This is a genomic window from Pseudoalteromonas sp. P1-11 (assembly GCF_001399995.1).
Taxonomy (GTDB): Bacteria; Pseudomonadota; Gammaproteobacteria; order Enterobacterales; family Alteromonadaceae; genus Pseudoalteromonas; species Pseudoalteromonas atlantica.
Genome location: NZ_LJSP01000003.1, coordinates 376,471 through 491,813 on the forward strand (window position 1 = coordinate 376,471; position 115,343 = coordinate 491,813).

The 115,343-nt window shown below is 40.2% G+C and carries 98 protein-coding genes and 1 pseudogene (1 of these 99 running past the window's edge); 36 read left to right on the forward strand and 63 right to left on the reverse strand.

Annotated elements, in window-relative coordinates:
• The first annotated feature begins 183 nt into the window (after window positions 1–183).
• Together AN390_RS07390 and AN390_RS07395 are read left to right on the forward strand one after the other, a co-directional pair.
• Entirely contained in the window at window positions 184–1,098 is a 915-nt protein-coding gene (locus AN390_RS07390; RefSeq protein WP_055253610.1) for a 2OG-Fe(II) oxygenase family protein, read from the forward strand.
• A gap of 137 nt (window positions 1,099–1,235) precedes the next feature.
• Complete coding sequence (locus AN390_RS07395; RefSeq protein ID WP_055253612.1) at window positions 1,236–1,985, forward strand: ABC transporter substrate-binding protein; 750 nt, start codon at window positions 1,236–1,238, stop codon at window positions 1,983–1,985.
• 53 nt (window positions 1,986–2,038) lie between these two features.
• On the opposite strand, the gene AN390_RS07400 is transcribed toward AN390_RS07395, so the two are convergent.
• From AN390_RS07400 to AN390_RS07415, 4 genes are all read right to left on the reverse strand, one after another.
• Window positions 2,039–4,147 (reverse strand): TonB-dependent siderophore receptor, encoded by a 2,109-nt coding sequence (locus tag AN390_RS07400; RefSeq protein ID WP_055253614.1) that lies wholly within the window; start codon window positions 4,145–4,147, stop codon window positions 2,039–2,041.
• Between the two features lie 90 nt (window positions 4,148–4,237).
• A complete protein-coding gene (locus AN390_RS07405) occupies window positions 4,238–5,500 on the reverse strand; it encodes a DUF3526 domain-containing protein (protein WP_055253618.1) in 1,263 nt (420 codons plus the stop codon).
• Window positions 5,497–6,945 carry a DUF3526 domain-containing protein gene (locus tag AN390_RS07410; protein ID WP_055253620.1) on the reverse strand — a complete coding sequence of 483 codons (1,449 nt, stop codon included), beginning with the start codon at window positions 6,943–6,945 and terminating at the stop codon, window positions 5,497–5,499. Before AN390_RS07410 ends, AN390_RS07405 begins: the two co-directional genes overlap by 4 nt.
• Window positions 6,945–7,772 carry an ABC transporter ATP-binding protein gene (locus AN390_RS07415; RefSeq protein ID WP_173644029.1) on the reverse strand — a complete coding sequence of 276 codons (828 nt, stop codon included), beginning with the start codon at window positions 7,770–7,772 and terminating at the stop codon, window positions 6,945–6,947. Before AN390_RS07415 ends, AN390_RS07410 begins: the two co-directional genes overlap by 1 nt.
• Window positions 7,773–8,076: 304 nt before the next feature.
• Between AN390_RS07415 and AN390_RS07420 the strand changes: the two genes are divergently transcribed.
• Both AN390_RS07420 and AN390_RS07425 read left to right on the forward strand, forming a co-directional pair.
• Window positions 8,077–8,778 carry a metal-dependent hydrolase gene (locus AN390_RS07420; RefSeq protein WP_055253625.1) on the forward strand — a complete coding sequence of 234 codons (702 nt, stop codon included), beginning with the start codon at window positions 8,077–8,079 and terminating at the stop codon, window positions 8,776–8,778.
• 399 nt (window positions 8,779–9,177) lie between these two features.
• Window positions 9,178–9,780, forward strand: a complete 603-nt coding sequence (locus tag AN390_RS07425; RefSeq protein ID WP_055253627.1) for a hypothetical protein — start codon at window positions 9,178–9,180, stop codon at window positions 9,778–9,780.
• Window positions 9,781–10,049: 269 nt separating this feature from the next.
• Here AN390_RS07425 and AN390_RS07430 read toward each other — a convergent pair whose 3' ends face one another.
• From AN390_RS07430 to AN390_RS07455, 6 genes are all read right to left on the reverse strand, one after another.
• A complete protein-coding gene (locus AN390_RS07430; protein ID WP_055253629.1) occupies window positions 10,050–10,718 on the reverse strand; it encodes a DUF922 domain-containing Zn-dependent protease in 669 nt (222 codons plus the stop codon).
• A gap of 312 nt (window positions 10,719–11,030) precedes the next feature.
• The gene (locus AN390_RS07435; RefSeq protein WP_029774369.1) at window positions 11,031–11,813 is read right to left on the reverse strand and encodes a BRO family protein; all 783 of its coding nucleotides are present in this window, start codon (window positions 11,811–11,813) and stop codon (window positions 11,031–11,033) included.
• Window positions 11,814–12,021: 208 nt separating this feature from the next.
• A complete protein-coding gene (locus AN390_RS07440) occupies window positions 12,022–12,708 on the reverse strand; it encodes a GTPase family protein (protein WP_055253631.1) in 687 nt (228 codons plus the stop codon).
• A 4-nt stretch (window positions 12,709–12,712) separates the two neighbouring features.
• The gene (locus tag AN390_RS07445; protein WP_055253632.1) at window positions 12,713–13,717 is read right to left on the reverse strand and encodes a GTPase family protein; all 1,005 of its coding nucleotides are present in this window, start codon (window positions 13,715–13,717) and stop codon (window positions 12,713–12,715) included.
• 325 nt (window positions 13,718–14,042) lie between these two features.
• Window positions 14,043–14,327 carry a hypothetical protein gene (locus tag AN390_RS07450; RefSeq protein ID WP_157686035.1) on the reverse strand — a complete coding sequence of 95 codons (285 nt, stop codon included), beginning with the start codon at window positions 14,325–14,327 and terminating at the stop codon, window positions 14,043–14,045.
• Between the two features lie 278 nt (window positions 14,328–14,605).
• Window positions 14,606–15,202, reverse strand: a complete 597-nt coding sequence (locus tag AN390_RS07455) for a cold shock domain-containing protein (RefSeq protein ID WP_055253636.1) — start codon at window positions 15,200–15,202, stop codon at window positions 14,606–14,608.
• Between the two features lie 416 nt (window positions 15,203–15,618).
• Between AN390_RS07455 and AN390_RS07460 the strand changes: the two genes are divergently transcribed.
• Window positions 15,619–16,239, forward strand: coding sequence for a trimeric intracellular cation channel family protein (locus tag AN390_RS07460; protein WP_055253638.1), 621 nt, complete (start codon window positions 15,619–15,621; stop codon window positions 16,237–16,239).
• A gap of 70 nt (window positions 16,240–16,309) precedes the next feature.
• Here AN390_RS07460 and AN390_RS07465 read toward each other — a convergent pair whose 3' ends face one another.
• Window positions 16,310–16,819, reverse strand: coding sequence for a DUF421 domain-containing protein (locus tag AN390_RS07465; protein WP_055253640.1), 510 nt, complete (start codon window positions 16,817–16,819; stop codon window positions 16,310–16,312).
• 107 nt (window positions 16,820–16,926) lie between these two features.
• Window positions 16,927–17,367, reverse strand: a complete 441-nt coding sequence (locus AN390_RS07470; RefSeq protein WP_055253642.1) for a GNAT family N-acetyltransferase — start codon at window positions 17,365–17,367, stop codon at window positions 16,927–16,929.
• A 243-nt stretch (window positions 17,368–17,610) separates the two neighbouring features.
• Here AN390_RS07470 and AN390_RS07475 point away from each other — a divergent pair, with 243 nt between their 5' ends.
• Window positions 17,611–18,240 (forward strand): response regulator transcription factor, encoded by a 630-nt coding sequence (locus AN390_RS07475; RefSeq protein WP_024033583.1) that lies wholly within the window; start codon window positions 17,611–17,613, stop codon window positions 18,238–18,240.
• The gene (locus tag AN390_RS07480) at window positions 18,227–19,816 is read left to right on the forward strand and encodes an MASE1 domain-containing protein (RefSeq protein WP_055253644.1); all 1,590 of its coding nucleotides are present in this window, start codon (window positions 18,227–18,229) and stop codon (window positions 19,814–19,816) included. The genes AN390_RS07475 and AN390_RS07480 overlap by 14 nt, the downstream gene beginning before the upstream one ends.
• A gap of 1 nt (window position 19,817) precedes the next feature.
• Here AN390_RS07480 and AN390_RS07485 read toward each other — a convergent pair whose 3' ends face one another.
• Entirely contained in the window at window positions 19,818–20,351 is a 534-nt protein-coding gene (locus AN390_RS07485) for a hypothetical protein (protein ID WP_232423975.1), read from the reverse strand.
• Between the two features lie 262 nt (window positions 20,352–20,613).
• Between AN390_RS07485 and gloA the strand changes: the two genes are divergently transcribed.
• Together gloA and AN390_RS07495 are read left to right on the forward strand one after the other, a co-directional pair.
• Complete coding sequence (gloA, locus tag AN390_RS07490; protein ID WP_055253646.1) at window positions 20,614–21,147, forward strand: lactoylglutathione lyase; 534 nt, start codon at window positions 20,614–20,616, stop codon at window positions 21,145–21,147.
• A 61-nt stretch (window positions 21,148–21,208) separates the two neighbouring features.
• Entirely contained in the window at window positions 21,209–21,631 is a 423-nt protein-coding gene (locus AN390_RS07495) for a hypothetical protein (RefSeq protein WP_055253648.1), read from the forward strand.
• A 147-nt stretch (window positions 21,632–21,778) separates the two neighbouring features.
• Here AN390_RS07495 and htpX read toward each other — a convergent pair whose 3' ends face one another.
• The 6 genes from htpX to bioB form a co-directional block, all read right to left on the reverse strand.
• Window positions 21,779–22,642: a protease HtpX gene (htpX, locus tag AN390_RS07500; RefSeq protein ID WP_024033579.1), complete on the reverse strand. Its 864-nt coding sequence runs from the start codon at window positions 22,640–22,642 to the stop codon at window positions 21,779–21,781.
• A gap of 229 nt (window positions 22,643–22,871) precedes the next feature.
• Window positions 22,872–24,443 carry an FAD-dependent oxidoreductase gene (locus tag AN390_RS07505; protein ID WP_055253650.1) on the reverse strand — a complete coding sequence of 524 codons (1,572 nt, stop codon included), beginning with the start codon at window positions 24,441–24,443 and terminating at the stop codon, window positions 22,872–22,874.
• Window positions 24,444–24,588: 145 nt separating this feature from the next.
• Entirely contained in the window at window positions 24,589–25,272 is a 684-nt protein-coding gene (gene bioD, locus AN390_RS07510) for a dethiobiotin synthase (protein WP_055253652.1), read from the reverse strand.
• A gap of 29 nt (window positions 25,273–25,301) precedes the next feature.
• Window positions 25,302–26,198, reverse strand: a complete 897-nt coding sequence (locus tag AN390_RS07515; RefSeq protein WP_095206737.1) for a methyltransferase domain-containing protein — start codon at window positions 26,196–26,198, stop codon at window positions 25,302–25,304.
• Window positions 26,195–27,352, reverse strand: coding sequence for an 8-amino-7-oxononanoate synthase (locus AN390_RS07520; RefSeq protein WP_055253654.1), 1,158 nt, complete (start codon window positions 27,350–27,352; stop codon window positions 26,195–26,197). The genes AN390_RS07515 and AN390_RS07520 overlap by 4 nt, the downstream gene beginning before the upstream one ends.
• Before the next feature lie 11 nt (window positions 27,353–27,363).
• On the reverse strand, window positions 27,364–28,404 hold the full coding sequence (bioB, locus tag AN390_RS07525; protein WP_055253656.1) for a biotin synthase BioB: 1,041 nt from the start codon (window positions 28,402–28,404) through the stop codon (window positions 27,364–27,366).
• A gap of 92 nt (window positions 28,405–28,496) precedes the next feature.
• Between bioB and bioA the strand changes: the two genes are divergently transcribed.
• From bioA to AN390_RS07560, 7 genes and pseudogenes are all read left to right on the forward strand, one after another.
• The gene (gene bioA, locus AN390_RS07530) at window positions 28,497–29,798 is read left to right on the forward strand and encodes an adenosylmethionine--8-amino-7-oxononanoate transaminase (RefSeq protein ID WP_055253658.1); all 1,302 of its coding nucleotides are present in this window, start codon (window positions 28,497–28,499) and stop codon (window positions 29,796–29,798) included.
• Between the two features lie 163 nt (window positions 29,799–29,961).
• On the forward strand, window positions 29,962–30,774 hold the full coding sequence (locus AN390_RS07535; RefSeq protein WP_055253660.1) for a hypothetical protein: 813 nt from the start codon (window positions 29,962–29,964) through the stop codon (window positions 30,772–30,774).
• Complete coding sequence (locus AN390_RS07540; protein ID WP_004586642.1) at window positions 30,775–31,815, forward strand: extracellular solute-binding protein; 1,041 nt, start codon at window positions 30,775–30,777, stop codon at window positions 31,813–31,815.
• A complete protein-coding gene (locus tag AN390_RS07545) occupies window positions 31,816–33,315 on the forward strand; it encodes an iron ABC transporter permease (RefSeq protein ID WP_054982544.1) in 1,500 nt (499 codons plus the stop codon).
• Between the two features lie 14 nt (window positions 33,316–33,329).
• Window positions 33,330–34,343: an ABC transporter ATP-binding protein gene (locus tag AN390_RS07550; RefSeq protein WP_055253662.1), complete on the forward strand. Its 1,014-nt coding sequence runs from the start codon at window positions 33,330–33,332 to the stop codon at window positions 34,341–34,343.
• A gap of 18 nt (window positions 34,344–34,361) precedes the next feature.
• A complete protein-coding gene (locus tag AN390_RS07555) occupies window positions 34,362–34,577 on the forward strand; it encodes a hypothetical protein (RefSeq protein ID WP_055253664.1) in 216 nt (71 codons plus the stop codon).
• Between the two features lie 226 nt (window positions 34,578–34,803).
• Window positions 34,804–35,262 (forward strand): annotated as a pseudogene (locus AN390_RS07560) (CatB-related O-acetyltransferase); the annotation flags it as partial.
• An 18-nt stretch (window positions 35,263–35,280) separates the two neighbouring features.
• Here AN390_RS07560 and AN390_RS07565 read toward each other — a convergent pair.
• A complete protein-coding gene (locus tag AN390_RS07565; protein ID WP_004586647.1) occupies window positions 35,281–35,715 on the reverse strand; it encodes an ATP-binding protein in 435 nt (144 codons plus the stop codon).
• Between the two features lie 447 nt (window positions 35,716–36,162).
• On the opposite strand from AN390_RS07565, the gene asnS reads away from it, so the two are divergent.
• Both asnS and AN390_RS07575 read left to right on the forward strand, forming a co-directional pair.
• Window positions 36,163–37,560 carry an asparagine--tRNA ligase gene (gene asnS / locus AN390_RS07570; protein WP_024033570.1) on the forward strand — a complete coding sequence of 466 codons (1,398 nt, stop codon included), beginning with the start codon at window positions 36,163–36,165 and terminating at the stop codon, window positions 37,558–37,560.
• Window positions 37,561–37,711: 151 nt separating this feature from the next.
• Window positions 37,712–38,644, forward strand: a complete 933-nt coding sequence (locus AN390_RS07575; RefSeq protein ID WP_055253666.1) for a PstS family phosphate ABC transporter substrate-binding protein — start codon at window positions 37,712–37,714, stop codon at window positions 38,642–38,644.
• Between the two features lie 50 nt (window positions 38,645–38,694).
• Here the strand turns inward: AN390_RS07575 and AN390_RS07580 are convergent, their stop codons facing one another.
• On the reverse strand, window positions 38,695–39,621 hold the full coding sequence (locus AN390_RS07580; RefSeq protein WP_055253667.1) for an electron transfer flavoprotein subunit alpha/FixB family protein: 927 nt from the start codon (window positions 39,619–39,621) through the stop codon (window positions 38,695–38,697).
• On the reverse strand, window positions 39,622–40,371 hold the full coding sequence (locus AN390_RS07585) for an electron transfer flavoprotein subunit beta/FixA family protein (RefSeq protein ID WP_004586651.1): 750 nt from the start codon (window positions 40,369–40,371) through the stop codon (window positions 39,622–39,624).
• A gap of 206 nt (window positions 40,372–40,577) precedes the next feature.
• On the opposite strand from AN390_RS07585, the gene AN390_RS07590 reads away from it, so the two are divergent.
• The 6 genes from AN390_RS07590 to AN390_RS07615 all read left to right on the forward strand — a co-directional run bounded on the left by AN390_RS07590 (window position 40,578) and on the right by AN390_RS07615 (window position 47,513).
• A complete protein-coding gene (locus tag AN390_RS07590; protein WP_055253669.1) occupies window positions 40,578–42,224 on the forward strand; it encodes an electron transfer flavoprotein-ubiquinone oxidoreductase in 1,647 nt (548 codons plus the stop codon).
• A 133-nt stretch (window positions 42,225–42,357) separates the two neighbouring features.
• The gene (locus AN390_RS07595; protein ID WP_004586653.1) at window positions 42,358–42,822 is read left to right on the forward strand and encodes an acyl-CoA thioesterase; all 465 of its coding nucleotides are present in this window, start codon (window positions 42,358–42,360) and stop codon (window positions 42,820–42,822) included.
• Between the two features lie 240 nt (window positions 42,823–43,062).
• Window positions 43,063–43,632, forward strand: a complete 570-nt coding sequence (locus tag AN390_RS07600) for an outer membrane beta-barrel protein (protein ID WP_024033565.1) — start codon at window positions 43,063–43,065, stop codon at window positions 43,630–43,632.
• Between the two features lie 292 nt (window positions 43,633–43,924).
• Window positions 43,925–44,629, forward strand: coding sequence for a tRNA (N6-threonylcarbamoyladenosine(37)-N6)-methyltransferase TrmO (gene tsaA, locus AN390_RS07605; RefSeq protein WP_029773613.1), 705 nt, complete (start codon window positions 43,925–43,927; stop codon window positions 44,627–44,629).
• Window positions 44,630–44,719: 90 nt separating this feature from the next.
• Window positions 44,720–46,444: a proline--tRNA ligase gene (locus AN390_RS07610; RefSeq protein ID WP_055253671.1), complete on the forward strand. Its 1,725-nt coding sequence runs from the start codon at window positions 44,720–44,722 to the stop codon at window positions 46,442–46,444.
• Between the two features lie 229 nt (window positions 46,445–46,673).
• A complete protein-coding gene (locus tag AN390_RS07615; RefSeq protein WP_029773612.1) occupies window positions 46,674–47,513 on the forward strand; it encodes a UDP-2,3-diacylglucosamine diphosphatase in 840 nt (279 codons plus the stop codon).
• 17 nt (window positions 47,514–47,530) lie between these two features.
• On the opposite strand, the gene AN390_RS07620 is transcribed toward AN390_RS07615, so the two are convergent.
• From AN390_RS07620 to AN390_RS07635, 4 genes are all read right to left on the reverse strand, one after another.
• Complete coding sequence (locus AN390_RS07620; protein ID WP_055253672.1) at window positions 47,531–50,587, reverse strand: ATP-binding protein; 3,057 nt, start codon at window positions 50,585–50,587, stop codon at window positions 47,531–47,533.
• A 293-nt stretch (window positions 50,588–50,880) separates the two neighbouring features.
• Entirely contained in the window at window positions 50,881–52,089 is a 1,209-nt protein-coding gene (locus tag AN390_RS07625) for an ABC transporter permease (protein ID WP_024033560.1), read from the reverse strand.
• Window positions 52,082–52,870, reverse strand: a complete 789-nt coding sequence (locus AN390_RS07630; protein ID WP_055253674.1) for an ABC transporter ATP-binding protein — start codon at window positions 52,868–52,870, stop codon at window positions 52,082–52,084. Before AN390_RS07630 ends, AN390_RS07625 begins: the two co-directional genes overlap by 8 nt.
• On the reverse strand, window positions 52,867–53,679 hold the full coding sequence (locus AN390_RS07635) for a DUF3025 domain-containing protein (RefSeq protein ID WP_055253676.1): 813 nt from the start codon (window positions 53,677–53,679) through the stop codon (window positions 52,867–52,869). Before AN390_RS07635 ends, AN390_RS07630 begins: the two co-directional genes overlap by 4 nt.
• Before the next feature lie 113 nt (window positions 53,680–53,792).
• Between AN390_RS07635 and AN390_RS07640 the strand changes: the two genes are divergently transcribed.
• On the forward strand, window positions 53,793–55,418 hold the full coding sequence (locus tag AN390_RS07640) for a M28 family metallopeptidase (protein WP_055253677.1): 1,626 nt from the start codon (window positions 53,793–53,795) through the stop codon (window positions 55,416–55,418).
• A 140-nt stretch (window positions 55,419–55,558) separates the two neighbouring features.
• Window positions 55,559–56,728, forward strand: coding sequence for a putative manganese transporter (locus AN390_RS07645; protein ID WP_055253679.1), 1,170 nt, complete (start codon window positions 55,559–55,561; stop codon window positions 56,726–56,728).
• Window positions 56,729–56,796: 68 nt separating this feature from the next.
• Here AN390_RS07645 and AN390_RS07650 read toward each other — a convergent pair whose 3' ends face one another.
• From AN390_RS07650 to seqA, 7 genes are all read right to left on the reverse strand, one after another.
• Window positions 56,797–57,162, reverse strand: a complete 366-nt coding sequence (locus tag AN390_RS07650) for a DUF805 domain-containing protein (RefSeq protein ID WP_054982556.1) — start codon at window positions 57,160–57,162, stop codon at window positions 56,797–56,799.
• A 140-nt stretch (window positions 57,163–57,302) separates the two neighbouring features.
• Window positions 57,303–58,901 (reverse strand): dihydrolipoyllysine-residue acetyltransferase, encoded by a 1,599-nt coding sequence (locus AN390_RS07655; protein WP_055253681.1) that lies wholly within the window; start codon window positions 58,899–58,901, stop codon window positions 57,303–57,305.
• 8 nt (window positions 58,902–58,909) lie between these two features.
• Entirely contained in the window at window positions 58,910–59,887 is a 978-nt protein-coding gene (locus AN390_RS07660; protein ID WP_024033553.1) for an alpha-ketoacid dehydrogenase subunit beta, read from the reverse strand.
• Entirely contained in the window at window positions 59,887–61,101 is a 1,215-nt protein-coding gene (locus AN390_RS07665; RefSeq protein ID WP_004586667.1) for a thiamine pyrophosphate-dependent dehydrogenase E1 component subunit alpha, read from the reverse strand. The genes AN390_RS07660 and AN390_RS07665 overlap by 1 nt, the downstream gene beginning before the upstream one ends.
• Window positions 61,102–61,366: 265 nt before the next feature.
• Window positions 61,367–62,419 carry a succinylglutamate desuccinylase gene (gene astE, locus AN390_RS07670; RefSeq protein ID WP_055253684.1) on the reverse strand — a complete coding sequence of 351 codons (1,053 nt, stop codon included), beginning with the start codon at window positions 62,417–62,419 and terminating at the stop codon, window positions 61,367–61,369.
• 79 nt (window positions 62,420–62,498) lie between these two features.
• Window positions 62,499–64,136 carry a phosphoglucomutase (alpha-D-glucose-1,6-bisphosphate-dependent) gene (gene pgm / locus AN390_RS07675; protein WP_004586669.1) on the reverse strand — a complete coding sequence of 546 codons (1,638 nt, stop codon included), beginning with the start codon at window positions 64,134–64,136 and terminating at the stop codon, window positions 62,499–62,501.
• Between the two features lie 10 nt (window positions 64,137–64,146).
• Complete coding sequence (gene seqA / locus AN390_RS07680) at window positions 64,147–64,722, reverse strand: replication initiation negative regulator SeqA (RefSeq protein WP_055253686.1); 576 nt, start codon at window positions 64,720–64,722, stop codon at window positions 64,147–64,149.
• Window positions 64,723–65,066: 344 nt separating this feature from the next.
• Between seqA and AN390_RS07685 the strand changes: the two genes are divergently transcribed.
• The 5 genes from AN390_RS07685 (at window position 65,067) to fur (ending at window position 67,606) form a co-directional block, all read left to right on the forward strand.
• Window positions 65,067–65,834: an alpha/beta fold hydrolase gene (locus AN390_RS07685; RefSeq protein ID WP_055253688.1), complete on the forward strand. Its 768-nt coding sequence runs from the start codon at window positions 65,067–65,069 to the stop codon at window positions 65,832–65,834.
• A gap of 95 nt (window positions 65,835–65,929) precedes the next feature.
• Window positions 65,930–66,151: a DUF2788 domain-containing protein gene (locus tag AN390_RS07690; protein ID WP_004586672.1), complete on the forward strand. Its 222-nt coding sequence runs from the start codon at window positions 65,930–65,932 to the stop codon at window positions 66,149–66,151.
• 2 nt (window positions 66,152–66,153) lie between these two features.
• The gene (gene ybfE, locus AN390_RS07695) at window positions 66,154–66,432 is read left to right on the forward strand and encodes a LexA regulated protein (RefSeq protein WP_004586673.1); all 279 of its coding nucleotides are present in this window, start codon (window positions 66,154–66,156) and stop codon (window positions 66,430–66,432) included.
• Window positions 66,433–66,446: 14 nt separating this feature from the next.
• Entirely contained in the window at window positions 66,447–66,974 is a 528-nt protein-coding gene (gene fldA / locus AN390_RS07700; protein WP_004586674.1) for a flavodoxin FldA, read from the forward strand.
• Window positions 66,975–67,162: 188 nt separating this feature from the next.
• A complete protein-coding gene (gene fur, locus AN390_RS07705; protein ID WP_004586675.1) occupies window positions 67,163–67,606 on the forward strand; it encodes a ferric iron uptake transcriptional regulator in 444 nt (147 codons plus the stop codon).
• 125 nt (window positions 67,607–67,731) lie between these two features.
• On the opposite strand, the gene glnS is transcribed toward fur, so the two are convergent.
• On the reverse strand, window positions 67,732–69,396 hold the full coding sequence (gene glnS / locus AN390_RS07710; protein ID WP_055253690.1) for a glutamine--tRNA ligase: 1,665 nt from the start codon (window positions 69,394–69,396) through the stop codon (window positions 67,732–67,734).
• 208 nt (window positions 69,397–69,604) lie between these two features.
• Between glnS and AN390_RS07715 the strand changes: the two genes are divergently transcribed.
• On the forward strand, window positions 69,605–70,630 hold the full coding sequence (locus AN390_RS07715) for a DUF3083 family protein (protein WP_055253692.1): 1,026 nt from the start codon (window positions 69,605–69,607) through the stop codon (window positions 70,628–70,630).
• A gap of 107 nt (window positions 70,631–70,737) precedes the next feature.
• Here the strand turns inward: AN390_RS07715 and sucD are convergent, their stop codons facing one another.
• From sucD to sdhC, 8 genes are all read right to left on the reverse strand, one after another.
• Complete coding sequence (gene sucD / locus AN390_RS07720) at window positions 70,738–71,610, reverse strand: succinate--CoA ligase subunit alpha (RefSeq protein ID WP_004586678.1); 873 nt, start codon at window positions 71,608–71,610, stop codon at window positions 70,738–70,740.
• Entirely contained in the window at window positions 71,610–72,776 is a 1,167-nt protein-coding gene (gene sucC / locus AN390_RS07725) for an ADP-forming succinate--CoA ligase subunit beta (protein ID WP_004586679.1), read from the reverse strand. Before sucC ends, sucD begins: the two co-directional genes overlap by 1 nt.
• Before the next feature lie 177 nt (window positions 72,777–72,953).
• Complete coding sequence (odhB, locus tag AN390_RS07730; RefSeq protein WP_024033546.1) at window positions 72,954–74,477, reverse strand: 2-oxoglutarate dehydrogenase complex dihydrolipoyllysine-residue succinyltransferase; 1,524 nt, start codon at window positions 74,475–74,477, stop codon at window positions 72,954–72,956.
• A 3-nt stretch (window positions 74,478–74,480) separates the two neighbouring features.
• A complete protein-coding gene (locus AN390_RS07735) occupies window positions 74,481–77,300 on the reverse strand; it encodes a 2-oxoglutarate dehydrogenase E1 component (RefSeq protein ID WP_004586681.1) in 2,820 nt (939 codons plus the stop codon).
• An 89-nt stretch (window positions 77,301–77,389) separates the two neighbouring features.
• Window positions 77,390–78,106: a succinate dehydrogenase iron-sulfur subunit gene (locus tag AN390_RS07740; RefSeq protein WP_055253694.1), complete on the reverse strand. Its 717-nt coding sequence runs from the start codon at window positions 78,104–78,106 to the stop codon at window positions 77,390–77,392.
• 10 nt (window positions 78,107–78,116) lie between these two features.
• On the reverse strand, window positions 78,117–79,889 hold the full coding sequence (gene sdhA, locus AN390_RS07745; RefSeq protein WP_004586683.1) for a succinate dehydrogenase flavoprotein subunit: 1,773 nt from the start codon (window positions 79,887–79,889) through the stop codon (window positions 78,117–78,119).
• On the reverse strand, window positions 79,890–80,237 hold the full coding sequence (gene sdhD, locus AN390_RS07750; RefSeq protein WP_004586684.1) for a succinate dehydrogenase, hydrophobic membrane anchor protein: 348 nt from the start codon (window positions 80,235–80,237) through the stop codon (window positions 79,890–79,892).
• Complete coding sequence (sdhC, locus tag AN390_RS07755) at window positions 80,228–80,605, reverse strand: succinate dehydrogenase, cytochrome b556 subunit (RefSeq protein WP_084554498.1); 378 nt, start codon at window positions 80,603–80,605, stop codon at window positions 80,228–80,230. The genes sdhD and sdhC overlap by 10 nt, the downstream gene beginning before the upstream one ends.
• 416 nt (window positions 80,606–81,021) lie before the next feature.
• Here sdhC and AN390_RS07760 point away from each other — a divergent pair, with 416 nt between their 5' ends.
• The 3 genes from AN390_RS07760 (at window position 81,022) to AN390_RS07770 (ending at window position 84,075) form a co-directional block, all read left to right on the forward strand.
• Entirely contained in the window at window positions 81,022–82,308 is a 1,287-nt protein-coding gene (locus tag AN390_RS07760; protein ID WP_004586686.1) for a citrate synthase, read from the forward strand.
• 110 nt (window positions 82,309–82,418) lie between these two features.
• Window positions 82,419–83,645 (forward strand): aminotransferase class V-fold PLP-dependent enzyme, encoded by a 1,227-nt coding sequence (locus AN390_RS07765; protein ID WP_055253696.1) that lies wholly within the window; start codon window positions 82,419–82,421, stop codon window positions 83,643–83,645.
• 13 nt (window positions 83,646–83,658) lie between these two features.
• Complete coding sequence (locus AN390_RS07770) at window positions 83,659–84,075, forward strand: SufE family protein (protein ID WP_004586688.1); 417 nt, start codon at window positions 83,659–83,661, stop codon at window positions 84,073–84,075.
• 1 nt (window position 84,076) lies between these two features.
• Here AN390_RS07770 and tcdA read toward each other — a convergent pair whose 3' ends face one another.
• From tcdA to AN390_RS07805, 7 genes are read right to left on the reverse strand one after another with little or no spacing between them, the layout of a single operon-like run.
• On the reverse strand, window positions 84,077–84,880 hold the full coding sequence (tcdA, locus tag AN390_RS07775) for a tRNA cyclic N6-threonylcarbamoyladenosine(37) synthase TcdA (protein WP_055253699.1): 804 nt from the start codon (window positions 84,878–84,880) through the stop codon (window positions 84,077–84,079).
• Window positions 84,881–85,552: a TIGR01621 family pseudouridine synthase gene (locus AN390_RS07780; protein ID WP_055253701.1), complete on the reverse strand. Its 672-nt coding sequence runs from the start codon at window positions 85,550–85,552 to the stop codon at window positions 84,881–84,883.
• Window positions 85,553–85,554: 2 nt separating this feature from the next.
• Window positions 85,555–86,316: a 3-deoxy-manno-octulosonate cytidylyltransferase gene (gene kdsB, locus AN390_RS07785; protein WP_024033541.1), complete on the reverse strand. Its 762-nt coding sequence runs from the start codon at window positions 86,314–86,316 to the stop codon at window positions 85,555–85,557.
• Complete coding sequence (locus tag AN390_RS07790; protein ID WP_004586692.1) at window positions 86,304–86,501, reverse strand: Trm112 family protein; 198 nt, start codon at window positions 86,499–86,501, stop codon at window positions 86,304–86,306. Before AN390_RS07790 ends, kdsB begins: the two co-directional genes overlap by 13 nt.
• Complete coding sequence (gene lpxK / locus AN390_RS07795; RefSeq protein WP_055253703.1) at window positions 86,491–87,471, reverse strand: tetraacyldisaccharide 4'-kinase; 981 nt, start codon at window positions 87,469–87,471, stop codon at window positions 86,491–86,493. Before lpxK ends, AN390_RS07790 begins: the two co-directional genes overlap by 11 nt.
• Window positions 87,468–89,213 (reverse strand): lipid A export permease/ATP-binding protein MsbA, encoded by a 1,746-nt coding sequence (msbA, locus tag AN390_RS07800; protein ID WP_055253705.1) that lies wholly within the window; start codon window positions 89,211–89,213, stop codon window positions 87,468–87,470. The genes lpxK and msbA overlap by 4 nt, the downstream gene beginning before the upstream one ends.
• Before the next feature lie 60 nt (window positions 89,214–89,273).
• The gene (locus AN390_RS07805; RefSeq protein ID WP_055253707.1) at window positions 89,274–91,538 is read right to left on the reverse strand and encodes a DNA internalization-related competence protein ComEC/Rec2; all 2,265 of its coding nucleotides are present in this window, start codon (window positions 91,536–91,538) and stop codon (window positions 89,274–89,276) included.
• On the opposite strand from AN390_RS07805, the gene AN390_RS07810 reads away from it, so the two are divergent.
• Entirely contained in the window at window positions 91,518–92,030 is a 513-nt protein-coding gene (locus AN390_RS07810) for a DUF2062 domain-containing protein (protein ID WP_055253821.1), read from the forward strand. The genes AN390_RS07805 and AN390_RS07810 overlap by 21 nt on opposite strands.
• 138 nt (window positions 92,031–92,168) lie before the next feature.
• On the opposite strand, the gene AN390_RS07815 is transcribed toward AN390_RS07810, so the two are convergent.
• The 14 genes from AN390_RS07815 to nhaC form a co-directional block, all read right to left on the reverse strand.
• Window positions 92,169–93,905: a DUF3466 family protein gene (locus AN390_RS07815; RefSeq protein ID WP_004586697.1), complete on the reverse strand. Its 1,737-nt coding sequence runs from the start codon at window positions 93,903–93,905 to the stop codon at window positions 92,169–92,171.
• An 11-nt stretch (window positions 93,906–93,916) separates the two neighbouring features.
• The gene (locus AN390_RS07820; RefSeq protein ID WP_055253709.1) at window positions 93,917–95,827 is read right to left on the reverse strand and encodes an ABC transporter ATP-binding protein; all 1,911 of its coding nucleotides are present in this window, start codon (window positions 95,825–95,827) and stop codon (window positions 93,917–93,919) included.
• A gap of 13 nt (window positions 95,828–95,840) precedes the next feature.
• Window positions 95,841–96,077, reverse strand: coding sequence for a glutaredoxin family protein (locus tag AN390_RS07825; protein ID WP_055253711.1), 237 nt, complete (start codon window positions 96,075–96,077; stop codon window positions 95,841–95,843).
• Window positions 96,070–98,187: a bifunctional 23S rRNA (guanine(2069)-N(7))-methyltransferase RlmK/23S rRNA (guanine(2445)-N(2))-methyltransferase RlmL gene (rlmKL, locus tag AN390_RS07830; protein WP_055253714.1), complete on the reverse strand. Its 2,118-nt coding sequence runs from the start codon at window positions 98,185–98,187 to the stop codon at window positions 96,070–96,072. The genes AN390_RS07825 and rlmKL overlap by 8 nt, the downstream gene beginning before the upstream one ends.
• A gap of 89 nt (window positions 98,188–98,276) precedes the next feature.
• A complete protein-coding gene (locus tag AN390_RS07835) occupies window positions 98,277–98,807 on the reverse strand; it encodes a cell division protein ZapC (RefSeq protein ID WP_055253716.1) in 531 nt (176 codons plus the stop codon).
• A 130-nt stretch (window positions 98,808–98,937) separates the two neighbouring features.
• A complete protein-coding gene (pyrD, locus tag AN390_RS07840; protein WP_054982572.1) occupies window positions 98,938–99,948 on the reverse strand; it encodes a quinone-dependent dihydroorotate dehydrogenase in 1,011 nt (336 codons plus the stop codon).
• 117 nt (window positions 99,949–100,065) lie between these two features.
• The gene (locus tag AN390_RS07845) at window positions 100,066–104,907 is read right to left on the reverse strand and encodes an NAD-glutamate dehydrogenase (protein WP_054982573.1); all 4,842 of its coding nucleotides are present in this window, start codon (window positions 104,905–104,907) and stop codon (window positions 100,066–100,068) included.
• A 213-nt stretch (window positions 104,908–105,120) separates the two neighbouring features.
• The gene (locus AN390_RS07850) at window positions 105,121–107,442 is read right to left on the reverse strand and encodes an RND family transporter (RefSeq protein WP_055253718.1); all 2,322 of its coding nucleotides are present in this window, start codon (window positions 107,440–107,442) and stop codon (window positions 105,121–105,123) included.
• Window positions 107,442–108,437, reverse strand: coding sequence for a YCF48-related protein (locus AN390_RS07855; RefSeq protein ID WP_055253720.1), 996 nt, complete (start codon window positions 108,435–108,437; stop codon window positions 107,442–107,444). The genes AN390_RS07850 and AN390_RS07855 overlap by 1 nt, the downstream gene beginning before the upstream one ends.
• Window positions 108,438–108,564: 127 nt before the next feature.
• Window positions 108,565–109,929, reverse strand: a complete 1,365-nt coding sequence (locus AN390_RS07860; protein WP_024033529.1) for a DUF1329 domain-containing protein — start codon at window positions 109,927–109,929, stop codon at window positions 108,565–108,567.
• A gap of 13 nt (window positions 109,930–109,942) precedes the next feature.
• Window positions 109,943–112,036, reverse strand: coding sequence for a DUF1302 domain-containing protein (locus AN390_RS07865; RefSeq protein WP_055253722.1), 2,094 nt, complete (start codon window positions 112,034–112,036; stop codon window positions 109,943–109,945).
• 250 nt (window positions 112,037–112,286) lie between these two features.
• Window positions 112,287–112,508 carry a DUF2835 domain-containing protein gene (locus AN390_RS07870; protein WP_024033528.1) on the reverse strand — a complete coding sequence of 74 codons (222 nt, stop codon included), beginning with the start codon at window positions 112,506–112,508 and terminating at the stop codon, window positions 112,287–112,289.
• The gene (gene pepN / locus AN390_RS07875) at window positions 112,509–115,103 is read right to left on the reverse strand and encodes an aminopeptidase N (RefSeq protein WP_055253723.1); all 2,595 of its coding nucleotides are present in this window, start codon (window positions 115,101–115,103) and stop codon (window positions 112,509–112,511) included.
• Window positions 115,104–115,146: 43 nt separating this feature from the next.
• A protein-coding gene (gene nhaC / locus AN390_RS07880) for a Na+/H+ antiporter NhaC (RefSeq protein WP_173644030.1) crosses the window boundary here: on the reverse strand, window positions 115,147–115,343 show its final stretch. The gene runs 1,264 nt beyond the window's last position; only the last 197 of its 1,461 coding nucleotides appear in the window; its start codon lies off the right edge, out of view; the stop codon is at window positions 115,147–115,149.

Consider the following 115,343-nt stretch of genomic DNA (forward strand, 5'->3'; position numbering starts at 1 on the left):
TAACAGCTAACAGCTAACAGCTAACAGCTAACAGCTAACAGCTAATTCTATTCATTCCGCCCCTAATTATAAACATTATTTTGATACTGTTTCCTAAAACACCTTATTTATCTAACTTTATAAATATAATAAATTGCACTCCTAGATTGATAAAACCTAATTCAACAACTGGAGTTACACATTATGTCTGCCACCCAATTACAACTTGCTCGTGCTCTAGCGTTACCTTCAAGAGAAGCCATGTTAAATCGTGAGCACTCTGTACAGCATTTTTGGTACAACAACGACCAACTACTTACACAAGCCTGGAAAGAGTGGGAAGAAACCGAAGTAGATACAACCACCTTTACCCTTGACGATTCATTACTAGATAAAAACTTACGTGAAGCCGTTAATGCAGCATGGGAAGATCCATCTAAAGAGCATTTAGTAAAATCACTACTAGAAGAAGTAGCGACTGATGTTTATCAGTTTCAATTTTTTGATCCTGAGCGCCTAGCAGTTTTACGTGGTTACCTAGAAAAAGTATGGAATGCTAACATTCCTATGCGTCCACCGTACGGTATTGTATTAAACCGCCGCGGCGCCATGCTCGACAAACGCTCAGAGGGCTATTTAGCTGCTCCTAGTTTTCAGGCATTTTATAACCAAGTATTAAATACATACATGCGCCCTATTTCACGTTTATTGTTTCCTGAAATCATAGGTTACGATACGCAAACATTCGGCTTTTCTATTTATTACGACCCAAGTACAGATGCGTCTATTCGTCCGCATACTGATGCATCATCAGTAACATTAAATATTAATTTAAACTTACCTGGGGAAGAATTTAGCGGATCAGAACTTGATTTTTACGACCAAGTAAACGAAAAAGTTGTGCAACTTAGCTTTAAACCAGGCACCGCCATGATCCACAAAGGCAATGTACCACACGCGGCAAAACCTATAACCAGTGGCGACAGAACAAACCTAGTGTTATGGCTTTTTGGCGATAATGGCCGTATACCAGCGCCGGGTTCTAAACGTACAGATATTGATGCAAAAGAGCGTTGGACTACGCCAAAAACAACGCCAGACGGCTACGCACCTTTTTAAACGGTGCCAAGTTTAACCTTTTGTGCCTAATACTTGCCCATTAAAGGTATTTAATCATACTTTAATGGGCTATTTACTTGTTACATAACCACTTAGTTACTATCTTTTTAGTATGCTAAGTTAATTTAAACAGCCTAATGAAGTTAAACTTTTTTATAATAACTACACTGCTTGTATCCTCTTTTGCCTGTGCATCGCCTACTAAACAAAAATTAGTTGTAGGTTTTGGCGAAACCCTACCACCTTTTGTAATGTCACATACCAACAGCGGGCTAACCCTCGATATTATTAAAGCCGCGTTAACCCCTTTAGGTTATCAAATAGAGCCACGCTATTACCCTTATACTCGCCGCGCTAAAGAGTATATAGATGGAAAGCTCGACATACTAGCCGACATAAACTTAAGCACAGAAAACGGCAATCTCCTAAGCGGTTATATATCAAATGAAGCCTATGAATACGAAAACGTTGCGATAGCCCTAAGGAGCAAGCATTTTAACTTTACTAAAATTTCAGATTTAACACATTACAGCTTAATCTCGTGGCCCAGCGCCGGCATACATTTAGGTGAAGAATATGCAAAAATGGCAAAAGCCAATACACAATATTACGAAGTGTACGACCAATCTCTTCAAGTTAAAATGCTTTTTTCAAACAAGGCTAATGTGATTCAAATGGATAAACAAAGTTTTAATTACTATCGCTCAACCCTTAAAGGTATTGATAGCACACAACCTGTAGATCACTTTGCGCTGTTTGGTAAAAGCCCTAGTGGCTATTTATTTAAATCAAAAAAATTACGTGATGACTTTAATATACAGCTGCAAAAGTTAAAAAATTCAGGCGAGTACTCTAAAATATTAAAAAAATACAAACACGCCAAATAAAAAAGGTCGCTTTAGCTAAGCGACCTTTTTACGTTTACAGAGCAAAATACCAATTAAAACTTATAAGAGGCAGAAAATTTAACGTTACGCGGGGTACCAGGTTGTACCCATGCATCGGCAAACGAGTTTGTGTAATACGTTTCATCAAACAGGTTATTTACCTCAGCCTTAACACCAATCGCGTCTGTTACATCGTAATTTAAAAATACACGCGCGGTTGTATAACTGGGTAGTTTAAAGTCGGTACCAAAATAGCCATTGCGTTCATCTACAAATAATAGCCCGCCACCAAATTTAATTGCATTGCCATATAACTCGCCCGATTTAACAAGCTGCAAGCTAAGTTGATGCTCTGGTACATTTAAAAGTGGCTCGCCGGCCTCTACTGTGTAGCCAAAGTTAGCATCAAAAAATGCGTTTTGTATTTGGGCATCTACATACGCATACGACGCCCAAATTTCTAAACTATCGCTAAGCTCACCCGTTAGGTCTAATTCTATTCCCTTACTTTGCGCTTCGCCTATGGCTGCGTAGGTAAACGCTGTTGGGTCATCTACTACTAGCATGTTGTCTTGATCTACTTTAAATACAGCAACGGTACCAAATAACGCACCATCGTTAAGGGTAAATTTTACACTTAGCTCAGCAGAGGTAGATTGGTTTGGCTCAAAACCATCGCCATTGGTATCAGCACCCGAAAGCGGGCGAAAGTTTTCGCCGTAGGCTGCATAAACAGATACATAATCACCGGCTTCATACACCACACCAAACTGCGGGCTCACGCGCGACTGCGTTTGTTTAGTATTAGTGCCTGCTAAACGGTTATTTAAGCGCTGCTCGTAATCATCAAAACGGGCACCAATACGAATATCTAACTTATCGGTTACGCTTATTTGGTCTTGAATAAATACCCCTACCGACTCTTGAATCTCTACGCGGTCGGTATTAGATGTAGGCGTTGGTAATTCATACGCGCCGTATACAGGGTTAAATACATTAATGTATTGATCGCCCCGTACACGTAAAATAAATTGATCGTTTTCAAATTTATCAGCGTCAACACCCATAATTAAACGGTGCTCAAAACCGCCCAGCTCAAGGCTGCCGCTTAGCTCTGCACGCAATACATGGTATTGAGCATCAAAATCGCGGTAGCGCCTAAAGCGGTTTACTTCGCCATTAACTACGCCGCCAAAACCGGTTTCGGTTGCAAAGCCTTCCATAGAGGTATCACGGTAGTTTGCACCAAATAAAATGCTCCAGTTATCACCAAAGTCATGAATGTACTCTAACTGATGCCCTAGTACATCGGCTTCGATTGGGCCATCGCCCGGCTCACCTAAAAAACGGCTTTGTGGAATAAGCCCAAGTTCGCCATCTATGGCTAATACGCCTCTATCAAACGGCACTTCTTGGTCGCTGTATTCAAGCTCGTAAACAAGTTGGCTGCTGTCGTTAATATTCCACACTATTGACGGGCTAAAGCCGTGTTTAGTGGTTTCTATGGTGTCTCTAAAGCTCTGGGCGTCTTCGTAAAAACCAACCAATCTAATTGCAACGTCATCGTTAAGCGCTGTGGTGTAATCTACATCGGCGCGGTAAGTATCAAAACTCGCTACCGAGAGCTTAATTTCACCTTGCGTATCAAGCGTTGGGCGTTTAGTAACTAGGTTGACTGTACCACCTGGCTCACCACGGCCAAATAAAGCCGCACGCGGGCCTTTTAAAACCTCAACCGACTCAATACCCGACAAATCACGCGAGCCACCAAAACCGCGCCCAGCATTAAAACCATTTACTAAGTAGTTACTGGGTAGGTTTTCGTCGCCTACAAAGCCACGTAACGAAAAACTATTCCAAAGCCCACCAAAGTTATTTTGCCGTGCAACCGAGGCCGATAAATCAAGCGCTTGGTCTAGGCTTACTGCACCTGCATTTTCAAGCGCTTCTAAATCAATTTTAAGCTCTGATTGTGGAGTTTCTAGTTGGCTAAAGTTACCTTGGTAAGCTTGGCGCGTAGCAACTACAGACAGTCTTTCAATGTTTGTGTTTGCGCTGTGTGTTTGCTGGTTTTGATCAGCAGCTAAAACCTGGCTGCTAAATAAGCTTACTAGGCACGCACTTAAATAGGTGAGCTTAAGCCCTGTTGTGTTGGTTTTCATTGTGAACCTTGTTAGTAATATAAGTATTTTATAATTATGGTGTTGTTACTAGGTGCGCTAAACAACGGCGTTTAGCGCACCTAGTAAGGGTTACTTTGCTATAGCCTCAAAGCGTGGCATATTATTTAGAACTGATTTAGGCGGGTTACCCTTATAAAATAACCAAGGGTAATAAAACTCACGTAATTGCTGATGATAATCGCGAATTTGCTGCTCGTATGCATACGCCGCTACTGAGTCGGTTTGGGCGGCTCGCGTTAAGCTGCGCTGCAATAACAGCGGTGGCGAAAACCACGACACAACGCCTGCTAAGTCATATTTTTTAGCGGCTGCGTCTCGGTATTCTTTAGAGAGCGGCGCTGCTTTTAAATCGCCCATTTGCTGAAATGCGTAATACCATTTCCACTCAAACTCACTGCTCATAGCAATGTATGGCGCAAGTGCTGGGTACTCTTTAATAAAAGGCTGCATAGTGGCAGATTTTGGTAAATCCCAGGCATCATTTACGGCTTCACGCTGAGTAAGCATAATGTCGCCACCCTTAGGCGAATGCACCGACTTATTTATAGCAAGGTCGCCTAAAATAGGAATAATAAAAGCAAATAATACCCATAAACCAATTAGGCCAGAGGCTACGCGCGGCGCACTAGTCGCGTTTTTGCCCCACCACACACTCAGCGCAGTCCAAAATGCAAGGTATGCAATACAAAGTAGCGATACATACGCAATTTCAAACGCGCTTGCCCCAGCTATAAATGCACCTATAAAAAATGGCAGCATTAAACATACTATTACTGCTAAAAACCTTACCGTTATACGTGCGCCCCACAAGGCAAAGTACGATTTAGCCGTAGTAACCAGTAAGTCGTGCCTGCCGCTAGTGCGCTCATTTGCAAATAAGTCATGAAACAGCAAAATAATAACCAGTGGTGCTAAGGCGCTAATTACAAATACAAAATCAATTTTACCGGCCTGTGCCAGCTCGGCATTTTGCGAATCGCTTTCGTAAATTTGCCCCTCTATTGCCAATAAATTAATACGGTGTTTCCACGGGAATATATCGCGTTCCCCTAATGCAGCAAATGCAAGGTTAGATGGCTGAGAATACGTTAAATGAAAACTGTAATAAGCCAACATGCCCGGATCGTCTTGCTTTTGATGCACTTTAGCGCGGTCGCTTTGATCTGCCTCTTTTAAACGCTCTATTGTTTGCTGCTGCGCACTTACTTCGCTAAGCCCGCTGTATATTGCAAAGCCCGATAAAACAAAGCTACATAACAGCAATACCACAAGGTACTTTTGACGCAGTAAAAAGCCCCATTCTCGTGTAAGTTGTGTAATTAAATAACTCATATCAAACGTTTTCCTACCAATTTAATACCGCCTACAAGTACTACAATCCACAGTATTAACTGTAAAAAAGCAGGTACACTTCTTTGCGCGCGAACATCAGCGCTATCTACATCAAAGGTAAAGTTTTGCAGTATTTGCCAGTTCTCTGATCCTACGCGCGCTTTTTTAGTAGCCTCGGTATTGGCGTTACGGTTCATATCAACTTGGTAATCAAGCTTTTCAATGTGTACTTTGTTAAGCCCTTGAACAAAATCAAAGCGCAGCTGTTCGGTTTCGCGTAAAAAGCGATGATGGGTTTCTATGCTTGTGCCCACTACAATCATCGACAGCGAGCGAATAGCCACCATAGGCGATACCCAACCAAAGTAACGCGATACCTGCGTTTGTTTAAGCTCACTTTGCATGCGCTGCTCGGCAAACTGGTTTAATACCTTAGTTTGTTTAGCCTCTGATTCACTGGCCACTAACCCTCTAAAGTTTACTGGTAGCTCATCAATGCTGTTTACGTTGTATTTTTTTAGCAGAGATTGTTTAAATTGCTTAAAGGCGGGGTCGTTGGTGTTATGGCCATCACCTAGTTTTCTAAGCTCAGCTTTTACTGCAAAGTCGGTTTCTATTTTACCGGCCGATGGCACAGCCGTAGAGGCACTGGTACTTGCTACGCGGGGCATAACAATGCACAGTAAAATCCACACAAACGCAAGCGCTGTAAAGCTGCCACTATTTTTACTAAACACGCTCGATGCTAATAAAACAACTAACACCCACACGCTTAAATACAATGCATAGCCCACAATAAAACTAACAACTGCTAAAAGGCTCTCACCCGCGCCCAGCGTAAATAACGCCGACACCGCTAATGGCGCAATAATTAACCCAACAACACACAAAAGCGCTAGCCCTTTACCCGCAATAAGCGTGCTGCCTTTGGTGCCTTGCGCTAATAAATACGACAACGTTTGCGATTCGCGCTCACGGCTAATAGAGCTGTAACCAATTAAAATAAGCAGTAACGGCGCTAATGTTTGCACTATAAAAGCTGGCGTTAAGCTGCCAAGTTTTGTTAAAGCTGTGCCTTGGCGCTGCTCGGCAAACATTGCACTATTTTGCCTATGCCCTTCTAAAAATATTGAGTTACCTGTGTAGGCATCAATCCCCGGATCTAGGGTGCTCAGTGGGGTTGGGGTTCTAAATGCGTAATGCCCGTAATGCACCATTCTGTGTGGGTGGCGATCGGGCTGCTCAGCAAAGCTTTGCTCTGCATTGCTTTGTAATTCATTACGAGTGTGGCTGAGTTCGTGCATTGTTATGGCAGTCACCACCACCGATGAAAGCGTAAATAATAAACCTATGGCTAAAACGGTCATCGCCAGTTTTGAGCGAAGCCAATAGCGCCACTCATCTTTGGCAACTATCACCACCTTTGAAAAGTTATTTTTGCTCATTACGCGCCTCTTTGTGCAAACGCGGCATGAACTTGCTCGGTATCAATTCGGCCGTTTTGAGGCGCGTCAAATTCGCCCACCAGCTCGCCCGCTCTTAATAAACCAATTCGGTTTGCAACTTGGCATGCGCCGTATACATCGTGCGTTACCATTAAAATAGTGGCGCCGGTTAATGCAAGCTCACGCACTAACTGGTTAAACTCATCAATAGCAACAGGGTCAAGGCCCGATGTAGGCTCATCGAGTAAAAATATGGGTGCTTGGCGTAAAATAGCCAGTGCAATCGCGGTTTTTTGCCTCATGCCTTTAGAATACGTTTGCATAGGACGCTGCCATGCAGCTTGCTGTAGCGCTACACGGTTAAACGCAGCATTAATTTGTTCATCGGTTTTTTTAATATCAGCAAGCGATAAAAAATACGCCACGTTTTCGCGGGCAGTTAAATGCGGATATAACGTTGCCGACTCTGGCAAATACGCCGTTTTGCCGCGTACAAAATCAAGTGCGTGTGTTACCTCTTTGCCCGCTACTTTTACAGAGCCTTGAGTGGGTTTATTAAACCCAAGCAAAGTTTTTAACGTGGTTGATTTACCCGCTCCGTTACCGCCAAGTAACGCGTAAATTTCGCCTGAGCCTACGCTAAAGTTTAGGTTTTTTAAAATGGCGTTGTTTTTAATGCTAAAACTTAACGAGTCCACTTCAATAATGGCTTCGCTTTTAACTGCTTGAGTAGCGGCTTGAGTTGTATTTAGGGCTTCATTACGTGTTTGTTCCACACGTGGAGATTCTTTCGGTGATGTTTGATTAACAGCTGTAGGTGTACTCACATTCAAACTCTATTAAGGGAAATTAGAATGCGTTGAATGTTATACTATATCAAACACGTATTGCAACACTATAACATATTAATAATTAACAAATGATGCAGAGGTTTTAATAGTGTTACCCACGTTGATTTATTCAACGGGTTTTGCCTATTACAAAAATCCATAACCATTTAGGTTAAAATCATTCATAACGCAGCGTTTAATATTAAGTACTTAAGTTATTTACGCCTTACCTTTAAAGTAAATTGAACAATGAACTTTTCAATTGCTAGAATGCCAACCTATTTTTCTATCAAGAGATACAATGGCAAATTTCAATACTCATCTTAATACTGCAGTCATCATCACAGGTTTAGGCTCGGCCACTTTATTATCTGCAGGCCATATTGATTTAAACGGCGCACTTTGGTTATGGTTTTTAGGCTCAATTGGCGGCTTATTACCCGACATAGACTCAGATAACTCAACCTCGCTCAATACTATTTTTAACTTATTCGCACTAAGCGCTGTATTACTGGTGCTGCATTACATAACCACCGAGCTAATAATCGAAATTAGTTTTATAGTGCTAATCGTAGTGCCGTTATTGGTGTACGGGTTTATGAAATACATTATTAGGCCCATTTTTGAATGGATCACCGTGCACAGAGGCAGCTGCCACTCGTTATTATTTTTAGTGCTATGCGCGCTTTTAACAACGCAAGTAACGTGGCAACTAAACGAGCAAACAACCACACAAGCAGCCACCTTTGCCTGGTTAACAGGTGGGTTTATTTTAATCGGCGGGTTAATTCATTTATTACTCGATGAAATTTACAGTGTAGATTTAAGCAATGTCACCATTAAACGCTCCTTTGGCACCGCGTTAAAAATAGCTGACTTCGACAATAAATTAATTACCTTGGCATCAATAATTGCCATTGCAGGTTTAATCTATGTAGCCCCGCCTACAGAGCAAACTATTATCGCATTAAGTGATTGGTCTCACTTTAGGCTTTTATCTTAATAAATAATATTTAGCTTGGTCACACAAAATACCCATAAACATTGTTTGTGGGTATATATGCTTTATTAAGCGATTGTTTTAATTTCCTTTTAAATAAACAACCACCTTAGTTAGTCGAAGTAACCCCAACATTTAATTTAAAGGTTAATTCATAAAAAGGATAAGAGGCGCCTCGCTTTTATAGGCTTAACAGCTTAACTCAATGTGGCTTTGCCAATTTAAGTTTCATTAAAAGCGCAAGTTTTAGCCTATTTGATATTAATTATTATTTTTATTGGTTTTAGTGAAATAATTACTCCGCTTTACCTGTCTTATAGCAACAATACTTTCATCTGTTTGATGTATGCAAAGCGACTACAACTTTTAAAGCGTCAAATATAAAATTATAAGAGGTACATAATGGAATTTACACATAAGCGCACCACCCTAATTACAGCATCGTTATTGTTGGCGTTGGCGATAACCCAAGCTATTTTTACTGCCCTTTACAGTGCTGAAATTAGCTTTTCAAGACAGTATGCATGGGGACTAGAAGCCGTGCTGTTTACTGTGCTTGTGGCCTTTGCAAGTACCACTATGGTGCAAGCTAAAAACGCTCAACTAGGTTGGTCGGCTATCACATTTAGCGCAATACTTAACATAGTACAGGTAAGCATTGGCCTAACGTTGTTTTCAACATTTGGCAAAGTAGCGGGCGCAGTAGAAGGCGCACAACCTTTAATTGGCGGCGTGGTGTCTTTATCATTTATGATTTACTACGCAGCTAAATTATTATTAGGATTAGCAGCTGTTGTTTTTGGCCTGTCTTACTTAGCTAAAGGTGGCAAAGCCATTGGCGGCCTTACAGCCCTAGCAGGCGCGGTTGCAATGCTTGCAAATGCAGTATTAATTATTGCTGGGCGTGATGGAATCCTACCATCAGGCGTTGCTGGTGCATCAGGCATGATTGCAACGTTACTTCTAGCAATCTGCTTATTTAGCCTTAACCGTAAAGCAGACTAAGGCTTAATGCCTTACGAGTAATGTAGTTACTTAAATAGGTTATAAACATCGGCGTGAATAAGAGTGCTAATTCGCCGATGTTTTACGCTTGAAGTATACGCCTTGCGCATTCCAATTTTCCTCCTTCTTAGTAATCTAGATACTAACTCACAAAGAGATTATGAGACGCTGCGCTTTTAGATGGTATTGATAGCTTATATCAAAAGCTTTTAACTAATTTAGGTTTGATGTATGAAGTCAAGGTTGCTTCCATTCAGCTCATATTTTTCCTAATGGTTGCCCCCACTCTTATCCAAATGCAAATACAACCATGCCTTCTGTGTCTCGCCATGATTAGTATTTACATCGTAATTTTTATTTGCTTCCTTTAATTCATCCATTAACTTGTAAGCTAAATTATTTGCAGATTTTTCTAATATATTACAGTCAGATTTAGGGCCAATAGAAAGTAACTTTTTATCTATTTTATTAGCTATATTTTTAGCTAATTCACCATGCCCTTCTTCATGAGTTTTCAAGTTTGGATACCAATTAGACCAAATAGCTTTAACATCAGGTTTCGAAGATTTTAATTTAGGCAGTGTGTATTTTAACTTTAATGTTGTTTCAACTTTAGTAAAAACACATTGATTGTCATTGGTCTTCCACCAAAACCGCCAGTTAATATTATATTTTGTATATCCATGAAAAACTTCTCCATTCTCCCTTATCGGTGAAGTCCTATTTAACGTTCTTAATAGATCGTTTTTAGATGTAGGAGCTACTTCATAAAACTGAAACCCTTCATAGACTTTAGTTTCTGCATTTGAATAAAATGATAATAAGGTAATTAGCAATGCTAGAGCCTTAACTAAACGTTCCTTGTAACGTAGCAACTTGTCAAATCTAATTAAACAAATAAAACTCTCCCAGTTAAATTTAATACGTTCGTATTTCAAGTTAATACCCTTTTCGTAATCTAAAGGCTAATTCACAGAGAGGTTATAAGACGCTTCGCTTTTAGAGGCTATAAATAGCTTATATCAAAGCAATTTTGACTAATTTAAGTTTTGATGTGTGAAGTCAAGATTTGACCCCTTGCCTTTCTAATTCGCCGATGTTTTATGTTTGAAGTGTCAGCCATCTTATTTTTTAAGGCTAATCCACAAAGAGGCTATGAGGCGCTTCGCTTTTAGAGGGTTAAAAATAGCCTTTATTAAAAGCTTTTAGCCAATATATGTATTGATGTCTCTGCTCACTATTCATAAGCTTCAATTCCCAGCTTGAATAACTAACTCGATAGCTTCATCTATTATATTAACCGAGTAACGTGCTCTAGTTCTTTCACCTGAAGGACATGCAATTCTTGGTTCTGAATATTTAAAGTTTATATTTTCGCACCAAACAACAATCTCAAACTCTTTACTCTTTGATACTGTAATATTTAAAAACTCAAGCCTTTCTTTCACAGTAATAATATGTTTTAAATCTTTATCACCAACTTCAATTGATGCAAGGCGATCGTCTATACTTCCAAGTTTAGATTTTACATCTTCAACTTCGGTTTCCAATTTGTCTTGACGAACAATCGCATTAGCTAGAGCCCTTGAATTTTGAGCCAATATTTCGGCCATTTGCGATAAAGCTGAACCTTTAGGAATTAATGGCGGTGGATAACAACCATGTTTAGTTAAAGAAGGTATTACTTCATGATATAGCCATTTTTGAAATCTTTTACCTGCTTTGCTTTTGTCACTTGATAGAACACGAAATAATCCGGGTTGAGTTACAAAAATTTCTTTTTCTTCTGTGAAAGTGGGATTTATGGCTGGAATCATAATATATTCATCAGTATCTAATGAACTAAGTTGATTTTTTATTATTCCTGCCATTGATTTAGATATATGCTTTTCATCTAGCTCTCTATTTTCTTTGTTAAGAGTAATTAATACATCTTTAAGTGACACGTGAAGAATATCTTCGTACTGGCATGTCCTGATATCAGATGATCCAGTTTCTCCTTCATAGCATATTTTTACTAAGTTACTTTCCACCTTAATATTTACTCCATAATTTATTAAAATTTCATCCGCACAAAGCTAAGTGAAACTAGGAACTATCCTTAACGATAATACCGTACTCATCAAACAACTCCGATGATAAAGTACAAGTATACAGTTTTAGCTTTTTTACTAATAAGTCTAAACTTACCGATACACAAACTAAAAAATTATACCTATTAAACGACTTGCATGTATGCTTTTACTTTAAAACTAAATTTCTTTTTTGGTTTGGCATATTATCAACAAGTAAATCTAGGAGGACATCAATATTATACCCATATTCTGCTGAGTAATAGATAGGCTTAATGATACTAACTCCAGTAGCTTCCTTTACTCGATTTTGAATAGAAATAGTCTGAGACTCTAAGAAATCCTTTAGTTTCTCCATTGGCTCATTATTGGTATAATCCCAGTATCTACCTTTCATTGCCATATCAGCCTGATTTACAGCTACAACAATTCTTTCTTTTTGGAAATTTGGGACAATTATTTCATTTAATAGTTTATAGTTTGTTCCCATATCTCTATTTGAGCCTTCTATGATCACTAGAACCATATCTATAAAGCCATGCTTGTTATCGCTCATAGAATAATCTTTGTAGAGCAACTCAACTATTTTTTTAGAATGTTCACGATCCTTTTCGATTCCATCCCCCAAACCAGGAGTATCCCACAGTCGGAAATAATCATTGAGCATATAACTCGTTAAAGTCATTGTTTCAGGATCTACACCTTTTCCAACCTTAGCAATATCCTTTTGAAATATACTGTTTAATGTTGTAGATTTTCCAGCTCCTGTAACTCCTGTAACCATAATATCTAATGGATTGATCCCAATAATATTTAAGCCTGTAATGAAATCTGTTTCTCTATAATTTTTATACATTCAATTACCATAGATCTTTGATAATAGAGCCAACACTGCTGACTAAAGATTTTACAGCTCCAACCGCGGCTCCAGCAACTTTACCAATAGCTTCACCCGTTTTTCCCATACCCAGTATATTACCAAGCTCTTTACCTATTTCTCCGCCTGCCTTAGATGTTTCTACAATAGTTTCTACAAATGACTTATGAAGTTCAGCCGTATAATCCTTGATTTCATCGCTATCTTGCCACATTTCTTTCTCATCCGAAGTAGCATTCACATAAGCCAATCGTTTATCTATAGGTGTATTTTTAACAATAAAATAAAGTAGCTTAGATAAATTGTAAGGTTTTTGTTCTTCATCACTATCTTTAAAACCTGCTGAATAATAAATAGGCTCGATATTTATTCCTGTTGCTTCTTTAACCCTATTTTTCACAGATTTAACTTTATCATTTAAAAAATCGACGAGCTTAGGTTCAGGCTTATTACTTACAAAATTCCAATATCTGCCTTTCATTGCTACATCGGCCTGATTGATAGCAATTAAAACTCTATCTTTTGCATTTTCACCAATATTAGGAATAATTACCGAATTTATTAATTCATAAGATGTACCTAGATCCCGACTTCCACCATCTAAAATAACTAAAACTAAATCAATTAGTGGCTTGTTATCTGAATCCAATTCATTAAGCTTTGAAATGATCGCTTTTGAATGTTTTATATCTTTCTCTTTTCCATCCCCCAATCCAGGACTATCCCATAAAATTAGATTATCTAATTCATATTTTGTTATTTCCATTGTCTCGGGGTCAGCACCTATACCAACTTTAGCAACATCCATATTGAACATCGCATTTATTGTAGAGCTTTTACCACAACCTGTTGCGCCAGTTATCATCAAGTTTGTTTGTTTATTTTTTAAATTTAATATATTTTCATAAAACTTTTTTTTTGCGGTTTCATCTAAATTAGATGAATTAATATCATTTTCCATATCCTTAAAAATATTACTTTCTTTCATTTTATTTCCTCAAGCTTTATGAATTTTAATTTTATACGTTTTAGAAACCAATTCAGTAATGAACACCACATGCACACATAACAAGACTGTAGAATAACTCCAACAGCCAAATTCAATTAAAAAACGAGCTTCTGTGATTAACTCTAAGCGTTTTTAAAGCATTAGGTAATGCATTTTGGACTCATAAAACAGGCTGTTTTTATTTAAAAAGAGTAATTCTATAGCGTCAACGCCGCATTAAGCGGACTAAAGCAGTGGTTTATAATTTGTAGCGGAGCGAAACCTAACCAACTGTTTTAGCTGCGTTTAAAACACCTTGTTATGTTTATTTAATAAATGCGACGACTACTTGAGCAACGCCAACTAAAACAAGCGCGCCTGTTAGCCAATTTAAAGCACCAGCCACTTTACTAGATGAATTTGATGACTCTTCAAATGCCTCTCTTAAGTTACCCATTTCTTCAGCTAAGTCTTCAGCAGTTTTAATAAGTTTTTCTAAAGCAGATGCAGATTTTTTAACAGATAAAAATACGGTGTTCTCGCTCATAGCTTTATAAAACGTATCTTCTATATCAGCCAACGTGCGTTCTTTTTTATTAGAAAAATGCATTGGAGCTCGGTTAAACATAACTGCTTATTGAACCTCACTTTGAGGAGTTATAACACCCCAAAACGGCGTAGATTACGTTGTTCGGTAATTACACCAAACAACTCGTTTATAAACAGACAATAACAATTGCTACTCAGTAGCCTTTGTTATTTAACCCCATAACGACTTTTAATTATGTTATGGCGCAAACCTCGCAACACTGTACTTATATACGCACACAGTAAAACCTATCTTAAACTTAACCTTTAACTAATTTATTTCTAAAATTACCACTCATTTTAAAACCTTGTATCGTTCTCACATGGGTCACCATCTCTATCACCATCCATTTTTGTATTCGGGCAGTTATTTATAAAAAATACCGCCTCTGCACGGGAAGTCATTTGGCTACAGTGCTGCCTGCCGTCACAGGTAAAATTTTGTGTGTTTTGAGGAATTACAATTTTTGGATATTTTTCATCAAAAGTGGCTAAATCGGCATTCGTAATAACAGGTGTTTGGTTATTAAATTGCTCACTACTTTGATAATGGTTGTATTTATTTAACGCGATAAAGCCAAGTACGGCGATAATGCTAATTGAGGCTACTTTGCCTAAAAAGCTGTCGGTAAAATTAGATTTAGCAACACGGTGATGGTTTGATTTTTTAGGCGTGAATTTAAGTGCAGCTACGCCTTCTATCCGGCAATTTACGGCTTTGTTTTTACCATCAGGCTGTGTAGCGACTTCAAAATAAATGGTGTCGCCCACTTTAGGTTTGCGGCTCATATGTTTGAGCGCTGAAATGTGTATAAAGGTGTCGCGCTCTAGGGTGTCTGATTTAATAAAACCAAAGCCCTTTTCGTCATTCCACGCTTTTAACAATCCTTTGTTCATGTATTTACCTGTGCTGATTAAACTGCGATTACGCAAATTCCATTTAAGTTAAGAATCGTTAGTATACGTTCCTAAATTGCTACCACGCAACCAAATATTCATATTAGGTTAATTTAAAGACGCCAATTAGTTTGCAAAATACTTAACCGTATAGGGAAAATACCGAGCTTTGAGGTTTAAAATGCAGCAATAAAATAGCCTGTTTTATTTTATAAATTACGGCCATTTGTCCTTTATTCTACGACAGCTAACTTTTGCGAAGCGATTAGCTTAACAGCTTGTTTACACACGGTTTTGTTATTAGTTATTTCTATCTGAATTAAGCCAATTTAGTATGATTTTTCATTCGTTATTTACTTAATTTATCTATACAATCCACACCTTATTTTTACGTGCAATTTTCAAGTGATTATCTCATGCTATTAACCGTTGTTTATATTGTTGGTATTACCGCAGAAGCCATGACCGGCGCACTTAGCGCTGGGCGAATGAAAATGGATTGGTTTGGCGTTGTACTGGTTGCCAGTGCAACGGCAATTGGTGGTGGTAGCGTGCGAGATATTTTACTAGGCAATTACCCACTTACCTGGGTTCAGCACCCAGAGTATTTATTAATTACTTGTATAGCGGGTATTGTTACTACCTGGCTTGCCAAATGGGTTGTTAAATTTAAAGGCATTTTTATGCGCTTAGATGCGCTAGGGCTTGCGGCGTTTAGCATTATTGGCTGCCAAGTTGGGCTAAATATGGGCCTGCACTATGGTATTTGCGTTGTGGCTGCGGTTGTAACCGGTGTATTTGGTGGCTTACTGCGCGATTTAATATGTCGCCAAGCGCCTTTAGTACTCCATAACGAGCTATACGCGAGTGTATCGTTACTGGTTGCCAGCTTATTCCTAGCACTGCACCATTACAATATTGATGACAACATCAGCATTATTGTAAGCCTTGTTGCAGGCTACTTAATACGTATGGCGTCAATTCGCTTTAAGTGGCGTTTACCTACCTTTAGTTTGTTAGAGCATCACGCTAAATAAATTAGGCTTTAATAAAAGATAAGGCAGGTATTAAACCTGCCTTAATTAATATAAGTACTAGCGCCTTACTTTATTGCTCGCTTACATCACTTAACGCAGTTTTTAACCCACTGTTATTTTGTTTAAGTACGCTAAAACTGCCGTCGGTTTCTAGCACTACGGCGGCTACATCTTCTATGGCTAATATACCCGCACCACGAATGGCAGCGCGAATTTCTGATTTAGTTACCCGCTGCGATTTAAGCGCCGCCGTACAATATTCACCATTACTCAGCAATAGCGTAGGCTCTGCTTTTATAAGCGAAGCAAATTTAGGTGAGCGTACACTTAGCCACGTAATAAAATATTGCAGCCCTATTAACACAACAAACGCGAGCATGCCCTCTAGCAGCGCAACGCTTTTTGTAATGATCACCGAGGCTAAAATAGATCCCAGCGCAATAGTGACAATAAAATCAAACACGTTCCATTTAGAAAGCGTACGCTTACCCGATATACGCAGCCAAAATACCAGCGCTACATAACCCAGCACGCCAATAATAAGTACGCGTATTAAGCCCTGCATATCATCAAAAAACATAGTCACTCCTTTATATGCGTTATTTACTTACTGTAAGCAGTTCCTGCAATAGTTAATTAAACCCTACATGGCACATAGTTAAATAACGATGAATAAAGCGCCCTATTTTATTTTGCTAATTGTTTTACAAACTTAATTTTACTTTGCATCGTACTTTGTTTATCGACATAGCCACCTATGTGATAGCCGTTTGTGATTAACATAGTGAGCATTTGAGGAAACCGGTTCATCGAATTTACATGTATATGCGTGTAGCCTTGCTCAGCGGCCCATTGCTCCTGATGAATAAGTAGCTTTTTAGCTATACCAAGCCTACGGTATTTAAAATGTACGCCACCAAGCCAGCTATAAAATTGTGTAGTTGATTGCTCATAGCCAATTTTAAAACCGACTAATGTATCTTCAAGGTAGGCCACTAATATAAGTGCTTTTTTATTATTTAAACGTTTGTGTACTGTTTGATTATCAATAGTGGTTAATAGTTCAGGGACATGTTTACTCACTGCGGTTACATCGTCAATTGTGCCTGTTTTGATAGTAATAGCCATAAAAGTTCCTTGTTTTAAAACATGAGTTCTAGCCGAACGCATGCTGCCCTTTACTTAGGGTATAAATTTTGGCTACTTAGCTCTTATATTTAATTTATAATGTCTGCGTTTAAATATATAAATACTGAGCGTTATTGCCCTTTTATTTTTGCAGTGTCATATTTACTAGGTAGTTAAATTTAATAAATATTTTGGCTAATGGTTAAGTATTTCAATGTATAATAAATCTAAAGGGAGAAATACATGCACATTGGAATAATTGAAGATCATCAATTAGTACGCGACAGTTTTAAAAAACTATTAGAACTACATGCAGACTGGGAAGTAATAATAGAAGCTTGCAATGTTGACCAAGCAATACTAGCCGTTGCACTTGAGCAACCCGATATATTTATTGTAGATATATCACTTAATGAATCTCAAACTGGCCTTACGTTTTTAACCTACCTTAACGAAAATTTCCCTGAAATAAAAACAATTGTTGCCTCCATGCACGATTACGAACCTTATGTGAGTAATGCACTTCGCCTAGGCGCCCTTGGTTATGTGTCTAAGCGCTCTGCGTCGGAAGAGCTAATTGATGCAGTTAAATCGGTTGCGCTGGGTAAACGCTATATAAGTGAAGACGTAAATTTTGCACTAAATACACAAAGCTCAGTTTTAACTATGTTAACTAACCGAGAGCTTGAAGCTTTACCACTGTTAGCAAAAGGGTTAAATGCGAAACAAATAGCGCAACAATTAGAAATAATGCCTAAAACAGCGCACGTGCATAAGGCAAATATTTACAGCAAGCTTAATGTAACCACTTCGTTTGAACTGTTAAAAATAGCCATTGATGCTGGAGTAATAAAGCTAGATGAACTTACCTAGTACACTACCTGCTTTTAACTTTTCTGCTATTGCATGTATTAAAGAAATTACAAAGCACCTTTTACTAGGTGGAATATATTTTGTTGCCTGCATTGCTGCTTTTTGGGTTGGCACTAATTTAGAAACCGTGCCAGAGAGTAGTGCTATATTTATTCCTGCGGGAATAAAAATTGCTTTTTATTTGCTTTCGCCAACACGCTATTGGGTCACTTTGTGGTTATCGTCTCGTGCTTTGGCAGCGCACTTTGGGTATTTAGGTTCTGGTGTTTGGGAGTTTAATTTACTGCATGGCTTTTGGCAAGAGCTTTGTTTTTATGCGCTTGTGTATGTGTTTAAACACAGTCGTTGGCCGCCAAGCATTAATAATAGCTTAGGTATACTTTCGTTAATTTTGTTATGTGTAGCAAGCACTTCAATAAAGTGGTTTTTGTTTTCAAGCGCATTCGAATTTACAAACATTCAGCTTGCTAAAGAGCTATTGCAGTATCAATTAAATATGTGCCTAGGCGATATAACAGGCTCGTTGCTCATTGCGCCGTTTATTATGTTGGTTCACTCTTTAAAGCTACCATTAAAGCGCCCTGCATTACTTAAAGTGACTAATTTAACCTTAACATTAGCCATAGTAATATTTGTGCTGATATTTGCATACTTACTACGCCCCGATACCTACCCGTTACTTCGCCTTGCATCTTTGTTGCCTATTATTCGGTTTTCGTATCGGTTTGGTATTGTAGGCGCAATTACTAGCGCAATGCTTATTAACGCTTTAATAATTGTTGAAGCAATCATTACTGACGAACCGAGTAATACTTATATAAGCCAACTATTTATTTTAGCCAATGCCATTACCAGCATGGTGCTAGGCGCGGCTATTACTGAGCTAAAACGTAAAAATGTAGAGTTAAAAAAAATTAACCGAGCACTCACTAAGCAGCTTGATCAAAACTCGCGCCTTGCAGCTAAAATGGTTACCGTTCAAGAAAATGAACGTAAACACCTTTCACAAGAGTTACACGATGAACTTGGCCAAAACTTAACAGCTTTAAAAACAGATTTAGCTATTTTGTCTCATATTAGTAATGAAAAAACACAAACATTTGTTACAACATTAAAAAATAATGCAAATGCCATGTACGACTCTGTTTATCAGTTAATGCATTATTTACGCCCACGAGAACTTGATGAGCTAGGGCTTAAAAAAGCAGTGGTTCAGGGACGCTTAAAAAGCTTACTTAATCAGGCTAATATAAGTTACGAAGTAAGTTTTACACTAGAGCAAGCGCTTTCTAAAGAGCATGAAATTGCGGTTTATAGAATTTGCCAAGAAGCAGTAACAAATTGTATTAAACATAGTAATGCAAACTTACTAACTATAAACATTAAATCGAGCGAGCATTTTAGTGAGTTGGAAATTAGAGATAACGGCGATAGTGTAAAGTTAACCGACAACACCGGACACTATGGCTTAGCTTTTATGCAAGAACGCTCTATGGCATTAGGGGGGAGTTTTGAAGTTATTAATGATGGCGGTTTTACTATTAAAGTAAAACTGCCAATAAAAACAGTTGGTTAATTTAGCAAATAGATACTTGCTTGGTATAAAATTTTTGCCTTGGTTGGTCACAGTATGCATCGTCGGTGTTGACTTGTATTTCAACTTGGTTGCCCACCAGCTGAAGTAATAATCCGGTTGCTATGTTGTTATTGCCTAATGTTGATTTTATCAACACCTTTTTGCCAATCGCTTCTTGTAGCCTAGGTTTTGGTAAATTAAGGTTGGTTATTGGCCTTAACCCTTCAGCTTCTGCAAATAAATTTATGCAGTGATATTTTGCTGCAATAATTCTTTGTTCGTTAATTTTTGCTATATCAACATTATTTAAAAAGTGAATAATTGCCTGGTTAGCATGGGTAAACTCACTCAATACATCGTCAAGCTCGCGCCCTGAAGCCCACTTTCTGGTAACTTGGTACTGCCGTGATGCTTTGCGGGTAAGTATAACTGTTGCGCCGGTCATTTTGCTAAACCACTGTATACAGTAACTTGTTTCACTTTGGATATTAAGCAATACACTCATGTTGCCAAATTCAGTTATATTTTCATCCATACAAATCATACTTGATACCCTAAATCCTTGTTTAGGTATAGTTTATGAGTATTTAGATAATTAAAAATCATCCATATTCCTAACTCATCTAGGAAAATGGCTTAGAAAATAATGTGGTATATTTAGTAACTTCTGCTTTATGCACTTAATCCATTATAAATAGTGATGTATGCGGATGAGTTTTTATTTAGCTGAGAGTTGATTATGTTGGTTTAAGCATTATATCTAAGTTTTCGCTTCTTAATTTATACAAAGGATTACCATGTCTAGCTATAACGAATCGCCAGAGCAAATTGAACAGGCCACTCAAGGCTATGTGATGCAGCAAACTATGTTGCGTATTAAAGATCCCAAACCGTCGCTCGAATTTTATCAAAATGTATTAGGTATGAAGCTGTTAGGTAAGTATGACTTTCCTGAAATGAAGTTTACATTGTACTTTTTAGGCTACGAGCCAGAGCAGCCGCAAGGTGATGATAAAACCAAAGCTAAATGGGTATTTGGTCGCCCTGCGCTAATTGAGCTTACCCATAACTGGGGCACAGAAGACGACGATAGCTTTGAGGGCTACCACAGCGGTAACCAAGAGCCTAAAGGCTTTGGCCATATTGGCATTAGCGTACCAGATGTATACGCCGCGAGTGAGCGCTTTGCAAAGTACGATGTAGAATTTGTTAAAAAGCCGGATGATGGTTCAATGAAGGGCTTAGCATTTATAAAAGACCCTGACGGCTACTGGATTGAAATACTCTCACCTGAGGGAATTACTGATATTATTTTTTCTCAGTCAGAATGAGCTGCTATAGTTTTATAGCTAACTTAGCCTAATTTTTTACATTAAAGTTAGGCTAAATTTCATGGATAAAAATATAAAGGAACTTAAGATGTTAAAAGTAGTCATTTTATTCGCAATCTTTCTTGGGGGTTGTAGTTCAATGGTGACCATTCCAAGAGATAATAAAGATGCTCTTCGCTACTCTCCTGATATAAAAGAAGATAATTTAACTTTTAACGCTAACTACCAGGCTCTTGTTAAATGTTGGGATGAGAAAGCAGAAAAGCAAAAAATTAACTTCTCAAATGCTACTTATACCAACATATATTCGGACTTAGGAGTTGCTGAAATAACAGTTAGTCATGATAACTATTACTACTTATATATTGAAGTTCTGAAAGTAACGAGTGGAACATCTACAGTCAATGCCTATGGGATGGGAGAAATAGGTAACTCAAACATTCCTAACTGGCTCAGTATAATGAGAACTTGTTCTAATAGGTGACTGGTATAGATGATTTGAGCTTATTAAATTGTATTAGGCAATTGCACTATTACTCTAAATTATTTGAGCAAATAAATTATCTCAATATTACACCAAAAACAAAGCCAGCTAATTAGCTGGCTTTTGTGTTTTTAAATAAGGGTTAGCTTATTTACGCAGGGCGTCTATTCGCGCATCAAGCGGTGGGTGAGATGAAAACAGTTCAGCCATCCCTTTTCCACTTGCTATACCAAAGGCCATCATTGAGCCTTGTAATTGCGATGGATGGTTTTGCTTTAATCGCTCAAGAGCTGAGCGCATTTTGTCTGCACCTACTAATTTAGCTGCGCCGCTGTCGGCTGCAAATTCACGCTTACGGCTGTAACTTGCTACCACTATGCTTGCAAGCACACCAAATACAACTTGGAATAACATGTCGAATAAAAAGTAAGACCAGCTACTACCGCCCTCTTCTTCATCGCCATTTAAAAAGTTATCAACTATGCCTGCCAGTACTTTGGCAGCAAATATTACAAAGGTATTTACCACGCCTTGTATTAGCGTAAGCGTTACCATGTCGCCGTTAGCTACGTGCGATACTTCGTGGGCAAGTACGGCTTCGGCTTGGTCTTGATTCATGTTATGTAATAAACCTGTGCTTACCGCCACCAGCGAGTTGTTTTTGCTTGGGCCGGTTGCAAAGGCGTTCATTTCTGGGCTGTCGTAAATTGCTACTTCAGGCATTTTTATACCTGCTTTTTGAGCTTGTGCTGATACAGTTTGTACAAGCCAGTGCTCGGTTTCGTTGCGCGGTTGAGTAATTACCTGTGCGCCCGTTGATTTTTTAGCAATCCACTTAGACATAAATAATGAAATAAACGAGCCACCAAAGCCAAATACAGAGGCTATAAGTAATATTCCGCCAAGGCTACGATGGCTTAAACCCAGCGCGCTCATTATTATTGAAAGCACTACACCTAATACCAACATAACCGCTAGGTTAGTTAATAAAAACAAAAATATACGTTTCATATTGTCCTCACAAAAATAGGTTTGATCACCGAACATAAAATTAAATTAGGTTAAAGCAATCATTACGCTATGACACACTATGTCATGACGTTGAGGCTATTCTGTGACAAACTATGTCATAACGCAAGGGTTATTTGCAGGTTTATTAATAAATTTTTTGAGGAGTTTAAAAAGGGAGTAAAGTGTAGCGTAACGTAGTTATTAAACCTCGTTACGCCAATAAAAACAATTAGTTGCTGGTTATGCCGCTACTTGTAATGCAATTATTAATTGTTGCCATATCTGTAGGAAAACCGCGCTCTTTTGCGAGTAATTGTGCAACCTTGGTTATATCTGCATGGTTGTGTTGTTGAAGATACGTCCACTGGTGATGAGTACGATGCTCATTTATGTGCGCATCGTCGCTTATTAAGCCAAGTTTAGTAAATTCAGCCACTATTTCATCGGCAGCGATTAAGGTAGATGACGCTTTTACGTTTTCGGCTCGTGCGTAGCTAATATGCGAATATAAGCTAACATCTGCGACGCGCAAGGTGTCGTCTTCTCCTGGGATTTGCTGGCCACCAAACAAGGCATTGTTTTGCGGGTTAGCGTTTTTAAATGCCGGAACAAACTCGGCTACATAATCAATGGCTTTTTGGCTACGCGCTTTTAGTACCTGCTGATCCCACCCATTGTTTATGTAATTTAAGTATTTAGCTGGCAATTGCGGCTGTGCACTTTGCTCGGGGGTATCGGCTAGGCCATCGTTAAACAAGGTAATTGAGTTGGTCATACCATGAATTTGATAATAGCCATTAGGATAAGGCGTTAGTTGTGCCATGCCCTCTGGCGTGCCACGGTTACCATAGATAATAATTTCCGGAATTTGCCCGCCAGCGCCTTGCCAATGCGTAATGTAAGAGGCTTTAAATTCAACCATACGTTTGGCCTCTACGCCTACCATGTCATCTACAATACCGGTTTGAAAGCCACAGGCATTAATAAGGTAGTCTACCTCTACTGTTTGCGTAGAGTCGCTTTGGTTGTTTTGGTATTCAATTTTCCAGGTTGGCGATTGGTTATTGGCACTGGTTTGCTCAGCTTGGCTAACTTGCTTTACCTCTGTGCTGGTAAGTACATTAGCGTGTTCGTACTGGGCAAGCGCAAGTTGGGCGCTGGCCGATAACCTAAAAATATTCCACCCGTATTCTTGCGCAACAATTAGCGGGTATTTTACTTTGTTTAAGTTTAGGTGCTTAGCAACGGGGATCATCCACTCATCTAGCGTTTTAGGCTCACTAACCTGCTCTTTTTTACTCAGCGCTATCATTTGTTCATGGTTATACAGCTGGTAGTAATTGTCGGGCTCGCCAAGCACTTTGTTGTTAGGGTCTTGCTCAACTAACTCTTTATACGCGTTGGTGATTTTATTTAATCGTGGTAGTAAATCATCGGGTGAGTCGTCATCGCGCGTAGGAACTGCAAACACGGTTGGGCGTACATCTATGGTGTAGGGGTATAGGCGTAAAATATCAATACATTGTTTGAGTAAATCTATGCAGTCTTCGTCTGGTATTTCACGGTATAAATTACCACCGGCATGTAAATGGCACATAGGTGGGCCATCTATAAGTGACTTTTTTTTCTCAAAAATAGTGGTATGAATCCCTAGCGCTGCCAATCGAATAGCTATTGTTGCCCCTGCTGTGCCGCCACCTAAAATGCCCACACGGGTTTTAGGCTGAGCACTTGGCTTTACCTCGGGTTCCCCCGTTACCTGTGTGTTTTGAGCGAAGCGTTTAATGTATGGGTGCGTCATGTAGCGGTTTATTTCCTTAGTAACAATAGCTTTAATTTGTAATATGTGTACTAAAGGGGGTAATTTCAAGGCGTAAATACAATTAATAAGCTCATGTATTTAATATAAAAACTGCTTTGCATTTAAAAACGCAAAGCAGCCACAATTAGCTCTGTATATTGAGGGTATTAAGCAAGGTTTTGTATATTTGCAGTTTAGGGGTTTGCTCGCTGTATGGGCTTATAGCCAAAATAGGAAATGGCAAGCGTGCTTTTAACGAATCAAGGTTAGCTTGGTATTCGTCCATATTTGAGTCTACTTGGTTGGCAATCCAGCCTACACAGTTAATGCCTAAACTTTGCATATGGGCAGCGGTGAGTAAAGCATGGTTTAAACAGCCTAGTTTCATGCCTACTACTAAAATTACGGGTAGTTGCTCGGCCTTAACCCAGTCGTATAAATAATCGGCATTATTAATTGGCAGTGCCCAGCCACCAGCGCCTTCGGTTAGGTGGTAATCGGCACCTTGTTGTTTAAGTGTTGAGTACGCTGTGCTTAGTTTATCGAGCGTAATATTAACCCCTACTTGCTCTGCGGCTATGTGCGGCGCAATAGGCGGCGCAAAGGCAAAGGGGTTTATTACATCGTATTTGGCACTGACCGTGGCGCTTTCCATTAGCATTAGTGCATCGGCGTTTACTAGCTGATCAAACGCCATTTCGCAGCCTGCGGCAAGTGGCTTAAAGCCAATTGCGTTTTTTTTATGTTGGGCAAGTAGCTTTAATAGCAAACTAGTCACGTGGGTTTTTCCGGCGTCGGTGTCGGTACCGGTAATAAAAAATTCTTTCATTTTACTGCCTTGATTAATTTTAATATTAGCTACTCATGGCTTTTTTGTAATGATAACAATACCACATGGTAAGATACACACGCTTGATTGTTTAAAAGCGGATACGCATTGCATACCCGTTGTAGCGCCGACTTAGTTAATAACCCTTGGCGCGAATTAGCATGATTTTGCGTTGTAGCACCAATGGCTTTAATAGATTTAATGGCTTTTAACGGGCTTGAATAACAATCGGTATAAATTACTTTTTGCGAGCTATTAATACTAAACCCCGCATTTTGGACCGACTGGTTTATATAAGCGTGTGTATTAAAGGTATTTATATGGCTGCGGTTATCAAGCGCTGCAAACGCTGTTTTAATTTCGTTAAGCGAACCCGCCACTACGGTACTTATATAAGCCTGCCCGCCAGGCTTTAAGCTTTTATAAAGCGCCTGCATTAATTTTTCAAAATTAGCCGACCACTGCACTGCAAAATTACTAAATATAGCGTCAATACTGCTTGCTTGTAGCGGCAGGTTATCCATATCGGCGCAAATTTTGGGGTTAGTTAATGCAGCGCTTTTAAGCATGTTTAAGCTTAAATCTATCGCGATTACTTGGCCGTATTGTTTGCTTAGCTGCGAGGTATTAACCAGTGGGCCAGCTCCTAAATCTACACAGCATTTACTTTGGTTGTGCGACTGGGAGTTTATTAATTTAAATAAATCGCTTGCTGCCTGTTTTTGTACATTGGCATGGCTGTTGTATTGCTCAGCTGCTTTAGAAAACTTATCACTCGCTCCCTTTTTAAGCGCTGTATGGGGGCGTACTTGCTCAGCACTTTGTATAAGCGCACGCTTTTGTGAAGCCCCATTTATAGGTAAAAGCGCGGGCTTTTTATTTAAAGCCTGCTTGCTGTGGGTATGAGCTAAAGCCTGCGCAATCATGCTATTGCGCCTTTTAAGTGCTCAACAAGTGCTGTTATATCTGCATGGGTATGCGCCGCTGTTAAGGTTACACGTAACCGCGCGGTATTATGCGCAACCGTGGGTGGGCGAATAGCGGTTAGCCAAATACCCTGCTGTTTAAGGCTTTGTGCTGCGTGTAACGTTTGCTCTGCGCAGCCAAGCACAATGGGCTGAATAGCGGTGTTTGACTCCATTACCGCAATAGCGTGTTGTTTACAAAGCTGCTTAAAAAAAGCAATGTTACTACTTAGCTGATCGCGTTTATTATCTGCACGTTTAATGGCTTGCAAGCGCGTAAGCGTAAGCGCTGCCATAAGCGGCGATATAGCGGTTGAATACGTGTAGTCGCGGTTAAACTGCAGCATGTAATTAATAAATTGGTTATTTGCTAATACACAGGCCCCGCTACTTGCTACTGCTTTTCCAAAGGTAATAACCAGTATATCGGGAAGTGCTAAGCCCTCATCTAATAATGCCTCACAGCTACCTAAACCGGTTTTACCTAGTGCGCCAAAACCATGTGCATCATCAATCATAAGCCAGGCATTGTGCTCTTTAGCTAAAGCAAGCAGCTCTTTTATGGGGGCGGTGTCGCCATCCATCGAAAACACCCCTTCGCTAATAATTAGCTTATTGTGTGCTTTTGATTTTTCGAGCCGCGAACGTAAATGCTTTAAATCATTATGGTTAAAGCGGATCAATGCGGCATTTGAGTGCATTGCGCCGTCAATCAAACTGGCGTGGTTGAGTTTATCTTGAAAAATAGCACTGTTTTGCGCAGCACTTTTATCGTTAAACAGCGCTTTAATTACACTGCTATTTGCACTAAACCCCGAGTTAAACAACATGCCTGCCTCGTAACCAAGCGCACTACATAAGTATTGCTCTAGCTGTTGTTGCTGCGCCTGATACCCAGTAACTAAAGGTGAGCTGTGGCTACCGAGTACGTTGTTTTGCTCAAGGTTAATACTGCAATCACCAAAGCCTAGGTAATCATTACTGGCAAAATTAAGGTACGTTGCGTTATTTACCGTAATGGTACGTGCTGTGGCGCGCTGCACCACATGGCGTTTACGCAATAACGCATGTTGCTGTTGTTGCTGCAAATGCGTATTTAAAAATTCAAATGGCATAAAAGGTAAGCTTAGGCTTCGTAAAATAAGGCTGACGTTGCTTTATCGGCCACTTGCGATGACAGCGATGCGGCAACGGCTTCGTCTGAGTAGTCTTGGTGTTTTTCTGGGTTCATGCCTAATTTTTTAATTAGCTTCATGTCGGCATCGGCCTCTGGGTTTTCGGTTGTGAGTAGCTTATCACCATAAAATATTGAGTTAGCGCCTGCAAAAAAACACATTGATTGCATTTGCTCGTTCATCGCGCTGCGACCTGCTGATAAACGCACATAGCTGTGTGGCATCATAATACGGGCGGTAGCTATGGTGCGTATAAATTCAAAATGATCTAAATCGTCTACGTTTTCAAGCGGTGTGCCTTTTACTTTTACCAACATATTAATAGGTACGCTTTCAGGCTGTTGTGGTAAATTTGCCAGCTGCATTAATAAACCGTAACGGTCGCTTGATTGCTCGCCCATACCGACAATACCGCCTGAGCATACTTTCATGCCGGCATCGCGTACGTGATCTATGGTGTTTAATCTGTCTTCAAAGGTACGCGTTGATATAATTTGCTCGTAATATTCAGGCGAAGTGTCAAGGTTATGATTGTAGTAATCAAGCCCTGCACTACTTAGTTCATGTGCTTTTTCGTTGGTAAGTTTACCAAGCGTCATACAGGTTTCTAGGCCAAGTTCTTTTACTTCTTTTACCATTTTAGAAATATACGGCATGTCTCTGTCTTTTGGATCTGACCATGCTGCGCCCATACAAAAACGGGTTGCGCCTTTTTGTTTAGCTAGGCGTGCTTGCTCTACCACTTTTTCTACTTCTAGTAGGCGCTCGCGCTCTAAATCGGTTTTATAATGCCCCGATTGCGGACAGTATTTACAATCCTCTGGGCAAGCCCCTGTTTTTATAGATAATAAAGTAGATATTTGTACTTCGTTAGGATTAAAATTAGCGCGATGAACCGATGCCGCTTTAAATAATAAATCGTTAAATGGCATTTCAAATAATGCCTTTACTTGGGCGTGGGTCCAATCATGGCGAACAGGTGCAAGTTCCATAGTAGTCTCTTATTTTTCTCAGTGGTGATGTTGGATTAGTCTACGTCTTGAAGTACCATTGTCAACGAAACCCACCACGTTAAAGTTTACATATGAATAAAAAACAAACGATTGACCTTGATTTTGATCGTGACCATATTTGGCACCCTTACACATCAATGACACAGCCTATCCCGGTTTACCCTGTTACTCATGCAAATCATAATTTAATTTACCTAGAAACCGGCGAGCAACTAATTGATGGCATGGCCTCATGGTGGAGCGCAATTCATGGCTATAATCATCCGGTATTAAATAACGCCATGATTGAACAAATTAATAGTATGAGCCATGTAATGTTTGGCGGCATTACCCATAATAGCGCGGTAGAGCTGTGTAAAAGGCTTATTACAATTACCCCAAAAAGTTTAACTAAGGTGTTTTTAGCCGATAGCGGCTCGGTAAGTGTAGAAGTAGCGATTAAAATGGCGCTGCAATATTGGTTAAGCCAAGGGCTTACAAACAAGCAAAAATTAATGACGCCGTATAAGGGTTATCATGGTGATACATTTGCCGCTATGAGCGTGTGCGATCCGGTTAATTCTATGCACAGTTTGTATAAAGGTTTTTTACCAGAGCATGTGTTTGTACCCGCTCCTGTGAGTAAATTTGATGGCGAGTTTAACCAAGCAGAAGCCCAAACGCTGGAACAATACTTTAAAACGCACCACCACGAGGTTGCCGCCTTTATTATTGAGCCCATAGTGCAAAACGCCGGCGGTATGAACTTTTATCACCCCGCGTATTTAGCCTGCGTTCGTAAATTATGCACGCAATATAATGTATTACTGATTTGTGATGAAATAGCCACAGGGTTTGGCCGCACAGGTAAATTATTTGCTGTAGAGCACGCTAATATAGAGCCCGATATTTTATGTATAGGTAAAGCCCTCACCGGAGGCTCAATGACCCTTTCGGCCACACTAACCAGTGATAAAATAGCCATAGGCATTAGTGAAGGCGAAGCCGGCGTTTTGATGCACGGACCTACATTTATGGGCAACCCGCTTGCCTGTGCGGTTGCGTGCGCCAGTATAGATTTACTTTTGGCGCAGGATTGGCAACAACGCATTAGCGATATAAACACTCAACTACAACAGCTTAAAAAGTGCAATGAATTAGATGCGGTAGCCAATGTGCGTACCTTAGGCGCAATAGGTGTTGTAGAGCTAACTGATGATGCTGGCAATGTAGATGTTGCTAAAATTCAAGCCTTTTTTGTAGAACAAGGCGTATGGATTAGACCCTTTGGTAAACTTATTTACCTAATGCCCCCGTATATAAGTGACTCAGCCAGTATAAAAACCTTATGTGATGCCATTTACACTGCAATTGCAGGTAAGCATTACTGCTAAGCGTTAAATTATACCTAAGAGGCATAGTCATTATTTGCCTGTTAGGTATTAATTTTGCTCAGGTTTTGAGCTTTGCATTGACGTATTTGTTATATTGATTTTAGTAAACATTACGGATATGATAATGTCTATCATTTACAATTACCTTTTCGGACTCTTTACTATGAAACACCTTTCTAAATCTGTAAAAACATTAGGTGCAAGCTTATTGTTAGCTTCTGCTTTTGTAACGCAACCGGCGCTAGCTAACGGCCCAATTGGTGAACACGTAAACCATTTACAAGAAAACATTAAAGACTATTCAGAAGAAGTTGAATGGATGGTTGGTAAAGTAGACACCATGGTAACTGACTACAGCAAAATCGGTGCAAAGGCTGTAAACAGCGACGATTTAATTGAATATTGGGAGTCGGTTAAGTTTCACAGCGCTATTGAAACTAACTTTGTGCCTGTATATGCCTCTATTTGGCAAGGTATTTATGGTGTAAAAATGGCCATTGATAACAACAAGCCTGCCCAAGAAGTGCGCAATCAGCAAAAAGCCATGAACATAGCCTTGTGGCAAGGTCTTGGTGCTGTTAAGCTTGCGGCAAAATTCCAGCAAAAAGGCTTACTTAATACAGTTAAAGCCACTGCTACAGAAGGCATGACCCAAAGTGCCACCATTGACGAAATCAAGCACAAGCTTGACCGTGTTGTTGCTAAATTTGCAGAGCGCTTAAACGAAGAAGCCACTGAAATTGTTCACGATACGTATTTACACCTTTTTGAAGGCGTAGAAGGTACGCTTATCGAACAAGATGCAAAACTAGTAGAAGTGCTGGAAAAAGATTTTAACGTAACACTACCGCAAACAATTAAAAGCGCTAAAAGCGTTGACGAAGTACGTGACGTGGTAAGTGATATGCACACTAAATTAGACCGCGCTAAAACGCTAATAGAAAAAGCGGAGAAGTCGCGTAAGGATGTTTTTTAAGTGAAGCGTAGGACCTTTATACAAGGCCTAGCTGCGTTAGGGGTTGTTGGCGCTTTGCCACTGCCCCTTTCTCGCGCACTAGCTGCCGATATAGCAAACCCAGTTTCTGTTGATAATTTACCAAAGCTTAAAGGTGATTTAACCTTATACCTAGGTCGTGGTGAAGGTGGTTTGTATGAAAATGTATTGCAAGCGATTCAGAAAAAAAATCCTGACTTTAACTTAGCTATTCGCCGCGGCCCGACTGCTGCACTTGCCAATACTATTGTGGCAGAGGCAAAGGCAGGTGTACGCCGCGCCGATTTATTTTGGGCGGTTGACTCAGGCGCTATTGGCCTAGTTACCGATGCAGGCCTTGCAAAGCCCCTACCGAGTGATTTATCTGCACAGTTACAACCGCAATTTAGATACGATCAATGGGCGCCGGTTACCGGTCGGATCAGAACCTTGCCGTATAACACATCGCGTTTAACCAAAGATCAAATTCCAACAAGCATAATGGACATTGCAGATAGCGATTTATCAATTGGTTGGGCCCCTGCTTATGCATCGTTTCAATCGTTTGTTACCGCTATGCGTATTTTAGAAGGCGATGATAAAACCGCTAAATGGCTTAAAAAAGTTAAAAAGCGCGCTAAAACATACGCCGGTGAACTCGGTGTTGTAATGGCGGTAGAACGTGGTGAAGTAGATATTGGTTTTGCTAATCACTACTACACGCTGCGTCTTAAATCGGGTAAACCAGATGCTAAATTAGACTTAGCCTTTACCGAGCAAGATGCAGGTTGTTTAGTCAATGCCTCGGGTATTTTAACGCTAAACGATGACCCACTTGCTACTAACTTTATGCGTTACTTATTAAGCGAAGAAGTACAAGGTTATTTAGCCCGAGAAGCGTATGAAATACCGCTTGTTAATGGCATTACTCAACCGGCAGGCTTACCGTCGCTGAGTGACATATCTCCACCAAAGGTTGATTTAACTCAGCTTGCGGATTTACGCCCCACCATCAACTTGATGCGCAACAACGGCGTTTTATAAATGCGAATACCTGCTTCTTACCCAATGGCGCTGCTTGCAGCGCTCATTACGATTACCCCTGTTTATATTTTAATTACCCTTGCTAGCGACTCCAGTACCCTTTTTGACAGTCATAATTTAAAAATACTGGGCAATACGTTATCGCTAATGGGCTTAACCGTATTAGGCTCAATTCTGATTGGGGTACCGCTGGCTTTTATAAGTGCTTATGTGCATTTGCCTTTTAAAAAAATATGGCTGGTGATTTTTGCCGCGCCCTTGGCTATTCCAAGTTATATTGGCGCATTTACTTTGTACGCTGCGTTTGGCCCAGGGGGTGAAATAAATAACCTACTTGGCTTTGAAACCCCACCCATGTACGGGTTAAGCGGTGCAGCCATTGTAATGACCTTGTATACCTTCCCTTTTGTAATGATGACCACACGCTCGTCATTGCTCAGCTTAGATGCCAGCATGGTAAATGCAGCGCGTACCTTGGGTATGTCGATGACACAAAGTGTGTTTAAAGTAATTTTACCCCGTGTAGTTAACGGTATTGCAGCGGGCTCATTATTAGTGGCGCTGTATACACTTTCAGACTTTGGTACACCCGCAATGATGCGACTAGATACCTTTACCCGGGTAATTTACGTAGAATACAATGCGTTTGCATTAGGGCGCGCGGCGATGTTGTCGCTGCAATTAATGGTTATTGTTGGCTTTTTACTTTTAATAGAATCACAAATAAAAACCGCCTCTGAACGACACGGTCGCCCACTGGTTTTATTTCCAACTAAATGGCAAATAACCGCAATGATTGCTGCGTTTGGCCCTATTTTATTGTTAGCTATTGGTTTACCGCTGGCGATATTTTTTGTTTGGCTAGCACGCGATGGTTACAGTAATTTTGACTTTAGCATAGCGTGGAACTCAGCGTATGCCTCAGCCATTGCTGCCATAGTGGCGGTTATTGTGGCTATTCCTGTTGCTCATGCCGCATTAAGCGGAAAAGCCGGCAGAATAATGGAGCGTGTTACCTATTTTGGTTTTGGTATTCCTGGTATTGTGATGGGCACCGCGCTGGTATATGGCGGCTTGCAACTCCCGTTTTTATATCAAACATTAGCGCTTCTGATTATTGCTTACATGCTACGATTTTTACCGCTTGCAGTTGGCTCTATTCGCACCAGTACAGAGCATTTAGATCAAAGCTTAATAAAGTCGGCGCGCGTATTAGGCGCAAGCCCGCGTGAAGCCTTTACTCGCATTACCCTGCCGCTAACAATGCGTGGTATTATTGCCGGTGCTGCATTGGTATTTTTAGAATCAATGCGCGAGCTTGAAGCAACGCTATTGCTAGGCCCAACCGGGTTTGAAACCCTTTCAACCTATTTATGGCGTGTTTACGAAGCCGGTTATTTTGGCCGTGCTGCCATTCCCGGCTTATTGTTAGTGGTGATTTCTGCCTGTGGCTTAGCTATTATGATGTCTGGCGAAAAACGTAACCAACTCGAACATTGAGGATTTAAAAACAAATGCTATCTGTAAGCCAGTTGTCTATAGATTACGGCAGTAACCGTGTAGTAAGCGATTTAAATATATCGTTAGGTGAAAATGAAATTCTCATGCTAGTAGGCCCTACGGGCTGCGGTAAAAGTACAATATTGCAAGCACTTGCTGGGCTTATCCCCATTAGTGAGGGTGAAATAAACGTAGGCAAATGGTGCGCAACGCCAAAACGTAATGTGCCCCCTGAAAAACGCAGTGTTGGTATGGTGTTTCAAGATTTTGCATTGTTTCCTCATTTAACGGTTGAGCAAAACATTTGTTTTAGATTAAAAGACACCGCCATTGCCGATCATTGGATTAAACTACTTGGTCTAAATGATTTTAGAGCAAAAAAGCCAGCCACCCTCTCTGGCGGTCAAAAACAGCGCGTAGCACTTGCGCGTACACTTGCTCACCAGCCAGATTTTGTGTTACTTGATGAACCCCTTTCTAACCTTGATGCCGCATTAAAAGATATGCTGCGCTGGGATATAAGAAACGCCCTAAAAGAAGCGGGAGTGCCTGCCGTGTGGGTTACTCACGACCAAGAAGAAGCGCTTTCGGTAGGTGACCGTGTAGGTGTATTACAAAACGGTAAAATACAACAGCTCGACAGCCCTGAACAATGCTTTAGCATGCCAAACAACCGCTTTGTAGCACGCTTTTTAGGTGAGGCAAGCTTTATTGCTGGGCAGTTTGAAAATGGCCAAGCAACCACCAGTATTGGCGTAGCACCAGGCCAAGGTATAGACTGCGACAGTGGCGATGTAGATGTGTTGCTTCGCCCTGACGATGTACAGCTTATTCAAAACTTAAATCAACCTAACGGTGAAGTTGTTTGGGTACGCTTTGAAGGTGGCAGCCGTTTATGTGCGGTTAAATTAAGCTGTAATACGCTCGTTACTAGCCGTGTAAGCCACGAGGTTGTGGTTAATCCGGGTGACAGCGTTCATGTATCTATTGTTACTACTCACCCGCTGGCTGTGTATAAAAAACAATAATTAAACTATGAGGTAGCTATGTCTAAACAGGGCCCTAATCCAAATAACCCTGCCCCTGTTGAGGGCTTTCCTCAGGTTGGCTTTTTAAAAAACTTTATTACCTCGCCTAATATAGTGGTGGGTGATTATACCTATTACGACGATCCTGACGGCCCTGAAAACTTCGAAAAAAATGTCCTTTACCATTTCGATTTTATTGGTGATCGAGAGGGTCTGTTTATCTTTCGAGATTAAATTTGCAGTAGTGTGTTTGGTTTTTAGACAAGGCAGAGCCTATGTAGTGTGGTTATTTCACATAAATAGGCGATAACGCAGTATAAAGACCAAACACGCACTGCCCGAAGGGTTCTGCCTAGGGGCAATTAACTCTTTGTTGCTCCGTTTTCACTTAGCCCACTAGGTCACAAACCTCGCGCCGCGATTAAATTGCCACTAGTTTGAACAAATTTTAATCCTGAAAGGTAAACAGACCCTTATTGGAAAGTTTTGCGCCATAGCTAAAAACGTGACCTTTATAATGAACGGCGCTAATCATCAAACCGCGGGGGTTTCTACCTATCCATTTTTTATATTTGGCAACGGCTGGGAAAAATCGGCCCCGCAGGCTGGCGAGTTACCCTTTAAAGGCAATACGGTTATCGGTCACGATGTATGGATTGGTTATGATGCAACCATAATGCCAGGGGTAAATATTGGCAGTGGCTCTATCATTGCAAGTAAATCGGTGGTTACCTGCGATGTACCCCCTTATAGCGTGGTAGGTGGTAATCCGGCAAGGGTAATTAAGCCCAGATTTGATAGCAACACAATAAATACGTTATTAGATATAGCTTGGTGGGATTGGAGCAATGAAAAAATCACTGCTCATCTAGATGCCATTACTCAATGTGATTTAAGCGCTTTAATAAAGCTTAAATAACCCATAAGTAACACTCACCTACCACTCAAACATGTACGCCATTTTACTAATGGTTTTTAAAGGCACGTTATGCGTGTTGCGCTTAGCGTATAAATGCTGCATAGACTTGTCTTTTACTTCACCAACAATAACTTCTTTAACTTGATAACCAAGTGCATGTGCTGCTTGAGAGTACGCAATAAACTCCCATTTTTTTATATTGGTGTTATCAACAATTACAAGCGGAATATTTTGCGCTAAAGCATTTATAAAGCGCGCTAAATTTAAATTATGATATTGCGGTAGTTTAAATTTATCAAAGTGATACTCGCCCTGTTCATTGACAAAGTAGTCATCGGTTGAACATATTAAATACTGGCTTGTATCTACTCCACCAAGCTCATCGGCTAGGGTTTGTGCATAGTAAGACTTACCACTTCCTGGTAGCCCTCTTAAAATAAAAACTTGTTTCATAGCATCCATTTCTGGGTAATGGTAAATATTAAATAGTTAAAATTATGATGTGCTGATTTACCGGCTTAATTGTTACTTATTATTTCATCATTGTAAGCCATTAGAATAACGCTGAAGCAGTTAGCGCGCCCACTAGCTTACAAATTTTGCTCGTTGATTGAATAGCCTTAAGGTTGGCTAATTTCAATCCGTAGAGTCAACACGCAGTAATAATGCCACAAAATCACTAAATTTCAGAGCACCAAATAACAATAGTGGTAATTTAAAGCAAAAAACGCTTTAAAAGTAACCCACTTGCATAAAAACTTTTAAAGAGTTGCTCACAATAGTTTTTTTATTTTATTTAACTAGGTAAGATACACGGTTCAAGTTCAACGCACTAAATTTAACCGCTGCGTTGAGTAGTTAATATTATACAGTTAGGCAACTTATATCATTGGAGTGAAGATGAGCCATTTAGCGATTTCAGAGCTATTAAAAGGCAATGTTGCGGTAGACAGCCAAGTAACAGTAAAAGGCTGGATCCGTACACGCCGCGATTCAAAAGCAGGAATATCATTTTTAGCCGTTCATGACGGTTCGTGTTTTGATCCTATTCAAGCGGTAGTTCCTAATTCACTAAATAATTATGATGAAGTTACTAGCTTAACAGCCGGTTGTTCTGTGTCGGTTACTGGTGTGTTAGTGCAATCTGCAGGTAAAGGTCAGTCATTTGAAATTCAAGCTAATTCTGTCACAGTTTTAGGTTGGGTAGAAAACCCAGATTCATACCCTATGGCTGCTAAGCGCCACAGCATTGAGTATTTACGTGAGCACGCTCACCTTCGCCCACGTACAAACATGATAGGTGCAGTAACACGTGTGCGTAACTGTTTAGCACAAGCTATTCACCGTTTTTACCACGAGCAAGGCTTTTACTGGATCAGTACCCCAATCATCACAGCCAGTGACTGTGAAGGCGCAGGTGAAATGTTCCGCGTATCAACACTTGATATGCAAAACTTGCCACGCACTGATAAAGGCGACGTTGATTACAGCGAAGACTTTTTTGGTAAAGAAGCCTTTTTAACGGTATCTGGCCAGCTAAATGGTGAAACATACGCATCGGCTATGTCAAAAATTTACACCTTTGGCCCAACATTCCGTGCAGAAAACTCAAACACGTCTCGTCACTTAGCTGAGTTTTGGATGGTTGAACCTGAAGTAGCATTTGCTGATTTAGAAGATATTGCAAAACTTGCTGAAAACATGCTTAAGTACGTATTTAAAGCGGTGCTTGAAGAGCGCCGTGACGATATGGAATTTTTTGCACAACGTATCGAAAAAACAGCGATTAGCCGTTTAGAAGAGTTTGTAGAAAAAGACTTCGCCCAAGTTGATTACACTGACGCCGTAGAAATACTTAAATCATGTGGTAAAAAGTTTGAGTACGCCGTTGAATGGGGTGTAGATTTACAATCTGAGCACGAGCGCTACTTAGCTGAAGAGCACTTTAAAGCACCGGTTGTTATTAAAAACTACCCGCGCGATATTAAAGCGTTTTACATGCGCCAAAACGAAGACGGTAAAACCGTTGCCGCTATGGACGTTGTAGCACCAGGAATTGGTGAAATTATTGGTGGTTCACAACGTGAAGAGCGCCTTGATGTGCTTGATGCGCGTTTAGATGAAATGGGCTTAAACAAAGAAGATTACAGCTGGTACCGCGATTTACGTAAATACGGTAGCGTGCCACACTCTGGCTTTGGTTTAGGTTTTGAACGCCTAGTTGCTTATGTTACAGGTATGGGCAACGTACGTGATGTGATTGCCTTCCCTCGTACTAAAGGCAGCGCAACCTACTAATCAAATTAATTGATTTTAAAAGCCAGCTTTTTTGCTGGCTTTTTAATGTCTGTTATTTTTAATTATGGCTTTGTAAAATACTGTTTATAAATTAGAGATTTATAAATTTTGAACTATAGTTTTATAACGTATTCGTTATTTGGCTAATAGCATGATAAAAAAACTTATTTTGGCAGCCACCGTACTGCTTTCTTCCTCTAACGTTGCAACATCAGTTTCTGATATTGCCCCCGATCACAAGCCTTTACTTATTGGCGGCTCTTCTTCGGTCTCGCACCTGTTGCTTTTATTAAAGCCCAACTATGAAGAGCAAACTAATACGGCCATGCAAGTCCGCTCTATGGGCAGTACTAAAGGCATTAAAGCCATAGCACAAAACATTATTGATATTGGTACAGCATCACGCTATTTAACCAATGAAGAGCAAGAGCAATACCCTCATGTACGTCAAATTGTTATTGCGCAAGATGCGCTGGTATTTTTTACTAACAAAAAAAATAACATTGATTCGCTAAGCGTAGAGCAGCTCAGCGACATTTACGCGGGAAAATATAAAACGTGGCAAGAAGTTAACCCAAATTATAAACCAGAGACACAAAGAGATAATAAAATCCTTCTGTTTAGTAAGGCCTATAACCATGGCACATTTGATATTTTATTGGAGTTTTTAAACCTATCTTTTATGCGGGTTCCAAATGGTAATACAATTAAACTAAAGCAGGCAGGTAACCACGGGTTATTTCCTAAAATGGAAGTGCAAATGTATGACGAATTTAACCAAGCCCTTGGCATAGTACAACGCATGCCCAATGCCATTGCTTTTGACTCTTACGGTGCAGTCTCGCAGCTGCTTGGCTCTAAAAAAATAAATAAAATAAATTTACTCGGTATCAATGGCGTTAACGTTTCAGATGAAACTATTAAAAATGGTGAGTATACGTTTGTTCGCCCCCTAATTTTATTGGTAAATAGTCAATCGAGCCGCTCTGTAGAGCAAACAGAGCTGCTGCTCAATTTATTAAAAGATAAGCGTGTTTTAGATACTTTGTCAGCGCATCATTATTCTATGCTTGAGGTGGAATAAAAAAAGCCGCAGGAACCTAAGTTCACCGCGGCTTTACAACCAGAATATGTTTATAGCGCGTTTTCAAGTTGCGGTAATACCTCAAATAAATCAGCAACCAGGCCGTAATCTGCCACCTGAAATATAGGTGCGTCTGGGTCTTTATTAATCGCTACAATAACTTTTGAGTCTTTCATACCTGCTAAATGTTGAATAGCACCACTTATGCCCACGGCAATATACAGATTAGGCGCCACTATTTTACCTGTTTGCCCTACTTGCATATCGTTAGGTACAAAGCCTGCATCAACGGCAGCACGAGACGCACCAATTGCAGCGCCTAACTTGTCAGCAATACCGTTTAATAAGGCAAAGTTTTCACCATTTTGCATGCCACGACCACCTGATATAACTACCTCTGCTGCAGTTAGCTCAGGACGCTCTGACTCGGTTTGTTCAACACTTACAAAGTCACTTAATTGGATATCACTTAGCGTATCTAATGCATTTATGCTGGCAGGTGATTGTTGGTTTTGTAAGTCAAAACTACTCGCTCGTACGGTGATCACTTTTTTACTATCAAGCGATTTAACCGTGGCAATTGCATTACCGGCGTAAATGGGCCGTTTAAATGTATCGCTATCTATTACTTCTATTATTTCTGACACTTGCGCTACATCTAAAAGCGCTGCAACGCGAGGCATAAAGTTTTTACCTGTGGTGGTTGCACTGGCAACAATATGCGTATAATTATCGGCAATAGCTAAAACAAGCTCGGCCATATTTTCAGCTAACTGATGCTGATAAAGTGCATTATCGGCAGTGAGTACAGTTGTTACACCTTCAATACCGGCAACCTGTTCGCTCATTGCGCCTACATTTAAACCCGCAATAAGTACATCTATATCAAAGCCTAATTTACTTGCCGCATTGATTGTTTTTGAGGTTTCTGGTTTTAGAGCACCGTTATCGTGCTCTGCAATTACAAGTGTTTTCATTTAAATCACCTTTGCCTCTGTTTTAAGTTTCTCTACCAGCTGGGCTACATCTTCAACAATAATACCGCCACTGCGCTTAGCCGGCTCTTCTACTTTTATTAGCTGTACGCGGGGTGTTAAATCAACACCTAACGAATCTGCTGCTATTACATCAAGTGGTTTACGCTTTGCTTTCATTATATTTGGCAGCGATGCATAGCGAGGCTCGTTTAAGCGTAAATCGGTAGTTACAATAGCGGGCAGTTTTAGTGCAACAGTTTGTAAGCCACCATCTACCTCACGGGTTACATTCACTGTGTTACCGTTTATATCCACCTTAGAGGCAAACGTACCTTGGCCGCGCTTAGTTAAAGCCGCCAGCATTTGGCCTGTTTGGTTGTTGTCTGAGTCAATAGATTGCTTGCCTAAAATAACCAGTTCTGGGGCTTCTTGCTCAACTAATTTTGCTAATAATTTAGCAATGTGCAGCGATTCTAGTTTTTCATCGGTTTCGATGTGAATGGCTTTATCTGCACCTAATGCAAGAGCGGTGCGTAGCTGCTCTTGCGCTGCTTTTGCACCAATTGTTACCGCTATAACCTCAGTTGCTGTGCCCGCTTCTTTTAATCGAATGGCTTCTTCTATCGCAATTTCACAAAATGGGTTCATTGCCATTTTTACATTTGCTAAGTCAACGTCGCTGTTATCAGCCTTTACGCGTGCTTTAACGTTGTAATCGATCACTCTTTTTATTGGAACGAGAACTTTCATAGGAACTCCATCTATATTTAAACCTACAAGCTAACGTGTACGTCAACCTATTTATTTTATGAATTCAGACTACTTCCTGTTGACGTAAACGTCAACCTAAAATAACCTTAAAGTATTCATAGCCTGTAACATTTAATGTGCAAGTATTAAAAAGGCTGCATTGCTTATCTAATTTAGCTAAGCCCGTCATTGATTAAGAGGTTATTATGGTCGAACGTGAAACCATGGAATTTGATGTAGTTATTGTAGGTGCGGGCCCAGCGGGCCTTGCCAGTGCAATTAAGCTCGCACAGCTAGCGCAAGAAAAACAACAAGAACAAACTATCTGTGTAGTAGAAAAAGGCTCCGAGGTAGGCGCGCATATTCTTTCAGGTGCGGTATTTGAAACCAAAGCCTTAGATGAGCTTTTGCCTAACTGGCAAGAGCTTGGCGCTCCCGTCACTACACAAGTGACACAGGATGAAATTTATTGGTTTAATAACAGCGAAAAAGCCACTACTCTCCCTCGCTTTGCGACCCCTAAAACATTTCATAATGAAGGTAATTACATTGTTTCTATGGGCAATGTGTGCCGATGGCTTGCCGAGCAAGCTGAAAATTTAGGCGTTGAAATATTCCCAGGCTTTAGCGCTCACTCTTTAATTATTGAGCAAGACACCGTTAAAGGCATTATTACGGGCGATATGGGCGTTGATAAAGACGGCAATGAAAAAGATGGTTATATGCCAGGTATGATACTTCGCGCTAAATACACTGTATTTGCTGAGGGGTGTCGCGGCCATTTAGGTAAGCAGCTTATCAACGAGTTTGCGCTTGATAAAGATGTGTCACCACAGCACTATGGCTTAGGCTTTAAAGAGATTTGGCAAATAGATGCCAGTAAGCACCAGCAAGGTAAAGTAGTGCATGGTACTGGCTGGCCGCTAAGTGGCGATACCAATGGCGGCTCTTTTATGTATCACTGCGATAACAATCAAGTGGTTGTAGGGTTAATTGTTGATTTAAATTATTCTAACCCGCATTTAAGTCCGTTTGATGAGTTTCAACGAATGAAACACCACCCTGTTTTTAAGCAAACCCTTGAAGGGGGTGAACGCATTGCCTATGGCGCCCGTGCAATTGCAAAAGGCGGCCTTCACTCGCTGCCTAAAATGCATTTTGCTGGTGGCTTATTAATAGGTTGCGATGCCGGTACGCTCAATTTTGCCAAAATTAAAGGTAACCATACCGCAATGAAATCGGGCATGGTGGCGGCAGAAGTTATTTTTAAAGCACTCCAAAATGGCCAAGCTAATACTGATTTAGCCGATTATAAAAACGCGTTTGAAAATTCATGGGCTTATAAAGAGCTTTACCAATCGCGTAATTTTGGCCCCGCTATGCATACATTAGGTAAGTTTGCTGGGGGTGCGTATAATACCCTTGATCAAAACATCTTCAACGGTGCACTGCCCTTTACCTTTAAAGACAACACGCCCGATTACGATACGCTAAAAGATGCAGCTAACAGCCCTCACATTGACTACCCTAAGCCTGATGGCCTACTTAGCTTTGATAAACTCTCTAGTGTGTTTTTATCTAATACTAATCATGAAGAGTCGCAGCCTTGCCATTTAAAGCTTAAAGATCCCGCCATTCCTATTGCGGTTAATTTAGTAAAGTTTGACGAGCCCGCACAGCGCTATTGCCCTGCAGGGGTATATGAAGTGCAACAAATTGAAGGTGAAGATCAGTTTGTGATTAATGCTCAAAACTGTGTGCATTGTAAAACCTGCGACATAAAAGACCCAAGCCAAAACATTACTTGGGTAACACCCGAAGGCGCTGGCGGGCCAAACTACCCTAATATGTAACTATTTTATGCACAAAGGTGCATTAAAAACCTATCTTTTACATATAAATTATAAACCTATCCTAAATTGCAGGGGCTTCGGCCCCTTTTTTACGGTATGCTCATAGGTAAGTTTCATAAAGTGAGTATTTAATATGCCGTCGTCAAATGTTGTATTTCGTTTTTTAGCAGAGCCTACCGATGTAAATTTTGGTGGGAAGGTTCATGGTGGTGTGGTCATGAAGTGGATTGACCAAGCGGGTTATGCCTGCGCTGCAGGTTGGAGTGGGCATTATTGTGTTACTGTTTCTGTTGCTGGGGTTAAATTTAGACGCCCTATTTTGGTTGGGCAAATTGTCGAAGTTGAAGCAAAAATTGCGCATACAGGCTCAACAAGTATGCAGATATTTATTCAGGTACGGTGTGGCGATCCTAAAACTCAAAACATGGTAGAAACAAACCACTGTGTTATTAGCTTTGTAGCAATGGACGAAACAGGTTACCCGGTAGAGGTTCCTGCTTTTAAAGCACAAACAGAAGAAGATATTAAATTGGAAAACTACGCTATTAAAATGAAACAAATTGCAATTGAGACAGAAAATTTGCTTCATAAAGTATAAAAGTACAATGTAAAATTCACATAGACCGTGTAAAAGGTACAACCTTTACTTAGAAAACAAAAAACTAAAAAAGTTCACCCTGCTTATAAAAAATACAAAATAGCCGTAAAAATGCCGTATAAGTCGTTTTTACGGCTATTTTGTAACCACAGCCTATTGTTGGCATGCTCACTGCAAATAACTAATTGTCGTTTGATAAGTTAAATCAAACATTTATTATTTTTTTAAAGGAGCTATACAATGATTAAAACACTTTCTCTTTCTGCAATTGCTTTAGCAACACTGGGTTTTAACTCTGCAGCACACGCTGACATTACGGATTTTGATTCTCCTCGCATTTATACAGGTGTTGGTTATGGCCAATACTCATTTGAATTTGAAGACAGCGAAAACGACACTGAATTTGATGACGATGCACAAATGCTAAAAGGTTACATTGGTACACAATTTAACGAACACTTCAGCGTTGAGTTAGCTTATCAAAACTTTGATGAAGTGAGCGACATCGACAGCAAAGCAGAAGTTGATGGTGTGTCATTAGCAGCTATTTTAGCGGCTCCGCTTTCTGAAAGCTTTTCAGTATATGCTAAAGGTGGTTGGTTTGAATGGGATGCAGATGTAGAGCAAGAGCTTCCTGTTGGTAGCATTTCAGCATCACAAGACGGCGGCGACGTGTTTTACGGCGCGGGTATTCAATATGCGTTTTCTAGCAATGTTCAAATGCGTTTAGAGTACGAACGCTACGAACTAGATGATGAAATTGACCCAGAAATGGATGTTGCATCAGTATCAATTCAATACATGTTTTAATTAGCATTTAAAACACTTAAGGGTGAGCCATGTGCTCACCTTTTTGTTGCTTATACATAATATCCATCCGTAATAATAGCTAATCATATCGCGGCGCTAAACGTGTCGCTCAAGCCTCAAAATAGATAAACTTAATTAAGCAAATTGGTATAAACACTAATCGCTATATTTTAAACCGCTTAGTCTAATACACGATTAAACCAGCTAGTCTAAAATATAACGCATTAACTGTACTGCTATAAATACTAAATAGAGGTAGAATAGCGCCCTATTTTTTAGTTAACTGAGCATTATGAGCGATTATAGCATTTCGGCTGTTGGCCACATTCAATCCCCTTATAAACAAAAGTTTGCAATACCAAGGCAGCCACGTTTAGTGCCTCAAGCTAAAGCCAAACTTATTTTTACTGCTGAGTTTAATCGTGAAGAATTTGTGCGAGGTATTGAAGAATTTAGCCATATTTGGCTGTTATTTAGGTTTCATGAAACCGCCGATAAAGGCTATTCAGCTATGGTGCGCCCACCACGTTTAGGCGGCAATGAGCGCAAAGGCGTTTTTGCAACGCGCGCCACATTTAGACCCAATGCCATTGGGATGAGCGCTGTAAAACTTGAAGGTGTTGAGTATAAAAACGGCCAACTTAGTTTACTGCTTGCTGGTATAGATTTACTCGATGGCACGCCTATTGTGGATATAAAGCCTTACTTACCGTATTCAGATGCAATGCACGACGCCAGTGCCGGTTTTGCCGATACCCGACCAGAAACACAAATGAGTGTCGCGTTTTCACCCGAGGCAATTGATTTTATTGCCAAGCAAACACACTACCCTGAGCTTGAAGATTTTATTGCTAATGTACTAAAACAAGACCCACGCCCTGCCTATAAAAAACAAAAACAAGGCGAGCAAAGTTATGGTATGACACTGTATAATTATAATATACGCTGGCAGGTTAACGGCGAGCATAACTTAGTAACAAGTATAGAAAATAACTAAAAAGTGCAGTTAGCGCTTTAGTGTAAAAGCAAGCGCTGGTAAACTTAGCGCCCTATTAAAAAGAACATATTACTTAATTTCGGAAAAATCATGCGTACCAGTCAATATATACTCGCAACACTTAAAGAAACGCCATCAGATGCTGAAATTGTTTCGCATCAATTAATGCTTAGAGCCGGTATGATCCGTCGCGTCGCTTCGGGTTTATATACATGGTTACCCTCTGGTTTACGCGTGCTTCGTAAAGTAGAAAATATTGTTCGTGAAGAAATGGATAAAGCAGGCGCAATAGAAATGTTGATGCCGGTTATTCAACCTGCTGATTTATGGCAAGAGTCTGGCCGTTGGGAGCAATTTGGTCCTGAACTTGTTCGCTTTAACGACCGCCATAACCGTGAGTTTGCGCTAGGTCCTACGCATGAAGAAGTAATTACAGATTTTGTTCGTAAAGAGATTAGCAGCTATAAACAACTGCCTGTTACTTTGTACCAAGTACAAACTAAAGTGCGCGATGAAAGACGCCCACGCTTTGGTGTAATGCGTGCACGTGAATTTACGATGAAAGATGCGTATTCATTTCATTTAAGTGAAGCGTGTTTAGATGCCACATATAAAGTAATGCACAAAGCGTACTGTAATATTTTTGAACGCTTAAACTTAGAATACCGCCCTGTACTTGCTGATACAGGCTCTATTGGTGGTAGCTTATCACATGAGTTTCATGTACTTGCTGAATCAGGTGAAGACGCGATTGCCTTTAGTGATGCAAGCGATTATGCAGCTAACATCGAAAAAGCAGAAGCGTTAGCTCCAACTCAAAGTCGTCCTGAGCCATCTAAAGAGCTTAAAGCGTTTCCTACACCAGATGCTAAAACAATTAGCGAGCTTAAAAAGCACTACGGCGTTAAACCACACCGCGGTGTTAAAACATTAATTGTTTACGGTACGCCTGATGAAAACGAACAACGTGATTTAGTTGCGCTTGTACTACGAGGCGATCACGAGTTAAACGAATTAAAGGCTGAAAAGCACCCACTTGTAGACTCTCCACTTGAAATGGCCACTGAGGCTGACATTGTTGCGGCTATTGGTGCAAAGCCTGGTTCACTTGGCCCGGTGGGTTTATCAATGCCAATTATTGTAGACAGAACCGCTAATGTAATGGCAGATTTTGTTGCCGGTGCTAATAAAGATAACGAGCACTTTAGCGGAATTAACTGGGATCGCGATGTTAAAGAATATCAAGTTGCTGATATTCGTAACATTGTTGAAGGCGATCCGAGCCCGTGTGGACAAGGCACTTTACAAATTAAACGCGGTATTGAAGTTGGTCATATTTTCCAACTTGGTACTAAGTACTCAGAAGCCATGAAAGCAGGCGTACTTAGCGAGTCGGGTAAAAACCAAGTAATGACTATGGGTTGTTACGGTATTGGTGTTTCGCGCATTGTGGCAGCGGCTATTGAGCAAAATAATGATGATTACGGTATTATTTGGCCACAATCTATTGCCCCATTTGATTTAGCTATTGTGCCAATGAACATGCATAAGTCGCATCGTATTCCTGATATTGCTAATAATCTATACCAAGGTTTAAAAGATGCAGGCCTAGATGTTTTATTTGATGATCGTAAAGAGCGCCCTGGCGTTATGTTTAACGACATGGAATTAATGGGTGTACCTTATACTTTAGTGATTGGTGAGCGTAACCTTGATGAAAACAAGGTTGAGCTTAAAAATCGCCGCACCGGTGAAAAGTTAATGGTTGATTTAGACACCGCAATAGAGACTATTAAAGCGGCTGTTAAAGGTTAATAACACCTACGCTTAAAACAAACTTATAAGGCCGCATTTAAACATGCGGCCTTTTTTATGCGCGTTTAATGGTAATGTATATAAAAGCTAGTCACCTAATCTCCTTCCCAGCCAATAAACTTTAATTAGCTGGTTTGATATAAATTGTCATGGAGGCTTCGCTAAAGTGTCTCATAAGTGTCATTAGATTTATCTACAGTGTTTAATTATTACACTATGGATGACGGACATGACAAACAATCAACAGCGTAAAAAACAACATTATCCAGCCGTTTGGATATCGGATGTACACTTAGGGTATAAAGACTGTAGAGCCGACTATTTATTAGATTTTTTAAATTCAATTGAATGCGATACGCTTTATTTAGTGGGTGATATTGTTGATTTGTGGTCGATGAAGCGCAGTTTTTATTGGCACCCATCTCATTACCAAGTGCTTAGTTGTATACAACAAAAAGCCCTTGATGGCACCCGTGTAATATACATACCTGGTAACCACGACGAGACCTTTCGCCACTACATAAATCAAACTTTATTTGGTGTAGAAGTCCACCAGCAGTTTATTCATACCACTAAAGCCAATAAGCGCTTTTTACTGATCCACGGTGATGACTTTGATTCGGCAACCCGCTACAACAAGCTCATAAGTATTGCAGGCGATGCAGGTTACGACTTACTGCTGTTTTTAAATCGTTGGACTAACCGAGTTCGTAAAGTGTTTGGCGGTAACTACTATTCTCTTGCTGCATGGATAAAAGCACGCGTTCATAAAGCCCGGGAAGCCATTGCAGCTTTTGAAGATGCCGCTATACATGAGGCAAAAAAACAAAAGGTCGATGGCATCATTTGCGGACACATCCATCACCCTAAAATTAAAGTAGTAGATGGCATAGTGTATTGTAATGATGGTGATTGGATTGAAAGCTGTACCGCATTAGTTGAGCAACCAAACGGTAAAATAGAGCTGTTGCATTGGTCTGATACGCAAAAAGTACTTGATACAGCCGATGTAACCAGCTTAGTTAAACCTATTCAAACTGATACCAAACCAAGTAAGTCAGCAGCGTAACTGCTGACTTAGCTCATTTAGTTTAACCAGGTTAGTAGCCTATTTTTAAGCGTTTTAGGCTTTATTGGCTTGGTAATATAATCATTCATGCCGGCGGTAATGCAACGCTCTCTATCGCCTTCCATTGCACTTGCGGTCATGGCAATAATTGGAATGCTAATATACTCAACCCCAGCTTTAGCATTTCTTATCTCGCTGGTGGTATCGTAGCCATCTAGGTTAGGCATTTGGCAATCCATTAAAATTAAGTCAAACGGTTGCTCTTGATTAAATTTAAGGGCAGAGAGTGCTTCTATACCATCACTTGCACAGGTAATTTTTATCCCTGTGCGTTTTAAAATAGCCTTCGCTACCTCAATGTTAATCATGTTGTCGTCAACCAATAATACATGATACTTAGACAACTCAGGCTCTGGCTCTATGTCGTTTGCTTGTTTAGGCGCGGTTAAAACAAACTCATTATTAGCGCCAAAAATACTGCCTAGCTTATAGGTAAATTGATCTTGCGTAAGTGGTTTGTGCAAAATGTGGCTATGCTCAGGAAACACCTTTTTAGATTGCTTATTAACCACCATGTCTCGCAATATAAGCACATATTTTTTATCTGCCTTTTCGCAGTAGCTTATTAGCGCATTAACTTGCGGGTGTTCGTCATCAATAATCAGTAAATCGGCATCAAATTCGCTGTGTTCACTAAAGTAGTCGAGCCTTGTAATATGGCTTGGCTGAATTTTACAGGTTTGAGTTAATAATCCGCATACATTTTTAAATACGTTATCGCGCGCAATAAGCGCCGCCACACTGACTTCTTTTGAAAGCTCAATGCCGGTATTAAGTTTTTGCTGTTGCGCCACATGTAACTCTACCGTGGCAATAAAGGTGCTGCCTACGCCCTTTTCACTGCTAAGGGTGATATTACCGCCCATTAATTGCGCCAATTTTTTACATATAGATAACCCTAAACCGGTGCCACCAAAATGGCGCGTAGTGCTTGAATCTTCTTGGGTAAACACATCGAACAGTTTATCGATGTTTTCAGGGGCAATACCAATACCGGTGTCTTTAATTATAAAGCTCATTAAAATTTTACTGTCGGTAATGTATTTAGAGTTTAAGGTTAAACTTACTTCGCCTTTATGCGTAAACTTAAACGCATTATTTATTAAATTAATTAAAATTTGCTTAAGGCGATGGCTATCACCAATAACCATTCTATCAACCACGTTTTGGGTATTTAAAAAGACCTCTAACCCTTTACGTTGGCCCTGCAGCGCAATTGAATTGATCATATCGCTACAGACAGAGATAACATCAAACGAGTGATTATCAATATCTAGTTTACCCGCTTCAATTTTAGAAAAATCTAAAATATCGTTAATTAAACTCATTAACGAATGTGCACTGCTATTGGCTAATTTTAAATAGTGTTGCTGTTGCTCAGTGAGGCTGTCTTCTTTTAGCATTTCAAGCATGCCTAAAACACCGTTCATGGGTGTGCGTATTTCGTGGGAAATATTGGCTACAAAGTCACTTTTTGCTTGGCTTGCGGCAAGGGCTTGGTCAATCGCTCGCTCAAGTTCAACAGTACGCTGAGATACCTTTAACTCTAAGGTGCTATTTAAACCCTGTAACTGTGATTGAGTTTGCTTTAACGAGCTGATATTACGCAAAATAGCAGCAACCTGATAACGGTTGCTAAATACATCAAATACGCTGGTCAGCGTGATTGAATAATATTCTTTATTGCCATCATCACCAGTATAAACTGCTTCAAATGGCATTTTAGAGCCATGCTCTATGGTTTCACTAATGCAGTTTTTATCTTCATCTGCAAGAGTAAATAAGTTACTAAAGCGGGTGTTGTCATTACCTAGCCTACTTGCAAAAACTTTTTTAGCCGTTTGATTACAGTGAATAATGGTTTCATCACTGTCTATGGTAAAAATAGCGTCGAGTGAATTTTCAATCACTTTATTATTTTGCTCTGTTAAAGAGTGTATAAGCAGCTTGCGATTAATATAACGCTGATATAAGAGCGTAATAATTATAAATATGGTAAAAAATGTGGCGGTGATGGCAATAAAACTTTCGCGCCTTTTTGCAACGCGTTCCAACAAGGTTTCAGAATCAATAGAAACGGCCATCTCTAACGGCAGCATGGCAATATCGCCTTCAAAACTTACCCGTTTATTTAAAAAGTACTGTTTTGGCGCATCACCTATTAACAAGGTTTCGTGAGAGTTCATGTTTTGTGTGGGGCTAAATTCATCACTCCAGGTTTTGGCTTGGTTAAATTCAAAGCCAAACCGTAAATCAGGGTTTGGGTGGTATAAAAATTCGCTTTCATTATTAAGCAAATAAATATTAATCCCAGGTGGAAGTTCAAACGTTAAACTTTCAAATAACTTATCTGCGGAGTAGTTTGTCACTAAAATTGCAAACACTTGCTTTAAATGATCAAAAACAGGCTTAGCTACGCGGTATGTACTCACAAAGGGTTTTTGTATTTCACCGTTTTCGCGGTTGTAGTTAATAGGCGATATATACACGCTTTTTTCATCAAGCATACTGGCTTTAAGTACGTAGTCTCGCCCGCCTTTTTTTTGCAGTTGCGCGCCCTCTAGCCTAATTATGTCACCTAAAAAGCGGTCTACACGTACGATCTCTTGGCCATTTTCAGCAAGCATAATGTAACGTGCTTGCAAAATAGAATCGTCGGTTTGCATAAACCCGCTAAAAATATCAGCAAGGCGGTCTTGCCATACAGCAATTGGGGTTTGTAATAGTGGGTCGATTAATTGATTGTCGGTCGCTCTAGATATACCTTGAATAGGTGGAGTGGCGTTTAAAAAGCGAATAGCGGTAATACTGTCGTTTAAATGGTTTTTTAAAGACGCGGCTTTTGTTTCAAGCTCACGACTGAGTTCACTACGAGCATCGTTATATATCTCTGCGCGCACTTTTTTTTCAAACACATACACCGAAGGCAATGCTATAACTAAAAAAACAATAATGGCAACCAGTAATAATTTATTACCTTTTGCTGCTGTTATAAATACATTCCTTTTTAGCATTGAACCCTCACTCCTCACTATTTTCTAGGTTAGATTATAGAGGATTATTTGATAAAAAATAGAAGTAAAAATAATTAGTTACTTAAAAAAGTGTAATTAAAGTTTGAACAAATACTCTAAACCAATCACTTAGTATTACTATTAAAAAGCAGTGTTAATTTAAGATGAATACCATTCTAAAAAACATACAAATTAATATAGACGGCAAATAAAAAAATTATAAGCGATAACAGTTAATGGGTAGTAAAAGTAAACGAGCAAGGCATTACCCTGCCCGTTTATAAAACCTTAAACTATCTAAATAATACGTCTTCGCGGTTAAACCACTTAACACAAAAAGCAAGTAACGCGCCAGCTATAATAGCTGTTGCTAAAAATATTAAGCCTACAAGGGTGTAATCTACCGTGCCTTTAACAATTTCTTTAATCGCGAGCGCTACATTAGTAACAGGAATAAAAGCAGTTTTAGCTGTTAGCTCTACATTAGGCATAATGGATACTATGATGGGAAAAAACACCCCCATACTCAATGGTGCCATGTAGTTTTGGGCTTCTTTAAATGTACGAGCATAAATAGATATTGCTAACGCCAATGCTGAGAATATCGCGGCAATAGGTAGTAACAATACAAAAATCATTAATAAATCGCTTACCGCTAATGAGCTAAATGCTGTTTTAATTACTTCAAGGTCTGCAAATGCAAGGGCTACGGCTATCCACCCGCCCATACTGAGTACAGTTATAGTTGTTGATGCAATTGAGGTTGTCAGTAAGGTTATAAATTTGCCTAGTACCAGCTCTGTACGCGTAATAGGTGTAAGCAATAAGGTTTCTAATGTACCGCGCTCTTTTTCACCTGCACCTAAATCTATTGCTGGGTACGTAGCGCCCATAAGAACTATAGGAATAAGTAGGTAGGGCAAAAAGCCTCCTAGTTTTTCACCTAAGTTTTCACGTTTATCGGCGGTATCAACCTTTACTACTTCAATAGGGGTTAAAAGTGCTAAATGAGCTTCTTTTTCAATACCAAAACTGATTAATTTTTCTGTTTGTAATGCATCGCTATACTCTTTGGCGAGCTCTTTTACACGCTGAAATAAAAAGTTGATAGATTTAGCATCATTAAATACCACTTCCCACTTACTTTGCTGGGCATCATTTAAGGCTTGTTTAGCGTTAGTGGGTAAATATATACCCATGTCTATATCACCTGCGATTACCCCTTCTTTTAGCTCTTCAATGCTATTAAAGGTTTTAGCACCTTTATAAAGTTCAAAGCTTTTATGATAAAATACTTTTTCTGTAAATTCTGGCGCGTAGTCGCCATTAATAATGGCGTAGGTATGTACCTTTTGTTCAGCATCGAGTGCCGCTTGAGAGCTAATAAACGCCATAACGGCAAATAATAAGGGAAACACCGCAACGGGTAGAGCGACTACAAACAATAAGGTTTTTTTATCGCGTAGGAGTTCTGTTAATTCCTTTTTAAAAACTTCAAACATCGTGTTTCTCCGTTAAAATATTCATAAACGCTTGGTTTAGCACTTCACTATTACCTGCCTGTTTGAATTCAGCAAGTGTGCCATCAAAGCAGCTTACGCCTTCATTAATTACCGCAACACGGTCACATAAAAGGGCCACTTCATCTAAATGGTGCGTTGAAAAAATAACAGGCGTGCCTTGCGCCTTTAAGCCTTTTATAAAGTTGATCACTGTTTGTGTGGTCATGATATCAAGGCCTGTGGTTGGCTCATCGAGTACCACCACTTCTGGGTGATGTACCACAGCACGGGCAATATTGGCTTTTTGCTTCATGCCGGTAGATAGGTTTTCTGCACGTTTATCAATAAATTTATGCATGTCGAGCAAAGTAAAAAGTTCTTCACAACGAGCCGCTATTTGCTCTTTGTTCATTCCATGAAGCTTTGCAAAGTATTCAATATTTTCTTTAACGGTCAGGCGATCATACAAACCAGTTGAACCGGATAAAAAACCAATAGACTTGCGCCCTACTAACGGCTTTTTAATTATGTCGTTGCCGGCAATAGTTATTGTGCCTTCATCGGGCTTAAGTGCAGTTGAGAGCATACGCAATGTAGTAGTTTTACCCGCGCCATTAGGGCCAAGTAACCCTAACACTTCACCTTTTGCACATTGAAAGCTGACATCTCTTACTGAATGAAAAAAATCTTTATCTTCACGCGGGTCTATATCATCAACTTTATTTTTTTTATGATCCTTGGTTAACTTAAACTTTTTTTTAAGCCCTGCGACTTCTATCATTTTCGTATCCTTCGTTTAGCTCTAAAGTAGTCGGTATTATCATAGAACGATTCATTCTCATTTGCGTCATGCCATCCTGGTACACCTAACAATGGCAATGGAGAAAGCTGTTTGTTATCGGCTAAGCAATGCTCTATTTTTATCTTCTCATAAAGTACTTGGTCTAGGTACTGATATTGAGTAACTAAATCTTTACAAAATATTTCATCCGGTACACATACAAATAACGCTTTACCCGTTAAACCAATATAGGGTTTTGTGAGCATTTCATAATTAGCGTGGCCAAACATAAAAGGTTGTATTGTTTTGCCCCACTCTTCTCGGTGAGTTATAAATGCCGTTTTCCATTGGTGGTCTGTTAAAAGCGTTTGCCACTTAGTATCACTAATGGCAAGCACCACGCCGCACTCGTCAAATAATGTGAGTGCATTACGATGTTTAGTACGTTGCTTTAAGCCATGTTGCGCTATTTCTTGTACGTGGCGCTGATTAATAAGCGCCTTGGTTTTTGGAAACAAACACCAAATAAAGCCACCAAATAAGTCGTGCCAATTTTTACTGCGTGTTGGCACTACGCCAGTTTCAAAAATGACTTGCTCGTAATAGCGCTCACCAAAATCAACGTTTGAATCGTCTTCAAACGTTATGGGGAGGTTATTAGCATTAATGGCATTCAAATATACACTGAACCAATCGGGGCTTGGCCAATCAGTTTGTTTATCAATATTAAACAGTGTTCGTAAGTGCTCAAACGCACCGCTTTTCAAACTACTAACTTGCCATTGCTCGGGCGGAGTAAAGCGCTTCATTTATACCTTTAACAATTTATGCTGTTAATTTGCGGGCAGTTTACCGCAAAAACTGGTTCTAATTAATAGAAGTTAATATACTAATCACATCTTAGAACAAGAATAGAGCTACTATGAAACGATATTTCTCTCTCACACTGATTGCTGGCGCTGTATTAGCTGGCTGTGCAACAACAAGTATTACACCTACCGATGTAACAAATGGTTACAACAGTATTAAAGCAGATGAACTTGCAGCGCACATTAAAGTGCTTGCCTCTGATGAATTTGGCGGTAGAGCGCCTTCATCTGAAGGTGAAAAACTAACCCTAGATTACTTAACTACACAATTTAAAGCATTAGGGTTTGAACCCGGTAATGGTGATAGCTTTTTACAAGAAGTGCCGCTTGTTTCATTAGAAGCTGATTCAAATATGGTATTAAGTATTGGTGGTAAAGATTATCAATACAAAAAAGACATGGTTATGGGCAGTAGCCGCATTAGCGCACATGAAGGGATTGAAAATTCAGAGCTTGTATTCGTAGGTTACGGTGTAAATGCCCCAGAATATAACTGGAACGATTACGAAGGCCTAGACGTAAAAGGCAAAACTGTTGTTATGCTTGTTAACGATCCGGGTTTTGCTACAAAAGATCCTGCGTTATTTACCGGCGATGCAATGACCTACTATGGCCGCTGGACTTATAAATATGAAGAAGCGAGTCGTCAAGGAGCAGCCGGTGCTATCATAATTCACGAAACCGCCCCTGCATCATACCCGTGGTCAGTGGTTGAAAACTCATGGAGCGGTGAGCAGTTTGGTTTTCAAAAAGAGAACAACAATATGGACCGCGTTGCGGTTGAAGGCTGGGTAACCACTGATGTAGCTAAAGAGTTATTTGCTAAAGCGGGTCTTGATTTTGAGACTGCAAAAGCCAATGCAGCTAAAGGTTCGTATAACGTTGACATGGGCGATTTAACTGCATCGGTTAATGTTAAAAATACAATTAAAAAATCGGTGTCGTATAACTTTATTGCCACGTTGCCGGGTAGCGAAAATGCGGATGAACATGTTATTTATTCAGCGCATTGGGATCACCTAGGTACAGATACAACCCGTAAGGGCGACCAAATTTATAATGGTGCGCACGATAACGCCACAGGCACTGCGGGGCTAATTGAGGTTGCAGAGGCATTTACTAAACTGCCAAAGCACCCTACTCGCTCAATGACATTTTTAGCTGTTACGGCTGAAGAGCAAGGCTTACTTGGATCTAAATATTACGCTGCTAACCCAGTTATTGCTGCCGATAAAACAGTCGCCAATATAAACATGGATAGCCTGAACTTATTAGGTAAAGTAAAAGACATGAACGTAGTAGGTTTAGGAAAGTCGCAAATGGACGACCTACTAGCCAAAGCAGCAAAAGAGCAAGGTAGAACAATAGCGGGCGACCCTAAACCATCATCAGGTGGTTATTACCGCTCTGATCACTTTGCATTTGCAAACATGGGTATTCCGGCTATGTATGCAGGCGGCGGTACTGTTGCCGCTGATGAGGATACAGCAAATTATCGTAAACGTATGAGCTTAGTGCTACGTGGTTGTTACCATCAACCCTGTGACAGATACCGCGATGAGTGGGATTTATCGGGTGCGGTGCAAGACTTACAATTGTTTTATAAAGTAGGCTTTGATATTTCTGAACAAGCACAATGGCCTGCATGGTACGAAAACTCAGAGTTTCAACGCAAATAATGTATTTAGCCTGAGCGTAGGTTATTTACCATCGAAAAACTCAAACTGAGCTATCGATTTAAATAGATGCAAATGATATTGATTATCATTTGCAAAATGTATACAGTGTGTCCTAGTTAAAATAAAACTGGGGCACACTTATGATTTTACTCTCTCAAATAGGATTTATTACGCCAGCTTCCAAACGGTTTGTTAGCCAAAATAAACGCTTACTCCTACCACTTTTTTTATTGGTATGTTTAGCTGTTCCTAGTCTTCGCGAAATAACCATTACTGCTCTCAGTGATGCGTTTTTTCAGGTTAGTGTATTTGTAGCGGCTACGTTACTTATTTACTACTACGCAATAGAACATATCCCTCAATTAGAAATGAGCTACTTAAGCGCTAAATCTAAGTCACTTGAAGTGCTGTTTGCATCCGTTCTTGGCGCTTTACCCGGCTGTGGTGGTGCAATTATTGTGGTTACTCAATACACTAAAGGCCAAGCAAGCTTTGGGGCTATTGTTGCTGTACTTACCGCCACGATGGGAGATGCTGCTTTTTTACTGCTTGCTACGCGCCCTACTGAAGGCTTAACAATAATGGCTATAGGTTTAGTGGTAGGCACGCTGTGTGGATTAATAGTTAATGCAATTCACAAACCTGATTTTTTACGTCCCAGCGCACAAGAGCAAAAACATCAAGTTAAAGTTTTGCCCACTAAAATAATAAAAATTAGCAAACCTGTGTGGATGTTTGCCATTATTCCAAGTTTAATCATTGCGTTTTTAATTGCATTTAATGTGGACTTTAACCAATTTGGTCAATATACCAGCACCGGTATTAGCTTATTTGGTGCAGCAATGGCACTGTTTACGGTTGTTATTTGGGCCTACTCTTCTAAAGGTGAAACCTATAAAGAAATTACTTCAGAAGAGGAAGAATGTAATCCGCCTTCTAAGCTTATAAAAGTATTACAAGATACCCATTTTGTAACTGCATGGGTGGTGGCTTCGTTCATGCTGTTTGAAATATTAGTCAGTGTGGTAGGCCTTGATTTAAAAACCTGGTTTATGCACTACGCCTATTTAGCACCGTTAATTGCAGTCGTCATTGGTTTTTTACCTGGCTGTGGGCCACAAATAATTGTAACCACGCTTTATATACAGGGCATTATTCCTTTTAGTGCATTAGCTGCTAATGCAATTTCAAATGATGGCGATGCGTTGTTTCCTGCCATTGCAATGGCGCCAAAAGCGGCTGTAATTGCTACCTTGTATACCTCTATACCTGCTTTAGTTGTTGGTTACGGGCTTTACTTTTTAAGTTAACAGTTTAAAAAATCATAAGTACAAAAAAGCTCAGCAATTGCTGAGCTTTTTTAATGTTAGCGTATTATTTATACAGAAACAGGTTCAGCCGCTAACTCTTTTGGATTTGGGCCATAATCGTTCTCACCTTCATGTGAGTCTTGCGCAAGGAATACAATTATAACAATCCAGCCAATGATTGGCACTAACCAAAGTAGCTGCCACCAGCCAGAGCGGCCTGTATCGTGTAAACGGCGTGCGCCAGCGCTCAATTGAGGAATTAACAGTGCCAAGCTATAGATAGTACCAATTACAGCTACGCCCATTAGCTCATCAACAACACCTAGTACTATGCTGATTAATAAATTTATTAAGTAAAACATCCAAAATGCTTTACGGCGATTACGTCCTGAAAAATCTGCGTAGCTACGCAGCGCGTTCATATAATGTTCCATTACAATTCCTTAGTGTTAGTTTTTATATTCCCTAGCGGGTTCATTTAATTACCTTTTAGTAACATTTGTATCTTAATTAAAAACACCGCGCTTTAAAACAAAAAACCAGCAAATTGCTGGTTTTTTTATAAGTTTAATTTTTAACTCATTGCCATCATCATCGCCGATGGACTTTCTAGGTACGATTTCCACAAATTATTAAAGCGAGCAATTGTACCGCCATCAATAACACGGTGATCGCCTGACCAACTCACTTGCATAATAGCTTTGCTAACAACTTGGCCACTTTCATCAAAGCGCGGTAAGTGTTGTAATTTCCCTAATGCTACAATAGCAACTTCTGGCTTATTAATAATCGGGGTCGCAATAGTGCCGCCAATTGCCCCAATATTTGAAATGCTAATGGTGCCCCCTTTTAAGTCATCTGGTGCTACGCGCCCCTCGCGTGCTGCATCAGTTAGGCTTGTTAAACTGTTTGCAACTTCAACAATCCTCTTAGATTGGCAGGATTTAATGTTAGGTACTAGCAAACCCACTTTTGAATCCACTGCTACCCCAATATTATGATCGTCATAGTAGGTAAGCTCAGTGCAATCATCATTTACTTTAGAATTAAGCACTGGGTACTCTTTCATCGCAAGCGATAACGCTTTGATAAAAAATGGCATCATAGTGAGCTTTACACCTTGCGCTTTATACTGCTCTTTTAAACTCGCTCGCAGGGCAATTAATTGCGTTAAATCTATCTCGTCACTAAAGGTAAAGTGAGGGATTGTAGAGACCGAGGCCATCATTTGCTTTGCCATAGCCGCTTTAATGCCTTTAATTGGCTCTGCTCGCATACCACCGTTTTGTGTTTGTGGCGATTGTGGCTCTTTATTTTGAGTAACGCTGTTTTTAGTAGTAGCACTACTAAGTGGTGATGTATCTATTGTGTTAGGTACCTCACCTTTAATAAATTCTTCTATGTCTTGTTTATAAATGCGGCCATTTTTACCGCTGCCCGGTACGCACGTTAAATCAACATCAAGCTCTCGCGCTTTGCGCCTTACAGCTGGAGAGGCAACCGCTTTTTTATTAACAACTTTATTTGCTGTTGTTTGCTGCGTTGCTACAGATTTATCTGCCGCTTTACTTTGTGCTTTTACAACGGCTTCGTTTACATCTACATTGGGTTTAGCTGTACTGCCGGCTATGCTCATTTGAAATAACGGGCTATGTACCTGAGCAATTTCACCTTTTTGATAGTAAAGCTTTTGCACTGTACCTGTGTATTTAGCCGGAATTTGTACAAGAGCTTTGTCGGTCATTACATCACACACAGCCTGATCTTCTTGTATTTCATCGCCCTCGGCCACTAGCCAATCAACTATTTCACACTCAACAATCCCCTCACCAATATCTGGAAGAATAAAATCTTCTAAATGCTCTGACGATGCGTTGTCGCTTTGTGTATTTTGCACTTGTTCTGTGTGTGTTTCATCGCTTTGGCTTTGCTCATCGGCTACATTCATAGCAAACAAGGGTGCATGAACCTGCGCTATCTCCCCTTTTTGATAATACAATTTAGTGATTACGCCATCGTGCACAGCCGGAATCTGCACCAGGGCTTTATCGGTCATCACGTCACAAATGGGTTGATCTTCTTTTACTGTGTCACCTTCTTGTATTAGCCATTCAACCACTTCGCACTCAACAATGCCTTCACCAATATCGGGTAATATAAAATCTTTAGCCATGGTATCCCCTAAAAATCCATTGATTGTTTAATTGCGGCCATTACTTTTAGCGCATCAGGCACATATTCTTTTTCAAGTGCTAATGGGTAAGGTGTATCTAACCCACATACTCGCATAATAGGTGACTCAAGGTGTAAAAAGCACTCTTGCTGAATAGTCGCCGCAATTTCGGCACCAAAGCCATTGGTAATAGGCGCTTCGTGGCTTATCACTAAACGTCCTGTTTTAGTGACCGACTTAGCAATTGTCTCAACATCCCAAGGTAATATGCTTCTAAGGTCAATCACCTCACAACTAATGCCTTGTTCATTGGCTTGTTTTGCTGCGTTTTCAACAATTTCCATTTGCGCGCCCCACGCAAGTACAGTGATATCTGTACCTTCTTGTACTACTTCTGCTTTACCCAGCTCAATGCTGTAATCATCCTCTGGTACTTCGCCGGTAGAAGCGCGGTATAAACGTTTAGGCTCGAAGAAAATAACGGGGTTATCGTCTTTAATACTTGCTCGTAGTAACCCTTTTGCTTGGTACGGGTTACGCGGTACCACTATTTTTAACCCTGGCGTATGGGCAAAATATGCCTCTGGCGATTGTGAGTGATATAAGCCCCCCGCAATACCGCCACCATACGGGGTGCGAATCGTTAAATTGCCCACGTTAAATTCATTACCACTGCGGTATCTAAACTTGGCAGACTCATTAACTATTTGGTCAAATGCCGGAAAAATATAATCAGCAAATTGTATTTCAGCAAGTGCAGGCGCGCCAAACGCGGCTAAGCCATTGGCAAAACCTAAAATACCTTGCTCTGTAAGCGGTGTGTTAAATACGCGGTGTTTACCGTACTTTTCTTGCAAACCTGAGGTCGCCCTAAAAACACCACCAAAATAGCCAACATCTTCACCAAAAATACACGCCTGAGGGTGCTCATTCATGGTGATATCGAGCGCAGAATTAATTGCGTGTAGCATGTTCATTTTAGCCATTACTTAATTCTCCCTGCTGTGATTGGGTACGCATCTGGGTGCTGCTTTATATGTGCTTTTAAATCGTTATATTGGCGCTCAAGTGAAGGAATTGGCGTATCGTAAACATCTGATATTAGCTCTTCAAGCGCTGGCTTTTGCACTTTTTCAGCACGTTTAAGGGCGGCTAAAATATCTTCACGAATAGTGTCTTTCGCTTTAGCATCGTCCTCTTCGTTTAACCACTCTTGTTTGATCAACCATTTTTTAAATTTATCAATTGGGCAAACTTTATGCGTGGCCTCTTCATCTTTTGAGCGGTAACCACTTGGATCATCTGAGGTTGAGTGAGCACCTAATCTGTACGCTATTGACTCAATTAATACCGGCTCGCCCTGCGTTGCTGCAATTTCGCGGGCCTTTTGTGTTGCTGCAAACACGGCTAATGCATCTGAGCCATCAACTCGTATGGTTTTAATGCCATACCCTACGCCTCGCGATGCTATACCATCGCCTTTAAATTGCTCATCTGCAGGTGTTGATATTGCATACCCGTTATTACGTGCAAAAAATATAACAGGGGCTTTGTGTACCGCAGCCATATTTAAACCCGCATGAAAGTCACCTTCAGATGCTGCTCCCTCACCAAAATAACAAATCGTCACATTATCTATGGTGCTTGCAAGCTCGCCAGTTTTTGCGTCAATGTGTTTTACTTTTTGTCCGTAGGCATACCCTGTAGCTTGAGGAATTTGCGTACCGAGGGGCGATGATATGGTCATATAATTTAATTCTTTTGAACCATAATGAATCGGCATTTGGCGGCCTTTTCCTAAATCTAACTCATTAGAAAACATTTGATTCATAAATTGGTCAAGCGTAAATCCACGGTAATGCAAAGCGGCTTGCTCGCGGTATTGCGCCATAATCATGTCATCTTGATCAAGTGCAGCAGCAGAAGCAGTAACAGCGGCTTCTTCACCTAAACATTGCATATAAAAGCTTACGCGGCCTTGGCGCTGCGCCCCTTGCATCCGCTCATCGAGTAGGCGAATAAAACGCATTGTTTCGTATAGTTTAATCGCTGTGTGTTTAGAAATAGTCGGTGCGGTAGCACTAGGATGAATGTCGCCGTCCTCAGTTAAAATACTAAGGGTTGGAATAGTTAGCGCATGACCGTCTATAAACTCGAGGTCGTGGTTAATATTCAGCGATACGTTATTTGGATTACTCATAACCTACCTTCTCTTGTTGTCTGTGATACAGCACCCCTTTTAAGTTTTTATTATGGGTGAGGCTTGCGAATAAACTTTGCAGCATCTGCGCTGTATTTAATTAAAGCTGCCACCACCTTACGTTAACGTAAGATGTTATTCAACAAGTGTAAGACGAAACAAAAGTAAAATACGATTAAAAATATGGAAAGTTAACTGTACGCATTTATTAAACTAATAAAAACATACAGTTAAATATTTAAGGCGAGTGGTCTGATGAGTTTTATTAGACGAAATTACTATCTACTTGCATAGGAATAACGGTAAGCAATGCCCTTTGCCCAAGCGCAACGTGCGCATTTGGAAAAATAATAGCTTCCCCTTCCACATCGGCATAATAAGGGGTATCGCCGTCTGTTGCTAGCAACTCACCTTTAGCAAACCCTGTGAAATTTTCTGCATCATCAGAAAACGGAAAGCTAAAGTCCTGTTGCGTTCTATTAATTGTGCGATGTACGGCAAACAGCTCAAAGTCACTTGCATTAAATTGAGGATATTGGACTTCTTTTTGGCTAATTAATGCAGTTAGCGTTTGCTTGGTTTTTGCAAAGCGAGGCATGTCGTTTTCACCAAACGGTTTAACTTGACCCAGTTCAACGGTAAATGAATCAGCGCCATGAACAAACGAAGAATAGTAACTGAATGTGGTTGCCGGTGATTTCATCATTAATACGGTATTTACACCGCAGCTAAGTAAAAATTGTAACTGCGATTTTTTCCATGGTTTACCATGGAGATAAGGATAAACAGCAAATTTTTCATTTTTTGAGCCACGTATAGCAGTATGTAAATCATAATGATAACGTGCACTGCCTTGCTCGCCCCGTGTAAAAAAGTCAGTTACATACTCTTCTAGTTTTGCTGCGCGTTTGCGCTCATCATTCATTGGCACACCCTCAACAGTGTGGTGGCCATTAAACAAACGGTTTAGGTTTTCTTCTACAAAGCGCAGGCCAATATTTATTGATTTTGGATTACCAAATATAAAGAGCACACGCTGATTTAATGCAAGCTCACCTTTTATTATGGTTTTTATTAGCTCGTCACATATTTCTATAGGTGCGGTTTCGTTACCGTGTACAGCGCTTGAAAGCACAACATCTTTTGTTGTTGTGCCCTGTGGTTGAAATTCAATAACGCCTGTATCGTGAACGGTTACGCGCGTTCCATTTTCTAAAGCAAATTCACTTGCCTCTAAATGCCATTCATTGTCGCGACTGAGTGTTAAAAAATCGCCGCTATTTATTAGTTCATTTAAATAATCTGGTTTGGCTAACATGATAAGCCCTTTTATAGTGTGAGAGATACAAACAAAAACGGCTGAATAAATCAGCCGTTTTTAAATAGTGTAAGCCGTGTTAGCTGATCACAGAATCAACTAATTGCTTCGCTTCTTTTTCTAGTAGTGCTAAATGCTCTTCACCTTTGAAAGACTCAAGATAAATTTTATAAATATCCTCAGTACCAGAAGGGCGTGCTGCAAACCAGCCATTTTCAGTCACTACTTTTAAGCCGCCAATGGCCGCATCATTGCCAGGGGCATGAGTCAGTTTTTGTAAAATAGGTTCACCAGCTAATGTATCGGCTTTAACATCGCTTGCACTAAGTGCTTTTAAACGTGACTTTTGCGCACTGCTAGCAGGGGCATCTAAACGCTTGTATAGTGGAGAGCCAAATTCTTGCTCTAGCTCTTTATAAAGCGCTGATGGTGTTTTACCTGTTACTGCGAGTATTTCAGCTGCAAGTAACCCCATAATAAAGCCGTCTTTGTCGGTACACCATACGCTGCCATCAAATCGTAAAAACGCAGCACCAGCACTTTCTTCGCCACCAAAGGCAAGCTTGCCTTTGTTTAAGCCATCGACAAACCACTTAAAGCCAACCGGCACTTCTTTAACTTTACGCTCATTTCGAGCTACTACGCGGTCAATCATTGAGCTAGAAACCAGCGTTTTGCCAATTTCTACACTGCTGTCCCAGTCGCGGTGTTTTAATAAATAATCAATCGCTACCGCTAAAAAGTGATTAGGATTCATTAACCCATCTGGGGTAACAATACCATGGCGGTCGTAATCTGGGTCGTTGCCAATAGCAATATCAAAGTCGTCTTTTAATTTAATTAAATTAGCCATTGAGTAAGGTGATGAACAATCCATACGGATTTTGCCATCTTTATCAAGTGGCATAAATGCAAAACGCGGATCAACACTGTCGTTTACTACGGTTAAATCTAAATTATATTTTTGCGCTATTAATGGCCAAAAGTTAATACCAGAGCCACCTAGCGGGTCAATACCTACTTTAATACCCGCATCGCTAACGGCTTTTAAATTAACGATATTTTCTAAGTCGTTAATATATGGCGTCATTAGGTCTTCGTATTTAATAAACCCTGAACGCGATGCTTTAGCAAATGGAAACAGCTCAACTTCTACTAAATCTTCTAATAGTAATTGATTTGCTCTGTCTTCAATCCATTTAGTTACGTCGGTGTCTGCTGGGCCGCCGTTAGGTGGGTTGTATTTAAAGCCACCGTCTTCTGGCGGGTTATGTGAAGGCGTTACCACAATACCGTCGGCTAATTCGTTAGGATTTAATTTGTTATGGCAAACAATAGCATGGCTAATGACAGGAGTTGGCGTGTAATCGTGATTTTGCTGGGTGATTACTTGCACCTCATTAGCCACTAATACTTCTATGGCAGAGTTAAAAGCAGCTTCACTTAATGCATGCGTATCTTTACCTAAAAAAAGCGGACCAAAAATGTCGTTTTGCTTTCTGTAGTCACAAATAGCTTGTGTAATGGCTAAAATATGAGATTCGTTAAACTTAACATCGTAAGAGCAACCACGGTGACCCGACGTACCAAAAGCAACACAATGCTCTGGATTTTGCTCTAAGTCTGGCTCATTTAAGTAATAAGCCGATACCAGTTTTGGTACGTTAACTAAAGTTGAATGTGGCGCAGTTTTCCCAGCACCTGAATGAATAGCCATGTTTATTTCCTTACAAGTAATCGCGAATTTCTTCTGCTTGCTCTGCTGAATAACCTAAGCACAGCGCAACCTCGTGTAGCATCATTTTTTTACGTGTCGTGTTTGAATTTGTCATTACCCAGTACTCACTGTCGGTAATGTTTTTAGGGTTCATACTACTGCCGCTATTAACTAAGTCTTCTTTGCTGGTTGCAAAGTAAACGCGGTCGCGCCCTTTTATATCAAGCACAGCACTAAACTCTTTTTTATGCGTTCTATAAAAAGCACTTAAAATAAATAAAAACCTGCCTACCACCCCTTTTTGCATTGCTAGTTCTTCTTTATTTAGAATATTAAATACATTAGCGTTTGTTTGCTTCACGGGTGTGACAACCTCTTGCTCATGGCTGTCGTTAGTAGCTGGCGTGTCGTCAAGTGGGGCTTGAGTAGCTGTTTGATTGTTTTGATTGTTCTTAGCAACGGGAGTGTTGTCATCACCGTTTAGATTTAATAAACGACGTAAAATAGTGGATGCGCTTTCGCCAATACTTTGTGTATTGCTAGCAATATACTGATATAACTCGTCGTCTATGTCGATTTGTTTCATGTTGTTCCTGTCATTACGGGCCACATTTTTTCTTTCCCCGTGATTATACCCAAACCAAATATAAATGCGAGTTACAACAAGCACTCGCACAAACATAACCTATAAACGCGCTAATATAGGTGTGTTGATTATTTGCTTATAAACCCAATGTAGTAATTAACAGCTTTAAAAAGTACTACCCATATTTTTATCTCCATTAGGCTGGTAACACCAAATAGCCCACAACTGGCGTAAAAATAAACGGTGTTACCCCATAAAAGGCGCGTGCAGAGCAGTTAACCGTTATATCTTTTGCTTTTTAGGGCAATGCTCGGCAAACTAAGCCAAAATTTTAGGAGGCGCTCATGCTATTAAACTATAAACAATATGGTGAAGGTCCGGATGTAGTGATCATTCATGGTTTATTTGGCTCTTTAGAAAACCTAAATGTTATTGCAAAACCTTTGAGCGAGCACTTTAGGGTAACTAATGTGGATTTGCGTAACCATGGCGCTTCACCGCACAGTAATGAAATGAACTACCCTGCAATGGCCGCAGATATTGTTGAGCTAATGAACGCGTTAAATATTAACAATGCGCACCTGATTGGCCACTCAATGGGCGGTAAAGTGGCGATGGAAGTGGCGCTAATGCATAGCCAAAAAGTAAATAAGCTAGTGGTACTTGATATTGCCCCTGTGAGTTACCCTGCCCGCCATACACAAATTATTAATGCACTAAAAAAAGTGGCAACTAGCCAGGTTACTGATAGAAAACAAGCCGATGCTATTATGAGCGAGTACATTAATGAGCTAGGTGTTAGGCAGTTTTTACTAAAAAGCTTAGCTAAAAACGACGATGGACAGTACAAATGGCGATTTAATTTAGATGTACTTGATGAAAAATATTCGACAATCACCGCCAATGTTAATGAAAACAATTCTTGTTTGTGCGATACTTTGTTTATCAAAGGCAACGATTCTGATTACATACTGCCAGAATACCGCGATGAAATAACAAAGCGCTTTAAAAATACACGAGCAAAAATTATACACGGTGCAGGACATTGGCTTCATGCACAAAAACCCGCTGCAGTTAATAAAGCAATAAATGACTTTTTAACAGGGCTTTAATGCAATTTTAATCATGTGTTTTTGGTTATCCGTACTAAATTAATGCATATTTATATGCTATAGTACGCGCCGTTTAATTTAAAGGTTATACGTTGATGGTCAGTCAGTTTATTAACGAATTTGATACCCTAGGGTTGTACTTTGGCTTAGCCGGTATTTTTGTATTCATCGGCCTGGCAATTAAAGACGTACTTAATAGTGGTAACGTACCTAAGTTTGGTCGCTACATTGTGTGGGGCGTCCTCTTTTTAGGGTGTTCTGGCTTTATTGCGAAAGGACTTATACAAGTTTTTTGGCAAGGTGCAGGTGTAGGTTAGGCATGGCGAAGTCAGAAACAGATAGAACAACTCCCGATTTATTTGAATACGAAAAGCGCCCAGGCAGGCCTAAAACGAACCCTTTACCAAGGGATATGCAGTTAAAGGTTAATAAACGTAATCAAATAAAACGAGATAAAGCACGCGGTTTAAAGCGTGTAGAATTTAAAGTTTCATCACAGTTATATCAGGCACTGAGTGATATGGCAGATGCACAAAATATTAGCCGTAGTGCGCTGATTGAAACAATTTTACAAGAAAGATTGGCTATTGATAGATAAAAGGTTTGAAGTCCATGGCAAGTGTAGGCATTTTTTTCGGAAGTGACACAGGTAATACAGAACACGTAGCAAAAATGATCCAAAAAGAATTGGGTAAAAAGCTTGTGGCTGTACACGACATTGCAAAAAGCTCTAAAGAAGAGATTGCAGAGTTCGATTTAATCTTATTCGGTATTCCTACTTGGTACTACGGTGAAGCACAATGTGATTGGGATGACTTTTTCCCTGAGCTTGAAGAAGTAGACTTTGAAGGTAAGCTAGTGGCTATTTTTGGTTGTGGCGACCAAGAAGACTACGCAGAATACTTTTTAGACGCTATGGGTATGATCAACGATATCGTTACCGAGCGCGGTGCTATTGTGGTTGGCCATTGGTCTAGTGAAGGCTACGACTTTGAAGCATCTAAAGGTATGGCTGATGACACGCACTTTGTAGGCTTAGGTATTGATGAAGACCGCCAACCTGAATTAACAGAACAACGTGTTAAAGCATGGTGCGCACAAGTATATGATGAAATGTGCTTAAGCGAACTAGCAGACTAATCTCCCCACCTTTTATCGCTAACTGTTTAAATAATTATCAAACAGTTAGCGACTTTAGAATTAATAGCAAAATTGATCAATTGTTCTTTGCACTCAGTGCTTAGGCGCGTTATCCTTGTTATTGCTAATGTGTCGTGTACATCTGTAAGAGATGTCTAGTATAACCAAACAAATTTGAGACAGATTTAATGACTGATCATAACTTGGAACTTAAAAAAGCCGGTTTAAAAGTAACTTTACCGCGTATTAAAATCTTAGAAATTCTACAATCTCCAGATAACCAACACATCAGCGCTGAAGATGTATACAAAATTCTTTTAGATTTAGGTGAAGAAATTGGTCTTGCGACTGTTTACCGTGTATTAAACCAATTTGATGACGCAGGTATTGTAAGCCGTCACCATTTTGAAGGTGGAAAGTCAGTATTTGAACTTTCTGGCAGCACTCACCACGACCACCTAGTGTGTTTAAAGTGTGGTAAAGTTGTTGAATTTGAAGATGACTTAATTGAACGTCGCCAGTTAGAAATAGCCGAAGAAAACGGTATTACACTAACAAATCACTCTTTATACCTATACGGTGAGTGTCAAGACAAAGCAGCGTGTAAAGCATTTAGCGATTCAAATAGCTAATAACGCGCTATGGTAATAAAAAAACCTGCTTTTGCAGGTTTTTTTGTGTTTAAAATTAAGCATTTAAACTGTGTTTAATACCAATTTGCAATAATAATATATTATGCAAATTGGTATTTTAAGCGTTACTGCTTCTCGATTTTAGCCCATGAATCTCTAAGACCAACCGTTTGGTTGAATACTAAATTTTCTGACTTTGTATCACGTGAGAAATAGCCGGTACGCTCAAACTGGAAGCCTTGTGCCGGCTCGGCTTTAGCAAGCGATGCTTCTAGTTTTGCATTTTCTAATACAACTAACGAATCAGGGTTAAGTGTCGATTCGAACTCTTCAGCAGCACCTGGGTTTGGTACATTAAATAAACGGTCATACAATCTAACTTCTGCATTAACCGACTCAGGCGCAGAAACCCAATGAATAACCCCTTTTACTTTACGACCGTCACTTGGGTTTTTACCTAGTGTTTCGTTGTCGTAAGTACAGTAAATAGTGGTAATTTCACCATTTTCATCTTTATCTACACGCTGGGCTTTAATTACATAAGCACCACGTAAGCGTACTTCTTTATCAAGTACTAAGCGTTTAAATTTATTATTCGCTTCTTCGCGGAAATCTTCACGCTCAATGAAAAGCTCACGAGTAAACGGTACTTCACGACGCCCCATTTCTTCTTTATTAGGGTGGTTAGCTACCGACAATGTTTCTACTTTTTCTGCATCAAAGTTTTCTATTACCACTTTAACTGGATCGAGTACTGCCATTGCACGTGGTGCGTTTTCATTTAAGTCTTCACGGATACACGCTTCAAGCATGCCCATTTCAACCATGTTTTCTTGCTTAGTCACACCGATACGTAAACAGAACTCACGTATAGAAGCCGGTGTATAACCACGACGACGTAAACCAGCAATAGTTGGCATACGTGGGTCATCCCACCCTTCTACATAGTTATTTACAACTAAGTCGTTTAGCTTACGCTTAGACATAATTGTGTATTCAAGATTTAAGCGCGAAAACTCAATTTGCTGTGGGTGGCATTCAAGGCTGATGTTATCAAGTACCCAGTCGTATAAACGACGGTTATCTTGAAACTCAAGTGTACACAATGAATGGGTTATCCCTTCAAGCGCATCAGAAATACAATGTGTGAAGTCATACATTGGGTAAATGCACCACTTGTCACCTGTTTGATGGTGATGAGCAAAACGAACGCGATAAATAATTGGATCGCGAAGCACCATAAATGAGCTTGCCATATCAATTTTAGCGCGTAGAACACACTCACCTTCTTTGAATTCACCCGCGCGCATTTTTTCGAACAATGCGAGGTTTTCTTCTACTGAGGTGTCTCTGTATGGGCTATTTTTACCCGGCTCTTTTAACGTACCGCGATACTCACGTGCTTGATCGGCCGTTAAAAAACAAACGTACGCTAAGCCTTTTTCAATAAGCTCTACTGCATAGCCGTATAGGGTATCAAAATAGTTTGACGAATATTTTATCTCACCACTCCAGTTGAAGCCTAACCACTGCACGTCTTCTTTGATTGAATTAACGTAGTTAATATCTTCTTTTTCTGGGTTTGTATCATCAAAACGTAGGTTACATAAACCATCGTAATCTTTTGCAATGCCAAAATTCAAACAAATTGATTTTGCATGGCCAATATGTAAAAAGCCATTTGGTTCAGGTGGAAAACGTGTATGCGTAGTTGCATGTTTGCCACTTGCTAAATCTTCATCAATTCGAGTTCTTATAAAGTTACTTGGGCGATTCTCAATTTCCGCCATAGGAGTGCGATCCTCTGAATATTCGTGATAACAAAACTAATGCATTATTACAAAAACAAACACTAACATACAGCACTAGATGCGGGTTTATTCTAGTTATTATGGCAATGGTGCATTAGTTTATTACTTAAATTTGTTTTAGCGCAATATTTGAGTCATGAAAGGCATTTATAGTACCTAAACTTAAGCTCCTTAAAAGGATTCAAAGATGGCCAGTTCTACACAACACAGAGTTTATATTCCAACAAATGCGCGAGCTAATCACTATTTACTCGCTGAAATAACACCCACTGATGACATTTACACTAGTTTTAGCGATATCGATAGTTGCTATACCCGCATTGCCAAGCAACTATTTGCAAGCTGTGATGAATACGAGTTACATAATGTACATCTACTCGCTAACGACAAATTACCCGTTGTCAGATTTCATGATGAGTCGTATCAATTAGAAACAGCAAAGCAAATGTTGTTTTTTTACAACCCGCGTTACCACGAAGCGCACAAACTACACTACACCCCTACTTTTAAAAGTAAAAAAATTCGCTTGTTATTTTTAGCTACCGGTGATGATTTACGCGCAAGCTCGGCACAATTTCACAGCAGGGTGCAAAAAGTGTTAGATAATTTACAAACACAATTATTTATTGAACAACCCCAGTTTAAGCTTCGCGATCATCAGCATTTAACCTATGACTTATTTGCCAAGAGCAAAGGCTGTAACCAAAGTTACGGCTACAAACTTAGAAGCCTATACCCTCGTTATTTAGCTCGCCAATGTAAAATACCCGCCGAGCATGCAGAAATGACCTATGCAACGTTTTCTATACCGGTTTCGCGCGGCATTAAAACGCAATTTCAAAGCTTAATAAATAAAAATAATTACACTGAGTTTTATAACTACTTTGCCCAATCATTTAAAGGGTGCTGCGAGCGATACGAATTATCTCACGGCGCTATGGTTGCTAATGGTGCAAGGCCCATAGTGCGTAATAGCCAAATAGATAAAAATGATGGGAATGCAGAATTACAAAAAATAAGTTTTGATGTGAATGGCACAGCCACGCAAATACATATTTTTTTCAATGCTGAAAAGTTAGTTGAGTCACTACATTTTGTGATTGTTGCCACCCATAAAGATAAACATGAAATGGGCTACGGCCGCTTTATGAATCAAGTAGAAAAAACAATACATGCTATGTGCTCAGAGCTGGCAATAAATAAAGAACGATAAGATTTATCAGTACGGTTTTTTCAACACATTAGTTACCCATACTAATTTTTAAGCCAATAACAAAAAGGCTCGCAAATGCGAGCCTTTTTAAAGATTAAGCAAACTGATTACCAGCCTGTTTTCTCTTTAAGTGCTTTACCGATATCAGCAAGTGAACGTACAGTTTGTACGCCAGCAGCTTCTAGTGCAGCAAATTTCTCATCAGCAGTACCTTTACCGCCTGCGATGATTGCGCCAGCGTGACCCATACGCTTACCTTCTGGTGCAGTTACACCAGCAATGTAAGAAACAACAGGCTTAGTTACGTTAGCTTTAATGTACTCTGCAGCTTCTTCTTCTGCAGTACCACCAATTTCACCAATCATTACGATTGCTTCAGTTTGTGGATCTTTTTCGAACATTTCTAGCACGTCGATAAAGTTAGTACCTGGGATTGGGTCGCCACCAATACCAACACACGTAGACTGACCAAAACCAGCGTCTGTAGTTTGTTTAACTGCTTCGTACGTTAAAGTACCAGAGCGAGAAACAATACCTACTTTACCAGGCTTGTGGATGTGACCAGGCATGATACCAATCTTAGTCTCACCAGGAGTGATAACACCTGGACAGTTAGGACCGATCATACGAACACCAGAGTTATCAAGCTTAACTTTAACGTCAACCATGTCTAGCGTTGGGATACCTTCAGTGATACAAACAATTAGCTCGATGCCCGCATCGATAGCTTCTAAGATTGCATCTTTACAGAACGGTGCAGGTACGTAGATAACTGACGCTGTTGCGCCTGTTTCTTTAACTGCATCGCGTACTGTGTTGAATACTGGAAGACCAAGGTGCGTTTGACCGCCTTTACCTGGGCTTACACCACCAACCATTTGTGTACCGTACTCAAGCGCTTGCTCAGAGTGGAAAGTACCTTGGCCACCAGTGAAACCTTGACAGATAACTTTTGTATCTTTATTGATTAATACAGACATTATTTGCCCTCCGCAGCAGCTACAACTTTCTCAGCAGCGTCTGTTAGTGATTCAGCAGCGATGATATCTAGGCCAGAGTTCTTAAGAACGTCACGACCTAATTCAGCGTTAGTACCTTCTAAACGTACAACTACAGGCACGTTTACACCTACTTCTTTAACTGCGCCAATGATACCTTCAGCAATCATGTCACAACGTACGATACCACCAAAGATGTTAACTAAAACAGCTTTTACGTTATCGTCAGAAAGGATGATTTTGAATGCTTCAGAAACACGCTCTTTAGTCGCGCCGCCACCAACATCTAGGAAGTTAGCTGGCTTGCCGCCGTGTAGGTTTACGATGTCCATAGTACCCATCGCTAGGCCTGCACCGTTAACCATACAACCTACGTTACCATCTAGTGCTACGTAGTTAAGCTCGAAGCTTGCTGCGTGAGCTTCACGTGCATCTTCTTGAGATGGATCGTGCATTTCACGGATTTTTGGTTGACGGTAAAGTGCATTACCATCGATACCGATTTTGCCGTCAAGACAGTGAAGGTTACCTTCGTCTGTGATTACTAACGGGTTGATTTCAAGAAGAGCGAAATCAAAATCGTTGAACATGTTGCCAAGACCCATAAAGATCTTAACGAACTGCTTCATTTGTGTAGGGTTAAGACCCAGTTTAAAACCTAACTCACGTGCTTGGTAAGCTTGAGGACCCACTAATGGATCGATCTCTGCTTTGTGGATAAGCTCTGGAGTTTCTTCAGCAACAGTTTCAATTTCAACACCGCCTTCAGTAGACGCCATGAAAACAACTTTGCGAGAAGCACGGTCAACAACTGCACCTAAGTACAATTCGTTAGCGATATCTGTACAGCTTTCTACTAAAATTTTAGCAACAGGCTGACCATTTTCGTCTGTTTGGTAAGTAACTAAGTTTTTACCTAACCAGTTTGCAGCGAATTCTTTTACTTCTTCGATTGTTTTAACTAGCTTAACACCGCCAGCTTTACCACGGCCACCTGCGTGAACCTGAGTTTTAACAACCCACATATCACCGCCAATTTTTTCGGCAGCTGCTGCAGCTTCTTCAGGTGTATCGCAAGCGAAACCTTGAGAAACTGGTAAACCATATTCGGCAAAAAGTTGTTTTGCCTGATACTCATGCAAATTCATGATGCTTTATCCAATTTTTTATACTAAAAGAGCTGAATATTTATGCAAATAAACAGCTATCCCAAATTGCGCACCTAGTATAGATCCCAAGGCTTAACATGAAAACCCCAGTAACACCAAAGGCGCAAAAAAAAAGCTGTGAATTGTCATTCACAGCTTATATTTCATACTACTCGATTAAACATCCAGTAATAAGCGAGTTGGATCTTCAAGTAACTCTTTAATAGTCACTAAGAAACCAACAGATTCTTTACCATCGATTTGGCGGTGATCGTAAGATAGTGCCAAATACATCATAGGAAGAATTTCAACTTTACCATTTACAGCCATAGGACGCTCTTGAATTTTGTGCATACCCAAGATTGATGACTGTGGTAAGTTAATAATAGGCGTAGAAAGTAACGAACCAAATACACCACCGTTAGTAATGGTAAAGTTACCACCTGTCATATCGTCAAGTGTTAGTTTACCGTCACGGCCTTTAAGGGCTAATTCACGAATACCTTTCTCGATTTCAGCAACAGATAGTTTGTCGCAATCTTTAAGTACTGGTGTAACTAAACCACGTGGTGTAGATACAGCGATGCTGATATCAAAGTAATTGTGGTAAACAATATCGTCACCATCAATTGATGCATTTACGTCAGGGAAACGCTTAAGTGCTTCAGTTACTGCTTTCACGTAGAAAGACATAAAGCCTAAACGAATACCGTGACGCTTTTCAAATACTTCTTGGTATTGCTTACGAAGGTCCATGATAGGTTTCATGTTTACTTCGTTAAACGTAGTTAACATTGCTGTTGAGTTTTTCGCTTCTAATAAACGATTAGCAATGGTTTTACGTAAGCGCGTCATTGGTACACGTTTTTGTGTACGGTCACCCATAGGTGCAGCAGGTGCTGAAGCAGCTTCTTTTTTAGCAGCTGGAGCAGGTGCTTTTAAGAAAGTATCAACGTCTTCTTTAGTTACACGGCCGTTTTTACCTGTGCCTTTAATTTTAGACGCATCAAGCCCTTTTTCAGCGATTAAACGACGTACAGACGGCGTTAACACATCTGAGCTATCGTTAGACTCACTTGCAGCAGGCGCTTCTTCTGCTTTAGCTGCAGGTGCCGCTGGAGCGCCGCCCGCTTTAACGTTACCAATAACTTGTTCGCCAAGTACAGTATCGCCTTCTGCGTTTAGTTGCTCGCCCATGATACCGTCTTCTTGAGCTACTACTTCAAGAACAACTTTATCAGTTTCAATATCTACCAAGTTTTGGTCGCGAGTTACCGCTTCACCTGGTTGTACATGCCATGTAGCAATTGTTGCGTCTGCAACTGATTCTGGAAGTACAGGTACTTTAATGTCCACTTCTTTACCTTCTGATGCTGGAGCTGATTGCGCCGCAGGCGCGTCTTCTGATTTTTCAGGTGCGGCTTCTTCTTTAGCCGGAGCACTGTCACTTGCTGGTGCTGCATCAGCATCACCAAGTAAACCGATAACTTGGTCGCCAAGTACCGTTGCACCTTCTTCTTGTGATATTTCAGTAATTACACCGTCATTTTGTGCAACCACTTCTAAAACCACTTTATCTGTTTCAATGTCTACTAAGTTTTGGTCACGGCTTACTTTGTCGCCTACACTTACATGCCATGTAGCAACGGTAGCATCTGCAACCGACTCAGGAAGAACAGGAACTTTAATTTCTGTGCTCATTGCTTATCCTTTCTTTTGTATAGTAAGCGCGTCTGCAACGAGCGCTTGTTGTTCTTTAGTATGTACTGACATGTAACCACACGCTGGAGATGCCGACGCCTTACGCCCTGCGTAAGTCAATTTAGCACCCTGTGGGATTGCATCAATAAAGTGATGTTGCGAACAGTACCAAGCACCTTGGTTTTGCGGCTCTTCTTGACACCAAACAAAATCAGTAACGTGTTGGTAACGTTCCATAATCGTGTCCATTTCTGCATGTGGGAACGGGTATAACTGCTCCACACGTACAATAGCAATGTTGTCTTGCTCAAGCTTACGACGCTCTTGTAATAGTTCGTAGTAAACTTTACCACTACAAAATACTACGCGTTCTACTTTCTCAGGGTTAATATCATCGATTTCGTCGATCATATTATGGAATACACCTTGTGAAAGTTCTTCAAGTGAAGATACCGCAAGTGGGTGACGAAGTAGTGATTTTGGTGTCATTACAATCAATGGACGACGAAGTGGTCTAACTGATTGACGACGTAGCATAGCGTAAACTTGTGCAGGTGTTGAAGGAACACATACTTGCATGTTGTGATCAGCACAAAGCTGTAAAAAACGCTCTAAACGTGCAGAACTATGCTCTGGACCTTGACCTTCATAACCATGCGGAAGCAAACATGTTAAGCCACATAAACGGCCCCACTTTTGCTCACCAGAGCTTAAGAACTGGTCAAATACGACTTGTGCACCATTTGCGAAGTCACCAAACTGGGCTTCCCAAAGGACTAATGATGTAGGTTCAGCTGTTGCATAACCATATTCAAAAGCAAGTACCGCTTCTTCTGATAAAACAGAATCAAATACTTCAAAAGTACCTTGGTCTTCACTTAAATTTTGAAGAGGTAAGTAAGTTGAACCATCTGACTGGCTATGCACTACAGCATGGCGGTGGAAGAAAGTACCACGCCCTGAGTCTTGGCCAGTTAAACGTATATCTGTGCCTTCAGAGGCAATTGTTGCATAAGCAAGTGTTTCTGCCATACCCCAATCTAGTGGTTTTTCGCCACTTGCCATAAGCTTACGGTCATCGTAAATCTTTTTAACACGAGACTGTGCTTTATATTGCTCAGGGAACTGCGCAACTTGTTCGCCAAGTGCTTTTAGCTTATCTACCGGTACGCTTGCGTCGTACTCAACATTCCACTCATGGCCAACATATTTTGCCCAATCAGATGAGTGCGAAGTTTCTGGCTGAATTTCTTCAACAACACAGTTACCTTCATCTAAGCCGTTACGGTATTCATCAGCTAATGCTTTAATTTCACTCTCAGTGAATGAGCCTTCAGACATAAGTTGATCAGCGTAAATTAAACGTGGAACCGCATGCTTTTTAATTTTTTGGTACATAAGAGGCTGTGTTGCATTAGGCTCATCAGCTTCGTTATGACCATGGCGGCGATAACATACTAAATCGATTACTACGTCACGTTTAAACTGGTTTCTAAAATCAAGTGCAAGTTGTGTAACAAATGCAACGGCTTCAGGGTCATCAGAGTTAACGTGGAAGATTGGTGACTGAACCATTTTAGCAATGTCAGTACAGTAATCTGTAGAACGTACGTCGTCTTGTTTTGAGGTTGTAAAACCAACTTGGTTATTTACAACAATACGGATACTACCACCACATGAGAAGGCATTTGTTTGCGACAAGTTAAATGTTTCTTGTACAACACCTTGGCCTGTAATCGCAGAATCACCGTGGATAGTAATAGGTAATGCTTTGCTACCTGAACTGTCACCTAAACGGTCTAAACGTGCTCTTACTGAGCCCATAACCACAGGGTTAACAATTTCCAGGTGAGAAGGGTTAAACGCAAGTGCCATATGAACATTGCCACCTTTGGTCGCAAAGTCAGATGAATAACCCATATGGTATTTAACGTCACCAGAGCTTAACGTGTCTTTGTGTTTACCAGCAAACTCATCGAATAACTCAGATGGGTTTTTACCTAACACATTAACTAATACGTTTAAGCGACCACGGTGGGCCATACCAATAACTGCTTCTTTTTGCCCGCTTTCGCCAGCACGGTGAATAAGTTCTTTAAGCATAGGAACTAACGCATCACCACCTTCAAGTGAGAAACGCTTAGCACCTGGGAACTTTGCACCTAAATATTTTTCAAGACCATCTGCTGCGGTTAATCCTTTAAGGATACGCAGTTTTTCTTCTTTAGAAAAAGTAGGTCGTGATTGAACAGATTCTAAACGCTGTTGTAACCAACGCTTTTCTTCTGTTGATGTGATGTGCATATACTCAGCACCAATAGAACCACAATAGGTGGTTTTAAGTGCCTGATATAGTTCACCTAAAGGCATAGTATCGCGGCCTACGGCAAACGATCCTACGTTAAATTCGCGGTCAAAATCAGCTTTAGATAAGTCGTGGTATTCTAGCTCTAAATCTCGAACACGCTCTCGTTGCCAAATGCCTAATGGATCTAGGTTAGCATTTTGGTGTCCTCGAAAGCGGAAAGCATTAATAAGTTGTAGTACTTTAACCTGTTTAAGGTCACCGCCACTACCCTCTGCTACCACTACCTCTCTATGCTTGTTTTTAGCAAGCGCCGCAAACTGTGAACGAACTTCTGAATGCTTTACTTCAACATCCACACCATCTACTTTTGGTAATTGTTCGAACACTTCTCGCCATTCTTCTGGCACAGAAGTCGCATCATCTAAATACGCTTCATAAAGCTCTTCTACATAAGCAACGTTACCGCCGTTTAAATGTGAAGATTCTAGCCATGCCTTCATCACACCTTCGTGCATTTATAAGCCCTTTTCTTTAGCGCAGAAATTAATAGTTGTCATAACAAGATGGCTAATAAAAATATTAGCCATCTTACGTTACTAAGTGATTAAACCGCGCGGTTTAATAACATAGATTTAATTTGTCCAATTGCTTTGGTCGGGTTAAGACCTTTAGGACAAACGCTAACACAGTTCATGATACTGTGGCAACGGAACACACTGAACGCATCGTCTAAGTCTGCTAAACGTTCTTCAGTTGCCGTATCGCGGCTATCTGCCAAGAAACGGTAAGCATGAAGAAGGCCTGCTGGACCAATGAACTTGTCTGGATTCCACCAGAACGAAGGACACGATGTAGAACAACATGCACATAAAATACACTCGTAAAGTCCATCTAATTTATCACGTTCTTCAATAGATTGAAGACGCTCACCAGCCGCTGGCTGATCGTTAATTAGGTATGGTTTAACTTTTTCGTACTGAGTGTAGAACTGACTCATGTCAATAACAAGGTCACGTACCACAGGTAAGCCAGGTAAAGGACGAATTACAATAGTACCTTTGCCGCCTTTTTGCAGCGTAGATAATGGTGTAATACATGCTAAACCATTTTTACCATTCATGTTAACGCCATCAGAGCCACACACGCCTTCACGACATGAGCGACGGAATGATAATGTTGGATCTTGCTCTTTTAATAATAAAAGTGCATCCAATACCATCATGTCCTGACCTTCCTCTGTTTGCAAAGTATATTCTTGCATACGAGGTGCGCTATCAACATCCGGATTGTAACGATAAACTGAAAATTGTACTTGTGCCATCGTCTCGCTCCTAGTAGGTACGTGCTTTAGGTGGGAACGCTTCACGCGTCTTAGGCGCGTAGTTTACGTCACGCTTGCTCATTTCATCCGTTACCGGATTGAATACTGAGTGACATAACCAGTTTTCGTCATCACGATCTGGGTAGTCAAAGCGAGAGTGTGCACCACGGCTTTCAGTACGGAAGTTTGCAGCTACTGCAGTTGAGTAAGCTGTTTCCATTAAGTTGTCTAGTTCAAGACATTCGATACGCTGCGTGTTGAAGTCTGATGATTTATCATCAAGACGTGCATGCTGCAGACGCTCACGAATTTCTTTAAGCTCTTTTAGACCTGTCGCCATAGACTCACCTTCACGGAATACCGAGAAGTTAAGCTGCATACATTGTTGTAGGTCTTTTTTGATTTGAACTGGGTCTTCACCTTGGCCAGCCGTTGAATTTTCCCAACGGTTAAAGCGTGCAAGAGACGCGTCAATATCAGATGCTGTCGGTGCTTTAGTAATTTCAACTTCGTTTAGGTATTTACCTAGGAAGTTACCCGCAGCACGGCCAAATACAACTAAATCAAGTAATGAGTTACCACCTAGGCGGTTTGCACCATGTACAGATACACAGGCAATTTCACCTACTGCAAATAAGCCTTCTACTACTTTTTCGTTGCCGTTAGCATCGATTTGTAGCGCTTGACCATTTACGTTAGTTGGAACACCACCCATCATGTAGTGACAAGTTGGTATTACTGGAATTGGCTCTTTAGCAGGATCAACGTGTGCGAAAGTTTTAGCAAGGTCACATACGCCTGGTAGGCGTAAGTTGAGCGTTTCTTCACCTAAGTGGTCAAGTTTCAGCTTAAGGTGTGGACCCCAAGGACCATCACAGCCACGGCCTTCACGGATTTCAGTCATCATTGAACGTGCTACAACGTCACGAGACGCTAAGTCTTTAGCATTTGGTGCATAACGTTCCATGAAGCGTTCGCCATCTTTATTTAAAAGATAACCACCTTCACCACGACAACCTTCCGTTACAAGTGTACCAGCGCCTGCAATACCGGTTGGGTGGAATTGCCACATTTCCATATCTTGCATAGCAACGCCTGCACGGGCTGCCATACCAACACCATCACCCGTATTAATGTGAGCATTGGTTGTTGATGCGAAAATACGACCAGCACCGCCGGTTGCAAGTACAACAGCTTTTGATTTGAAGAAAGTGATTTCACCTGTTTCAATCTCAATTGCTGTACAGCCTACTACATCGCCATTGTCGTTTTTAACTAAATCTAGTGCATACCACTCAGAGAATACATTAGTTTGGTTTTTAACGTTTTGTTGGTATAGAAGGTGTAATAAAGCGTGACCAGTACGGTCAGCTGCTGCTGCAGTACGTGCAGCTTGTTCACCACCAAAGTTTTTCGATTGACCACCGAAAGGACGTTGGTAAACACGGCCATTTTCAAAACGAGAGAATGGTAAACCCATGTTTTCTAATTCAGTAATAGCTTCTGGGCCTGTTTGACACATGTATTCGATAGCGTCTTGGTCACCGATAAAATCGGAACCTTTAACGGTATCGTACATATGCCATTCCCAGTTGTCTTCGTGTGAATTACCTAGCGCTACTGTAATACCACCCTGTGCAGATACAGTGTGTGAGCGTGTTGGGAATACTTTAGATATTAATGCACACGTTTTGCCAGATTCGGTAATGGCAAGAGCGGCGCGCATACCAGCACCACCTGCACCAATTACTACGGCGTCAAATTCACGAACAGAATATTTCACTTAAACACCCCATAAAACGATTAGACCAATAGCTACGTAAGCAACGGCCATCAGGTTTAATACAAAGCCTAAAACAGCGCGTAGTTTAGCGTTTTTAACGTAATCCGTTAAAACTTGCCAAAGGCCAATGCGGGTATGAACCATCATGCATACAAGAGTAATAAGTGTAAAACCCTTCATTGCTAGATTAGAGAATAGGCCTGTCCAGGCTTCGAAAGTGACTTCTGGCGTTGCTAAAAAATAGCCGATAATAAAAATCGCGTATGCGGTGATTACTAGTGCCGTGGTACGTAAAGATACGAAATCTTGTACACCATCACGTTTAAGAGTTGCTTGATTTAAGACCATATCCACACCCCTGCCAGTACGGCAAATACAACGCCAAGTGCCATTGCAATTTTAGCGCTAAGGTTACCTGATTCAAGTTCTTCCCAGTGGCCCATATCCATAATGATGTGACGGATACCACCAATAAGGTGATAACCCAATACAGAAAGTGTGCCCCAAGCTATGAATTTGGCAATGAATCCGCTAAACAGACCCTTGACGAATTCAAAACCTTCAGCTGAAGAAAGAGACTCAGACCAAGCCCAAATGACAAACGTTAAAGCAAAAAATAATGCAACACCGGTGACGCGGTGAAAGATTGATGCTTTAGCCGTTGCCGGCATAGATATAGTTGTTAGATCTAGATTTACAGGTCTTTGCTTTTTCACAGTTACTTGCCCATCTTGCTCACATTGGAGCTCATCTACTTGTTTTTCTAAAACCCACCAAAATTTCTGGTGGAACTATCAAAGTAAACGTGTCAATACAGCAAAAGTTCACAAATCTGCAAAAATTACGCTGTAAAAATATGTTTACCTAAATACAAAGCGGTTTAAAACCTCCGATAGTATATATACCCAAAGGTTGTTTTACAATTCTTGTTTAGTTAGAGACGTTTGCGAATTAGCCGATAGTATAATATTTAATTAATACCGAATATTTATTATACATATATGCATAATGTTTATAAAAATTGACTTTAACCCCCTCTTTCACGTTAAAATGCGAAGATGTGCTTAAAACAAGATTTCAGAACTTTAAAAATCTAAAAATCAGAATAGATATCTTAATAGGAGATACATAGATGGCAGATAAAAAAGCCACAGTCCATATTGATGGACTAGATCCAATCGAACTTCCAATTTATCAAGGCACTGCTGGCCAAGATGTGATCGACGTACGTACGTTAGGTTCACACGGTCACTTTACTTATGACCCAGGTTTCATGTCGACTGGCTCTTGTGAATCTGCAATCACCTACATTGATGGTGGTAAAGGTGTATTACTTCACCGTGGTTACCCAATTGAGCAATTAGCTGAAGACTCTAACTACATCGAGCTTTGTTACTTACTATTAAACGGTGAGTTACCAACTAAAGAGCAATACGATGCATTTGCAAAAGAAATCACGCACAACACAATGCTTGATGAGAAAATTGCTAACTTTTTCCAAGGTTTCCGCTTCGATGCTCACCCAATGGCAATGCTATGTGGTGTAGTAGGCGCATTATCTTCTTTTTACCACGAAGATCTTGATATTACTGATGCAAGCCAACGTAAAACAAGCGCGATTAAACTTGTCGCTAAATTACCGACTATTGCAGCTATGGCGTACAAAACAAACATTGGTCAACCGTTTGTTTACCCACGTAATGATTTAAGCTACGCAGAAAACTTCTTACACATGATGTTCTCTGTACCGGCTGAAGAATACAAAGTTAACCCTGTGACAGCTAAAGCAATGGATAAAATCTTCATGCTTCATGCTGATCATGAGCAAAACGCTTCAACGTCAACAGTACGTTTAGCAGGTTCTTCAGGCGCTAACCCATATGCATGTATTGCAGCGGGTATCGCATCTCTTTGGGGCCCTGCTCACGGCGGTGCTAACGAAGCATGTTTAAACATGTTAGAAGAGATTGGTTCTGTTGATCGTATTGATGAGTACGTAGCAAAAGCAAAAGATAAGTCTGATCCGTTCCGTCTTATGGGCTTTGGTCACCGTGTTTACAAAAACTTCGACCCACGCGCTACAGTAATGCGTCAAACGTGTCACGAAGTATTAGAAGAGCTTAACATTCAAGATCCGCTTCTTGATATTGCAATGAAGCTTGAACAAATTGCCCTTGAAGACCCATACTTTGTAGAGAAGAAACTTTACCCTAACGTTGATTTCTACTCAGGTATTATCTTAAAAGCGATTGGTATTCCAACAAGCATGTTCACTGTAATTTTTGCAATGGCACGTACTGTTGGTTGGATCACTCACTGGGATGAGATGCTATCTCAACCTGGTCATAAGATCAGCCGCCCTCGTCAAATGTATACTGGTTACACTCAACGTGACTTCGTATCAACTGACAAGCGCTAAGCTTAGTTAGTTAAAAAAGGCCGCTTTTGCGGCCTTTTTTGTGCGCTTTGCTTGTCAATTTTATGAAACCGATTACAATTCCTGCCTAAATTTATAGATGTTGAATAGCCATGCCTTCTCAAGAGTTTGATATAACAAAAATCCGCAACGACTTCCCTACGTTAAACCAAACCCTTAATGGCAACCCTTTAGTTTATTTAGACTCTGGCGCAACCTCGCAAAAACCACAAAGCGTTATTGATGTAACCACTCGTTTTTATAATTTAGGCAACGCAAACGTTCACAGAGGCCGCCATACTTTAAGCGAGCGCGCTACAGAGCAATATGAAGCAGCAAGATTAAAAACAGCGGATTACTTTAACGTAAATGCTAAAGAAATCGTCTGGACAAAAGGCGCGACAGAGGCGCTAAATTTACTTGCTCATGGCCTACAAAGGCAAATTACTGGTGAAGATACGGTTTTAATTACACCCCTTGAGCACCACGCTAATATTGTACCTTGGCAGGTATTAACGCAAAATACCGGGGCTACGCTATCTGCACTCCCCCTTGAGCAAAACGCGACGTTTAATTTAGCTCGCTGTATAGACATGATCACACATACTAAAGCAAAGGTAATGTGTATCAGCCAAGCGTCTAACACATTAGGTAATATTACCAATTTAGCCCCATTAATAGCTGCAGCGAAAGCAGTCGGCACGTTAGTTGTTGTTGATGGCGCACAAGGAGCCATGCATTTACGCCCTAATTTAAAGCAGCTTGGATGTGATTTTTATGTATTCTCAGCGCATAAAATGCTTGGCCCTACGGGTGTAGGAGGCTTATATGGTCGCTATGAATTACTTAATGCGCTTACCCCGTATCAAACGGGTGGTGAGATGATAGATACTGTAACCCTTGAAAAAACCACCTACAGAGACGCTCCTGCTAAATTTGAGACCGGCACCCCAAATATAGCCGGCGTCATTGGCTTCAGTGCAGCAATTGATTATTTATCAGCCCTAAACATAGAACAGTTACAGCGCCATGAGCAGGCTATTTTTAATTATGCAGCCACACAGTTGAGTAAAATTGACGGTATTACTATTTATAGCGACCTAAACAATAATATTGGCACTCTTAGTTTTAATTATAAAAGTGAACACCCCTACGATTTGGCAACTTTGCTTGACGGATTTGGTATTGCAGTGCGCAGTGGACACCATTGTACGCAACCATTAATGCACCATTTAGGGATAAAAGGCACTGTTCGAGCAAGCTTTGCATTTTATAATACCCATCAAGATGTTGATAATTTCATCAATGCCTTGAAAGAATCGATTGAATTATTAGACTAATTTAGGATAACTCATGACAAATACGTTTAAAAACGTAGTAAAACCTATACAACAGGCGCAATCTTGGCAGCAAAAATATCGCGAAATAATGCTTCTGGGCAAAACACTTCCCGCTTTAGCGGATGTACTTAAAACCGATGACGCACTGGTGCCAGGGTGTGAGAGCAAAGTGTGGATGTTTATGGAGTTTGACGATAGCGAGAATCGTTTAGTGGTTATTGGCGATTCAGACACCCGCATTGTAAAAGGCTTATTAGCGATAATTTTAGCGCTTTATAATGGCCTAACACCTGAAGAAGTCGTGAATATTAATGCGTATGACGAATTTGAAAAGTTAGGCTTAATTAAACACCTAAGTGCATCTCGAGGGAACGGAATAAAAGCCATGGTCGAGGCAATTCAAAGCATGGCAACTAACAAGCTCAATTAAACTATTGAGCTTGTTGTAAACGCTGTTTTTTATCTAAATATTTACGTACCGCTTTAGCCGCTACAAAAAAGCCAAAACTTCCGGTGATCATAGTTACCGAGCCAAACCCGTTATTACAATCCATATTCATAGTACCATCAGCATTTTGTTTAGCATGGCATACACTGCCATCACTGCCTGGGTAAACAAGTTGCTCAGTTGAGTACACACAATCAATATTAAATTTGCGTTTAGGGTTGTTACTAAAATTATATTGTTTGCGTAAAATATAACGCACTTTAGCAAGTAGCGGATCTTGCGTGGTTTTAGCTACATCACCAAATGTTATTTGGCTAGGATCAGTTTGCCCACCCGCCCCACCAGTAGTAATAATAGGCATTTTATTGCGCTTACAATGAGCAATAAGCGCTGCTTTTTCTTTAACTGCATCAATACAGTCAATAACGTAATCAAAACCTTGAATATGCTCACGAATATTTTCAAGAGTAATAAAGTCATCTATCACAGTTACTTTACACTCTGGGTTTATCAGTTCGCAGCGACTTTTCATTGCATCTACTTTGGCTTGGCCAATACTGCCGCTAAGTGCATGAATTTGCCTATTTACGTTCGTCGCGCAAATATCATCTAAATCAATTAAAGTGACTTTACCCACGCCTGTACGTGCTAAAGCTTCGGCGGCCCAACTTCCTACACCGCCTATCCCCACTACACAAAAATGGGCTTGTTGTAGCCAGTCAAATTGTTGGTTACCGTATAGGCGTTTGATCCCGCCAAAACGAATATCTGTTACTTGTTCGCTCATTTACCAATCCAGTTGCCACGGCGATTGCCATGCTTGAAATTCTTGATGATTAATTAATTGCTGGTACTCATCACCCGTAGTAGGTAGCAAAGAGCAATTAATTTGCTCCCCATGCCATAAAAAACTTAACGCATAGGCATGGAGATACGCCCGCTCAGCTTTGCTGCCACTATAAAGTGTATCGCCTAAAATTGGTGCCCCTAAACTTTTCAATGCCACTCTAAGTTGGTGGGTTTTACCCGAATACGGCTTTAAAATATACGCTCTAAACCCCGGCTTATAACTAAAAGAATAAAAGCGGGTAATAGCCGGGTTTTGCAGGGTCGGTAAAAGCTTAAACATGCCCCTGCGAGACTTAGTCATATCACCTTTTATCCACCCTTGCTTTTTTTTAGGTTTAGCATTGCTTATCGCTAAGTAAAACTTGTTTATTGCGTGCTCAGTAAAAAGAGACGTAAATTTAGCAGCGGCTTCTTTATTGCGACTAAGAATAATAAGGCCAGATGTCACTTTATCAAGGCGGTGTACAGCAAATAATTTTTCGCCGGTTTGCTGCTCAGCTAGTACCACAAACCCTTTTTCACCTTCTGAGTGAAAATTAAGCCCCGCTGGTTTTTCAAATATGTAAAAATCAGCGTGGCTAAATACTATGGGTAATTCACTTTTAACCATTATTAGGCTTGCTTAGCTTTTAGGTAGGCAATCACTTTTTCTAAATCCTCGGCCGTATCAACCCCTGCATGTGGTGTTACTTTGGCCTGCTCAATTTTGATAGCGTAACCATGGTACAACACCCTAAGTTGCTCTAGCGACTCAAGTACTTCAAGCGGCGATACACTTAGCTCAATATACTGTTTAATGAAGCCCGCACGATAAGCATATATACCCACATGGCGCTGAAAAGGCGTTATATCTAACACACTGTCGTTATTTAACATCGCGCTTCTGTCAAACGGAATACTGGCACGTGAAAAGTACAACGCATTTTTATTAATATCACTAACAACCTTCACGGCATTAGGATTAAACACTTCGTCTTGCTCTTCAATGGCTACACTTAATGTTGCCATTGGCGCGCTTGAATTATTTAGTAAAGTGGCAACTTGCGAGACGTTTTCGCTGGCAAGTAATGGCTCATCGCCTTGTACATTTACCACCAGGGTTTCTGCGTCTAGCTTAAGTAAGTCAACAACCTCTGCTAAACGTTCAGTACCCGATTGATGATCTTCTCGCGTCATCAGCACATCGTTTGTGAACAATTTAACAGCATCAAAAACTTTTTGATGATCGGTTGCAATAACCACTTTACTTGCACCTGACAAACACGCTTTTTCATACACGTGTTGAATCATAGGTTTACCGCATATGTCAGCTAATGGTTTGCCAGGCAAACGGGTAGACGCGTAACGTGCAGGTATAACAACTACGAATTCCACTTATCAACCTCATCTTGAGATAGCTCACGCGCCTCATTTTCTAAAAGTACCGGTATATCATCGCGTACTGGGTATGCAAGTTTAGCTGCAGTACTAATAAGTTCTGCATTTTCTTTATCAAAACGAAGCTTTCCTTTACACACAGGACAAGCAATTATTTCAAGTAATTTTGTATCAAAGGCCATTGAGGATCCCTTTTTGTTTTAATAATAAATCTAATTTATGTATTACAGCGTCAGTAGGTTTTGCATTTACGGGTAGGTAGTACCAAGTATCTTTTGCAAAGTCTCTACATTTTACTGCATCTTTTTCTGTCATTAATACGTTATCATCATTAAATTGAGTAAAATCAGCCATGCTATAAGCATAGTGATCTCGGTAATGATGAGTCGAAAGCAGCTGAATATTTTGCCCCTTTAATGAATTTTCAAAACGTTGTGGGTTACCAATGGCACTTACCGCATGGCCTTTTTCAATTGTTTTATTCACAGGGGTATTGTTAGCAACGTGTTTAAGTGCACCAGTTTGCAAAACGTAGCTGTGGGATGCATCTCCCCCGTTTTCAATCACTAAATCAACGCTATTTAATCTGTTTGTGGTTTCACGTAATGGCCCTGCAGGCATAACAAAGCCATTACCAAATCGCCTTTGGCTATCAACAATGCAGCACTCTATATCGCGTGCCATTTTATAATGCTGCATACCATCATCTGAGATTATGACATCCACACAAAATTGCTGCTCTAATAATGTAATGTTGGCTTTTCTATCGGGTCCAACAACAAGCGGACATTTTAAGCGATTAAATAAAAGTATTGGCTCATCACCGGCTTGTGCACTTGTTACGCCGCGCTCTACCACCAGCGGGTAACTGTTGGCTTTACCGCCGTAACCTCGGCTGATAATGCCCACTTTTAGGCCTAGCTCTGACAAGTATTCGTAAAGCCATAACACAAATGGCGTTTTGCCATTCCCACCTACACTTATATTGCCCACCACAATCACTTTAGATTTAGCTTTAAAAGGCGTGGCAAAGCCAACCTTAAAAACCCATTTCCTAATACTTGAAATTAACCAAAAAAGCGCAGCTAATGGCAGTAAAAGTAGCGTTATAAAACTAAATGGTTTATACCAGCTTTGCTCTATTTTACTCACCCGTGCTCACCAAACTGCATTTTACATAGAGCTGAATAAGTACCATCTTTAGCTAGTAAACTCTGATGATCGCCACTTTCAATCACCCGCCCACCATCAATAACGTATATTTTGTCGCTGTTCTCAATGGTTGAAAGACGATGGGCTATTACAATAGACGTTTTGTCTTGCATAAGGGTATCAAGAGCTTGCTGAATTAGTTTTTCAGACTCTGTGTCTAAGGCTGAAGTTGCTTCATCTAAAATTAAAATAGGTGCATCTTTTAATATAGCGCGAGCAATTGCTATACGTTGACGTTGACCACCAGAGAGCATCACCCCGTTTTCACCGACCATGGTATTGAGCTGCTCAGGTAGGCCTTTAACAAATTCCCACACGTGGGCTTGTTTAACCACCTCTTCTAATTGCTGCGGTGTTATTTCGCGGCTTATGCCATAACAAATATTATTAGCAATTGTGTCGTTAAATAACACAACTTGCTGAGATACTAAGGCAAACTGGCGGCGTAAATCAGCCAGTTTATATTTCTCAAGCGCAACGCCATCTAATAAAATTTCACTTGGTGCTTCTAAATCATAATAACGCGGTAATAAATTAGAAATAGTCGATTTACCCGAGCCTGAACGCCCTACAAGCGCGATGCTTTCACCGGCTTTTATACTTATTGATAGGTTATTTAAAACAGCTTCATCTTTAGTTGGGTATTTAAAGGTCACGTTTTTAACCTCAATTTCGCCCTTCACTTTATCTACGCTGTAAGTCCCTTTGTCTTTTTCAATTTCTTCATCTAAAACTAAAAAAATACTTTGCGCTGCAGAAATACCGCGCTGCATATCACTGTTCACGTTTGCTAATTGTTTAAGCGGGCGTAAAAGCATCATCATAGAAGAAATGAGTACCATAAAATCGCCAGAGCTGATCGTATCTATCATTGAAGGCATAGATACAACCCACAAAATAACAGCCATTGCACTTGCTGCAAGCACTTGAATTACCGACACGCTTAACGCTTTAGTGGCATCCATTTTAATACGTTGCTGGCGATTATGATTATTGATTTTTGAAAACTGGTCGATTTCTTGTTTTTGCCCACCAAAACCATGAATAACTTTGTGTCCACTTAGCATTTGCTCAGAGCTACGGGTGACCTGCCCCATTGCAGACTGTATATTTTTCGAAATATGGCGAAAGCGTTTAGACACAAACGTTACAATAATTGCCACTAATGGAATGATCACTAAAAAAATCAGCGAAAGCTGCCAGCTGGTATAAAACATAAGGGCAAGTAGAAAAACGACAAAAGCGCCTTCTCTTACAACAATTAACAGTGCTTTGGTGATCGCTTGCTGAACTTGTTCTGTATCAAAAGTAATTTTTGAAATTAAATCACCTGTTGAGTTTTTATCATGAAACGAAACAGGCAAATGTAATATGTGTTCAAATAACTGCTGGCGTAACGAACGAACTACTTGCGAGCCTACATAGCTTAGGCAATACGAAGACATAAAATTAAACAGACCACGCCCTATTACCAGCGCAATTACCACAAATGGGGCATAAGCTAGCACTTCGCTATTACGTTGGTTTAGGCCTTCATCAATAAAGGGTTTCATTAATTGAATAAATAAAGCATCCATACCCGAATAGCCGATCATTCCAATAATAGCGACGAAGGCAACGCTTTTATAATCACCAACGTAAGAAATCAACCGTTTATAAATTTGTGTAGTACTTTGACTCATATTACTCTCGTTATACAATTACAGCCCTTATTGTATCCTTCAAACCGTTAAAACTAAACGTCAATCTTCTATAAACCAATAACTTTCGTGTTTGCGCGCCGTTGTCACTTTAAAGCTATCTTGATAAATACTTACCGTAATTTGCCCATCAAGTGCCGTAACATATTGTTTAGCATTTACTGCTTTGTAGCGCGAAACCACTTTTTCACTTGGAAATTGCCATTGGCCTTGAAAAGCTGTTGAATGAATAACCGTATGTGGATTTACATGGTTGATAAATTCCGTGCTTGAAGACGTATCGCTGCCATGATGAGGGCTTAAAATCACATCGGCTTGTAATGAGTGAGTTTTAATAAGGCTCAGCTCACGTGCTTTAGAAATATCACCCGTTAATAACATAGTAAGTTGGGGTGATTTGATTAAAAGCACACACGAATTATCATTTTCGTTATTAAATGTGTTATCAGCAAAGCTGCTAATGCGCAATCCATTAAAGTTATAATCTAAAGACATACACTGTGTGGTTATTCCATGTGGGTGAAACCGCTTAAAGCTTTCACCAAACCCTGCATTAATAAAATGTGCTGCGCCCCCTGCATGGTCGTTGTCTTGATGGCTTATAATTGCATCACTGACCGTTAAGTTATGTGTTTTCAAATAAGGAATTAACACACTGTATGTACGGCTAAAACGGTTAAAATAACTCGGGCCAAAATCATAAACCAGCGCTTGATTGTCTTTTTCGAGTAACGTCATTAATCCGTGCCCAACATCAAACACATGCAATTGCCAAAGTGGCTTTGGTAAATACAGATAATCTATTAATGTAACGCATAGAGGAATGAGTGCTAAACGTTTAAAGGGGCTAAACCAAGTGATTAGTATGCATAGATAAGCTGCGACTAAGTACAATGTAGGCGGTTTAGCTATATCTAACCATCTGTAATGCCAAGGGATTGCATCCATATACTTAAACAATGTTATAAGTACACTATCGAATAATAAAATGACGGGCGTTATATCTACCACAGCACTTATTATCGTAAATAGCAGCAAAAGTGGCATGATCGCCACGCTTAATAATGGAATTGCCAATAAATTAATAACCAACCCAGCAATACTTACCCCATTAAAATAAATAAGGGTAATAGGCAAAAGCCCAATAAATAAAGCAAGCTGAATAATACACAGCGCTATAAACACGCTAAGCCAATTATATTTAGTTTTAGGAAGGTGCTTTATAACAAGGAAAATAATTGCAACCGCAATAAAAGAAAAATATAAACCTGGGTTTAAAACATTAAAAGGATTGATGAGTAATACAGCGACTAAAGCATATAGAATGCTTCGCCAGCGCAGTGGCTGTTTGGCAATAAAGTAAAGACCTAACACGCAACTTAACATAATAAATGCGCGAGTCGCTGAGAGTAAAAATTCACTTAAATAAACATATATAAATGCCGCTAACCAGCCGATAAAACAATAAATAATAGTTAAATTAATAGACTGCAATACATTAATTTTCAAAACGTATGCTGTGTACTTACTCAGTAAATAAAAACAGCTGAATATAAGCCCTATGTGCAACCCTGAAATGGCTAATAAATGGCTGAGCCCTAAACTTTGCATTGTTTGTTTATTTTCAAACGACATCAGTGATTTATCACCACTAAGCAATGCATAATAAAGCCAGTTAAGCGTTGTTTTTTGATAAGTGTGTTTTAAAAACGCCCTGTATTTATAAATTATTGAAGGTGAAGCCGCGTTAGTAATGCGCAATTGCTTATTAAGTACTTTGCCTTTAAATAATATGCGTTGTTTAAAGGCATGCACATTATTATCAAACACACCGATATTTTTAATTGTTCTGAATTTTTTCAGCGCTATTATTGCCTCAAAAGTATCGCCCTGCTTAATAAGCTGTGCAGAATCGACACTTAACATGGCTTTAGGTGCTTTAAATTTGTGAATTTCATCCCCATTTAACTTTAATAACGTTGCTTTTATATACTGTGGTTGCTTTGCAGAGATAACCTCATCAACAAGAATTGTGGCAGGGTAAGCATAGTTATTTTCATCATTTGGCAACGTATAGCTATAAAACAGGTAAAAGTGCACAACAATGCAGCAAATAGCTAAAATAAACCCTAACAAAACATTCAAAAACGGCTTAAAATAGGCGCTCGCAATAAGGACAGATATTGTGATGACTGTAAATTCATGGGTTTGATAATAAAATACGGTTGAAATACAACCTATTACAAATCCAAGACTAATCCACACTGAAGTAAATGGTTGCTTGAAATGCCTAAGAAAACGATCCAACGATTTTTACCTGATCCTAATAAAATTAGGCATCATAAAACACTTAGAATATTCGGCCGCCTATTACAAGACGTCAACCTATGGCATTTAAACAGACGCTCGGCAAGGGGCGCATTTGCAGTTGGTTTATTTTTTGCCTTCATCCCTGTTCCCTTTCAAATGGTTTTAGCCGCTGCGGCAGCTATTGTATTTAGAGTTAACTTACCTATTTCTGTGGCATTAGTGTGGCTTACCAACCCACTAACTATGCCGCCAATATTTTACGGCTCATACCTTGTAGGTACGCTTGTTTTAAATCAACCAGAGCAGCATTTTGCATTTGAAGCCAGTTGGGCATGGTTCTTAGAAAGCCTTTCTACCATCGGTCCTGCATTTTTAATTGGCTCACTGGTGTGCGCTTCTGTTGCCGCTATTATTGCTTATTTAGGTATTGATATTATTTGGCGACGCTCAGTGCGCAAAGCCTGGTTAGCACGAAATACTAATACGTAATAAAGCCAACTATTAAAGTACTCAAATAGAATGACTTAATGAAGCAAATTGAGATAACTAATTAACGCCAAGCACTTTATTATAGACGAAAAAAAACCAACTTTTATAAGTTGGTTTTTTTTATGAAAAGCATAAAGCTTAAAATCTAAATACTCTGCGTAAGCCCACTAGCGGCAATAATAACAGTGTGTACCAAGGGAAGCTTGCTGAGCTTCTTTCATAAAGCTCTTCTTCTATAGGAGTACAGTCTTCTACTTCACCATCAATAGGTGTTAGCTTTACTGCAACAGCAACGCTCTCATACTCAATATTACCTTCAATATCGGTTTCTACATTACCAAAGGTATCGCGCTTTTCAACGGTTTTGGTAGCTACACCAAAAATCTCATTGTCTTCATTAATGACTTTCGCTTCAGCCATTGTGTAGGCGTAGTCTGTTTCACCGTCTGTTTCATAACAAGGTAGTAAATCGTTTAAATTGGTAATTTTATCGTCACCAATTTTATATATAAACGCTTCTTTACGACGGCTGTTTTCAGATGTACCTACCTCGCCTTCACCAACAACATAACCTTGGTTATTAATATCATTACCATAAGCGCTTGAGCTATTAAAGTAACCGGTAGGGAAAACGGTATTGCCAGTACTTATATCATGATAGAAAAACTGATCACGGATCGTGGTTTCAATACGCTTTGATGCATAACCAACAATTACATCGTTGTCATTGACAGCAAGCGCTTTACCAGAAAGCCAATCATCTTCTTGGTCTATAAAATTAAACACGTCACCATTTTTAAAATAAACAGGCATTGTTAAAATAGTGTCGTCATTTTTATAGTAACGAGCATTTGAAGAGCCCACCACTGTGCCATTATTATTTAGCGCAAGAGCAGTACTTGTAAAAGCAAAGTCATCATCTTCTTCTGGCGTTAAGGCAAGGCCAAGTATTTCAGTAGAAGTGATATTGAATGCTTCATCAAGCTCCCATTTTACCGCGCGCTCATCAAATACGCCGGTGGTTACGCTTGAATTTAATAATTCCACACAGGTATTGGTTGGCTCATCTTCGTTATCACAGTTATCTTCAATATTATCAAGTCTGTCTTCAGGAATACCTGTTGAAACATAACCAACGACAGTGTATCCGTCATTTGTTTTAACAATATCGTTAGCTCGGCTAGTACCGCCGTAATCGTCAAAGTCTGGAACTAACTCAACCTTTTGCGTTCCATCTTCAGAAATAACTATTCCGCGCTCAATAAAGTCATGGGTAAACCATGTTTCTTCTTCATCTTCATCATCTGGCGTAAATAAAACTTTATCATATGGAGCCGCACTCCAACCAACGCTCACGCCATCTTCGCTTACCGCATTATAAAAGTTACTAACCGAACGCGTTAAACCATCGTAATCTACCGACTCTTCATCAAACAGTATTTGCTCAGTCACTATGCCATCGTCAAACTTAATACCAACTACCGAGCTTAACTTTTGGTACTCGTAATCCGTTGGTCTGCCAGCTAAAAAGCTAACCATAAATGAATGCGCATCGGCGTTATTAAAAACCGCATCGTTATTTTCTATATCATCAAGTGTAAAAGTAATTTCTTTATCACTTAGCTCAAAGTTGTACTCTTCACTATCGTACGCATTTTCAATAACGCTTTCGGTAAAGTCGATATAGCTAATATCGATTGGTAAATTATACAATCCGTTTGCAGTACCAATAATGTGCCCGCTTTCGCTTACGTCAGTCACGTAAGAATGTTTAGCGCCGTCAAGAGTACCTAGTTCTGTTAATTCATAGGTTGCACTTAATGCAGATGTACTCAATGTCGCTAAAATACTGGCAGCGAGTAATTTATATTTCATTTTAATCCTTACTACTGATTCTGTAATTCTTCAAGTTCTTCCCAGCGCTCAAACGCGGCTTCAAGGTCAGACTCAAGTTTTGCTAAATGGTTCAATGCATTAGTGGTTACGTCGCTATCTTGTTTGAAAAAGTCAGGATCGCTCACTACAGCTTGCTGCGCTTCTACAGCGGCTTCAAGTTGTTCCATTTTATTGGGTAGTTGCTCTAATTCAAGTTTTAATTTGTAAGAAAGCTTAGTGGTTTTATTTTCAGGCTTTGCCGCGGCTACAGGCGCAGGTTTAACGTCTTTTTTTGGTGCTTGTTGCTGTTTTTCCTGCTCAGCTAAATAGCTTAAATAAGCTTGGTAATCGGTGTAACCCCCTACCATATCAGTTATTTTGCCATCACCTTCAAACGCCCATACACTACTACACGTATTATCAATAAATTCACGGTCATGGCTTACTATAAGCACAGTACCCTGATACTGATTAATAATTTCTTCGAGTAACTCTAATGTTTCAATATCCAAGTCATTGGTTGGCTCATCGAGTACTAAAATATTTGAGGGTTTTAGAAATAGTTTTGCAAGTAAAAGCCTGTTTTTCTCACCACCAGAGAGTGCTTTTACAGGTGTACGCGCACGTGCCGGTGGAAACAAAAAGTCTTGCAGGTAACCAAGTACATGACGAGAACGCCCGCCCATCATTACCTCTTGTTTACCCTCGGCAACGTTATCTTGAACAGTGGCCTCTTCATCAAGCTTTTGCCTATATTGGTCAAAGTAAGCAAATTCTAAATTAACGCCTTGTTTAACATGGCCGCTATCGGCTTCTAAATCACCAAACAGCAGTTTAAGTAAGGTAGTTTTACCAATACCATTTGGGCCTACTAAGCCAATGCGGTCACCGCGCATAACAAGGGTAGAAAAATCATTAGCAATCACTTTATCTTTAAATGCATGACTAAGGTGTTTTGCCTCAAACACTAGCTTGCCTGATCTATCTGCCGTTTCAATATTAAAATCGGTTTTACCTACTTGCTCTACACGGGCTTTGCGCTCAACACGTAACTGTTTAAGTTCACGTACACGGCCTTCGTTGCGGGTACGACGGGCTTTAACCCCTTGGCGTATCCAGGCCTCTTCCTCTGCTAAACGCTTATCAAAAAGTGCATTTTGTGATTCTTCTACTTTTAAGTCATGCGCTTTTTGTTCAAGGTAGGTCGCGTAATCACCAGGATAAGAGATAAGTTTACCGCGATCTAAATCTAAAATACGCGTTGCAACAGCACGGATAAACGCACGGTCATGCGATATAAATACAATACCGCCTTTAAATTCTTTTAAAAACTGTTCTAGCCATTTAACACTGTCTACGTCTAAATGGTTTGTTGGTTCATCAAGTAACAATAAGTCAGGCTCACTCACAAGAGCACGTGCTAAAGCAACTTTACGCAACCAACCACCTGAGAGCGACTCTAATTTAGCATCTGGGCTAAGCTCTAAACGCGTTAGTACTAATTGAATACGCGAATCAAAACGCCAACCGTCACACGCTTCTAAATCGTTAGATAAACGCTCAAGCTTATTTAGCAGTTTGTCGGTACAATCGGTTTGTAACTGTGTGCTTACATGATGATAATCAATCAGCAAATTAGCAATATCAGGCATACCCTGAGCTACATAGTCGAATACTGAGCCATTTGCTCCTTTAGGAGGATCTTGCTCTAAGCGAGATATTTTGATCCCGCCAAGCTGGTTAATTTCACCATCATCTAAAATAACTTGGCCATCTAGTACTTTTAAAAGTGTAGATTTACCCGCCCCATTTCGCCCTACAATACAGACGCGCTCACCGCTTTCTATCACTGCATCAGCATCATCAAGTAATGGGTGCGTACCATAAGCTAACTGCGCTTTTTGTATTCTAATCAAATCCATAAATACTGCTCTTTTATTCTTGCGCTAAAAATTCATGCACTGTTTGTGCATCAAACGGCCAATACAAATGGTGGCCGCTTTTGCTCTCAAATACGGGAATACTTAACTGAAAACGCGCTATTAGCTGCTCATCAGTGAGTATATCAATTAATTTAAGCTTACTATTTTTATCCAAAACCGATAATAAAACCTGCTCGGCTTGCTCACATAAATGACAGCCATCGGTGTGGTATAAAACATAATTAGCCATGGGTAATTAACCAACTGTTGTGTATTTTTTTATTACGTTTGAAATCAGGTGATAACGTTTTTTCTGAAATATTTTCAGCTTTTAAGCCTAAGCCCATTAAACCTACTTCATCCATTACAAAACCACGTTTGTTATTAGAAAAAATTAATGTACCCGACGGACTCAAGATTTTTTTAACCCAAGTAAGTAATTTTATATGATCGGTCTGCACATCAAACGCGTCTTTCATTCGTTTAGAATTAGAAAACGTAGGGGGGTCTAAAAAGATTAAATCGTATTGGCCTTGTGCGTATTCTAGCCATTTTAAACAATCAGCTTGCTCAAAACGGTAGCGAGTATTGCTAATATCATTTAGCGCAAAGTTATCTTGGCCCCACTTAAGGTAGGTTTTTGATAAATCAACGGTGGTAATTGCTTTTGCCCCCCCTAATGCCGCGTGCACAGAGGCTGTACCTGTGTAGGCAAATAAGTTTAAAAAGCGTTTGTCTTTTGCATTTTGCTGAATATAACGACGTGCTAAACGATGATCTAAAAACAGCCCTGTATCGAGGTAATCAAACAGGTTTACTTTAAGCTTAGCGCCAAATTCTTCCACCACCATAGTACGGTTTTGTTTAGCCATTGGGGTGTACTGCTCTTCCCCTTTTTGTTTTTTACGCACTTTAACGGCTATGTTTTCAGGCGCTATGTTTAGCTGCTGTGCAGTTAAGCTGATCACATCTTGAAGACGCTTTTCTGATGTTTTTTCGTCAATTTCTTTAGGTGCTGCGTATTCAAAAATAACAGCAGAGTCGCCGTAAATATCAACCGCTACATTGTATTCAGGAATATCAGCATCGTATACGCGATAAGCTTGTACTTCGTTTTGTTTAAGCCAATTTTTTAGGCCTTGTTTGTTCTTTTTCAAACGATTAGCAAACGACATTGAGCCTTCAAAATTAAGAGCTGGTTTGTCATCGCTTGTCAGGCTTACCTGTTTATCATCTAACTGATATAAATTTAGCTCTACATCTAATGGGCCGTTTTTAAATTTATAACGCTTTTGTTTGACCAGTTTTAACAGCTTAAATAGGCTTTCATCCATGCCTAGTAACGCAAGCTTCCAATGATTAAAGTGCTTTTTAAAACTCACGCCCATGCTGCGGTGTAAATTTACCAGCTCAGCCATAGAGCCAATACGTTCGCCGTACGGTAAGTTAGAAATAACCACCCCGGGTAATTTAGCAACAGAGGTAAGCTTAGTTGCATCACTTTGCTTAAATTTTATAACATTACCCAGCTCCGCACGCTCGGCATTGGCAATGGCTTTATCAAGAACTTGCGCATCGTAATCGTGGCCAATTAACCACAATTTAGGATCGGTAATTTGCTCAATTAATTCTTCACGCAGTTGCTTAAATTTGGCCGCTCTAAAACTAGGTAAACGCTCAAAAGCAAACCCTTCTCTAAATAAACCAGGTGCTTCGTTACGCGCCATGCCCGCCGCTTCTATTAAAATAGTGCCGGCACCACAACATGGGTCAAATAAAGGTTGATTTACATTTTCAAGCCAACCACTGCGTTTAATAATCGCGGCCGCTAAGTGCTCTTTAATAGGCGCTTTACCTTGGCCTTGGCGATAACCGCGCTCAGATAAACGAGGACCCGAGTAATCAATGTACAATGCCACACCATGGCGGTTTAAACGCGCCACAACACGCACATTGGCATCTTGCTTATCTACATTTGGGCGCTGTTCGTATAAATCGTTAAAGTAGTCAACAATTGCATCTTTAATTACCAAGCCTGAAAACTGGGTATTTTTTAAAGAGTCGTTGGTACCATTAAAATCAACGGCAAATGTTTGGGTAGGGCCAAACCATTCTTGCCATGGCTGAAAACGAGCAAATTTATACAGGCTATCTTTATCATTAACGCCTTCTTTTTCTTCAATAAGCATCAGCACACGTGTTGCATAACGAGTTGATAGACAAACCTTTTGCGCCAATGTTGAATCTGCCTCAAAGCGAACAGAACCCACAGTTTGTTTAGACACGACGGCGCCTAATTCTGTTAGTTCATCAACAAGTAAATTTTCGATTCCGATAGAAGTAAGTGCGATAAATTGCAAAGTAATAACCCTTAATAGCTAATTGCGCAGGATTATAACATAGGTTGACTGACAAACACTTGATAAACGCAGCTCGATTTGTAAATTTGCTAAGCTGATTTAGTGTGATATTGCTCAAGTAATAGAGGGTGAACACGATTGTTTAAAACGCGGATAACTTCAAACTGTTCAAGAGACAAGTTATCATCAAGTTTGAATGTTTCGTTAAGGTTTAGGCAAATTGAAGCATCAGGGCAATGTTCAACAATTAAAAACTCACCGGTTTGCGCTTTTGAGGTAAGTTTAACGATGGCTTCTGTACTTGGCTGGCTGCCAGTGTACTCTTCAAAAAACCAACTTTTAGCCAGTACCGGTTTTAAATGAAATTTTACAGCGGTTGCATTGAGCGCAATTTGGCAAATTTGTGCAGGCTTATACAGCTCAAAACCATCTAAGTAGTTATATACCTGTTCATAAAAAGCAGCATCTTCTAAGCTAAAACGCGGGTTTTCAAATACACAGTCGGTGAGTTGTCTTAATTTATACGGTGTGCATAGTTGCATATCGTCATTTAAATCAAGTAGTAAGCGGTTTTTATTTGCACATGCAATCCACTGCCATTGTTTTGTTGCTTGTAACATTTGCCTCCTCCTTGTTTAAAAATTTATTTTTAATTAAGACATTAATATTAGATTATAACGGCTTTTGACCATTTTTAAAACATTTGTTTAGAACATTTATTGAACGATCAAAAGCTTACATAACTGATCCTTATAAGGAATCAACGATCGATTTTACCAATTGTGGCCCTTTGTAGATGAACCCAGTATAAACCTGCACTAAATTTGCGCCTGCATTTAGCTTTTCTTGAGCTGATTGCGCATCATCAATACCGCCTACACCAATAATTGGTAATTTACCTTGTGTTAAACGTTTAAGTTCGCTAACAACGTGTGTAGAGCGCTCTCTTACAGGGCTGCCAGATAAACCACCCGCCTCATCGGCGTATTGCTGACCCATTACTGCACTACGTTCAAGCGTAGTATTTGTTGCAATTACGCCATCAATTTGATTAGTTAATAGTGACTCGCTAACCTGCTCAATTTGGATTTGATCAAGATCTGGCGCTATTTTAACCAGCATAGGTACTTGCTTATTATGCTTGGCAATTAAATCGAGCTGTTCATTCTTTAAACTTTGCAGTAAATCATCTAACGCGGCACCATATTGTAAATCGCGCAGCCCTGGTGTATTTGGAGATGAAATATTGACCGTAATATACGAAGCATGCTCGAACACTTTACGCATACAATGAATGTAGTCGTCTTTACCTTGCTCATTTGGGGTATCTTTATTTTTACCAATATTAATACCTAAAATACCGGTGTACTTGGCATTTTTTACGTTATTAACTAAATTATCGACCCCTTTATTATTAAAGCCCATTCGGTTAATAATGGCATTTGATTGCGGTAATCTAAAAATGCGCGGCTTATCATTACCTGCTTGCGGGCGCGGGGTAACCGTGCCAACTTCTACAAAACCAAAGCCCATTTGGCTAAAGGCATCAATACACTCAGCGTTTTTATCTAAACCTGCAGCCAAACCCACAGGGTTTTTAAACTCAAGGCCTAAAAAATTAACTGGTTTGTTTTGTAGTTGTTGTGACCAAGCTGTGTTTAAAGGGGTGTGTGCAAAACGGCGTAAATTATTAAGCGCAAACTCATGTGCCCATTCAGCATCTCGGGTGAACATAAAACGGCGGGCTAAATCGTAAAACATGAATTGTTCCTCTTTAAATTACAGACAAAAAAATACCTCAGACTAGGCTGAGGTATTGTATAACAATTTTAACAATTAACTGATTATTTACTGAATAAATAACCAATTAAAGCTAAATTATTTTCCTGATGTATCACAGTTATGGCTTAACAACATTAATTCGCGCAGTGCAACTGAGAACTTAGCAAAGTCGTGACTTTGCGAGGTTTTAAATTCAGCTAACATTTGCTTCCAACGCTGTAGCAGCAGATCTTGGCTTGCCATCCACTGATCGATTTGATTATCAACATCGTTTTCGTCACCTTCAAAGCTGTTTAGCACAACATGAGAAAGCGTACGTTGTTGCCAATCAAGCTCTTCACGGTACGACGCACGGGCAAGTGCTTGCCAATGGTTAGAAACAGGCTGGTTAGTAATTTGATCTAAGAACCAGTGTAAGCCCATACGCGAGCCAAGTTTAAAGTAGGTATTAGATACCATCGCCACACTGCGGCCTGAATTATGCGCTATTTCAGCAATATCCATTACAGAGAACAGGCTAGAAAGGTCAATAATACGCTTAGCAATTTGCTTAGGTACACCTTTTTCAACTAGCTCATTTGCTTTGCCAGTCAAACATTCGTGTTCTTTGTCTTGCATGTACGTATTTAAGTTTTCGCTTAAATCTTTAAACGTTGGCGCAAAGAACTCGATAGCTTGTTCAATTGTTTGTGCTTTATTACGATGACGTAAGAACCAGCGTGTTGCACGGCGAACAGTACGACGTAATTGGTAAAGCATTTCGGTTTGAACTGCTGCTGGGATTTTATTATCTAGCGCGCTGATTGATGACCAGGTTTCACGCATTTCAAAAATCTCACTCGCAATTGAGTAGCACATTGCGATTTCAGCTTCGTTAGCACCGGTCTCTTCGTTCATGCGTACCATGAAGTTTAAGCCCATGTCATTAACGATATTGTTCGCCAGTTTTGTTGCAATGATTTCTTTGCGCAGTGGGTGATTATCCATCGCGTCGTTAAATTTTTCACGCAGTGGACGCGGGAAAGACTTAACTAGTAGCTGACGGTAGTACGGGTTTTCAGTAATTTCATCTGTTACTAACGACTCTTTAAGCACCATTTTAGCGTACGAAACTAATACTGAAAGCTCTGGACGTGTTAGGTCTTTACCTGCTGCAGCGCGCTCTGCCAACTCTTCATCAGTTGGTAAAAACTCGATTGCACGGTTTAGCTTGCCTTCTTTTTCAAGGGCATGAATAAAGCGGATCTTCTCTTTAAGTGTTGATGCACCTTTAGACTGTGTAATCGACAATGTATGTGTTTGACGGTAACAATCTTTAAGTACAAGCTCAGACACTTCGTCGGTCATAGAGTAAAGTAACTCATCACGTTGTTTACGTGTTAAATCCCCTTCTGAAACTAAGCCGTTAAGTAAAATTTTAATATTTACTTCGTTATCTGAACACGCAACACCGCCTACGTTATCAATAAAGTCGGTATTTACACGCCCGCCTTTGGCTGCAAACTCGATACGCCCTAATTGGGTTGCACCTAAGTTACCGCCCTCACCTAAAATTTTAGCGCCAAGGTCTTTACCGTTTATGCGCAGCGCATCGTTTGCACGATCCCCTACATCAGCGTCTGTTTCGTGGCTGTTTTTAATATAAGTACCAATACCACCGTTCCACAGTAAATCAAATTCCATCATTAATGAGGCTTTGATTAACTCGTTCGGTGTCATGCTTGCTTTTTTAGTGCCAAGCATTTTTTTCATTTCTGGGCTTAAAGAAATCGATTTAGCTGCGCGCGAGAAAATCCCACCACCCGCTGAAATCAGATCTTTATTGTAATCTTCCCATGATGAACGAGGCAGGTTAAACAAGCGCTCACGCTCTGGGTAAGAGGTCGCTGCATCTGGTGTAGGGTCTACAAATATGTGCATATGGTTAAACGCGACTTGTAAGCGAATGTGCTTAGACAATAACATGCCGTTACCAAATACGTCGCCGGCCATATCACCAATAGCAACCACAGTGAAGTCGGTAGTTTGACAGTCAATATCCATTTCACGGAAATGACGTTTAACAGACTCCCATGCACCTTTTGCTGTTATGCCCATTTTCTTATGGTCATAGCCTACTGAACCACCTGATGCAAACGCATCACCTAGCCAGAAGTTGTATTCGTTAGCAATACCGTTAGCAATATCAGAGAAGGTAGCTGTACCTTTATCTGCTGCAACTACTAAGTATGGGTCGTCTTCATCGTGACGCGTTACATTAGCTGGCGGTACAATTTCACCACGCTCAATGTTATCGGTAATGTCTAATAAACCACGAATGAAAATCTTGTAACACTCTTGACCTTCTTTAATAAAGGCTTCGCGTTCACTCGGTAGCTGCTTACATACAAAACCACCTTTAGAACCTACCGGAACAATTACGGTGTTTTTAACTTGTTGTGCTTTTACTAAGCCCAGTACCTCAGTACGGAAATCTTCACGACGGTCTGACCAACGAAGGCCACCACGAGCAACTTTACCACCGCGTAAATGCACACCTTCTACACGCGGAGAGTATACAAAAATCTCAAATGCTGGCAGAGGAAGCGGCATATCAGGAATTAAGCTAGGCTGTACTTTAAACGACACGTAAGATTTAAACTGACCTGTTTCATCTTTTTGGAAGTAGTTAGTACGCAGTGTTGCGACAATCATATCTACGTATAAACGTATAATACGGTCATCATCAAGGTTCGCTACGTTTTCAAGCTCTAAGTAAATTTGTGCACTTAATTTTTCAAGTGTTTTAGGACTTGCAGGGCTTTTTACTGAGAATTTTTTAGCAAATAAGTTAACTATTTGCGCAGCAATATGCGGGTAATTTGCAAACGTGCTCTCAATGTAGGTCTGTGAGAAGGTAACCCCAATTTGGCGCATATATTTTGCATAGGCACGTAATATAGAGGCTTCACGACCTGTTAAACCACCCATTAATACTAAGCGGTTAAAGCCGTCGTTTTCAAGGCGGTTACCCCATACATTAGTTAATGCAGCGCGAAAACGAGCAGAAATCTTATCAAAGTCGGCCATTCCTTTGCTGTCAATCAGCATAGAGAAGTCCATGATCCAATTGATACGACCATCACTTGTTTTAACAGAATATGGCGTTTCACCTACAACGCGTAAACCAAAATTTTCTAGCATTGGCATAACATCAGATAAGTGAATTGGCTCATCTTTATGGAACAAGCTTAGGCGTACAATATTGCTGTTAGCTTCTTCTTGCGGACGGTAGAACAACATTTCTAGCTTGTTCTCGTCGTTTAACAATTCTAGTTTTTCAATATCGACAACCGCAGCACTTGGTAGTACTTCATCTTTGTAAGAGCGTGCAAACGCGTTGCAATATTTACGATTTAGCTCATTACCGCGGGCTTCCCCTGCTGACTCTAACAGCGCAGATTGTAATTTATCTTCCCATGTACGAGCAGCTTCTACTAGGTTGTTTTCGATGTCTTTCACGTTATATTCGATATTGTTATCGGTCACACGAACGGTGTAATGTGTACGCGCCAGTGTTGACTCAGAGAAATAGGTAGTAAATTCGACTTTTTCGTCAGAATTAAAGGCGTTAGCTAAAATGTCTTGTGTTTCTCGGCGCAGCGCTGTGTTATATCGCTCACGCGGAACGTACACCATACAAGAGAAGAAACGTCCGTAGGCGTCCTTACGAACAAACAAGCGACACATGTCACGCTCTTGAATTTGTAAAACACCCATTGCTACTTCGAGTAACTCGCTCTCGCGAGCTTGAACTAATTCATCACGTGGGTACGTTTCTAAAATATTAAGTACCGCTTTGTATGCATGGGTGCCTTTAGCAAAGTCACACATATCCATGATGCGGTTAATTTTAGTTTTTAGAACAGGCACATCTGCTGCGCTGTTGTTGTAAAAGCTTGATGAAAATAGGCCGATAAAACGGTCTTCACCAACCACATTGCCTTCATCATCAAAGCGTTTAATACCAACGTAATCTATGTAGGCTGGGCGATGAACGCGCGATACAGAGTTCGTTTTTGTTAATACTAATAAATTACTGCTGAGGGCTTCTTGGCGAGCAAATTCAGGTAATTCAGATAATAAACGTGTGTGCTCATCGGTTGAATTTTTCATCAGGCCAAGGCTTGTGTCCATTTTACCTTTTAACTGGTAATCACCTTGTACAGGGGTAAGCTCGTACTCGCGATAACCCATTAAAGTAAAGTTATCTTTAGCCAGCCAATCTAAAAACTCTACGGCTTCAGATACTTCGTTCTTATTTTTATTGTGCTTACGTTTTGGTACTTCTTTTGTAACAGAGACTAATTTTTCGCGAATTGGCTGCCAATCATCTACCGCAATAGAAACATCAACCAATACTGATTCGAGCTCTTTTTTGAAAGAAGCAATAACAGATGCATCGGTTTGGCGGTCAATCTCAATAAAGAACACTGTTTTAGTAGAGGTTGATTCTTGCTCTGCTTTTAAATTTGATAAACCAGAAATTTTAGCGTTATCGTCACGCTGAATTTTTAGTGGGCAGTGAAGTAATAAGTGAGAAGCTATATTTTCACGGGTCATAGCCATACGAACAGAATCTACTAAAAATGGCATATCTTTAGCAATAATTTCTACAATTGTATGTGATGACTGCCAGCCATCTTTTGCTACTTCAGGGTTGAAAACGCGAATTACTGCGTCGTCCGTGGTGTTTTTTTCTAGTGCATTCCAAAGGCTGAGTGCAGCACCGTATAGGTCACTATCATTGCGATTTGCCAAATCCTCTTTAGACATATTGCTGTACAAGGCTTTGGCGAATTTCTCAACGAGTAACACATTATCAGCGTGAACTTTTTTCTGGATAAGCTTACAGACATTATCTAGGATAACCGAGGCTTGGCCTTCATTTCGTGTCATTGTATGTTCCTTAATCTATTACTGCTTTTAGTTAAGCAGAATATTTGTACAGCCATTTATTAGCGTGGAGTCAGTTAAATTCTAACCCTTTTAGCGCTAATAAACAGCCTTTTCGATGAAAACATTTTAAGCATTTCAGCTATTTGGTCATCTATTCACAAAATATAGATATAAATGACCATTACAGGTCATTTAGGAGCACAATTATTCACTTTATTTTTTCTGGTCGGTCCACAGCAGACTACCAATTGCGGGTAATAGCAGTACCGCACCTAACATATTTACTAAAAACATGAAGGTAAGCAGTATTCCCATATCTACTTGAAACTTAAGATCAGAGAATATCCACGTACTAACACCTATCGCAAGGGTAATACCGGTAAACAATACAGCACTGCCACGCTCAACAAGGGCATTACGGTACGCCACGCTCAGCGGTACGTTTTGCTTAAGTTGGCCCATCATCGAAGAAAGTATATAAATACCGTAATCCACACCAATACCTACACCTAAGGCTATAACAGGTAAAGTAGATACCGTTAAGCCAATTTCTAATTGCACCATCAGTGCCTGTGCAAGAGTTGATACAATATACAGAGGTAATACCACTGCAATTGTCGCTTTTACGCTCTTAAAGCTTAACAAACACAAAATAATAACTGCGCCGTAAACGTAAAGCATCATCGGAATTTGCGCCGCAGAAACAGACTCGTTTGTTGCCGCCATCACCCCTACAGGCCCAGACGCTAACTTAAAGGCTAACTTGTCTGTGCCTTCTTCTTTTGCAAATTGCTTAACACGTTGAATAACGGTATCGATTGTATTTGCTTTGTGATCATCTAAAAATATAATCACCGGCATGACTGAGCAATCACCATTGAGTAACCCTGTGCTTGTTTCTACACGGGCTGTTGATTGCACTAAGCTGGCTGAGTTACGCGGCAAGCTTTGCCATTTTAAGTTACCTTCGTTGTAACCTGCGTTAACCGACTGCGCCACAGAGCTTAAACTAACCGCCGATTGTACGCCTGGCACGTTTTCTACCTTGTACTGAAAACGGCTAATGCGCGCCATCACATCGTGCTCTGTACACGCCGCTGGGTAAGCCTCAACAATCACTTTTAAAATATCCGACGAAATGGTGTATTTGTCCGATATTAAAAAAGTATCTTGATTGTAGCGAGCATCTTGATGCAGCGAAGGCGCACCTGCATGTAAATCACCAATTCGCATTTTATCTGCTTGCCAGTAACCTAAAGCAAATAACACCAGCGTAAAACCAATAATCATTTTTGCGGTTTTAGGGTCTGTGGCTTTTACTAATAAATCGCGTATCGCATCTAGCATATTTGGCTTTTGCGCATCGCCTGATTGTATATGCACAGTGTTGGCAAAATTCATATACGAGGCCCACACAGGCAATAAAATTAAATTAGTAAATATAATAACCGCAACACCTAAACTTGCTGTGATTGCAAGTTCACGAATAATACCTATATCAATAGTCAGCAGGGTTAAAAAGCCCACCGTGTCTGAAAGCAGCGCAATACCACCAGGTACAAGTAATGCTCTAAAGCTTGATTGACAACAAATGCGGGGACTTTTGCCCTCACCTACTTTTTTACCAATGGCGTTGATCATCTGCACGCCGTGGCTTACACCAATCGCAAATACTAAAAACGGCACCAATATAGACATAGGATCGAGTCCAAAGCCTAAACTCGACAATAAACCCATTTGCCAGATTACGGCAATAATTGAACACGCTATAGGTAAAATGGTGAGCTTTAAACTGCCACAAAATAGCCATACCATAATAAAGGTAAAACCAATGGCAATAGCAAAAAATAGCACAACGCCTTTTGCCCCCTGAGCGATATCGCCGGCCATTTTGGCAAATCCAATAATATGAATACTGACTTTATCTGTACTTAAAGGCTCTCTTACTTGCGTTTCTAGCTTATCTGCAAATGCGAGTGTATCAAGCTTTTGCTGAGTTTGCGGGTCGGTTTCTAGTAGCTGCGCGGTCACCATGGCACAGGAGTAATCGCTGGCAATCATTCGCCCTACTACTTTTGCTTTTTCAATATTTTCTTTAACTACCGCTAAACCTTTTTGGTCGGCTTTAAAGTTTGCAGGAATAATTGGGCCGCCAGCAAAACCATCTTCAACCACTTCGACAAAACGCGCACTGGGCGCAAAAATAGAGTTAACTAATGGGCGGTTTACACCAGGAATAAAATACAGTTGATCGTGTACTGCTTTTAATTGGGTGAAAAATTCGGGGTTAAAAATGTTACCACTGTCATCACACACCGAAATTAAAATGCTATTTGCGCCACCAAATTGTTTTTCGTGTTTGGTGTACACTTTCATGTATTCGTGATTTAGCGGAATATTTTTGTTAAACGAGGCGTCTAGTTCAATGTGAGTGGCTTTATAGCCTAAAAAACATGTGATTAGCGCAAAAGCGATCAACATGATAGTACGGTGTCTAAACACCGCCTTTTCTAAAAAATCTAAAAACGTATGCATTAAGGGTTCAACTCCTTCACTTTAATGCCATCTTCTGTTGCCATGACCAATTTATTATTAATTATTACGCCATCAAGAATAGCTTTACCATCGGGGCGTTGTTCATGTGTAAGTAAGCCGTCTTTTAAATGAAAGATCACACCACTATTTGCCAGCAGTAACCAATGCTCATTATTATAATTTATAATATTATTAACCGTGGCCGTTTTAACATTTTCAAAATGCTGCCATTGTTGTTCATTTTTATTTTTAGCAAATACATTTCCTCTGAGCCCTGCCACAATTTCTTGCTGCGGATCTGATGCTACCGCAAAAAAAGAACCTGGGTAAATTTCATCAAGGCGTTGCCATGTTTGGCCATTATCACTGCTTTTGGCCATTAACCCCATTTCACCGACTAACATCAAACCACTGTCTGTTTTTTCAATACGGTTAAAATGTGGCAGTATAGATGCTGTTTCAGCCTCGTAGCCTTGAGGGTCATTTTCTTTTAAATCATTCAAATACTCTCTATCTTCACTAAACAGTAAAGAGTCTAAAAAGCGTTTACGCCAGTGCTTGCCGCCATCACTGGTTTGATAAAACATGCCATAAGCGCCCACAGCAAAACCATTTGAGTCATCTTCAAAGTAAATATCTAAACACGGCTTATCAAGCTCTGGTTTTGCTTGTTGTAATTGCCAATTTAAACCTCCATCGGTGGTATTAATTATGGTGGCATCGTGCCCGCACGCCCACCCGTGGGTTTCATTAGAAAAATCGACAGCCGTTAGCAATACCTGTGTAGGGACGCTTTGCGCTTGCTGCCATTGCTCAGCGTTTTTGCTTGTTATTACCGTACCGTGCTTACCTACAGCCACTAAACCTGCACCTGTATTGGTAATATCAGTTAGTAGGGTTTTATTTGCGTTGATTGCGCTAATAGCATACTGAGGTGCATCTTGTGCAATACTCGCACCGCTTATGATCAGGCTGGCATATACCAAATACTTCATAAATTTTAATCGCCTTGAACTGAAGAATTGTTTGTCTGTTTGTTGAGGAAAATCCTGCGTGTCGTGTAGACAAACGCGATGAGAAAGAAAAAAGCAGCTAACGGGCTGTTAGCTGCATATTACGTTGTTATCTACCTTCACGGCGTAATGCGCTTGAAGTAAATTCGTTATCGTTAAACGACTCTGAAAAGTCGTACATTTTTTCTTGGTTATCTAAACCAATAGCTAAGTAACGGCGCGAATTTAAATCATGATACACTTCTAAAGTACTCCACTGCGTAGGTACTTCGTAGTAGTTTAAGCCATATGCCATTGCTACACGATAAAGCTGGTCGCGATTATCATAAATATCGGTCACTTGTACTTGCCAGCTATCTTCATCAATATAAAACACGCGTTTTTTATAAATATGGCGTGTATCATCTTTTAAGTTAGCTTCAACAACCCATACACGGTGCTTTTCATAACGCGTATGCTCTGGGTTAATGTGGCCTGGTTTTAAAATATCGTCGTACTCTAGTTTATCACTGTGTAACTTGTAGCTATTGTACGGAATATATAGCTCTTGCTTACCTTTTAACGTCCAGTTGTAACGGTTAGGTGAGCCATTAAACATATCAAAATCATCGGTAGTACGTAAGCTATCTGCGGCTGTACCTGGTGCGTCATATGCAACATTTGGTGCACGACGAACACGACGCTGACCCGAGTTATATGTCCACGCTTGGCGAGGTGTTAAAATTTGATCCATGGTTTCGTGTACAAGTAGCGCTGTACCGGCAAGGCGTGCTGGCTCTGTCACCTTTTGCTTAAATTTAAACAAAATGTTTGAGTCTTGAAGCTCTGCAGGGGTCGCTTTAGGATCTGAATATTTAACCAATAGTTGTTCATCAAAGCCTACATAGTTATACGAACCCGATGCGGTGGGTGCAGCTTGTCCACCAAAACGCTCTATTGATTGTCCACGATAGCGTAATAAGTGATTCCAAATAGCTTCTAAGCCAGATTTAGGAATAGGAAATGGAATACCAATTGCGGTATTTTTTATTCCGTTGCCACCTTCAATAAGCTCAGCCGTTGCAGCAAACTCTTTTGTTGCATCGTATACAAACTGTGGGTAAGACGCAGAGCGGCGCGTTTCATAAACAGGCATTTTAAACGTATCTGGGTATGCTTCAAATAAAGCAATTTGACCAGGGCTTAAGTTAGCTTTGTACTTATCAAGGTTTGTTTTATCAATGGTAAACAACACTTTGTCCGCAGAATACGGGTCTAAATGGTGCATGCCTGGCTCATAACCTTCTGGTGCAGATGTAATACCGCCATTCCACGCTGGAATTGACCCATCAGCATTGGCTGCTTTTTCTGCGCCAAATGGCGTTAAGTCTTGTCCTAAACGTGCAACTTCTTCAGCGCTCATTTTTGCCATTGCCGCTGAACTTAAAAACATGCTACACAAAGCGGTAGCGATGAGGGTAGGTTTTTTAATCATACTAATATTACCCCTAAATTGAATATTTTAAATTGAAAGAAACGTAGTCACGATCTGAGAAAGTATTGATATCGCCACCACCCCAAAATGAGTTGTAGCTCACATCAAGTGACCATGCATTTTGGTAATTAAAGTTCATCGTTACGCCCAACGATTTACGGTCTTCAATAAACAAGAACATAGGATCAGGTGTGTTACCGTTTACATCATGAGAAAATACAAATCGTGGAGAGAAGTTAATACCATTGTAAAGGTTAAAGTAATCACCTTTAGCTATTAAGCGGTAACCCCAAGATGAGGCCGTTGCAAACGACTTTTCTTCTGGCCCATTAGAAAGGCCTAGTTGTAATGTTGTGTAGTCAGTAGTGCCTGGGCCTGTGATCACACCGCTTCGACCTGTACCCGACACATTTAAACGCATTTCGTCATAATCAGGCATATCATGAATTTTCACAGCACCTACTTCACCTACTACAGCCCAGCTATCAGCACCTAATGACGGGCCAAATAAATGTGTTGCAGTAAACTGAATTTGTGATGTGTCGCGTTCAATGTAACCTTGCGCAACTTCACCTGCCGCTACAGAGCTAATCGCATCACCAAAACTCATTTGCGAAATACCCGCAAAGTCTGGGCGAATACCGGCAAGCGCCAATTGTTCAGGCATGGCGGTATAAAGTAGCTCTACATCGTCTATTTGTAATGGTTCGTCTTTACGAAATGCAAACTCACCAGCAAACGCGGTTTCACCAATTGTGGTGTTAAAGCTTAAACCGTAAAGTTTAATATCTTCTGGGTAATCATTTTCTGCTTTTGAAAACGCAACTAAATCTGCCACGTTGTCATCTGTAATTTCTGTTGTTGCAATCATCGCTAAATCTTGTGCGATGGCAGCTTGAGAAAAGTTAGATACACGACCAGAAATTAGCGGACGTCGACTATGGTAATTAACGTGGTATAACGCCACTTCTGTGTCGTTCCACTCTGGTAAAAATACACCTAAACGTAAACCATATTGGCCGCCGTCATCTGGCTCTGTTTTACCGTTATCGCCTTTACCTTTAAGCGCAACTTTAGTTGGATGAGCTAAATACATGTTTGCAAGCAGGGCTTGGCCTTCAGCACTTGTTGGGTCAATACCCTGTGCAGCGGCTACCTGAGCAAAATTAGTATAAAGGTTATTAAGGCTGTCGGTTAAAAAGGCCATATCAATGTCAGGGTTTGAAGTAAAACCTAACTGTACATTTTGCTGATAGCCGTTTTCTGCTGCAAAGTCATTGGTAGAAAAATAAGTACCCGCAGCCGGTAGGCGTGTTTCATGCCATTGGTACTGATAAAAACCTTCTAAAGTAATATTTTCAGTGATCCCTAATGACGCCCAAAGCATACCTACAGGAATAAATGCTTCTTTAAGCTCAGCACCAGGCGCTTTTAAGCGGTCAATATCGACCGGGTTTACGTTAATACCATGAGAGATAAGTGTACTCTCACCCCAGTTAACTACTTGTTGACCAAGGCGAATTGACAGCGGGTTATTGCCATCGTTTAAGTCAAAATTTGCCCAAACGTAGGCATCTAATAAACGGATGTCGGCACAGCTTTGCTCTTTTGTGTCGTCATCATCACATGGATCTACGCCTTGTCCTGAGGTTGGGTTAACGTAGGCTCTATCACCATCCATTAACTCAAAATCGTAAAAGTACATAAAACGTGTGAATAAACCGTAGTTATCTTTGCTAATTGAAAGGTCGTGTGTTCCTTTCAATAATTTTGAAAACGAATCACCGCTATCAAAATTAAGATTACCTGCATCGCCATTATTAGAGTAAGAGCCTGGTTGAGCCCAAACATCTTGAGAAGAATAAATTGTATCTAATGAAGGATTATACCCAGTCCAATCAAATGCAGGATTATTGCTTTTACCAATAATGTCGAAATCTCTGTCTTCAACACGGACGCTTTGACCATAGGAAAAAGTTGAGTCGAAGGTGACATCAAAGCCCCCTACCTCAAAATTTGCTGCATTCGCTGCTGCAGATAAACCTAAGCTTGCGGCTGCTAAACCTATAGCTATTTTGTTTTTAACAAAAAGCGATCTTCTTATCATTGTGTATCCCCCCTGTCGTGGGTAATTATGTGTGATCAAGTTATTGTTTTTAGTGTAATCTTAACGATAGAAGCGATTATAAAAAATTACAAATGGTCGCGTTCAATCAATTATTATATTTTTTGAGCTGACGTTTACGTATTGGTAAGACGTCATACCAGATAATTTATACACGTAAATTAACAATAGAACAAATTGAAATTAACAAAAAGATAATATTTTTATGTATCTATAACATAAAAACAGCAGGTTAGGCGATACGTTCGAGGCGAATAAATTTATTCTCGGGGGTAAGTAAAAGTCTAAAACGCCCTCTTATTCCAATAGATGAAATGTAAGGGCGCAAGTGCGAGGCGGCAAAACGTATTGTTTTACCGTTATCCTCAACTACTTGTACTGAGCTAAAACGACCATGGTAGTAGTCCATGCATTTGTTATAGCTCAGGTGTAAAGAGAAGTAATACTCAATCATTTAATTAAGCGCTTTTTCAACCTTTTCAAATAAATCAGCACTTAATCCTTCAAGGTTTGCTAAGCGTTGCAACTGTGCTTTCATTGCTTGAGCACGGGTTGTGTCAAAGCGTTTCCACGACATGAAAGGCGTTAACATTCTAGAGGCATTTTGCGGATTTATCGCGTTTAGCTTAATAAGTAAATCACCTAATAATGCGTAACCTTCACCATCTTTTCGGTGAAATTGTGCGGTATTAAAATGACTAAAGCTACCCACTAATGCGCGTACACGATTTGGGTTTGAAAAATCAAAGCTAGGATGCGCGTACAACGCTTTTATATTCTCAATAGCACCATCACCAGATTGCATAGCCTGTAGTGCAAACCATTTGTCCATAACTAAAACATCATGACGCCACTGGCTATCAAAGTGATCTAACAACGTTGTTCTTAATGGGTGTGATGCTTTTACTACCGCACTTAATGAGGCTAAAACATTGGTCATATTCGGTGAATCTGCCGATTCTCTAATAAAGCGGTCAACTTGCTCAGAAGGTATTTTAGCTAAGTAATGTAAACAAACACCTTTAAGCGCTCTTATAGCCACTGCATCTGCATTTATACTGCCATCATCTACTAACGAGCTGTAACAATGTAAAAGCTCATCAGATAATTGCTCGGCAATCTGTTGCTCAAACAACCTTGTGATCGTAATGATTTCGTCAACAGGAATTATGTCAAACTCAGCGGCAAAGGTGTCAAAGCTTGGCAGTTTTATAAGCTCTGCTACCAGTGCTAAATCACCACTTTGTGCGCTTATTAACACACGTAGTGCATTAATAACGTTTTCACTTAATGTTGCGTGTTCAGGTGCATTAACTGCTTGCTTAACTGCATTAATAAATAATTGCTGCTGCGCATCCCACCGCGAAAAATCGCTGCACGCAAAACGCATAATATGCAGTAAATCAGGTTCTGAATTTTGCTGGCTTAAAATACAGGGCGCTGAAAAATCTTCAAGTAACACAGCCACTGGGCGAGCAGGTATTTGATCAAAGTAAAACGTTTGCGTTGGCGCAGTTACGTTAAGCACGTGGTCGCGTTTTTCACCTTGATAAGTAAGTGCAATACTTTGCCCATTTTCATCTAATAATTCGATGGCAAATGGAATGTGAAGGCTCTTATTATCTGGCTGATTTAGCGGAGCAGATTGCTCAATTGTTAAAGTATAAAGTTGCTTATCGTGATCATATTGCTGTGTTGCATTTAATCGTGGTGTGCCTGATTGGCTATACCAACGCTTAAATTGCGTTAAATCTATGCCTGAAGCATCACTCATTGCAGCAACAAAATCATCACAGGTAACCGCTTGACCATCATGGCGTTCAAAGTAAAGCTGCATCCCTTTTTGAAAGTTAACCTCACCTAACAGGGTGTGCATCATTCGGATAACTTCAGCCCCTTTATCGTAAACCGTTACGGTATAAAAGTTATTCATTTCGATAACTTTTTCAGGGCGAATTGGGTGCGCCATTGGCCCCGCATCTTCACTAAACTGATGTGTGCGCATTACTTTAACGGCATCAATGCGGTTAAGTGCGCGTGAGCCTAAATCGCTACTAAATTCTTGGTCTCTAAATACTGTGAGCCCTTCTTTTAATGATAGCTGAAACCAGTCTCTACAGGTAACACGGTTACCCGTCCAGTTATGAAAATACTCATGACCAACAATCGACTCTATCGTGTGATAATCTTTATCGGTGGCAGTTTCTTGGTTAGCCAATACGCATTTACTATTAAATACATTTAGCCCTTTGTTTTCCATTGCTCCCATATTGAAAAAATCTACGGCAACAATCATGTAAATATCTAAGTCGTATTCTAGGTTAAAGCGTGTCTCATCCCAATGCATGGCTTTTTTTAATGAGTTAATTGCATGTGGTGTTTTAGATAAATTGCCTTTATCAACAAATAACGCAAGCTCAATTTCGCGACCACTTTTTGTTGTGTAAGTGTCTTTTAGTACATCAAAATCACCCGCTACTAAGGCAAATAAGTAACTTGGCTTTTTAAATGGGTCTTGCCATTTAGCAAAATGGCGGCCATCAGCTGTTTCACCACTGTCAATTTGGTTACCATTTGACAGTAAATGCTTAAAGCTTTTATCAGCAATAATCGTCACATCGTACGTGCTTAGCACGTCAGGGCGGTCTAAAAAGTAGGTTATTTTTCTAAAGCCTTGCGCTTCACATTGCGTGCAATACGCACCACCAGATAAATACAAGCCTTCTAAAGAGGTATTTGTATCAGGAGAAATTTCGGTAACAATTTTAAGCTGGCATGTGTGAGGTAAATCATTAATGATTAGGTGCTCACCTTCAATCTTATAATTAGTATAAGCAACATTATCTATTTGCAGCTCCACTAATTGTAAGTCTATGCCATCTAACACAAGCGCTGAGTTTTGATTTGTTGTTCTTTTAAGCGTTAGTAGCGCCGTCACTTTTGTATTTAGTGGTTGTAAGTCAAAAGTGAGTTCAGTGTGCTCTATAGAAAAATTAGGCGCAGTGTAGTCTTTTAAGTATTGCGCTTTTGGCTTTGCTGAAACAGTCATAGTTACTCCAACTAAAGCTCCTTAAAAAAGGAGCTATTTAGATTTAAGCAGGTTGCTTGGGTTCAATGCGTAAAATTTTAATGCCTACGTACGCATAAATAATAGCTAAGAAAGGGTTAATTAAATTAAAGAAAGCATACAAGGCATAGTCAAATGGGTTTATTAATAAAACGCTTTGCATGTACGCACCACAGGTATTCCACGGAATTAACGGGCTTGTTATTGTGCCGCCATCTTCTA

Excerpts from the sequence above, each read along its gene's own strand:
- AN390_RS07390 (WP_055253610.1), top strand. The coding sequence starts at position 184 with ATGTCTGCCACCCAATTACAACTTGCTCGTGCTCTAGCGTTACCTTCA.
- AN390_RS07395 (WP_055253612.1), top strand. The coding sequence starts at position 1,236 with ATGAAGTTAAACTTTTTTATAATAACTACACTGCTTGTATCCTCTTTT.
- AN390_RS07400 (WP_055253614.1), bottom strand. The coding sequence starts at position 4,147 with ATGAAAACCAACACAACAGGGCTTAAGCTCACCTATTTAAGTGCGTGC.
- AN390_RS07405 (WP_055253618.1), bottom strand. The coding sequence starts at position 5,500 with ATGAGTTATTTAATTACACAACTTACACGAGAATGGGGCTTTTTACTG.
- AN390_RS07410 (WP_055253620.1), bottom strand. The coding sequence starts at position 6,945 with ATGAGCAAAAATAACTTTTCAAAGGTGGTGATAGTTGCCAAAGATGAG.
- AN390_RS07420 (WP_055253625.1), top strand. The coding sequence starts at position 8,077 with ATGGCAAATTTCAATACTCATCTTAATACTGCAGTCATCATCACAGGT.
- AN390_RS07425 (WP_055253627.1), top strand. The coding sequence starts at position 9,178 with ATGGAATTTACACATAAGCGCACCACCCTAATTACAGCATCGTTATTG.
- AN390_RS07440 (WP_055253631.1), bottom strand. The coding sequence starts at position 12,708 with ATGTATAAAAATTATAGAGAAACAGATTTCATTACAGGCTTAAATATT.
- AN390_RS07445 (WP_055253632.1), bottom strand. The coding sequence starts at position 13,717 with ATGAAAGAAAGTAATATTTTTAAGGATATGGAAAATGATATTAATTCA.
- AN390_RS07450 (WP_157686035.1), bottom strand. The coding sequence starts at position 14,327 with ATGCATTTTTCTAATAAAAAAGAACGCACGTTGGCTGATATAGAAGAT.
- AN390_RS07455 (WP_055253636.1), bottom strand. The coding sequence starts at position 15,202 with ATGAACAAAGGATTGTTAAAAGCGTGGAATGACGAAAAGGGCTTTGGT.
- AN390_RS07460 (WP_055253638.1), top strand. The coding sequence starts at position 15,619 with ATGCTATTAACCGTTGTTTATATTGTTGGTATTACCGCAGAAGCCATG.
- AN390_RS07465 (WP_055253640.1), bottom strand. The coding sequence starts at position 16,819 with ATGTTTTTTGATGATATGCAGGGCTTAATACGCGTACTTATTATTGGC.
- AN390_RS07470 (WP_055253642.1), bottom strand. The coding sequence starts at position 17,367 with ATGGCTATTACTATCAAAACAGGCACAATTGACGATGTAACCGCAGTG.
- AN390_RS07475 (WP_024033583.1), top strand. The coding sequence starts at position 17,611 with ATGCACATTGGAATAATTGAAGATCATCAATTAGTACGCGACAGTTTT.
- AN390_RS07480 (WP_055253644.1), top strand. The coding sequence starts at position 18,227 with ATGAACTTACCTAGTACACTACCTGCTTTTAACTTTTCTGCTATTGCA.
- AN390_RS07485 (WP_232423975.1), bottom strand. The coding sequence starts at position 20,351 with ATGGATGAAAATATAACTGAATTTGGCAACATGAGTGTATTGCTTAAT.
- gloA (WP_055253646.1), top strand. The coding sequence starts at position 20,614 with ATGTCTAGCTATAACGAATCGCCAGAGCAAATTGAACAGGCCACTCAA.
- AN390_RS07495 (WP_055253648.1), top strand. The coding sequence starts at position 21,209 with ATGGATAAAAATATAAAGGAACTTAAGATGTTAAAAGTAGTCATTTTA.
- htpX (WP_024033579.1), bottom strand. The coding sequence starts at position 22,642 with ATGAAACGTATATTTTTGTTTTTATTAACTAACCTAGCGGTTATGTTG.
- AN390_RS07505 (WP_055253650.1), bottom strand. The coding sequence starts at position 24,443 with ATGACGCACCCATACATTAAACGCTTCGCTCAAAACACACAGGTAACG.
- bioD (WP_055253652.1), bottom strand. The coding sequence starts at position 25,272 with ATGAAAGAATTTTTTATTACCGGTACCGACACCGACGCCGGAAAAACC.
- AN390_RS07515 (WP_095206737.1), bottom strand. The coding sequence starts at position 26,198 with ATGATTGCGCAGGCTTTAGCTCATACCCACAGCAAGCAGGCTTTAAAT.
- AN390_RS07520 (WP_055253654.1), bottom strand. The coding sequence starts at position 27,352 with ATGCCATTTGAATTTTTAAATACGCATTTGCAGCAACAACAGCAACAT.
- bioB (WP_055253656.1), bottom strand. The coding sequence starts at position 28,404 with ATGGAACTTGCACCTGTTCGCCATGATTGGACCCACGCCCAAGTAAAG.
- bioA (WP_055253658.1), top strand. The coding sequence starts at position 28,497 with ATGAATAAAAAACAAACGATTGACCTTGATTTTGATCGTGACCATATT.
- AN390_RS07535 (WP_055253660.1), top strand. The coding sequence starts at position 29,962 with ATGAAACACCTTTCTAAATCTGTAAAAACATTAGGTGCAAGCTTATTG.
- AN390_RS07545 (WP_054982544.1), top strand. The coding sequence starts at position 31,816 with ATGCGAATACCTGCTTCTTACCCAATGGCGCTGCTTGCAGCGCTCATT.
- AN390_RS07550 (WP_055253662.1), top strand. The coding sequence starts at position 33,330 with ATGCTATCTGTAAGCCAGTTGTCTATAGATTACGGCAGTAACCGTGTA.
- AN390_RS07555 (WP_055253664.1), top strand. The coding sequence starts at position 34,362 with ATGTCTAAACAGGGCCCTAATCCAAATAACCCTGCCCCTGTTGAGGGC.
- AN390_RS07565 (WP_004586647.1), bottom strand. The coding sequence starts at position 35,715 with ATGAAACAAGTTTTTATTTTAAGAGGGCTACCAGGAAGTGGTAAGTCT.
- asnS (WP_024033570.1), top strand. The coding sequence starts at position 36,163 with ATGAGCCATTTAGCGATTTCAGAGCTATTAAAAGGCAATGTTGCGGTA.
- AN390_RS07575 (WP_055253666.1), top strand. The coding sequence starts at position 37,712 with ATGATAAAAAAACTTATTTTGGCAGCCACCGTACTGCTTTCTTCCTCT.
- AN390_RS07580 (WP_055253667.1), bottom strand. The coding sequence starts at position 39,621 with ATGAAAACACTTGTAATTGCAGAGCACGATAACGGTGCTCTAAAACCA.
- AN390_RS07585 (WP_004586651.1), bottom strand. The coding sequence starts at position 40,371 with ATGAAAGTTCTCGTTCCAATAAAAAGAGTGATCGATTACAACGTTAAA.
- AN390_RS07590 (WP_055253669.1), top strand. The coding sequence starts at position 40,578 with ATGGTCGAACGTGAAACCATGGAATTTGATGTAGTTATTGTAGGTGCG.
- AN390_RS07595 (WP_004586653.1), top strand. The coding sequence starts at position 42,358 with ATGCCGTCGTCAAATGTTGTATTTCGTTTTTTAGCAGAGCCTACCGAT.
- AN390_RS07600 (WP_024033565.1), top strand. The coding sequence starts at position 43,063 with ATGATTAAAACACTTTCTCTTTCTGCAATTGCTTTAGCAACACTGGGT.
- tsaA (WP_029773613.1), top strand. The coding sequence starts at position 43,925 with ATGAGCGATTATAGCATTTCGGCTGTTGGCCACATTCAATCCCCTTAT.
- AN390_RS07610 (WP_055253671.1), top strand. The coding sequence starts at position 44,720 with ATGCGTACCAGTCAATATATACTCGCAACACTTAAAGAAACGCCATCA.
- AN390_RS07615 (WP_029773612.1), top strand. The coding sequence starts at position 46,674 with ATGACAAACAATCAACAGCGTAAAAAACAACATTATCCAGCCGTTTGG.
- AN390_RS07620 (WP_055253672.1), bottom strand. The coding sequence starts at position 50,587 with ATGCTAAAAAGGAATGTATTTATAACAGCAGCAAAAGGTAATAAATTA.
- AN390_RS07625 (WP_024033560.1), bottom strand. The coding sequence starts at position 52,089 with ATGTTTGAAGTTTTTAAAAAGGAATTAACAGAACTCCTACGCGATAAA.
- AN390_RS07630 (WP_055253674.1), bottom strand. The coding sequence starts at position 52,870 with ATGATAGAAGTCGCAGGGCTTAAAAAAAAGTTTAAGTTAACCAAGGAT.
- AN390_RS07635 (WP_055253676.1), bottom strand. The coding sequence starts at position 53,679 with ATGAAGCGCTTTACTCCGCCCGAGCAATGGCAAGTTAGTAGTTTGAAA.
- AN390_RS07640 (WP_055253677.1), top strand. The coding sequence starts at position 53,793 with ATGAAACGATATTTCTCTCTCACACTGATTGCTGGCGCTGTATTAGCT.
- AN390_RS07645 (WP_055253679.1), top strand. The coding sequence starts at position 55,559 with ATGATTTTACTCTCTCAAATAGGATTTATTACGCCAGCTTCCAAACGG.
- AN390_RS07650 (WP_054982556.1), bottom strand. The coding sequence starts at position 57,162 with ATGGAACATTATATGAACGCGCTGCGTAGCTACGCAGATTTTTCAGGA.
- AN390_RS07655 (WP_055253681.1), bottom strand. The coding sequence starts at position 58,901 with ATGGCTAAAGATTTTATATTACCCGATATTGGTGAAGGCATTGTTGAG.
- AN390_RS07660 (WP_024033553.1), bottom strand. The coding sequence starts at position 59,887 with ATGGCTAAAATGAACATGCTACACGCAATTAATTCTGCGCTCGATATC.
- AN390_RS07665 (WP_004586667.1), bottom strand. The coding sequence starts at position 61,101 with ATGAGTAATCCAAATAACGTATCGCTGAATATTAACCACGACCTCGAG.
- astE (WP_055253684.1), bottom strand. The coding sequence starts at position 62,419 with ATGTTAGCCAAACCAGATTATTTAAATGAACTAATAAATAGCGGCGAT.
- pgm (WP_004586669.1), bottom strand. The coding sequence starts at position 64,136 with ATGGCTATTCATTCAGGTGCTGGGAAAACTGCGCCACATTCAACTTTA.
- seqA (WP_055253686.1), bottom strand. The coding sequence starts at position 64,722 with ATGAAACAAATCGACATAGACGACGAGTTATATCAGTATATTGCTAGC.
- AN390_RS07685 (WP_055253688.1), top strand. The coding sequence starts at position 65,067 with ATGCTATTAAACTATAAACAATATGGTGAAGGTCCGGATGTAGTGATC.
- AN390_RS07690 (WP_004586672.1), top strand. The coding sequence starts at position 65,930 with ATGGTCAGTCAGTTTATTAACGAATTTGATACCCTAGGGTTGTACTTT.
- ybfE (WP_004586673.1), top strand. The coding sequence starts at position 66,154 with ATGGCGAAGTCAGAAACAGATAGAACAACTCCCGATTTATTTGAATAC.
- fldA (WP_004586674.1), top strand. The coding sequence starts at position 66,447 with ATGGCAAGTGTAGGCATTTTTTTCGGAAGTGACACAGGTAATACAGAA.
- fur (WP_004586675.1), top strand. The coding sequence starts at position 67,163 with ATGACTGATCATAACTTGGAACTTAAAAAAGCCGGTTTAAAAGTAACT.
- glnS (WP_055253690.1), bottom strand. The coding sequence starts at position 69,396 with ATGGCGGAAATTGAGAATCGCCCAAGTAACTTTATAAGAACTCGAATT.
- AN390_RS07715 (WP_055253692.1), top strand. The coding sequence starts at position 69,605 with ATGGCCAGTTCTACACAACACAGAGTTTATATTCCAACAAATGCGCGA.
- sucD (WP_004586678.1), bottom strand. The coding sequence starts at position 71,610 with ATGTCTGTATTAATCAATAAAGATACAAAAGTTATCTGTCAAGGTTTC.
- sucC (WP_004586679.1), bottom strand. The coding sequence starts at position 72,776 with ATGAATTTGCATGAGTATCAGGCAAAACAACTTTTTGCCGAATATGGT.
- odhB (WP_024033546.1), bottom strand. The coding sequence starts at position 74,477 with ATGAGCACAGAAATTAAAGTTCCTGTTCTTCCTGAGTCGGTTGCAGAT.
- AN390_RS07735 (WP_004586681.1), bottom strand. The coding sequence starts at position 77,300 with ATGCACGAAGGTGTGATGAAGGCATGGCTAGAATCTTCACATTTAAAC.
- AN390_RS07740 (WP_055253694.1), bottom strand. The coding sequence starts at position 78,106 with ATGGCACAAGTACAATTTTCAGTTTATCGTTACAATCCGGATGTTGAT.
- sdhD (WP_004586684.1), bottom strand. The coding sequence starts at position 80,237 with ATGGTCTTAAATCAAGCAACTCTTAAACGTGATGGTGTACAAGATTTC.
- AN390_RS07760 (WP_004586686.1), top strand. The coding sequence starts at position 81,022 with ATGGCAGATAAAAAAGCCACAGTCCATATTGATGGACTAGATCCAATC.
- AN390_RS07765 (WP_055253696.1), top strand. The coding sequence starts at position 82,419 with ATGCCTTCTCAAGAGTTTGATATAACAAAAATCCGCAACGACTTCCCT.
- AN390_RS07770 (WP_004586688.1), top strand. The coding sequence starts at position 83,659 with ATGACAAATACGTTTAAAAACGTAGTAAAACCTATACAACAGGCGCAA.
- tcdA (WP_055253699.1), bottom strand. The coding sequence starts at position 84,880 with ATGAGCGAACAAGTAACAGATATTCGTTTTGGCGGGATCAAACGCCTA.
- AN390_RS07780 (WP_055253701.1), bottom strand. The coding sequence starts at position 85,552 with ATGGTTAAAAGTGAATTACCCATAGTATTTAGCCACGCTGATTTTTAC.
- AN390_RS07790 (WP_004586692.1), bottom strand. The coding sequence starts at position 86,501 with ATGGCCTTTGATACAAAATTACTTGAAATAATTGCTTGTCCTGTGTGT.
- msbA (WP_055253705.1), bottom strand. The coding sequence starts at position 89,213 with ATGAGTCAAAGTACTACACAAATTTATAAACGGTTGATTTCTTACGTT.
- AN390_RS07810 (WP_055253821.1), top strand. The coding sequence starts at position 91,518 with ATGCCTAAGAAAACGATCCAACGATTTTTACCTGATCCTAATAAAATT.
- AN390_RS07815 (WP_004586697.1), bottom strand. The coding sequence starts at position 93,905 with ATGAAATATAAATTACTCGCTGCCAGTATTTTAGCGACATTGAGTACA.
- AN390_RS07820 (WP_055253709.1), bottom strand. The coding sequence starts at position 95,827 with ATGGATTTGATTAGAATACAAAAAGCGCAGTTAGCTTATGGTACGCAC.
- AN390_RS07825 (WP_055253711.1), bottom strand. The coding sequence starts at position 96,077 with ATGGCTAATTATGTTTTATACCACACCGATGGCTGTCATTTATGTGAG.
- AN390_RS07835 (WP_055253716.1), bottom strand. The coding sequence starts at position 98,807 with ATGTTACAAGCAACAAAACAATGGCAGTGGATTGCATGTGCAAATAAA.
- pyrD (WP_054982572.1), bottom strand. The coding sequence starts at position 99,948 with ATGTTTTACGATTTAGCCCGCCGTTTTATGTTCACCCGAGATGCTGAA.
- AN390_RS07845 (WP_054982573.1), bottom strand. The coding sequence starts at position 104,907 with ATGACACGAAATGAAGGCCAAGCCTCGGTTATCCTAGATAATGTCTGT.
- AN390_RS07850 (WP_055253718.1), bottom strand. The coding sequence starts at position 107,442 with ATGCATACGTTTTTAGATTTTTTAGAAAAGGCGGTGTTTAGACACCGT.
- AN390_RS07855 (WP_055253720.1), bottom strand. The coding sequence starts at position 108,437 with ATGAAGTATTTGGTATATGCCAGCCTGATCATAAGCGGTGCGAGTATT.
- AN390_RS07860 (WP_024033529.1), bottom strand. The coding sequence starts at position 109,929 with ATGATTAAAAAACCTACCCTCATCGCTACCGCTTTGTGTAGCATGTTT.
- AN390_RS07865 (WP_055253722.1), bottom strand. The coding sequence starts at position 112,036 with ATGATAAGAAGATCGCTTTTTGTTAAAAACAAAATAGCTATAGGTTTA.
- AN390_RS07870 (WP_024033528.1), bottom strand. The coding sequence starts at position 112,508 with ATGATTGAGTATTACTTCTCTTTACACCTGAGCTATAACAAATGCATG.
- pepN (WP_055253723.1), bottom strand. The coding sequence starts at position 115,103 with ATGACTGTTTCAGCAAAGCCAAAAGCGCAATACTTAAAAGACTACACT.